Below are 113,145 nucleotides of genomic sequence, written 5' to 3'. Positions count from 1 at the left end.
ACGACGACGAGGCGGTCGCCGTGGCCGTCGGCCTGCGCACGGCCGCCGGACAGGGCATCGAGGGCATCGGCGAGACGTCCGTGCGGGCGCTCGCCAAGCTGGAGCAGGTGCTGCCGAACAGGCTCCGCCGCCGGGTGGGCGCCCTGAACGCCTTCACCGTGCCGATGCTCCGGGGCCCGCGGTCCGGCACCGTGGACCCGGCCGTCCTCACCGAACTGGCCAACCTGTGCCGGGACTCGGAACGCCTGCGCTTCGACTACAGCGACCACAACGGCTCCGCCTCCCGCCGCACCGTCGAACCGCACCGCCTCGTCTGCAGCGAGCGGCGCTGGTATCTGGTCGCCTGGGACCTCGACCGTGACGACTGGCGTACGTTCCGCGTCGACCGCGTCACCCCCAGGCCGCCGCACGGCCCGCGCTTCGCCCCGCGCACCCCGCCCGCCGAGGACCTCGCCGCGTACGTGTCGGCGGGCGTCTCCACGCGCGCGTACGCGGCGCGGGCCGTCGTACGGCTGCTGGTGCCGGTCGAGGAGGCCGCCGAGCGGATCTCGCCGACCGCCGGCCAGCTGGAGCCGGACGGTCCCGGCGCCTGTGTGCTGCGCACCGGCGCCGCGAACCTCGACGTCATGGTGATCCACGTGATGATGACGGGCTTCGAGTTCGAGGTGCTGGAGCCCGCCGAGCTGACCGAGTCGATCAGGACCGCCCGGGACCGGCTGTCCCGCGCGCTTCTCCGAGCGGCCCCGGGGCCGTCGGCGGGCGCGTGACGTGGTGCCGGCGCCCGGCCGGTGGGGGCCTGCCGCGGCCCGCGCCGGGCAGGAGACATGCGGGGGTTCTGTGTCGGAACCGTGCATTTCCTCTGCGGTGGCGACCCCCTGGGCCAGGGCCCGGAATCGGGCCGGATTCGAATGCCGGGGAGGCCGGTGGCGCTTCTCGCGGTGCTTTACGGCGGGCTATTCGACAGGGGCGCGCGACGCGCCGGAATTACGGTCGAATGCCTGCGCAAGGCGTATGGGACCGCTCATACGTGTGACGCAGTGCGGTCGAAACGCGTGTCGTGATCCTGTGACAGAAGTGTGACCGCCGGGGGATCTGTGACTCCTGGGACCGGCTCGGACTTCCCGGTTCCGTAGGCAGCGCCTACCGTTCCCGTATGGCACCGATTCCCGCTCCGCAGGCGGAGCCCCAGGACAGTCCGGAGGCGTACGTCGGCCTCGACGCGGCGCAGGCCGAGCGGCGCGCGCGCGAGCGCGGCTGGACCACGGTGCGGTCCCTGCCGCCGGGGGCGATCATCACCATGGAGTACCGCGCCGGCCGGCTCAACTTCGAGGTGCGGGACGGCCTCGTGGTACGGGCCTGGAAGGGCTGAGACGACACGAGGGCCCCGGTTCCCAGGGGGAACCGGGGCCCTTCTTCGTGCGGGGGGTGGCTGTGCGTACCGGCCCCCGCCGTCCTCGGCCGGTCAGCCGCCCAGCGGGCGGGCCGGTGCCGGCGTGCCGCGCGGGACGCGGTCGGAGTGCGGTGGCCGGCGGCTGCCGACCGGGGTGACCGGCGTGCGTTCCGAGCGGGCCGTGTGCGGGCCGGGCGCCAGATACGCGGGCGCCGCCCGCGGGGAACGGGCCGCCGGCTCGCGCGCCGCGGCCTCCTCCTGGGCGCGCGTACGCGGCTTGTTGAGCAGCACCGGTGACCCGACGGGCGCCGCTGCGGGCGCCGGGACGCGGCCACGGGCGCGCCGGCGGTCGCGCAGATCGAGGATGCGGGCCTCGGCCAGGGCGATCAGCGGCTCGCACCAGGGCAGGGCGAGCAGGATCAGCAGGCCGGCGGCCCAGCCCAGCAGGACATCGCTCAGCCAGTGCGTACCGAGGTAGACGGTGGCCATGCCCACGCCCAGCGAGGTCACCGCGGACAGCGCCGACAGCCAGCGGCGGGCTCTGGGGGTGGAGGCCAGATAGGCCAGGATGCCCCAGGTCACGACGGCGTTGGCGGTGTGGCCGCTGGGAAATATATCGCCGCCCAGACCCATCTCGTTCGAGCCGATGGCGGTGGCGTAGTGCGGTCCGAGACGGCCCATGCCGTACTTGGCGGCGCCGACCGTGATGTTCAGCAGCAGCAGCGCGACGCCCAGTGTGAGCAGTGGGCGCAGCGTGTGCTGCCGCCAGGAGCGCCAGCCCAGCCAGGCGGCCACCATCACCGCGGTCGGGCCGCGCTGGCCCAGAACGACGTAGTAGTCGACGAACCAGTGGATACCCGACCACTGCTGGTACGGGCGGAAGAACATGACCTGCCAGTCCAGCCGGACCAGCCAGGAGGTGGTCACCACGGCCCACACGATCGCCAGGTAGAACGCCAGGGTGCCGGTGAGCAGCGCCACCCGGTGCCGGCTCATCCTGGGCACGTCTAGGTGCGCCGGTCGCTCCGGCTCCCTGTCGAGTCTGGCGAACACCCGGTCCAGACGGGTGAGCTTTCGTTCGGTACGCACCCAATCGACGTTACAGCGAGTGAGGTCGCTTCTCCCTCGATACCGCGTCTTTGTGATGACGATGTGATGTGGGATTCCTCTCAGGAGGGACCTGAATTCCGAGGAATCCGCAATGTCGGCGGGTCGCCCCCTTCAATTCCTTTGATCATTCCGCGAAGCAGTTTTGTTGCGCTTTTGAATTCGTTCACCGAATGCTGGGGCGGATGTGCCCCGGTGCTCACCGGGTCCGCGAGTCGATCATGGTGGCCCGGTGCCGTTCAGCCAGAACGCTCCGTAACCGGCGGACAGGGCGGCGGCACCGGCCACCACCAGCACCGCCCTGGACGTACGCGAGCGGGCGAGCGCCAGGGCGAGCGGCAGCAGCAGCGGGAACGCGGGCAGCAACAAGCGCGGCTTCGAACCGAAGTAGCTCGACGCACACAGGGCGAGCGCGGTGACCGCACCGGCGTACACCAGCAGCGGGAGCGGCTGGCGCTGCCTCACACAGACGGCGTACAGCCAGAGCACCAGTGCGACCCCGGTGATGATCGCCGTGCCCGCGAAGGCCCCCGGAACCGTCTGGAACCTGTCGGCGACGAAGCGGGCGAAGGCGGCGCCGCCGTCGAAGCCGTTGCGCCAGGCCGCCTGGACGTCGAGATAGCCGAGCGGGCCCTTCCCGGTTCGGTGGCCCACCCAGAGGACATAACCGGCCGCACCCAGCGGCGCCAGCACCATCCCCAGGACCACAGAGGCGGCAGGGGCGACCGCGGGGGCGCGGGGCGTGTCCGGTGCGCCGTCGGGCGATCCGACGCGCTCCATACGGGCGTCCTGGAGCGGCGAGGGGGCGCGTCCGCCCGTACGGGCGCCGCGCGCGTCCGGCGAGCTTCGTCTGTGCACGAAAGAGGTGACCCCGGCCGCCCACACGGCCGCGACCACCGCGATCCCCACCGGCCGGGTCAGCCCCGCCAGCGCCGCCAGCGCCCCTGCCGCCGGCCAGCGACCGGCCAGCAGCGCGTACAGCGCCCAGGCGGCCAGCGCGGTGAAGAGCGACTCGCTGTACGCCATCGACTGCACGATCCCGACGGGCAGCACGGCCCACAGCAGTACGGCGCACACCCCCGTCCGGCGGTCGTACACGCGCTCCGCGACCGCGAAGATCCCCCAGGGCCGCGGCGAGCGAGGCGACGAGACTCACACAGAAACCCGCGCTCGCGTACGACAGCGGCGTGACCGCGTGCAGCAGCCGCTCCAGCCAGGGCAGCAGCGGGAAGAAGGCCAGGTTGGAGTGCACGTCGCCGTTCGGCAGCCGTACCTCGTAGCCGTAGCCCAGCTCGGCCACCCTCGTGTACCACAGCGCGTCCCAGCGGGCCGTCAGCAGCGTGTACGCGCTTCTGTCGCGGGCCGCGGTCCACACCGCCAGCACCACCAGGCCCAGGGCGCGCACGGCCACGTAGCCCAGCAGGGCGGGGGCCGCACGGCGCAGGGCCGGCGCAGGGGGCGGCGCAACGCGCGTCACAAGGTCGGTCACGGGCTCGATTATCGACGGCCGCCGGGACCGGGCGGCCGGTCGGCGTGTGATCGTCCACGCGGGGGAGTGGTGTACGCCACACGAGTTCCTCGCGCGTCTGAGAGGTCCGCCACGTGACCGTGGCGCGAACTCGCGTACGCTGACGAGTCACTCGCCTTCGTTTGCGCGGGCCGGAGACAGCCGCTCCTCTCCGGCCGAGATCATGGGGAGTCCCCACCCCATGTGCCCGCCGAACGCGAGGAAGCATCTGGGAGGTACGTACATGTCCGGGACGACCACGGCCGCCGTCGCGCTGCGCCGTCGGGCGGCCGGGGCCGGTGCCAACCGCTGGGTCGTCCTCGTCGTCCTCTGCATGAGCCTGCTGCTGGTCGCGCTCGACGCGACCGTGCTGCACGTGGCGGTTCCGGCCGTCACCGAGGACCTCAGGCCCGGCGCGATAGAACTGCTCTGGATCGTCGACGTCTACCCCCTCGTCTGCGCCTCGCTGCTGATCCTCTTCGGCACGCTGGGCGACCGGGTCGGACGCAGACGGATCCTGCTCCTCGGCTACGCCCTCTTCGGCCTCGCCTCCGGCGTGGCGGCCCTGGCCCACGACCCGCAGGTCCTGATCCTCGCCCGCGCGCTGCTCGGCGTCGGTGGCGCGATGATCATGCCCGCCACGCTGTCGATCCTGCGCCAGGTGTTCCCGGACCGGCGCGAGCGGGCCCTCGCCATCGGTATCTGGAGTGCCGTCGCCGCCGTCGGCGCCGCGGTGGGGCCGCTGCTGGGCGGCTTCCTGCTGGAGCACTTCTGGTGGGGTTCGGTCTTCCTCGTCAACATCCCGCTGATGCTGGTCAGCCTGCCGATCGGGCGGCTGCTCCTGCCCGAGTCGCGGGGCACGGCCGACGGCCCCTGGGACGTCGTCGGCGCCCTGATGGCGGCGGCCGGCCTGTTCGGTGTGGTGCTGGGCGTGAAGCGCCTGGGCGGCGGGGAGCCGCCGCTCAGCGTCTTCACGCTGGTCCCGCTCGCGGTGGGCGCGGTGCTGCTGGTGATGTTCGTACGGCGCCAGCGCCGTCGCGCGCATCCGCTGGTGGACCTCGGGATGTTCGCCCGGCCGGCGTTCAGCACCTCGGTGGGCTGCATCGTGCTGGCGATGCTCGCGCTGGTGGGCCTCGAACTGATCGCGGCCCAGTACCTGCAACTCGTGCTCGGGCTGTCGCCGCTCCAGACCGGCCTGCGGCTGCTGCCGCTGACCTTCGCCGCGATGGCGGCGGGGCTCGCGGGCGCCCGTATGCTGCGCCGCTTCGGGCCGCGCCGCATGGTGTCCTTCGGGTTCGTCCTGACGGCCGGCGCGGTGCTGCTGCTGACGGTCATGGGCGCCACGGACAACGCCGGGCTGCTGGTGTTCGGGTTCGTCCTGCTGGGCTTCGGCCTGGAGACCACGCTCTTCGGTGCCTACGAGTCGATGCTCAGCGAGGCTCCGCCGGCGCAGGCCGGCGGCGCGGCGGCGATCGGTGAGACGTCGTACCAGCTGGGCGCCGGAATCGGCATCGCCCTCCTCGGCAGTGTCATGAACGCCGCCTACGCGCCCGGACTGTCGTCCGTCCCCGGTGTGCCGGCGTCGGCGTCCGCGTCGGCCGCACACTCGCTGGGCGAGGCGTACGACGTCGCCGCACGGTTGGGCGGGCCGGTCGGTGTGGCCCTGCGCCGGGCCGCCATGGACTCCTTCGTCCACGGGCTGCACGTGACCCTGCTGGTCAGCGCGGGCCTGCTGCTGCTCGGCGCGCTGATGGCCCTGCGGCTGCCGCGGACCATGCAGTGCGCGGAACCCCCTGCCCCGGTGGAGCTGCCCGCCCCCCGGGAGGTCGCCGAGTCCCGCGTCTCCGTCTAGGAGGGTCACTGGACGTGCGGGACACTGCGTCGTAACGTCGGCCCCAGAGTCGTAACTAGCGCTGCTAGTTTTTCGCGTGCCGGAGGGTGTTCTGATGTCCGCGTCCTCGAAGTTGCCCCCGTTCGACCCCGCCGATCCCCTCGGCATCGACGACCTGCTGGAACCGGAGGACCTGGCCGTACGGGACACCGTGCGGGCCTGGGCCACGGACCGGGTGCTGCCCCATGTCGCCGACTGGTACGAGAAGGGCGAGCTGCCGGTCATCCGTGAGCTCGCCAAGGAGCTCGGCCGGATCGGAGCCCTGGGGATGTCGCTCGACGGGTACGGCTGCGCGGGCGCGAGCGCCGTGCAGTACGGGCTCGCCTGTCTGGAGCTGGAGGCCGCCGACTCCGGGATCCGCTCCCTCGTCTCCGTGCAGGGCTCCCTCGCCATGTACGCGATCCACCGCTTCGGCAGCGAGGAACAGAAGCAGACGTGGCTGCCGCGGATGGCCGCCGGCGACGTCATCGGATGCTTCGGCCTGACCGAGCCCGACCACGGCTCCGACCCCGCCTCCATGCGGACCTACGCCAAGCGCGACGGCTCCGACTGGGTGCTCGACGGACGCAAGATGTGGATCACCAACGGCTCCGTCGCCGGGGTCGCCGTGGTGTGGGCGCAGACCGAGGAGGGCGTCCGCGGGTTCGTGGTGCCCACGGACAGCCCAGGGTTCTCCGCGCCGGAGATCAAGCACAAGTGGTCCCTGCGGGCCAGCGTGACCAGTGAACTCGTGCTCGACGACGTGCGGTTGCCCGCCGACGCCGTGCTGCCGGAGGTCGTGGGGCTCAAGGGACCGCTGAGCTGCCTGTCCCACGCGCGCTACGGCATCGTGTGGGGGGCGATGGGCGCCGCCCGGTCCTGTTTCGAGACCGCCGTCGACTACGCGAAGTCGCGCGAGCAGTTCGGCCGGCCCATCGGCGGCTTCCAGCTCACCCAGGCCAAACTCGCCGACATGGCCGTCGAACTGCACAAGGGGATTCTGCTCGCCCACCACCTGGGGCGGCGTATGGACGTCGGCCGCCTGCGTCCCGAGCAGGTCAGCTTCGGCAAGCTCAACAACGTACGGGAGGCCATCGAGATCTGCCGGACGGCCCGGACGATCCTCGGGGCCAACGGGATCTCCCTCGAATACCCCGTCATGCGGCACGCCACCAACCTGGAGTCGGTGCTGACGTACGAGGGCACCGTCGAGATGCACCAGCTCGTGCTGGGCAAGGCGCTCACCGGGCTCGACGCCTTCCGGTGAACCCTGCGCGGGGGCAGGGCCGGTGAGCGGCCCTGCCTCAGCTCTGGTTGAAGAACCCGTCCTCCCGGCGCGCGGCCGGTTCACCGCTGACGATCTCGGTGTTGGCGGGGGTCAGCAGGAACACACGGGTCGCGACCCGCTCGATGGTGCCGCGCAGGCCGAAGGTCAGGCCGGCCGCGAAGTCGACGACGCGCTTGGCGTCGGCGGGCTCCATGGCCGTGAGGTTCACGATGACCGGCACACCCTCGCGGAACAGCTCGCCGATGGCGCGCGCGTCCCGGAAGCTGTCCGGGGTCACCGTGCCGATGCGGCGGCCCGTCTCCTCGGCGACGTCCGAGGCCACCTTGACCCTCGGGTCGGTGACCCAGGCATCCCCGGGCTGCTCGGTCCCCTCGGAGTAGTCGTCGTCGTAGTAACGCTCGTCATCGTTGTCGTCGACGAGGCCCAGCCAGGCGCTCGCCTTGCGTACCGATCCCATGGACGCCTCCTCTCACAGCGGTCTTTCTTGCTTCCGCATCCCTATCGTCATCCATGATGCGGATGCCGCGCCAAGTGGATAGACGCCGCGCGGGGGGTTTGTGACGGTACTGGTGCACAGCGAATACGTCGAGAGCCCGGGTGCCCCAAGGGTTCTGCGGTAAACGGCTGCTGACTGTGAGTGAAATATGATTCTTCGCGGCGTACGGGTGATGAGCGGTGCGTACGGGTGAACGAGCGGCCGATACGATGCGGCAGCTCACCGCATTTCTGATGGCACACGCGCCACGGGGGGAACGTCGTGTTCGGAATCGTCAGGCCTTGTCTTCATCGGCTCGGGGAGAGCCTCAAAACCCAGTGGACAGCGCATTTGTGCGGGCTGTGCCTCGCGCTGCGCAAGGACCACGGGCAGTTCGCGCGGCTCGTGACGAACTACGACGGGCTGCTCATATCCGTTCTGACGGAGGCTCAGGCCGAGCCGGCGGGCAACCTGCGGCGTACGGCCGGACCCTGTCCGTTGCGCGGGATGCGCACCGCTTCCGTCGCACAGGGTGAGGGCGCGCGGCTCGCGGCCGCCGTCTCGCTGGTGCTCGCCTCGGCCAAGGTGCGCGACCATGTCGCCGACGGTGACGGACTGCTGGCGCGCGGGGCGGTGGCGTTCGCCGCGCGCCGGGTGGCCGCCGGCTGGGATGCCGCGGGGACCCGCAGCGGTTCCGGCGTCGGCTTCGACACGGCGGTGCTGACCGCGGCGGTGGACCGGCAGGCGGGCATCGAGGCCCTCGCCGGGCCCGGAACGCCGGTCCTGACGGTCACCGAGCCGACCGAGACGGCGACCGCGGCCGCCTTCGCGCACACGGCGGTGCTGGCCGGGCGCCCGGGGAACGCCGTACCGCTCGCCGAGGCCGGGCGGCTCTTCGGCCGGCTCGCGCACCTGCTGGACGCCGTGGAGGACCGGGAAGCCGACGCCGCGTCAGGCGCCTGGAACCCGCTCACCGCGACGGGCACCCAGCTCACCGAGGCCCGGCGGCTGGCCGACGACGCCCTGCACGGGATACGGCTCGCCCTGCGGGAGGCGGAGTTCACCGACGGCAGGCTGGCGCACCGGCTGCTGGTGCACGAGCTGCGCACCTCCGTCGACCGGGCCTTCGGGACGCCCTCCTGCGCGCACGGCGCGGCGCCCTCGCTCGCCGGGCCGTACGCGCCGCCCGGCCATCCGGGAGGTCCGCCGCCCGGCCCGCCGCGGCGCGACCGGCGCGGGCTGCTCGCCGGGTGCGCGGTATGGGCGGGGCTGGCCTGCACGTGCCAGTTGTGCTGCGGTCAGTACGAGGACCCGTGGAGCCGCGAGCGCAAGGACGGCCTGTGCAGCGGCTCCGACTGCGGTGACTGCAGCAGCTGTTGTGACTGCTGCAACTGCTGCGACTGCGACTGCTGCGACGGGTGCGATTGCTGCGACTGCGGCTGCGACTGCTGAGTCCCCGGCCGCCACGGTGAACGCCGGTGTGCCCCCGGACGTACAACTCGTCGGGGACGGGGCGACGTTGACGTTCGAACGGCGGCACATGGAGGATCAGGGATCATGTCCGGGCGCTGTGACAGGGTCGTGCCGCTTGCCGTGAAGATCGTGGTCAGCGGGGGGCTCGGAGTCGGCAAGACCACGTTCATCGGGGCGATCTCGGAGGTCGGGACGGTGGACTCGGAGGCGGCGATCACCCAGGTCTCGGTGGGCGTCGACTCGCTGGACGGGGTCGAGTCCAAGACCACCACGACCGTGGCCCTGGACTTCGGCCGCATCACCCTCGATCCGACCATCGCGCTGTATCTGTTCGGCACGCCCGGGCAGGGCCGGTTCTCCTTCCTGTGGGACGACCTGGTGGAGGGCGCGCTCGGCACGGTCGTCCTCGCCGATCCCCGCCGGATCGAGGAGTGCTTCCCGGCGGTCGACTACTTCGGGACGCACGGCACGCCCTTCGTGCTGGCGGTGAACCGCTTCGACGGCGCCGAGCGGTGCGAACCGGAGGCCGTACGGGAGGCGCTGGGCCTGCACGTCGAGGTGCCGGTCCTGGAGTGCGACGCCCGCGAACGCGCTTCGGTGCGCAACGTGCTGGGTGCGTTGATGGACGAGGTGGTCGGATTACGGGCCGCGCCATCCGGAGGTCGGCCGGCCACGGAGGGCGGGGCACACGCCGTGACGACGAGGTGAGGTGCGGGCTCACTTGACGCGGGCTCACTTGGCGCGGGTCAGCGGGCGCGGGCCGACCTGGTGCGAGCCGACGCGGTGCGGGTCAACCGGAAAGCGGATCCGGACGGGCGACTTCCGGACATCCGCGGGGGCCTGACAGGCCACGGCACCGGCGTGCCGTCGACGGCCGACGGGCGGAACGGCGTCCGGCGTCCACCCGAGTACCCGACTCCACCTGGGCCGGGGGCAGTTGACGCCGCACGCGCCCGCGTCGTCCCGGCTCGCTACCGAGGGGCTCACGACGGCCGGCCGTCACCCCGCCCAACCGCCCCTCGGAGCACCCCACCTGCTCTTTCCGGCATGCAGGACGCGGCGATGGAGACAAGGCTGCGCAACCTGGTCTGAACCAGGGCGTGCCTGGCCAAAACGCATGGCTCGATCACCGTTCGACGGCCGAAAGGCGCCCTTGCGGCTACCGGTCGTTCGGCCGAATACTCCCGGCAAGCGCTTGTCAGGGGCATGTGTGTCCGCAATCCGGACGACGGTCCCCGGCTGCGCCTCACGGGGCCCCGACCCCACGCGGGCCCCCCGACTTCCCCTTGGGAGGAACGAACGTGAGGATCAAGCGCACCACTCCCCGCAGCGGCATTTCGAGACGGAACCGGCTGATCGCCGTCACCACCGGCCTCGTGGCCGCCGCAGCGTTCGCGGTCCCCAGCGCGAACGCGTCCGAGACCCCCACCACCTTCAGCGCCTCCGCCCTGAAGGGTGTGAGCGGCTCGGTGCTCAAGGCAGACGTCCCGGGTACCGCCTGGGCCGTCGACAGCACGACCAACCGCGTCGTCGTCACCGTCGACAGCACGGTCTCCAAGGCGGAGATCGCCAAGATCAAGCGTGAGGCTGGCGGCAATGCCGGCGCCCTCACCATCAAGCGCTCGGCCGGGCAGTTCAAGCCCCTGATCTCCGGCGGCGACGCCATCTACGGCGGCCAGTACCGCTGCTCCCTGGGCTTCAACGTGCACAGCGGGAGCACCTACTACTTCCTGACCGCCGGCCACTGCGGCGAGGTCGCCTCCACCTGGTACTCCAACTCCGGCCACACCACGGTGCTGGGCAGCAACGTGAGCTACAGCTTCCCGGGCAACGACTTCGCCCTGGTGCGCTACACCAACTCCTCGATCTCGCACCCGAGCACGGTCGGCAGCCAGACCATCACCAGCGCGGCCACGCCGAGCGTCGGCACGACCGTCTACCGCCGCGGCTCCACCACCGGCACGCACAGCGGCCGGGTCACCGCGCTGAACGCCACCGTCAACTACGGCAGCGGCGACGTCGTCTCCGGCCTCATCCAGACCACGGTCTGCGCCGAGGGCGGCGACAGCGGCGGTCCGCTGTACGCGGGCACCGTGGCCTACGGTCTGACCTCCGGCGGCAGCGGCAACTGCACCTCCGGCGGCACGACCTTCTTCCAGCCGGTCACCGAGGCGCTGAGCTACTACGGCGTGAGCGTCGGCTGACGTCCCCCTTCAGTGGCCCCCGCACGCGAACGGCGTGCGGGGGCTCCCCCTTTGTCCGGGCGCGGAGTTACCGTCGAGTGACGGGTAGGGCTCAGCTCAGTCCCCTGGGGGGCCGGCATGGTCGAGGAGCTGGTGGCGGCGGGAGTGACCCTCGCGTCCGCCGGAGCGGTGTACGTGATGGCGGCGGCGCGGGTCGTCAAGCAGTACGAACGGGGTGTGGTCTTCCGGCTCGGGCGGCTCAGGCCGGAGGTGCGGGGGCCCGGGTTCACGATGATCGTGCCGTTCGTGGACCGATTGCAGAAGGTCAACATGCAGGTGGTGACGATGCCGGTGCCCGCTCAGGAGGGCATCACCCGGGACAACGTCACGGTGCGGGTGGACGCCGTCGTCTACTTCAAGGTGACCGGGCCGGCCGAGGCCGTCGTCCGGGTCGAGGACTACCGGTTCGCGGTCTCACAGATGGCGCAGACCTCGCTGAGGTCCATCATCGGCAAGAGCGAGCTGGACGACCTGCTGTCCAACCGCGAGAAGCTCAACCAGGGCCTGGAGCTGATGATCGACAGCCCGGCCGTGGAATGGGGCGTCACCATCGACCGCGTCGAGATCAAGGACGTGTCCCTGCCGGAGACGATGAAGCGCTCCATGGCCCGGCAGGCCGAGGCCGACCGCGAGCGGCGGGCCCGGGTCATCAACGCGGACGCGGAGCTGCAGGCGTCGAAGAAGCTCGCCGAGGCCGCCAAGGAGATGTCCGAGCAGCCGGCCGCGCTGCAACTGCGCCTGCTGCAGACCGTGGTGGCGGTGGCGGCGGAAAAGAACTCCACGCTCGTCCTGCCCTTCCCGGTGGAACTGCTGCGGTTCCTGGAGAGGGCGCAGCAGGCGGTGCCGACGGCTCCCGCGCAGCCGCCACAGCCGGCACCGCAACCGGTGCAGGAGCAACTCCCGCCCGCCGGCCCCCGGATGGAGCCGGACTCCGAAGGGTCGATTTCAGGACAGGACTAGACCTCACGGACCGCGCACGGGCCATTCGCTCGTCGTATTTGCACTGCGAAGTTCCGGGCTGACCGTGGACCGTCAAAAGGGGAGGGGCGTGCGAAGCGCGTCCTACGCGCGTCCTGAACACGCCCTTGTGTGCTCCCCGTCGGCCTCGGAATAGTGAACGCCGTTCAGCGCCTTCCGGCCCGCCGTGGTCCCCACAACCTCTGCCGGGCCGACCCCCCACAGGAGGACGTGAGTTGAAGCACCGACGCATATCCAGGCGGCGTGCGGCCCTGACCGGAGCGGGCATCGCCGCGTTGGTGGCCGCGGGAGTCACCTTCCAGACTGCGAACGCCAGCGAGTCCACGGAGAGTTCCGCCCCGCGGACCCTGTCGCTCGCCGCGGCCGGAAAGCTCGCCTCGACGCTCGGCGAGGACCTCGGCACGGCGGCGGCGGGAACGTATTACGACGCGAAGGCCAAGAGCCTCGTCGTGAACGTGCTCGACCGTGAGGCCGCGAGGACGGTCGAGGCGGCCGGCGCCAGGGCCAGAGTCGTCGAGCACTCCCTCGCCCAACTCGACGCCGCCCGCACGACGCTGACGAAGGACGCCGCCCTTCCCGGCACGTCCTGGTCGACCGACCCGGTCGGCAACAAGGTCGTCGTGACCGCCGACAGGACGGTGTCGGGCGCTGCGTGGGCCAAGCTGTCCAAGGTCGTCGCCGGACTCGGCAGCAAGGCGGAACTCAGGCGCTCCAAGGGGGAGTTCAAGCCCTTCGTGGCCGGCGGTGACGCCATCACCGGCTCGGGCGGGCGCTGCTCGCTCGGCTTCAACGTGACCAAGGGCGGCGAGTCGTACTTCCTCACCGCCGGGCACTGCACGGACGCGATCTCCAGCTGGTCGGACGCCGGCGGGAACCAGATCGGCACGAACGCCGACTCGCAGTTCCCGGGCAACGACTTCGGGCTGGTCAAGTACACCGCCGACGTGGACCACCCGAGCGCGGTCGACCTCTACGACGGCTCCACGCAGGCCATCACGCACGCCACCGAGGCCACGGTCGGCGAGAAGGTGACGCGCAGCGGCTCCACCACCCAGGTCCACACCGGCACGGTCACCGGCCTGAACGCCACCGTGAACTACTCCGAGGGCACGGTCAGCGGGCTCATCCAGACCGACGTGTGCGCCGAGCCCGGCGACAGCGGCGGCTCGCTGTTCGACGGCGACGCGGCCATCGGGCTGACGTCCGGAGGCAGCGGCGACTGCACCTCGGGCGGCGAGACCTTCTTCCAGCCGGTCACCGAGGCCCTGTCGGCCACCGGGACGCAGATCGGCTGAGCACGGCCGTCGGCGAGGCCCCACCCTCCGTGCGCGAGGGGTGGGGCCTCGCTCCGTCTCGGCGCGCTTCCTGGGACCTTCCGCCATCTCCGCAGGGACCTTCTTCCCTGAATTGGGGCCGTTCTCGGATCGATGATCGATCGCCGCCGATATCGAATGGAGGCGACGGAGAAGGCTGGGACGAAGGAGCTGACATGCAGGTCGTGGACCGCGTGAACGAACTGGTGGAGAGCGCCCTGGACGCGCTGGGCCGGTTCGAGTCGTACGACCAGGAGCAGGTCGACCACATCGTCACGAAGGCGTCCCTCGCGGCGCTCGCCGCGCACGGGGACCTGGCGAGGGCGGCGGTCGAGGAGACCGGCCGCGGGCTGTTCGAGGACAAGGCGGTCAAGAACATCTTCGCCTGCGAGCACGTCACCCACTCGATGCGCGGTCTGCGCACGGTGGGCGTCGTCCACCGCGACGAGCTCACCGGCGTCACCGAGATCGCCGAGCCGGTCGGTGTCGTATGCGCGATGACGCCGGTCACCAACCCGACCTCCACCACCGTCTTCAAGGCGCTCATCGCCCTCAAGACCCGCAACCCGATCGTCTTCGCCTTCCACCCGGGCGCCCAGAAGTGCTCGCGCGAGGCCGCCCGCATCGTGCGGGACGCGGCGATCGCGGCCGGTGCGCCGGAGGGCTGCGTGCAGTGGATCGAGGAGCCGTCGATGGAGGCGACGCGGCTGCTGATGAACCACGACGGCGTCTCCACCATCCTCGCCACCGGTGGCAACTCGATGGTCCGGGCCGCCTACTCGTGCGGCAAGCCCGCCCTGGGCGTCGGCGCCGGCAACGTGCCCGCCTACGTCGCCCCCGACGCCGACCTCCCCCGGGCGATCCACGACATCGTCCTGTCGAAGGCCTTCGACAACGGCATGATCTGCGCCTCCGAGCAGGCCGTCGTCCTGGACGCGCAGGTGTACGAGGCGGGTGTCGCCGAGATGAAGCGGCTCGGCGCCCATGTCGTCACCGCCGCGGAGAAGGAGAAGCTGGAGGAGTTCCTCTTCGGCGTCGCGGCCCACGGCACCAACTGCGCCACCGCCAAGTTGAATTCGGCGGCGGTCGGCAAGTCCGCCTCCTGGATCGCCGAGCAGGCCGGGTTCGCCGTGCCCGAGAGCACCTCGATCCTGGTCGCCGAGTGCGCGGAGGTCGGCGAGCGCGAGCCGCTGACCAGGGAGAAGCTGTCCCCGGTGCTCGCCGCGCTGAAGGCCGAGGACATCGAGCACGGCATCCGGCTGGCCATGCGGATGGTCGAGTTCGACGGACTCGGGCACTCCGCCGCCATCCACACCGAGGACGAGGAACTGGCCGAGGAGTTCGGCAAGCGGGTCAAGGCGATCCGCGTCATCGTCAACGCGCCGACCAGCCTCGGCGGCATCGGCGACGTCTACAACGCCTTCCTGCCCTCGCTCACCCTCGGCTGCGGCTCGTACGGGCACAACTCGGTGTCCAACAACGTCTCCGCGGTCAACCTGCTCAACATCAAGCGGATCGGACGGCGCAACAACAACATGCAGTGGTACAAGGTGCCGCCGAAGATCTACTTCGAGAAGGGCGCCCTGCGCTATCTGAAGGCCATGCCCGACGTGCACCGCGTCACGATCGTCACCGACCGCACCATGGAGCGGATCGGCTTCGTCCGCCGGGTCACCGAGATCCTCAACTCCCGTGAGGAGCCGGTGCTGCTGCAGTACATCGACAACGTCGAGCCCAACCCGGAGCTGGCCACCGTACGGGCGGGCGCGGCCGAGATGCGGGAGTTCCGGCCGGACACCATCATCGCGCTCGGCGGCGGCTCGCCGATGGACGCGGCGAAGGTCATGTGGCTGATGTACGAGCGGCCCGAGGTGGAGTTCGCGGACACGAAGGAGAAGTTCTTCGACATCCGCAAGCGCGCCTACCGCTTCCCGCAACTCGGCGACAAGGCCAAGCTGATCGCGATCCCCACCACCTCGGGCACCGGCTCCGAGGTCACCCCGTTCGCGGTCATCTCCGATCCCGCGGCCGCCCAGAAGTACCCGCTGGCCGACTACGCCCTCACCCCGCACGTGGCGATCGTCGACCCGGTCCTGGCGATGAACCTGCCGCCGACGGTCACCGCCGACTCCGGTTTCGACGCGCTGACCCACGCGACGGAGGCGTACGTCTCGGTCTACGCCTCGGACTTCACCGACGGCCAGTGCCTGCAGGCCATCAAGCTGATCTTCGAGAACCTGGAGGCCTGCGTGCGGGAGGGCGCCCGGGCGCCCAAGGCCAGGGAGCGGATGCACAACGCCTCGACGATCGCCGGAATGGCCTTCGCCAACTCCTTCCTCGGGCTCGTCCACGCCATGGCGCACACCCTGGGCAACACCTTCCACGTCGCCCACGGCCGGACCAACGCGCTGCTGCTGCCGCACGTCATCCGGCACAACGGCAAGGTGACCCACAAGGCCACCCCGTGGCCCAAGGCCGAGACCTACCGGGCGCCCGAGCGCTACCAGGACATCGCCCGCATGCTGGGCCTGCCGGCCGCGACCCCGGAGGAGGGCGTGGAGTCCTACGCCCGCGCGGTCGAGGACCTGCGCGAGCGCTGCGGCATCCCGGCCTCCTTCCAGGAGGAGGGGGTCGACGAGGAGGCCTTCCTCGCCGCCATCCCGCAGCAGGCCCTGAACGCCTACGCCGACCAGTGCGCGCCGGCCAACCCGCGGATGCCGATGATCGACGACATGCGGGAGCTGATGCGCAGGGCGTACTACGGCGTCTGAGCCGGCCGGGGCCCGCCCCGGCGCCTCGTCCGCAGCACCGCCGCCACCAGCGTGATCACGATCCCGGCCGCCGCCCATGCCGACAGCACCAGCAGGGCGGCGGTCGTGTCGTTGCCGTCGAAGTAGGCGATGGACCGGGCCACCCAGGTGCCCGCGCCCGGCGGCAGCGCCGGGCCGATGGTCTTCCAGAACGGCGGCAGCATCGGCAGCGGGAAGGCGCCGCCCGCGCTCGGGTTGCCCGCGATCACCACGAGCAGGATCGCCAGACCGATGCCGACGATTCCGAAGACCTCCTGCAGCGCGAGCGTCGCCGCCCCCACCGCGAAGGTCACCAGCGCCCCCAGCCCCCACAGGGCGGCCACACTCCCCGGCAGCGCGCCGAGGATCGGTCCCACGATCAGCGCGCCTCCGAGCCCTCCGACGACCGACACCAGCACCATCACGGCCAGCCGGATCGTCGCCCGGCTCGCGTTGGCGGGCCGGGCGCCCGTGCTGATCGCCAGGATCGAGGCGCACAGATAGCCGCCCACGCACCAGCCCACCACCAGGTAGAAGGACGTGAGCCCGTCGAAGTCCTGGGGGGACGCCGGCGCCACGTCCACCGTCCGCACCGTCCGCTGCTGGGAGGCCTCCAGGACGGTGAGGTACCTCTGCAGGGTGGTCGCGAGGACCGTGCCGCCGCCGGAGGCGACCAGGAGCGTGTCGGTCGTCCGGGCCGGGTTCACGATCAGCGCCCCGTCGAGGTCCCGGTTCATGATCTTCTTCCGGGCCGTCGCCTCGTCGGCCACCGCGCGCGGGTCCAGCGGCGAGCCCGGCAGCTTCTCCAGCCGGGCCACCGCCTGCCCGGCCGCGGCCGGGGGCGCGACGACCCCGAAGGGCACGTCCCCGGGCTTCGGATCGTGCAGCGCGCCCACGTAGGAGGCGATGAACAGCAGCTGGAGGGCGATCACACCGATGACCAGCACGGTGGCCCGGGGAGTGACGGCGTCCTTCACCTCGGCGAGGAAGGACGGCCGGGGAGCGCCGGCACCGGTGGTCTGCGTCATGCCCCCAACGTCGAGGCTGCCGGACGTTTCCGCAGGTGGGACACGCCCGAACGGATGTCGTACAAGCGTTCGAGAATGGGGGTATGGTGGGGAGTGTCGTCGGGAACTGATGTTCGAGAGCCGTTCGGGGCTCGCGAGTGCGCGGGAGGTGCGTGTGCCGGGTTTCACGCATCTGCACACCGTCTCCGGGTTCTCCCTGCGCTACGGCGCCTCCCACCCGGAGCGGCTGGCCGAGCGCGCCGCCGAGCGGGGCATGGACGCCCTCGCCCTCACCGACCGCGACACCGTCGCCGGCACCGTCCGCTTCGCCAAGGCCTGCGCGAAGGCGGGCGTCCGCCCGCTGTTCGGCGCGGAACTGGCGGTGGAGCCGCCCGCCCGGGTCCGGGAGGACGATCCGGTACGACGGGACAGGCGCCGCACCCCCGTACGCGGCGGCGCCTTCATCGACGAGTCCACGCCCCGCGTCACCTTCCTGGCCCGCGACGGCGCCCGCGGCTGGGCCGACCTGTGCCGCCTGATCACCGCCGCCCACACCGCCGAGGCCCTGCCCCTGCTGTCCTGGGACGCCAACCACGCCGACGGTCTGACCGTCCTGCTCGGCCCCGCCTCCGACGTCGGCCGCGCCCTGGCCGCCGGCCGCCCCGACCGCGCCGCCGGGCTCCTCGCCCCCTGGCGGGAGGTCTACGGAGACGCCCTGCGCCTGGAGGCCGTCTGGCACGGCCGCACGGGAACCGGACCCGGCTCCCTGCGCCTGGCCGCCCGCACCGTGGGCTTCGCCGCCGAGCAGGGTGTCCGGCCGGTGCTCAGCAACGCCGTCCGCTACGCCGACCCCGGCCACGGCCCGGTCGCCGACGTCCTGGACGCGGCCCGCCGCCTCGTCCCGATCGATCCCGCGGGGGAACTGGACTCCGGTGAGGCCTGGCTCAAGGGCGGCGACGACATGGCCCGGGTCGCCGAGCGTGTCGTCGAGGCCGCGGGCTTCCGGCGCGAGACCGCCCACCGGCTGCTGGAGCAGACCCGGGCCACGGCCGCCGAGTGCCTGGTGGACCCCGAGGACGACCTCGGCATGGGCTCCGTGCACTTCCCCGAGCCGCACCTGGTCGGCGCGGGCCGCCGCACCGCCCAGCGGGCGCTCGCCTCCCGGGCGGCGGCCGGGATGGTGCTGCGCGGTCACGCGGGAAAACGGGCCTACTGGGAGCGGATGCACCACGAGCTGGACATCATCGCCCACCACGGCTTCGCCTCCTACTTCCTGACGGTCGCTCAGGTCGTGGACGACGTACGGGGCATGGGTATCCGCGTAGCCGCGCGCGGCTCCGGGGCCGGCTCCCTGGTCAACCACCTCCTCGGCATCGCGAACGCCGATCCGATCGAGCACGGGCTGCTGATGGAGCGCTTCCTGTCCAAGGAGCGGGTCGTGCTGCCCGACATCGACATCGACGTGGAGTCCGCCCGCCGGCTGGAGGTCTACCGCGCGATCATCGGCCGGTTCGGCGAGGAGCGGGTCGCCACCGTCGCGATGCCGGAGACCTACCGCGTCCGCCACGCCATCCGGGACGTGGGCGCGGCCCTGTCCATGGACCCCGCCGAGATCGACCGGGTCGCCAAGTCCTTCCCGCACATCCGGGCGCGCGACGCCCGCGCGGCGCTGTCGGAACTGCCCGAACTGCGGGCGCTGGCGGGGGAGCAGGAGAAGTACGGCCGGCTCTGGGAGCTGGTCGAGGCCCTCGACGCCCTCCCGCGCGGGGTCGCCATGCATCCGTGCGGGGTGCTGCTGTCCGACGCGTCCCTGCTCGGCCGTACACCGGTCGTGCCGACCAGCGGCGAGGGGCTGCCCATGTCGCAGTTCGACAAGGACGACGTGGAGGACCTCGGCCTGCTCAAGCTCGACGTCCTGGGCGTGCGGATGCAGTCGGCGATGGCGCACGCGGTCGCCGAGGTGGAGCGGGCGACGGGGGAGCGGATCGACCTGGACGCACTGCCGCCGGCCGACCCGGAGACGTACCGGCTCATCCGGTCCACCGAGACGCTGGGCTGCTTCCAGATCGAGTCGCCGGGCCAGCGGGACCTGGTGGGGCGGCTGCAGCCGGCCACTTTCCATGACCTCGTCGTCGACATCTCCCTCTTCCGGCCCGGCCCGGTCGCCGCCGACATGGTGCGGCCGTTCATCGAGGCGCGGCACGGGCGGGCGCCCGTCCGTTACCCGCACCGGGATCTGACGGAACCGCTGAAGGGGACGTACGGGGTCGTCGTCTTCCACGAGCAGATCATCGACATCGTCGCCGTCATGACCGGCTGCGGGCGCGGCGAGGCCGACCGGATCCGGCGCGGCCTGTCCGACCCGGAGTCGCAGGGGCGGATCAAGGTGTGGTTCGCCCAGCACGCGGCGGTGAACGGATACGACGCAGAAACGATTCAGCGCACCTGGGGGATCGTCGAGGCCTTCGGCTCGTACGGCTTCTGCAAGGCGCACGCGGTCGCCTTCGCCGTCCCGACGTACCAGTCCGCGTGGCTGAAGGCGCATCATCCGGCGGCCTTCTACGCGGGCCTGCTCGCCCACGACCCCGGGATGTACCCGAAGCGGCTGCTGCTGGCGGACGCGCGGCGGCGCGGGGTGCCGGTGCTGCCGCTGGATGTGAACAAGTCGGCGGTCGCCCACCGTATCGAACTGGTGTCTGAATCTGAAGGGTTGTGGGGTCTGCGGCTGGCGCTCTCCGACGTGCACGGCATCAGCGAGGCCGAGGCAGAGCGGATCGCCCAGGGCCAGCCGTACGCCTCCCTACTGGACTTCTGGGAGCGGGCCCGGCCGAGCCGGCCGCTGGCCGGGCGGCTCGCCCAGGTCGGCGCCCTGGACGCGTTCGGCGCCAACCGCCGCGATCTGCAACTGCACCTGACCGAGCTGCACCGGGGTGCCCGGGGCGGGGGCGGCGGCCAACTCCCGCTGGCGGGCGGGCGCAAGACCGCTCCGGCCGGACTGCCGGACCTGTCCGAGGCGGAGAAGCTGAGTGCCGAACTGGGGGTGCTGTCGATGGACGCCTCGCGCAACCTGATGGACGACCACCGGAAGTTCCTCGACGAGCTGGGCGTGGTCTCGGCGCGCCGGCTGCGGGAGACCCGGCACGGGGAGACGGTGCTGGTCGCGGGCGCGAAGGCGGCCACCCAGACACCGCCGATCCGGTCCGGCAAGCGGGTCATCTTCTCCACCCTGGACGACGGGACGGGCCTGGTCGACCTCGCCTTCTTCGACGACTCCCACGACACCTGCGCGCACACCGTCTTCCACTCCTGGCTGCTGCTGGTGCGCGGGATCGTGCAGCGGCGCGGGCCGCGCAGCCTGAGCGTGGTGGGCTCCGCCGCCTGGAACCTCGCCGAGCTGCTGGAGGTGCGCGCGGAGGAAGGGCTCGACGGCGTCGCGGCCCGGCTCGCGGAGCCGCCCGCCGGGGACGACTCCGCCCCGGCGGACGGCGGCGGTTCGTCGCCGGCGCGGCTCGCCGGTTCGGACGGGCGGCCGGCGCCCGCGGGCTCCGCCGCCCGCGACCCGATGGAGGACCGGAGGATCCGCATGCCCACGGGGTACGAGATGCACCCCTGGGCGGATCTGCGCCCCGCGGGCGAAGGGCCCGCGGTGGGAAGGAAGTTGTGGCACCAGAGTCCGGGGAGTGCGGGATGACCGTTCTGTGCGTACGTTTCCAGCTGCCGCCGGAGTCCGAGGCGGCCCTGCCGGGGCTGCTCGGCCTGCTGGAGGAGTTCACCCCGGTGGTCGAGGCGCTGTCGCCGGACGGGGCGCTGGCCGATCTGCGCGGCGCCGAACGGTACTTCGGGCGCAGCGCGGTCGAGCTGGCCTCGGTGATCCGGGTCCGCGCCCTCGCCCTGCACGGCGTCGACTGCGTGATCGGCGCCGGGCCGGGACCGATGCTGGCCCGCGTGGCCCTGCGCGACGCGCGGCCCGGTGTGACGTGCGCGGTGCCCACGGACGCCGTGGCGGAGTTCCTCGCCGACCGGCCCGTGGCCGCGCTGCCCGGGGTCGGTACGGCGACGAGCCGCACCCTGTGCGAGTACGGCCTCGACACCCTCGGCCGGGTGGCGGCCGCCCCCCTCTCCACGCTCCAGCGCCTGATCGGCGCGCGGGCGGCCCGCGAACTGCACGAGAAGGCGAACGGCGTCGACCGCGGCCGGGTCGTGCCGAACGGCGTCTCCCTCCCCCACTCTCGGCTTCGCTCGAGCGGGGGGACCCCCATCCTCGCCACCGAACGCCCCTTCGCTCTGGACGAGTTGGACCCGGACCGCCATCGCCGCGCCCTGCTGTCGGCCGCCGAGGAGCTGGGGGCCCGGCTCCGCGCCCTCGACAAGGTCTGCGGCACCCTGACTCTCACCGTGCGCTACGCCGACCGCACCGCGACCACCCGCACGCGCACCCTGCGTGAGCCGACCGCGCACTCGGCCGCCCTGACGAGGACGGCGTACGCCATGTACGAGGCGCTCGGTCTGCAACGCGCTCGCGTGCGTGCCCTCGTCCTGCGCGCCGAGTCCCTCGCCCCGGCCGAACAGGCCTCCCACCAGCTCACCTTCGACCCCGTGGACGAGAAGGTCCGCCGTGTCGAGGAGGCCGCGGACCGGGTGCGGGCGAAGTTCGGACCGGGGGCGGTGATCCCAGGGGCGCTGGCGGCGTGACACCCCTGACGGGCGGGGTCAGTTGGCCCAGGGCGGAGTGAGCCGCGTGCCGTCGGCCAGCTCCGCCTCCAGGCCGATCGACGTGGTGACCCAGGAGATCGCCGTCTGGTCGGTGGGGTTCTCGACGGTGAGCGTCGCACCGGGGGTGACGATCAGTGTGTCGCCCGCGGTGATCCGGTCGGTACGGCCGTCGAGCGTGACGACCAGCTCGCCGACGAGAAGGTGGAAGATCTCCTCGCGGCTGACGGTGTGGGCGGGCGCCCTGGTGCCGGGCGGGATCTCGCCGCGCCAGGCGCACAGCTCCTTGCTGCCGGTGCGCGGGGTGGCGTACGAGACGAAGCGGGCGCCGTGGATCTCGTGGGTGACGGCCTCGGACGTGCGGATGACGGGCATGGGTCTCCTTCGACGGAAAATGGTCAAGCTCCTTGACCATCTGGGGTGCCTCCATAGTCAAGCTGCTTGACCATTTCGTCAAGGGTGTTTCAATGCCTCCGTGCACAACTCCGAGGCCATGGCCCTGTCCGCCGCCCTGCTCGCTGTCGCCGGCGAGCTCACCCAGCGCATCAACGAAGGCGTCGTCGCCCGCGGCTTCGAGGGGATGCGGCCCGCGCACGGTTTCGCCTTCACGCGGCTCGCGCCGGACGGGGCGACGGTGACCGAACTCGCCGCCCACCTCGGTGTCACCAAGCAGGCCGCTAGTCAGCTCGTCGACGAGGTCGTGCGCAAGGGGTACGTCGAACGGCGTCCGCATCCCGCGGACGCGCGGGCGCGGCTGATCGTGCTGACCGAGCGCGGTTGGGCGTGCACGCGCGCCGCGGAGGAGGCCGCCGCGGAGGTGGTGCGGGAGTGGGCGGACGTACTCGGTGAGGGTGAAGTGCGGGCGTTGCGCGATCGATTGGGGCGCATTGCGCCCTATGGTCCGATCAGGCCCGCCTGGTGACGGTTCATCGGCAGCTACCGGCGAGTCGGTTATCACTGGAAGTTTTTACTGACGCGTAACTTCACACTTCCACTACTCGTCCGTAACTTGACGAGTGAACAGCATCCTTCGTGATCCGGATCACAGGGCGTAAGGCCATCGCACCTCCCTTGAGCCGCAAGGAGATCACCCGATGCTGCCCTGGAAACGAGTGCTCAGACCCCTGGCCGCGGTGCTGCTCACCGCCGCGGTCGCCCTCGTCCCCGCCACCACCGCCCACGCCGCCACCGCTCCCACCAGCGGCTGGAACGACTACTCCTGCAAGCCCTCCGCCGCACACCCCCGCCCCGTCGTCCTGGTCCACGGCACCCTCGGCAACTCCGTCGACAACTGGCTGGGCCTCGCGCCCTACCTGGAGGACCGCGGCTACTGCGTCTTCTCCTTGGACTACGGCCAGCTCTCCGGCGTCCCCGTCTTCTACGGCCTCGGCCCCATCGACAAGTCGGCCGGGCAGCTCTCCGCCTTCGTCGACAAGGTCCTCACCGCCACCGGCGCCGCCAAGGCCGACCTCGTCGGCCACTCGCAGGGCGGCATGATGCCCCGCTACTACCTCAAGTTCCTCGGCGGAGCCGCCAAGGTGAACGCCCTGGTCGGCATCGCGCCCGACAACCACGGCACCGACCTGAACGGTCTGACCAAGCTGCTGCCCTACTTCCCGGGCGCCGCCGACCTGCTCACCGCCGCCACCCCGGGCCTCGCCGACCAGATGGCCGGCTCCGCCTTCCTCACCAAGCTCAACGCCGGCGGCGACACCGTCCCCGGCGTCCACTACACGGTCATCGCCAGCAAGTACGACGAGGTCGTCACGCCGTACACGAGCCAGTACCTGAGCGGCTCCGACGTGCACAACGTCCTCGTCCAGAACCTGTGCTCGCTGGACCTGTCCGAACACGTCCTGATCGGTCTCACCGACCGGCTCGCCTTCCACGAGGTGGCCAACGCGCTCGATCCCGCGCACGCCACCGCGACCACCTGCGCGTCGGTACTGAGCTGACGCACGAACGGGGCCCGTCCGGCCTGAGCCGCCGGACGGGCCCCGCCCCTTCGTGGCCGTCCTAGCGGCCGTGCCGTCCGCCGTCGCTCGCGCGGCGGCGTACCGAGGCGAACAGGGCGGCCGAACCGAGCGCCAGGGCGGCCGCACCGCCCACCGCGAGATACGGGGTTTCGCCGCCGCCTCCCGTCTCGGCGAGGCGCTCCGAAGCACCGGCCGCCTGAGGCGCGTTGACCGCGGTGGGCTCCGCGGACGTCGCGGCGTCCTGGTCACCGTGCCCGTGATGCTCCACCGTCGACTTGCCGGCACCCGCCTCGATCTGCGCGTCGGAGGGCGCGGAGGCGGTGGGCGCGGGCGACGAGCCGCTCTTCGCGCCCCCGCCGGCCGGCTTCGCCGCACCCCCGCCGAAGTCGACGTCCGAGCAGGAGTAGAACGCCTCCGGGCTGTCCGAGCGCTGCCAGATCGCGTACAGCAGCTGCCGGCCCGAGCGCTCGGGGAGCGTGCCGGAGAAGGTGGAGAAGCCGCCCGACGGGGCCGGGTCGGTGGCGGTCGCCACCGGGTGCTCCAGGTCCAGGTCGGACCAGGCCAGCGGCTTGGCCGGGTCGTAGCCCGCCTTGGTGAGATACACCGTGAAGGTGCCCTTGTGCGGGGCCGTCACGCGGTACTTGAAGGTGTACGACCCGCCGCGCACGCTCGTCGCCGGCCAGTCCGCGCGCGCCAGGTCGAGGCCCTTGAACTCCTCGTTGTTCGCGCTGCACAGCTTGCCGTCCGGGATCAGCTGCCGATGGCGGCCGCCGGCGTCGCCGATGCGGATGCCGTTCCAGTCGTAGAGCGCCTGGGTGCCGCCGGCCGCGACCGCCGCCCTGCAGGCGTCCGACTTCGGGCTCTCCGGGTTCTCCGCGTAGCACTGGGCGACCCGGCTGACCGGGTCGCCCATCGTCCCGTGCGCCGACGCCGGGGCGGCGGCCAGGGCGGTCAGGGCGAGCGGAGCGGCGCCGAGGGCGGCGATCGTGGCGGCCGTGCGGCGGCGTGCGGGCATGCGGAATCTCCTCGAAGCGGTCCCGGTCTGGTCGGTCCCGGTCACGAGCGATCGGGAGCCGTATCCAAGAAACCGTGAAATCGCCTGCTGAGGGCGGGTGGAAGAGATCCTTATGCTCGCGTTAAGGGAGTGCTGAGACGGAGATCAGGTAGGTACCGTGTCGGCATGGGAGATGAGCGGATCAGGGCGGCCGTCGCCTCCGACGTGCCGGCCGTGAAGGCCGTGACCGACGCCGCGTACCACCGCTACATCGAGCGGATCGGCGTGGTGCCGGTGCCCATGCGGGCGGACCACGCGGCGAACGTGGCCGCGGGCAGGGTGTTCGTGACGGGAGAGCCCGTCGTCGGTCTCGTCGTCCTGGAGGAACACGACGACCATCTGTTCCTCGACAGCATCGCCGTCCACCCCGACGCGCACGGCACGGGCGTGGGGCGACGGCTGCTGCACTTCGTGGACGCACGCGCGCGTGAACGCGGTCTCCCCGAGGTCAGGCTCTACACCAACGCGATGATGTGGGAGAACCAGAAGATCTACCCGAAGTACGGCTACGAGGTCATCGAGCGCCGGGTGGACGGCCCCTACGACCGCATCCACTACCGCAAGCGGCTCGACTGACCGCACTCAGCCGTCGGGCCACCACGTTCTCGCGATGTCCTTGCGCACCTCCGGGCGTCCCGCGGGGCGCTCGTCGGCCTCTTCCCGGACCCTGCGCGAGTCCGTCTTCTTCAGGGGCTTCTGCACAGTGGTCCGGCGCATGGCTGCCTCCTTCAGGACCTACCGAGTTCCGCGTTCTCACGGAGGTAGACCTTTCCCGGGAGAGTGACTCATCGGTGCGGGTCTGTCAGTGGCGGCTGTCACGATTCGACTGTCAGTGGCGGGTGTCACTCTTGGGCTCATGACGGATCACAGTGAAGGTCTGAACACGGCGTCCACCAGGACCGACGCGGAAGCAGGCGTGGACTGGGACGCGCAGGCGGCCTCCTTCGACGACGAACCGGACCACGGCCTGCGCGATCCGGAGGTACGGCGGGCCTGGGCCCGGAGGCTGGAGTCCTGGCTGCCGGCGCGCGCCTGCGACGTGCTGGATCTCGGCTGCGGCACCGGCAGTCTGTCGCTCCTCGCGGCCGAGCGGGGACACCGCGTCACCGGCGTGGACGGCTCGCCGGCCATGGTCGCTCTCGCGCGGGCCAAGCTGGCCGGCCGTGACGCGGTGTTCCTCGTCGGTGACGCGGCCGTGCCCCCGGTCGGCGAACAGCGCTTCGACGTCGTCCTCGTACGGCACGTGCTGTGGGCCCTGCCCGACCCGGGCCGGGCCCTGCGGCACTGGCGCGGCCTGCTGCGGCCGGGCGGCCGTCTCGTGCTGGTCGAGGGGGTGTGGGGGACCGTCGACCCCGCCGGCATACCGGCCGACGACCTCACGGCCCTGCTCGCGCCGCTCACCGGTGACGTCCGGCTGGAGCGGCTGTCGCAGGAGGCGGCGCTGTGGGGCAAGGAGGTCGCGGACGAGCGGTACGCGGTGGTGGCGGTCCTGGAGTAGGGCGGGCTCAGGCCAGGAGCGCGTCGAAGCCGTCGCCGCGGGCCAGCGCCTCGAGCTCCTCCAGGGCGGCCACCGCGGCGGCCGCGGCCTGCGGGTCCGTCTCCCGCAGGCCGCTGTCCGCGAACTCGTCCTCGTCCAGACGGCGCACGTCCCGGCCGTCGGCGGACCGCCACAGGTCCAGGTCGAGGTCCTCGACGACCAGTTCGGAGCCGGTGAGGACGGCCGGGCGAGTGACGTCGCAGTACCAGCCCTTCAACGCCCCCGCCCCGTCACGGACCTCCTTCACCGCGTACCACCGGTCCCGCCAGTAGTACTCGGTGAAGACGTCGCCCTCCTCGAAGCGGACGAAGCCGAAGTCGCGCGTGCCCGTGCCCGCCCAGGGGGCGCGCACCGCGATCCGGGTGCCGTCGTCGCCGAGCAGCCCGGCGCCGTAACGGATCTTCGTGCGGCCCGCCTTGACGAGGACGACGGTCAGCCGGCCCTCGGGATCAGCCGAGTTCGCGGACATAGCGCACCTCCGACGCGACGATCTCGTACCCGAACCACTTGTTGATCGCGAGCATCGGACCGTTGTCGCTGTCGTTGCCGGTGTGGGCCTCCCGGAAGCCGGCCGCACGGGCGCGGTGCAGGGAGGTGTTCTTGGCGAGCTTGGCCAGTCCGCGGCCGCGGTGGGCGCGGGCCGTGCCCGTCATCGCGGTGGCGTAACGGCCGGTGGGACCGTCCGTGTAGGCGACGCTGAAGGCGGCGGGACGGCCGTCGACCAACGCGACCGTCGTCAGCTCCCGGTTCAGTGAGGGGTGGTTCCAGGTCTGCTCGATCCAGGCCGCGTAGTCCGTCATCTCGGTGTCGACGTCGCTCGGCTCGTCCGACGCCGTCTCCGCGTCCAGCTCGAAGAGCGGCCGCGGATCGTCCGCGAAGTCGGCCGCCGAGCGCAACTCCACGTCCGGCGGCGGCGATTGCAGCGGTGGCAGGGCGCGGGTGGTCAGGTCCAGCCGCAGGAAGTGGGCGGAGCGGCTGGGCCGGTAGCCGTGCCGCTCGGCGAAGGCGCGGTTGGCCGGCTCGTCCAGCACCCAGGCCAGCAGCTTCGTCGCGCCGTGGTCCGTCAGATGCCGCTCGGCGGCGCGCACCAGGTGCGTGCCCGCGCCGCGGTGGACGCGGTCGGGGCGTACGTAGATGTTGAGCATGCCCTGGCCCGGCTCGGGACTCTCATGTGCCAGGTGGACCTGGGCCGTGCCGGTCACCTCGCCGTCCACCTCGGCCACCAGGGACCTGAAGCGGGCCTCGGCGGGGGTGTGGGCGAGGTGGTGGAGGATGGCGGCCGGGGTCCACAGGATGTACGGCAGGGCGAGGTGCCGGACCCGGGCGAAGGCCTCGACATCGGTGGGGTCGTCGGGGCGCAGGTCACGCACGTTCACTGTCATGTGGGCGCACGCTACGTGGGGGATGCGACCGGGCGCGCCTCATTTTCCGGCGGGTGCGGGACAATCGGGGGCGTGACCTTGAAGATCCACATCGACGACAGCGCGCCGCCCTTCGAGCAGGTGCGGGTGCAGATCTCCGAGCAGGCCCGCTCGGGGGTACTGCCCGTGGGCTACCGGCTGCCGACCGTGCGGGGCCTCGCCGAGTCGCTGGGCCTGGCGGCCAACACGGTCGCCAAGGCCTACCGGGCGCTGGAGAGCGACGGAGTGATCGAGACGCGGGGGCGCAACGGAACGTACGTGGCCGCCGCCGGGTCGGCCGCCGAACGGGAGTTGGCGTCGGCCGCGCAGGCGTACGTCGAGCGTGCCCGCCGGCTCGGGCTGGCGGAGGCGGACGCGCTGGCGGCGGTGCGGGATGCCTTGCGGGCCGGGTACGGGGAGGTCTGAGGCCGGGTCCGGCACCGCCGGAGTACGCCGTCGTGACCGGTCGCCGTCGGGGCCGGAAGCCACGTGGGGACGGGTCAAGGTGTGCGGGTGACGGCCAGCTCCCTCGCGCGCGCCGCCCTCGCGAACGTCGCCGCGTCCCGCACCGCCGCTCCCGTCGGGTCGTTGTTGAAGTACGCGTACACGTCGTCGTCCGCCGACCAGGTGCCGGCGATGCGGTCCACCCAGGTCTCCAGCGCTCGCCGGCCGTAGTGCGGCCAGGCCCGGGCGCGGCCCTGGTGGAAGCGGACGTAGCCCCAGTCGGCGGTGCGCCACAGCGGGGTCGCCGGGCGGGAGAGCACGTCCGCCCAGCACAGGGCCGCGCCGCGCGCCTGGAGCACCTTGCGGACCTGAGGCGTCCACCACGACTCGTGCCGCGGCTCCACCGCCACCCGGGTGCCCGGCGGGAAGCAGCCCAGGCACGCGTCCAGCAGCCCCGCGTCGGCCTTCAGCGTCGGCGGGAGCTGCACGAGCACCGGGCCCAGCCGGTCGCCCAGGCCCGCCGCGTGCGTCATCAGCCGCTCGACCGGTTCCTCCGGGTCGCGGAGCCGCTTGATGTGGGTCAGGAAGCGGCTCGCCTTGACCGCGACCACGAAGTCCGGCGGCACCCGCTCGCGCCAGGCGGCGAAGTTCTCCCGCGTCGGCAGCCGGTAGAACGCGTTGTTGAGCTCCACGGTGGCGAAATGCCCGGCGTACTCCTCCAGCCACAGCCGCGTCGGGCACCCGGCGGGGTAGAGCACGCCCCGCCAGTCCTTGTACTGCCACCCCGACGTTCCGACCAACAGGGTCATACCTCCATCAAAACACTAGAGGTACAGCCCGGCGTCGGCTCCGTCCCGCTGGTCCGGCAGGGACGTCGGGGACGTTCCGCGGCGCAGTGCGTACAGCTCGGCCAGGGTCGCGCCCTCGCGGCCCACGCCCTCCTCGGTGCCGAGCCAGCCGACCGCCTCGCGGTGGGTCAGCCTGCCGACCTCGATCCGGGCCAGGCAGCGGCCGGGGCGCACCACGGCCGGGTGCAGGCGCTCCAGGTCCTCGTTGGTGGTGACACCGACCAGGACGTTGCGGCCCTGGCCCAGCAGGCCGTCGGTCAGGTTGAGCAGCCGGGACAGGGCCTGGCCCGCCGTGTGCTTCGCCTCGCCGCGGATCAGCTCGTCGCAGTCCTCCAGCAGCAGCAGCCGCCAGCGGCCCTTGCCGGTCCCGTCGTCCTCGCCGATGGCGATGTCCATCAGATAGCCGACGTCGCTGAACAGTCTCTCGGGGTCCAGGACGCAGTCCACCTGGCACCAGTCCCGCCAGGAGCGGGCGAGGGTGCGCAGCGCGGAGGTCTTGCCCGTGCCGGGCGGGCCGTGCAGCAGGAGCAGACGGCCTGCGATGTCCTCCGGCGTCGTCTTCATCAGGCGGTCCATGGCGTCCGCCACCGGCGCCGTGTAGTTCTCCCGGACCTCCTCCCAGGTGCCCGCGGAGATCTGCCGGGTCGTGCGGTGCGGGCCGCGCCTGGGGGAGACGTACCAGAAGCCCATGGTGACGTTCTCCGGCTGGGGCTCGGGCTCGTCCGCCGCGCCGTCGGTGGCCTGCTCCAGGACCTGCTCGGCCAGTTCGGCGCTGGTGGCCGTGACCGTGACGTCGGCGCCCCGGTTCCAGCGGGAGATCAGCACGGTCCAGCCGTCGCCCTCCGCCAGGGTGGCGCTGCGGTCGTCGTCACGGGCGACCCGCAGCACCCGGGCGCCCTGCGGCAGCAGCGTGGCGCCGGAGCGGACACGGTCGATGTTCGCCGCGTGCGCGTACGGCTGCTCGCCCGTCGCGAAACGACCGAGGAACAGCGCGTCGACGACGTCGGACGGCGAGTCGCTGTCGTCGACGTTGAGCCGGATCGGCAGCGCGTCGTGTGGGTTCGCAGACATGGCGCCCATGATCCGGCACGGAACCGCCCCGTGCACCCGGTTTCCGCGGTGCGCCGGGAGGGAGACGCGGGGCCGTTGTGTCCCCTCCGTCCTGTTACAGGACTGTGGATTCACGACATCTGCCCCAGGTGGCGTTCATCCCGATACTGTTGCCCTCGATGGGACGTCATGGGTGGACTTCGGGGGCTCGGCGGTGGCGGCTCACCGCGCTGCTCGGCGTGGGCATGGCCGCACTCGCACTGATCGTCACCCTGATCAACACGCTTCCGGACAACGGCGGCAGCACCCGGGGAACCTCGAAGAACGGCGCCGCGGTGCACGGCACCCCGGTGACCCCCAAGGACCAGGACGCGCCCGACGTCGGCTGGGGCTTCACCCACACCCAGTACAGCGCCGACGAGGGCGACCCGGCCGCCACGGACCGGGTCGAGAAGCTGGTCTCGAACGCCGGCGGGCTGCCCCAGGACCAGGCCCTCATGGGCTGGGGGGCGGACAACCCCGAGCCGGTGAAGGGGCGTTACGACTTCGGTGCCATGGACCGCCGCATCGACTTCATCCGCAGGTCCGGCGGCACCCCGGTCGTCACCCTGTGCTGCTCCCCGGACTGGATGAAGGGCGGCAAGGCCGGCGTCGACAACACGAACTGGAGCCTGTCCGCGCTGGAGACGGCACCGCTGCCCGAGCACTACGCCGACTTCGCCGCGCTCGCCGCGACCGTCGCCCGCCGCTATCCGGACGTGCGTCACTTCGTCGTCTGGAACGAGTTCAAGGGGTTCTGGAGCGACACCAAGGGCCGCTGGGACTACGAGGGGTACACCAAGCTCTACAACCTCGTCTACAAGGCCCTGAAGAAGGTCGACAAGAAGATCATGGTCGGCGGGCCGTACCTGGTGATGGACAGCGTCGACCCGCGGGCGGACGAGGCGTCCAAGACCTTCAAGGGCCCGTGGGGCGCCATGGACCAGCGGGTCCTGGAGGCCTTCGACTACTGGAACAAGCACAAGGCGGGCGCCGACTTCGTCGTCGTGGACGGCTCCAGCTACACCAACGACGACGAGATGCTGCCGAACGAGTTCGCGGCCACCGACAAGCTCACCGCGGTCGGCAGGTGGGTGCGGCAGGAGACCGGCAACCTGCCGCTGTGGTGGGCCGAGTACTACGTCGAGCCCGCCGACGGCAAGGACGAGCGCAACGGCTGGTCCGAGCCCCGCCGGGTCGCCGTCCAGGCCGCCGGGATGATCGCCATGGTCAAGGGCGGCGCCTCCTCCGGCTTCTACTGGAACCCGGAGGACGAGAAGGGCGACGGCTGCGCCGGGTGCCTGTGGACCCCGACGGACAGCGCCGACGGGGGCCGCAAGCTCCCCATGTTCGATCTGGTCTCCCGCTTCAGCCAGGAGTTCCCGCCGGGGACGAAGTACACCACCGTGTCCGTCGCCGCGGACGACGTGCCCAACGTCCGCGTCCTCGCCACCGACCGGACCGTTCTGGTGGTCAACACCCTCGGCCGGTCCATCAGCGCCAAGATCGACGGCAAGCGGTTCGACATGCAGGCCTACGAGGTGCGGTGGCTCGGGCGCTGAGCCACCGCACGCTCAGTTGATCGTCAGGAACCGCTGGACCAGTGAGGCCAGCAGCACCGCCAGCAGCGGCAGCGAGAACCAGAAACTGCTCTGCAGCCGGCGCAGTTGGCGCACGCTCGGCCGCGTCGCGACCCGGACGACCTCGCGGGCCGTCAGCAGCACGATCAGCGCCAGGGCGGCCAGCGCGCCGACGATCGACCACGGCGTCCAGGTGATCTGCGGCCCGATCGGACCGGGGGCGGGCTTCGCCACCGCGCCCGCGGGCTGTTTGCCGAGGGTGTAGACGGTGGCGTCGGAGTTGACGTAGACCTTCTTCAACTCCGGCCGCCGGTCCAGGTTCTGGATCAGGCGCGGCCCCCAGGTGGGGGAGTAGCCTACGTCCATCCGCAGGTACGTCAGCTGGCTCTCGTTGATCATCAGATACGAGTTCGGGCCCGCGTCCCTGAGCGCCTTGACCAGACCGGACACCAGGACCGGGTCGGCCGGTGCCAGGGTCGGCACATAGTTCACCCGCTCCATGTCCTTCGTGCCCCACGGCATCGCCGGCGTCACGTCGTTGACGGTGTCGTTGCTCAGCCACAGCAGGCGCACGGTCGGTCTGTCGTGCGCGTACACGTAGTCCATGGCCGCGACCTCGCCGGGCCGCACCCGCTCGAACGGCTCGTTGCCCCAGCGGGCCACCAGGAAGCCTCCCACCAGCAGCAGTCCCGCCATCAGCGCGGCCAGCGGAGCCAGGCTCACCCGGTCCTTGTCCCGCTCCTCGGCGGTGACACCGGTGCGCGGGAACAGCGCGAGACCGGCCAGCAGCGCGGCGCCGGGCACGGCGAACATGAAGACGCGCAGCGCCATCTCACCGCCGTACGACTGCATCCCGAAGCCGAGGAACGGCACGAACGTCAGCACCAGCAGCGACCGTTCGCGGTACTTGTGGTCACGCCGGCGCCACCAGCCCCAGCAGGCGAACGTCATCACACCGCCGGCCAGCAGCACCCGCGTGTACAGGACGAGCTTGTGCGTGGAGTCGCCGCCCTGGATGCGGCCGGAGACGGACGTCGAGACGTTGCTGCCGACGCCGCCGACGCCGCCGAACAGGTCGTCGAAGTGCCCCGACCAGTACGGCTCCGCCATGAAGCCCAGCCAGACGGCGACCAGCACGGCGAACAGGATGGGCAGGCCGCGCAGTTCCGACCTGCCGGCGACGACGAGCGCCGCGAGCACGCCCAGCATCACGAACGGGGTGAGCTGGTGGGCGGGGACGCTCGCCGCGAACAGGCCGATCAGCACCCCGAGCAGGACCGCCTTCTGACGGCGGTCCGTCGGCTCGACCTCCGCCTCGCCGGGCCGCAGCTTCGTCCAGATCACGCGCGGCGCGCGGAACCAGACCAGCAGGATCGCGACGAAGGCCAGGTAGAGGAGGTAGGTGAAGCCCTGCGGGGAGAAGTAGTCCTGGCCGACCCAGCCGCTGAGCACGAAGATCCAGATGCCGGTCCACTTGGCCCGCCAGCTCGCCCGCATCGAGCGCACCAGCAGGAACATCGGCGCCAGATAGAGGAGTTGGATGGTCAGCGGCCACCAGCGGATGATCTCCGTGAAGTCCGTGACCCCGCAGGCCCGGCCGACGAACGCGGCCACCGCGAAGAAGCCCGGCCAGCTCCAGCGGGCGTCCAGATCGGGCACGGCCGAACCGGTGCGGTCGATGTAGTCCAGGAAGCCCAGGTGCTGGTAGGCCGTCGGGAACCGCGGCTCGGTCTCCAGCACCGCGGGCAGCGCGTGCAGGGACACGACGGTCGCCAGCAGTGTGATCAGCAGCAGTGCCTTGTGCTCGCGGCCCAGCCACAGCAGCGAGGCGAACACCGTGACCAGCAGGGCGGCGCCGACGAGGGTCGGCAGCGGCAGGACCGAGATCAGGCCCAGCCCGCCCATGCCGTTCAGGTCGGCCTCGCCGAGTCCCAGCGCGGGCACCCAGTACAGCAGCAGCGCGGCGGCCAGCGCGCCGCCGAGGACGAGCCCGGCGCGGGTGGGGTGCAGGCGCTCACGCCAGGGGAGGGACGGCGATCGCGCTTCCCGCGCCGGGGGCTCCTCGCCCGCGGCTCTCTCGGCCGGCTCCGTCGTGGGCGCGGCCCCGAACGGTGCGTCCACCTCGACCTCGGCCGGCCCCCGCGAGGCCTCCGCACCGGGCTCCCGGCCCCACGTCAGGCTCGGCCCGCCCGCCGGGGCGGCCGGCTCCAACGGCAGCCCCACCTCGGGTTTCCTCGCCCAGGCCGGCCGGTGATCGACCCGTGCCACGGGCGTTCCCGTGGGCGGGGTCCCCGGTCCCGGCCGCACGTCCGGCCGGCGCTCCTGGTGGTCGAAGTCGACGTGGATGCCGAGCGCCAGGGTGTCGGTGTCGAGCGCCCAGCCCGGGCCGCGCCGGCGCGCCTTCTCGGTGATCGGGACGGTGGCGGTGCCCAGGTCGGCGAGGTCCCCGTCGGGTGCCGCGTCCTCGGGCACGTCGGCCGGGGCCGCCTTCAGGGTGCGGTACAGCTTCGGCGCGGCGAGGGTGACGATCACCGCGAGCGAGGAGATCTCGGCGACACCGGCGCCGGTCAGCCCCATCCGGGGCAGCAGAAGCAGCGTCAGGCCGAGCACCAGGACGCACAGCAGGCCCTGCATCCAGGCGAGTCCGCCGGTGCGGCTCTGGGCGCGCAGGACCGCGAAGTACGTCTCCATGACGACCCGCAGCAGCGCGCCGATCGCGAACAGGCGCAGCAGCGGGGTGGCGGCGTCCGCGTAGCCCTGCCCGAAGACGCCGAGGATCCACGGCGCTCCGACGAACATCAGGCCGCAGATCGGCAGCATGATGCGCGCCATCCGCTTCAGCGCCGCACGGGTGTTGACGGCCAGCCGGGCCGGGTCGTGCGAGCCCTCGACGGTCAGCGAGGCGCCCATGTTGATGGCGAGCAGATTGACCGTGCCGCCGATGGTGGTGGTGATGTAGAAGTACGCGTTGTCCTTGGAGCTGACCTGCGAGGCGATGATCACCGGGACGAGGTAGACCACGGCGAGCGAGAACAGCGAGCCCGTGTAGTCGCCGGCGAGGAACCTGCCGATCTCCTTCACGTTCGGCGGACGGGCGTGGTCCTCGGTCGTCTTCACATGCCGGGGCACCAGACGGCGGAAGACCAGCCAGCCCAACGGCACGACGGAGGTGGCGATCGCCGCGACCCAGGAGACGAAGACGCCCGTGGTGGGGATCGCCGCGGCGAGTGCGACCAGCAGGACCAGCTTCACCCCCGAGAAGACGGTGTTGCCCACCGGCACCCAGGGCGCGCTGCGCAGCCCGGTCAGCACACCGTCCTGCAGCGTGAGCACGTTCCAGGCGACGACGGCCGCGATGAAGCCGAGACCGTGGACGGGCCCGTGCAGGAAGCGGTAGGACGGCCCCCAGATGTTCAGGGTGAGCAGGAAGACGATCGCGGCGAGCGACACGATCAGCGAGCTGCCCGCGTAGGTGCGGAAGATGAGGCGGCCGGTGCTCCGTCCGGCCACGGGGATGAAGCGGGCCAGGGCACCCGTCAGGGTCACCGCGGTCAGCCCCGCGAGGAGCTTCATCGCGGCGATCGCGGCCGAGCCCTGGCCGACGGCGGAGTCGGAGTAGTAGCGGGCGGCGATGAGCCAGTAGCCGAGGCCGAGGACGGCGGAGATACCGGTGTTCAGCATCAGCGCGTAGGCGTTGCGGAACAGCTGGCTGCCGCCGGCGCCCATGCCGGGCAGGCGAAGGCGGCGCCCCGGCTGCTCGGGCGCCTCGCTCGCGGACTGCGGCTCGGTGGACGTGGTCGTCGTGTCAGACACGGGAACGGCTGGCCTTCCGGCGGACCTGGCGTGCTCTGCGGACCATGGCGTAGCCCTTGGTGAGGGCATGGTCCCTGGCGAAGGTGCGGGCGATGCGGCGGCCCTCGACCAGCCGCTCGAACTCCTCGATGCCGGTGCCGCGGCGCATGGTGACCCGCTGCAGGGCATAGGGCCCCTGGCGGCGGCGCGCGAGGCGGTTGCCGACGGCCAGCGCCTGGGCGTAGCCCGTCTGCCGGACCGCCTCGCGCACCCGGCGGCTGGAGTAGCCGTAGGGGTAGGCGAAGGAGACCGGGGCGGTGCCCAGTTCGCCGGTGACGAGGTCGCGGCAGTGGATGAGCTCGTGCCGCAGCCGCTCGTCGTCGAGCTGGTCGAGCTGCGGGTGGGTGTGGCTGTGGCCGCCGATCTCCACGTCCGCGGCGGCGAGTTCGCGGACCTGGTCCCAGTCGAGCATGGTGTCGAGGGCGCCCCCGGTGTCGTACGCGCCCCTGAGCCAGCCCGTGGAGACGAACAGGGTGGCGGTGAAGCCGTGCTTGGCGAGGACGGGCAGGGCGTGCCGGTGCACGCCCTCGTAGCCGTCGTCGAACGTGATCAGCACCGGACGCGGCGGCAGCGGGCGCCCCGAGCGCCAACGCGCCGCCAGATCACCGGTGCTGACCGGGGTCAGCCCCAGGTCGTCGATCAGCGCCATCTGCTCGGCGAACGCCTCCGGCGCCACCGACAGCGCGCGGGTGGCGTCGTTCGGCGCGGTGGCGACCGAGTGGTACATGAGAATCGGTACGGCCTCTTCGGTCATGAGCTCCCCCCTCGATCATGAGCCGCTCCCTCGATCGCGGCGACGGAGAAGGACGCTCCGCCGCGACGGACGCGCACGCTCCCCACCACGTACCCCCCGGCCGCGGTCAGCACCCCGGCGACGATCGCCCCCGCCCGGCCGGCCCCGCCCGGCCTGGCCAGCACGGCGTCGCGCAGCCCGCGCGCCACTCCGGCCGGCAGCACACGTGTCGCGTACCGCCGTTCGGACTCCAGTCCCTTGTCCGCGCCCACACTGCGCGCCACGAGCGCCTTCGACAGGCCCTCGGCGTACGCGCGCGTGCGGAAGTACCCGAAGTGCTCGCGCGCCTCGGGCACCCGGTGGTGGATCACCGCGCGGTCGTCGATCAGCAGGATCGCGTCGGGTCTGGCCCTGGTGAGCCGGATGCACAGCTCCGTCTCCTCGCAGCCCAGCGGGCGCCGGTCGCCGTCGCGTCCGATGCCGGTGGCGAATCCGCCCGCCGCGTCGAACGCCGTACGGCGGAACGAGGCGTTCCCGCCGAGGACGTTGCGCACCCGGACCAGGCCCGTGGGCAGGCCCCTGTACGTGCAGCCCACCACCCAGTCGAACTCCTCGGGGAACCAGGCCGGCCGCCGCCCCGACGCCCAGATGGGCATCGTCCGGCCGCCGACGGCCATCACCCGGGGGTCGGCGTACCCCTCGGCGAAGCGGCGCAGCCAGTCCCGCTCGGCCACGGCGTCGTCGTCGAGGAAGGCGATCACCTCGCCGCGCGCGGCCGCGATACCGGTGTTGCGGCCGGCGGACAGTCCACGGGGGCCCGCGTTGGCGAGCACCCGCACCTCGTCGGCTTCCTTGTACTCCTTGGCCAGCCGCTCCAGCAGGGCCGGATTGTGGTCCACGACCAGCAGGGTCTCCAGAGCGGGCCGGGACTGTGCCCGCACCGACGAGACCGCGGCGAGGATGTCCTCCCAGCGGTCCTCGGTGTAGACGCAGATCACGACGGAGACGCCGAGATCGCTCAAGACACCTCTCCCCGCACCGAGTCGAGGAGCGGCGAGTGATGTTCCTGCCGGCGCAGCTCCTTGCGGTTGGACCGTTCCTTGAGGATCACCTTCAGCACGCGGATGCCGTCCCGGACGGCGCGCAGGTTGCTGGTGCCGTGGATGCGGAGGTACTCGTGGCTGGGTATCTCCTGCACCTTCAGGCCGGCCTTGACCACCCGGATGTTGATGAGGGTCTCGATCTCGAAGCCGGTGCAGTCGAGGGAGATCTTGTCGAGGCAGTGCCGCCAGAACGCGTTGTACCCGTAGCACAGGTCGGTGTAGCGGGCGCCGAACTTGCGGTTGACGATGGTGCACAGCGCCCAGTTGCCGAGTTTTCGGATGAAGGTCATGTCGTCGGTGCCGCCGCCGTTGGCGAAGCGCGAGCCCTTGGCGAAGTCCGCGCCGGAGACCAGGGCGGAGACGTACGACACGATCTCGTTGCCGTCGGCCGAGCCGTCCGCGTCGACCATCACGATGATGTCGCCGGTGCACGCCTCGAACCCGGTGATCAGGGCGTCTCCCTTGCCCTTGCCCCGCTGCTCGACGACCTTCACCTTGGGCCACAGCTCGCGGGCCACGGCGACGGTGTCGTCGGTGGAGTTGCCGTCCACGAGGACGACTTCGTGGATCCAGTCGGGAAGCGTCTTGAAGACGTAGGGAAGGTTCTCCGCCTCGTTCATGGCGGGGATCACCACGCTCACCGGCGGCGCGATGGCCAGGTGGGTGGAGATCGGCCGGTACTTGTCGGCTGTTGACGGCCCGTGGTTCGTGGCCGCCGGCCGAAGAACAGAACTCATGAGTCTTGGTCCCTCTCGTCCGGTGGACCGCCCGCCCCCGGGCGGCCCGGATCTGTATCCGGTTCGAAAGGGGGGTTCACGCCTACGGCATGACGAGATGGAGCTACGTGCACGCCGAGGCGAGCTGGCAAAGCTGGCCGCCTGCCGCAGGGCAGCAGCCGGTCGCGCGGCACGACTCGGTCACAGTTCGCGGTCACCGAGCACGGCACCCCCCTACCGCGCCCCGCTCCGGCAGCCATCGCGGTCCTTGAGCCCTCCCCTAGAGCCGCTTGAAGATGGTCCGATGCGGGTGAGATGTACGACGGTATTGACGATTGAACCCATATGGCAAGGCCTGGAACCAGTCCTCACCTTTTTGTTGGTTTGAGCGTTACACAACGTACGAGGAGAAGGAGACAGCTGATCACGGTCACGGCGATGATCCCGCCGCGCCACGACCAGCGATGGACGGCCAACATGCCCTGTGCTACGAGCATGTCGAGGACGACCGCACCCGCCACAGCGGTGATGAGACGGCCGAACGGTTCCAGCCCGCGCAGCGCCGCCCAGACGGCGGTCGCGGGTGCCGCGAGCAGGAAGAACAGAGTGCACGGGCCGCGCAGGGGTGATTCCGCGTCGACGAGCGCCAGCAGGGCGCCGAAGCCCGCCACGGCCGTCGCGGCCCCGGCGAGCAGTGGTGACAGGTCCCCCTCCGGGCCCTGCCGCGCCCGCTCGGAGCCGTCGGACGAAGGCGGTTTGACGCGTCTTCTGATGTGGATCGTCTGCATTGGCGACTTCGCCCCCCAGCGCGCCGGATGCCAGTCTTCAATGTCGCTCAGGGCAAGAGGGGGCGTCAAGGGACCAAAGGGTCTACAGCCGTTTCTCGTGCATTTCTGAACAAATTCTCCTCCGGGCCGTTCACGATCGGAAGTTGAGGACTTTTCAACAGTCTTGACATGGACACTTCCCATCAACACGCGTAGTTGGTACCACGGTTATGGCAGAGATCCTGCTAAAGGGAGGTTCCATGAGACGTTCCCGAATTGCCGTTTTCGTGAGCTCGATCCTCCTCGCCGCCGGCACGGCCCTCACCGGGGCCACGGCGGCGCAGGCGTCCCAGCAGGCGGCCACCGGCGGTTATGTGGCCCTCGGCGACTCCTACTCCTCGGGAGTCGGCGCGGGCAGCTACCTCAGCGCCAGCGGCGACTGCAAGCAGAGCACCAAGGCCTACCCCTACCTGTGGGCGGCCGCGCACTCACCCTCGACGTTCGACTTCAAGGCCTGCTCCGGCGCCCGTACGGGTGATGTCCTGGCCAACCAGCTCGGCACCCTCAGCTCCGCCACCGCCCTCGTCTCCCTCTCGATCGGCGGCAACGACGCCGGCTTCGCCGACGTCATGACCACCTGCGTGCTCCAGTCCGACAGCACCTGCCTGTCCCGGATCAACACCGCCAAGGCGTACGTCGACTCGACGCTGCCCGGTCAGCTCGACAGCGTCTACTCGGCGATCAGCGCCAAGGCCCCGAACGCCCACGTCGTCGTCCTCGGCTACCCGCGCTTCTACAGGCTCGGCACCACCTGCCTCGGCCTGTCCGAGACCAAGCGGACGGCCATCAACGGCGCCGCCGACTACCTGGACACGGCCATCAACAAGGCCGCGGCCGACCACGGCTTCGCCTTCGGCGACGTCCGCACCACCTTCACCGGCCACGAGATCTGCTCCGGCAGCTCCTGGCTGCACAGCGTGAACTGGCTCAACATCGGCGAGTCCTACCACCCGACCGCGTCCGGCCAGTCCGGCGGCTACCTGCCGGTCCTCGACAACCTGGCCTGATCACGAGGAGGGTGACGCCGAAGCACTGGGGGAGGCCCCGCCCGTCGGGGTCTCCGCCTGACAGGTCAGCGAGAACGGCACCGAGCCGGACGTGGCGTGCACGGGGTCGCGGACCTCCACGCTGATCACGTCCTCGAAGGTGCCCGTGCTGTCGCGCGTGGTGATGAAGTTCCTCACCTGCCGGGTCTTGCCGCCACCGGAGGGGAAGGACAGCGTCTTCCACTCCCCGGGCAGCGAACCGTTCTTGGTCACCCAGCGGTACGTCACCGTCGCCGGCACCCGGCCCACCGTGAACGTGGCCGTGAACGTCGGCGCCTGCGACCTGTCCGGCGGGCAGGTGCCGGAATACGTCGTGTTCGACCCCGTCAGCGTCACGTTCACGGACTGCGGCGTGCTCGTGGCGCTGCGGCTCGCACTCGGCGTCGGGCTGGTCGGGGCCGAGCTGCCGGGCCTGGTGTCCGTTGCGGACGCCGAGGTCCGGGGCTCCGAACGCGGGGTGCCGGAGCCGTCCGAGCCGTTGCCGCCGTTGTCGTGGTGCAGCAGGGCGTACGTCAGCCCCCCCACGGCCAGCGCCAGGACGACCACGCCGGCGACCAGCACGGCACCGGCGCGGCGGTTGCGCTCCGGCGGCGTGGCGTCCGTGGGCGTGGTGCCCCCACCGGGCAGCGGCCCGGTTCTCGCCGCCGCCGGATAGGGCATCGGCATCGGCGGGGTCGGCCGCGCCGGCTCCGGGAACGCCGCGATCGTCGGCGCGAACGGCGACGCCAGGGCGCCGTCCGGAGTCGGGGTGCCGCCGGCCGCGACGATCCGCAGGTCCTGCTCGGCCCGGTCCGCCGCGATCCGCTCGGCCGGCTCCTTGCGCAGCAGGCCCTCGATCACCGGGGCGAGCGGCCCGGCCCGGTGCGGCGGCGGCAGCTCCTCGTCCACGATGGCGCGCAGGGTGCTCAGCGGGGTGGTCTGACGGAAGGGGGAGTTGCCCTCGACGGCGGCGTACAGCAGCACACCGAGCGACCACAGGTCGGACTCCGGGCCGGGGGTGCGGCCCAGCGCCCGCTCCGGCGCCAGGAACTCGGGCGAGCCGATCACCTCGCCGGTCATCGTCAGCGCCGAGCTGCCCTCGACCTGGGCGATGCCGAAGTCGGTGAGCACCACCCGGTCGTCGTTGGACAGCAGCACATTGGCCGGTTTCACGTCCCGGTGCAGCACACCGGCCTCGTGCGCCGCCCGGAGCGCGGACAGCACCTCGGCACCGATGTGCGCGGCCCGCCGGGGCTCCAGTGGCCCCTCGGCGTCCAGGAGCTCCGCCAGCGAGATGCCGCGGACCAGCTCCATGACGATCCAGGGGCGGCCGTCCTGCGTGGCCACGTCGTACACCGTGACGACGTTGCGGTTGGCGACCCGCGCGGCCGCCCACGCCTCGCGCTCCAGCCGGGCGTACATCCGCTCCACGTCCGAGGCCGCCAGCCCGGCGGGCGCGCGCACCTCCTTGACGGCTACCTCGCGGTGCAGCACCTCGTCGCGGGCCCGCCACACCGTCCCCATGCCGCCCTCGCCGAGAGGGGACAGCAGGCGGTAGCGGCCCGCGATCAGACGTTCACTGCCAGGGTCTTCGGACACCGACGCCCCCCACGGCATCTCACCTGAGTCATTCACAAAGTAACTCATCCGAGCGCCGAAGCCGCCCCCTTGAGGACCAGACCGGCCCCCAAGGCCACCACCACCAGGGCGGACATCAGCGGAGCGCTGCTGCGCACCAGGGCCGCCAGGGGATGCGTGGTCCAGCGCGGACGGTTGTCCAGCACCCGACTCATTCCCGTACCCAGCTTCACGACGGCGAACCCGGCCGCGGTGAGGGTCAGCGCCAGCCCGACGCCGTAGGCGACGACGAGCAGCAGACCGAACCACGCCTGGCCGAGGGCCGCGGCGCCGACCAGGACGACGACGGCGGACGGGCTGGGCACCATGCCGCCGGCGAAGCCGAGGAGGAGGGTGCCGCGGAGGGTGGGGGCGGTGGAGTGGGTGTGGGTGAACCCGCCGTGGGTGTGCTCGACCTCGTGCGAGGAGTGGGGGTGGTCGTGGCCGTGGCCGTGGTGCTCATGCCCGTGGCCGTGCGCGTGCTCCGGCCCGTGCGCGTCGTCGTGTCCGTGCGCGTGGCCGTGATCGTGACGACCGTGCTCGTGGTGGCCGTGGGCGGCCGGGGCCGGCGTGCCGTGTGCGCCCACGAGCTCCAACTGCCGTTCGCGGGAGGTTTCTTCATGCGGATGGTGGTGGTGCGCGTGCCCGTGGGCGCGGTTGCGCCAGGCTCGGCGTACGAGGTTCACGCCCGCCGCCAGCACCAGGACGCCGCTGGCCAGGCCGAGCCAGGCGATGACCGAGGGCGTCGCCGCCGAGCCGGCCGTGACCAGCAGGCCCAGGGCGACCACGCCCAGGGTGTGGGTGACGGTCACCGAGGCGGCCAGCGGGAGGACGTCCTTCAGGCGGGCCCTGCCGCCCCGGGCCGCCGCGGTCGCCGCCATCAGGGTCTTGCCGTGGCCCGGGGCGAGCGCGTGCATCGCGCCCAGCGCGATCGCGATCAGCAGGGCGAGCGCGGCGAAACCGGCGGTGAGGTGGTGGCGGGCGACGAGGTTGTTCAGGGCCTCGGTCCAGCGGTCGGCGCCCCGGGGCAGCACGGAGGCCGCGGGCGCGTCCGGCCGGTCCGCGGCCAGGGCGGGCCCGCCGAGCCGCACCCGCAGGGAGGCGGAGGAGGTGTCGGCGGGGGAGGAGAGCAGCGCCTTCGGGTACGTGGTGAGCTCGTGCGAGACGGACTTCTTCGGCACGTCCGTCGCGGTGAGCGTCATCCGGTCCCCGCGCGCGGTGATCTCCCGCCAGCCGGGGCCGGTGGAGGCGCCCTCGCTGTGGAAGCCGAGGCGCACCGTGCGGCCCTCGGGCAGGGGCGCGGTCAGCCGGCACTCCACGCGGAGGGTGTGCAGGCCCGCCTGGCCGGGCCGCAGCCGGGCCGTGGCGCTCACACTCGTGAGCGTGGTGGCGCGGCCGTCGACGTCGGCCCTGCTGCCCTCGGCCGCCTTCGCGCACCGCTCCTTGGCCCACTCGGCCATGCCGAGCCGCGCGATGTCGGGCTTGGCCTGGGTCGCCGGGATCTCGGCGAGGTCCTCGACGTGGTCGACGCGGAGCTCGCCGGGGGCGGCGACGAGGCCGTCGTAGCGGTTGACGGTGAAGTTGCCCAGAGGGTGCGCGCTCGCGCCGGTGGAAGGAACCAGCGCGAGCGCGCAGGCCGCCGTGAGAACGGCGGCACCGGAGGCGAACAGACGACGGCAGCTCACTTGGTCGCCTCCAGGTTCTCGAGCGCCTTGCGGGCCTCGCGGGAGCCCAGCGGCGAGAAGCCGGGGTTCAGCTTCAGCGCCGCCCTCAGGGAGGAGCGGGCGTCCTTCGTGTGGCCGGTGGCGCGTTCGATCACGCCCCGGTGGTAGAGGAACGAGGCGTTGCGGTAGCCGGTCGCGGTGGCCCGCCTGGCGTAGGGCAGGGCCTCGGCGTCCTTGCCGTTGACGTGCAGGGCCCAGGCCAGGGCGTCCGCGGTGTGCACGGTGTGGCGGCGGGCCCACTCGGCGCGGGCGGCGCGCAGGGCCGCGGCCCGGTCGCCGTGATCGGCGGCCGCGAGGGCGGTGTCGAGGTCGGCGTTGACGCCGTTGGCGCGGGCGAGGGCGATCCAGGCGTCGACGAGGGCGTACTGGTCGTGGGCCTTGGCGCGGTCGCCCTTGGCGTCGCGGTCCTCGTACAGCTCGCCGAGCTGGACGAGGGGCTGCGGCAGCGGATACCGGGCGACGACCTGCTCCATGCCCTCGATCGCGGCGGCCCGGTCGCCGCTGCCGTACTGGGCGAGCGCGCGGCCCTCGAGCGCGGGGAGGTAGTTCTCGTCGGCGGCCAGGGCACGTGCGTAGTAGGTGAGGGCCGTCTTGTAGTCGCCCTGGCTCCAGGCGAGCTGGCCGAGCTGGGCGGCGACGTAGGAGATGTCGCCGGGGGTGGTGGACGTGGCCAGGGCCTGCTCCAGGACCCGGCGGGCCGTCTTCACGTCCCCGCGCAGTTCGTGGACGTACGCGTACCGCGTGAAGACGGGGACGCCCGGGCGGCGGGAGTCCGCGGTGTCGGCGGCCTTCGACGCGTCGGTGTAGCGGCCGAGTTCGACGAGGGCGTCGATGCGGGAGGAGAGGGCGTTCTGGCTGTAGGGGTTCTCCTTCAGCACCTGGTCGGCGTACTTCAGGGCGTCCTTGAAGTCGTGCCGGGCGGCGGCGAGGGCGGCCCGTCCGGTGACGGCCTGCTCGTTGCCGGGCCTCAGCGCGAGGGAGCGCTTCAGGGCCTTGTCGGCCTGCGGATAGCGGGAGGGGTCGCCCTTGGTGCGGGCCTGCTCCACATAGGCGAGGCCGAGGGAGGCCCAGCTGCCGTAGTCCCGTGGCTGCGCCCGCAGCTGGGTCTGCAGGGCCTTGATGCTCGAGTCGATGTCCCCGCTGCTCAGCGCGGCCGGCGACAGGGCGCTCGGCGCGGCGGCGACGGTCGTCCCGGCGTGGTCCCGGATGGCGCCGTAGGCGATGGAGCCGCCGGTGAGGGCGACGGCCAACAGAGCCGCCGTGCCGACGAGTTGGGCCGTGCGCCAACGCCGGCCGGCGGCGGCGACCCGGCGTACGGCGGCGACCCGCTCGTCACCGGCCCTCGCCCCGGCGGAGTCGGCGGGCAACGCGGGTTCCGGTGAAGAGCCGTCCTCGGTGGGGGCGGGGGACCGCACGACCGGCCCCGGCGCATCCGCGGACGGGTCTCCGCCGTCCCCGGCCCTCTCCGCGGAGCGGTCCGTGTCGTTCGTGTGCGGGGCCATGCCCTCTCCTCAAGTGCCGTGCGTGGTACGGAAGTGGTGGGGTGGCGCGGCCCGCACCGTGGGGGATGAGTTGTGCGGGCCGCGCCGGCTGGGAGGTGGACCGCGGACCGGGCGGGGCCGCTCCGAAGAACCGCCCGGTCCGCCGCAGGGGGGTGGCCTAGTAGACGCGGCTCCGCATCCGGCGCCACCACATCAGGCCCGCGCCGATCAGGGCGATGCCGGCCGCGCCGCCGCCCGCGGAGGCCGCGATCAGGCTCGTGTTGCTCATCCCGCCGGCGCCGGCCGGCTGCAGGGCGTCGCCGAGCTGGTTCTTGACGTCGCTGCCGCTGCTGACGCCCTTGGCGGTGGCGCCGCGGGAACCGGCGGTCGGGTTGGCCAGGTAGGGGAAGTACCTGCCGAAGCCCTTGTCGTTCGCGTCCACCGCGTCGCCCAGGTCGTTCTTGGAGCCGACCAGCTCGCCCTCCACGACCTGCAGGGCCTCGTCGATCACGTCGTCGGTGAGGCGGCGGCCGTTCGGGAAGCCCGCGTTGTCACCGTCGAGGACACCGAGCCGCTTGGGGCTGGCGGCCGGCTTGATCGAGGTGTTCAGGCGCAGCTCCTCCGCCGGCTTCACGTACGGCGGCTGGTTGAGGCCCTTGACGCCCTTGAGGAACACGTCGACGAGGTCGTTGCGCGGCTCGGCCGGCGCCTTGATCTTGTAGATCGACTCGATGAGCTTCGGCAGCTCCGGGTTGGTCACGTTCTTCAGGAACTGCCCGTCGTAGGCGGGCGAGGACGCGTTGAACCTGTCCTTGTCCTTCAGCGGGTTGACGACCTCGTTGACCAGCGGGTTGCCCAGGCGGGAGACCTGCTCGTAGTAGCCCTGCGCGTTCCTGCGCTGCACGGTCGACCAGATGCCGACCACCGGCTGCTTGCTCGACTCCCTGATCATGTCGGTCGGCACCTGCAGCGCGATCGAGTTGACGTTGTAGCCCTTGAGCGTGTCCCGGCCGACCTCGGAGAGGTTCCCGCCGTACAGCAGGTCGAAGACGCGCAGGTCGGCGAAGAACGGGTCGTCCGCCTGGCCGGCGAAGGACTGCGCGCCGTTGGGCAGCTTGTAGATCGCCTGCTCGCGCAGCTTGTTGTAGTCCGGCATCGACGCCTTGCCCACGTTCGACGGCGCCACCGGCACGTCGTCGGCGAGCTTCGAGCGGTACACGGCCTTGCCGTGCTTGAGCTTGACCAGCTCGATGTCGTACGTCTGCGTGATGTTCAGGTCGGGGTCGGCGAGGTTGCTGACCACACCCGTGTTGTAGAGGAACGTCTTCTTGTTCTTCGTCTGCGTGCGGAACGTGTACCGCAGCAGCAGGTCGTCCTGCGCGTCGCCGTTGTTGTCGATGTGGAGGTCGTACTGGGCGTCGTCGGCGAACTGGAAGAAGTTCGGGCCGCCCGCCGGGTCCTCGAAGGGGATGAAGTTGGCGATGAGCGTCGTCGTGTCCGGCTTGTCCGGGCTGACGAAGGCGTACAGGTCGGTGTTGTCGTACTGCGGCTGCCCCGAGATCAGAGGGGCTTCCCGGTGGCTGGAGGCGGAGGCCGCCCCCGGTTCCAGCGTGGCCACGCCGGCGGCCGCGAGCCCGCCGGCGGCCAGCGCACCAGCTATGAGGGTCGCGATGCCCCTGCGTCCCGCGCCGCTCCTGGAGTCAGTTGTCATGCCGTCCGTCCTCAGTCCCAACTTGCCTGACGAACGCTGATTCGGAGCGGTCGACAGGGTGGATTGGTCGAATCCCAAACGTCTTTACGGCGTTCCCCTGATCTTGTTTCAGCTCGAGCGCGATTCTTGTTCCCGACGGATCGGGATTCTCGTTTCGTCGCGCGCCGACCCGCGTTTCGGGGCCGCTGATCCGTAACCCCATCCGGAGGTGCGTTCGTTGCGAATGCCTGGTGTGACGGGACGGGGCCCATGCGGCCGGGGAGGGGACCGAGTGGAGGCGGACGAGCTTCTGGTGCTCGTGGCAGGCGGCGACCAGAAGGCATTCGAGGAGCTGTACGGCCTGGTGTCCGGTCCGGTGTTCGGACTGGTGCGCCGGGTCGTGCGGGATCCGGCGCAGTCGGAGGAGGTGGCGCAGGAGGTGCTGCTCGAACTGTGGCGCTCCGCCGCGAAGTTCGATCCCGGCCGCGGCAGCGCCCTGTCCTGGATCCTCACCGTGGCCCACCGCCGGGCCGTCGACCGGGTGCGCAGCGCCCGCGCCGCCGTCGACCGCGAGCAGCGCGAGGCCCGCCGGGCCCACCACCCCGCCTTCGACCACGTCACCGAGGAGGTCGAGGCGGGCCTCGAACGCGAGTGGGTGCGCCGCTGCCTGGACCGCCTCACCGCCCTGCAGCGCCAGTCCGTCACCCTCGCCTACTACGACGGCTACACGTACCGTGAAGTGGCCGAACGGCTCTCCCTGCCGCTGGGGACCGTCAAGACCCGGATGCGCGATGGACTGACCCAGCTGCGCAAGTGCCTGGGAGGTGTCGCATGAGTCTGCTCGACCGTATGCTCCGCCGCGAGGACCTGCACTCGCTCGCGGCGCCCTACGCGCTCGACGCGCTGGAGCCGGCCGAGCGGGTCCGCTTCGAACGGCACCTCAGGAGTTGCGCCGCCTGTGCCGCCGAGGTGCGCGTCCTGTCCGAGGACGCCGTCCGGCTCGCCTGGTCCACGGCCGCCCCGCCGCCGGCCGCGATGCGCGACCGGGTGCTGGCCGCCGTACGCGCGACCCCGCAGGAGCCGGCGCCGATTCCGGAGCACACCCCCCAACTGCCCCCGCACGTCTGGGGCACGCAGCCCCCGCCGCCTCGCACCCGTGCGCCCCGCGAGCGCCGCCCGTTCTTCGTGCCGCTCGCCACGGCGACGGCCGCCGCGGCCCTCGTGGTCGCCTCGCTCTTCGCCGTACAGGCCAGGCAGACCCAGGACAGACTGGACGCCGCGCAGTCCCAGTCACGTGAGATCAACCACGTTCTCGCAGCTCCCGACGCCCGGGCGACGACCGGGAAGGACCCCCAGGGCCGAAGTATCGGAGTGATCGCTTCCGCATCCCGGGGACAGGCGATCGTCACGCTGAGCGGATACGCCGCTCCGGCCGGCGGACGGGTGCACCAGCTGTGGCTCATGCGCCCCCATGCGCAACCCCGGTCCCTGGGCCTGTTCCGGGGCGGCGACACGCCCTTGGTCGCGACCGGTCTCGACACGTCCGCCACGTCACTCGCTGTGACCGTCGAACCCGACGGGGGATCACCACAGCCCACCAGCCAGCCGATTGTCCAACTCGCCCTGAAATCGGTTGGATTCGGAGAGTAATCGGGGAGGGGTCGTCAACGCCCTTACGGGGAAGGTGAATCCTGTGACCGCGATACACGAGTGCCCGGTTGGGACGATAGGGTTACCCTGCCCGGGCCGGGTGGACTCGTACGGGTGGGGAGTGACATGGAACAGATAACAGTCCGCAGCAGGGCGAGGGTCCCTGCGATCACCTGCGGGAGCAGCGCGACCAGTTCGCGCCTCGACCGACATCTCTCGGTACTGGCGGGTCCCGCCGTGCCGCAGCAGAAGACGGCCGAGGCGACCTCGCTGATGCGTGAACTGACCGCGCGTGACACCACGCAGACCCGCAGCGACAGGGGTGCGCGCGTCCGTCGCGTCTCGCTCTTCGCGCCGCTGCGCCGACTGAGCCGTTCGCTGTTCGGCGGGCGCTGAGCCGTACCGGCGTCCCCGCGTTCCGGTGCGGTGTCGCGCCTCGATGGAGGGCGTCTTAGGTACGTTCCACCCGCTCGGTACCGAAGACACCCCTCGCTCGCTCGCGGTCGTCGAGGTCATCGCTCCCCGTACGCGTACCTCCGCACCGCGAGCGGCATGAACACGGCGATCAGCACCAGGCACCACGCCAGTGATCCGGTGATCGGATGTGTCACCGGCCATGCGCCGTCCGCCGGCACGGGCGCGTTCCCGAACAGGTCCCGCAGGGCCGTGGCGACCGCGCTGATCGGGTTCCACTCGGCCGCGGTGCGCAGCCACCCGGGCAGGCCGGCGGTCGGGATGTAGGCGCTGGACAGCAGCGGCAGCAGGAACGTCGCGCCGCCCAGCTGCCCGGCCGCCTCCTCGTTGCGCGTGAGCAGCCCGAGGAAGATGCCGATCCACGTCATGGCGAAGCGGAACAGCAGCAACAGCCCCACGGCGGCCGCCGCTTCGAGCGCGCCGCCCTCGACGCGCCAGCCCACCGCGAGCCCCACCAGCAAGAACGGCACCGTCCCGGCCGCCGTCACCACCAGGTCCGCCACGGCCTGTCCGAGCGGCACGGCCGACCTGCTGATCGGCAGCGTCCGCAGCCGGTCCATGACGCCCCGGTGGGTGTCCTGGGCCGCCTGGAACATGCCGGTCATGATCCCGCCCGCGGCGGTCGCCACCAGCAGCCCCGGCACCAGGAAGGACCGGTACGCGGCGCCCGGCATCGCCAGCGCGGAGCCGAAGACGTAGCCGAAGAACAGCAGCATGCTGATCGGCATCGTCTGCGTCAGGATCACCAGCCCCGGGTTGTTCCGCAGTCGCCGCAACTGCCGTCCCAGCAGCGCGGTCCCGTCGTACGTCAGTGTGCTCATGCCGCGTGCTCCTCGTCCTTCTCGGTCAGTCGCAGGAAGGCCTCGTCCAGCGTCGGCGGCCGCAGGCTCACGTCGAGCAGCGGGACGCCCGCCGCGTCCAGCTCCCGCACCAGGCGCGGCAGCGTGAGCGTCTCGTCGCGGGTGACCGCGCCCACCGCGCCCCGCTCCGGGTCGAACGACGGCTCGGTGCCGGTGAGCCGGTCGAGGACCGCGGCGGCCCGCACCATCACGTCCGTGTCGGCGACGACGACCTCGACGTACGCCCCGACGACGGCCTTGAACTGCGCCGGTGACCCCGTGTGCGCCACCCGCCCCCGGTCCACCAGGGCGATGTCGTCCGCGAGCCGGTCGGCCTCCTCCAGGTACTGCGTGGTCAGCAGCACGGTGGTGCCGTCACCGGTGAGTTCGCGCACGGCGTCCCAGATCAGCGCCCGGCTGGCCGGGTCCAGGCCCGTCGTCGGCTCGTCCAGGAACAGCACCTCGGGGCGGCGGATCAGGCTCGCCGCGAGGTCCAGGCGGCGGCGCATCCCGCCCGAATAGGAGGACGCGGGCCGGTCGGCGGCCTCGGCCAGTCCGAACCGGTCCAGCAGCTCGCCGGCCCGCTGTCCCGGCGCGGGCACCCGGTGCAGCCGTCCGAACAGGCACAGGTTCTCGCGGCCCGTCAGGTCGCCGTCGACCGACGCGTACTGCCCGGTGACGCCGATACGACGGCGTACGGCCGCCGCCTCCCGCACTAGGTCGTGCCCGGCGATCCGCGCCGAGCCGGCGTCCGGCCGCAGCAGGGTCGTCAGCAGCCGTACGGCGGTCGTCTTGCCCGCCCCGTTGGGCCCGAGGACACCGCAGACGGTGCCCTGGGCCACCGCGAGATCCAGCCCGCGCACCGCGCGCACCTCGCCGAACCTCTTCTCCAGACCTTCACTAAGTACAGCGTACGTAGTTGCCATGCCTCGACCATAGCGCACTACGTACGGTGTACGTAACTACGATGGTGGACGAGGTGATGATCGATGGCGGGCCGAGCGGCGGTACCCGAAGTGATCTGGGCCCGGCCCGAGCGGGCGGGGCGCGGGCCGAGGCCCGCGTTCACGCGCGCCGACATCGCGGCCGCGGCGGTGAGGATCGCCGACGAGGGGGGTCTGGACGCGGTGTCGATGCGGCATGTCGCGGCCGCACTGGGCTGCGGCACCATGTCGCTGTACAACTACGTCCCCCGCAAGGAGGATCTGTACGAGCTGATGTTTGACGCGGTCAGCGCGGAGCACGAGCTGTGGGAGCCGTCGGGGGACTGGCGGGCCGACATGATGCGGGTGGCCCGGCAGACCCGCGAGCTGATGCACCGGCATTCCTGGCTGCCCCGTCTGATGTCACCCGTGTACGGATTCAGCCCCAACGCCCTGCGCTACCTGGAGCACTGTCTGGCCTGTCTGGACCCGCTCGAGGACATGAGGTACGGCATGAAGATGCAGCTCGTCGGGCTGCTCAACGGCGTCGTGACGATGTACGTCGCCAACGAGCTGTCCACGGCCGAGCGGACCCGGAATCTGCCGTGGTCGGAGGAGCAGGAGAACGCGGTGCGCATCGCGTATCTGGGCCGGCAGGTCGCGAGCGGCGCGTATCCGCGCATGGCGGCGGCGTTCACGGAGGACCCGGGGCCGATCGACCTCGACGCGGTCTTCGACCTGGCGCTGGAGAGGGTGCTGGACGGGTTCGACCCTGAGCGGTAGCGCTCCGCTGGGGGTGCGGGGATCGGTCGGTGGCCGGCTGCGGCGCCGTCGTGGCCGGTCGCGCAGTTCCTCGCGCCCCTTTGGGGGTGGGGGGTTGCCGGTGGCGTTGGTGGGGGGCGGTGCTTGGGGTGCCGCGGGGTGGGTGGTCGGGCGTCTGCGGCGCCGTCGTGGCCGGTCGCGCAGTTCCTCGCGCCCCTTTGGGGGCGCTCAGATCAGGGCGAACTGGCCCTCTGGGCCTTCCTCGTGGTGGTCCAGGACCGAGGCCGGTCTGTGGGCCGCCTCCGGTGGTGGGAGGACGCCCGCCTTGTGCAGCTCCGTCGCCGTGATCGGGGTGGTCACCGTCAACTCCTGCTGCTGCGGGCGCAGTTCCGCCAGGAGAGTCAGGACCGTGATCAGCTCCAGCAGTTCCGAGGTCCAGGTCTGTGGCCAGGTGGCCGGACGGATCGCGGACAGGGTGCCGCGCTCGGACTGCGCGGTCCGGGCCGTGAACCAGTGCTCCAGGACCCGCACGCCCCCCGCCTCGAAGTCCCAGGCCTCGGGCGGTACGGGGGAGATGCGGCCCTCGTCGAGCAGCAGGGTCTCCTCGTCGCGGTCGTAGTCGACGGTGAGCGGGCGCGAGGGCAGCGGTGCACGGACGTAGGGGCGGCGGCCGCCCGGCAGCTTGGGGCGGTCGCCGTCACGGCGCATCAGCCACAGCAGTCGGCGGCCCAACTCCACGCCGCGCGACCACAGTTCCAGATCCTCGGTGAGGGGGACCGTCAGGTCGGGCCGGACGGTCGCCATGATCCAGGCGAGGACTTCTGGCGAGTTGGGCGCATGGCCCAGGCGGGCGCCCAGATGGTCCGCCAGCCCCGGCGTCAGGTTGGGCTCCGTACCGCCCGGGCGGCGGTACAGGGGCCGGATGCGGCCGGGGCGCAGCAGCGGGAGGCGGGAGGTGGCCAGCAGGGGCGGTCCGCCCGCCTCCGACGGCGTCTCGACCACGAAGACCTGGTGCTCGTCCACGACGCGCCACAGCTCGGGGCGGGCCGTGTCGATCAGCCGGTGGTCGGGGATCAGCCACTGCTCGTCGAAGGGGGCGTACAGGACGCGCACCGGCTCGGGGCACGGACCCGAGGCGCGCAGAAGCCTCTCCGTGCCGCTCGACTGGCCCGGCAGCTGCCCCACCGCGGAATGCAGCGTGCGCGAGCGCGTCGGCTCGAACAGGGCCTCCCGGTCCGGTCCGTCGGTCTTGAGCAGGGCGTCCCAGCGGGCTTTCAGGGATGCGGCGTCGGGGCCCGCCGGCCACCCCCGGCCGAGCCGCGGCGGTGCGACGGACCACGGCATGAGGTCCGCCAGCGGCGGAGCGTCGTCGTGCGTCACGCTGGGCATCGTACGACCTGCGACCGACGGTGAGGTCACGTGGCGTCCAGAGTCACCGTGAAGGAGAAGCGGTCCCCGCGGTAGTGGATGACCGCCACGTCCAGGACCCGCCCCTCGGCGTCGTACGTCACCCCCGTGTAGTGCAGGATCGGGCTGAGCAGGGGGACTTGGAGCAGACGGGCCGTCTCGGGGTCGGCCAGCCGGGCCTCGACGGTGTCCGTGATGCGGCTGATGTCCGCCTGGACGACGTCCCGCAGCACCTTGGTCATGGGCCAGCGCACCAGGTCCGACGGGTCGACGCGCGCGGCCACCTCCGGACGCACCCAGTTGCGTGCGTGGTTGGTCGGCTCGCCGGTCTTCTCGTCGCTGCGCAGCCGGTGGTACGCGGCCACCTCGTCGATCTGCGGGAAGTGCTCGGCGAGTTCGGGCGGCACGGGCGCGCTGCCGTGCGCCAGCAGTTCGGTCGTCATGCCGGACTGCTGGGCCACGATCGCGTCCACCGAGCCCAGCAGCCGCACCGGGGCGCCCCGTAGGGCGTCGGGCTCGATGAAGGTGCCCCGGCGGCGATGCCGGCTGATCAGCCCCTCGTCCTCCAGCTCCTTCAGCGCCTGCCGCATGGTCAGGACGCTCACCCCGTAGTGCTCGGCCAGCCGTTCCTCGGTGGGCAGGCGCAGGGGGTCCTGGGGCGAGCGGCCGAGTATCGAGGCGCGCAGGGACTGCGAGACCTGGTACCAGAGCGGCAGCTTGCGGTTCAGGACGATCGAGTCCGGGGCGAAGGAGGTCACGGGGCTATCCGTACCGGTCGGCCGCGATCAGTGCAACGGGCGGAAGTGGCGTTCGAGGCCGTTCCACACGCCGTCGTAGTGCGGCTGGAGGTGCTCGGCCTGGGCCGCGTGCGCGGTGAGCGTGACCGGCCAGCGGGTCTCGAACATGAACGCCAGCCCGTCGTCGATCTTCTGCGGCTTCAGCTCGGCCGCGCTCGCCTTGTCGAAGGTCTCCCGGTCCGGCCCGTGCGCCGACATCATGTTGTGCAGCGAGCCCCCGCCCGGCACGAAGCCCTCCGCCTTCGCGTCGTAGGCGCCCTCGATCAGCCCCATGTACTCGCTCATCACGTTCCGGTGGAAGTACGGCGGCCGGAAGGTGTCCTCGCCCACCAGCCAGCGCGGCGCGAAGACCACGAAGTCGACGCCGGCCAGCCCGGGGGTGTCCGACGGGGCCGTCAGCACCGTGAAGATCGACGGGTCGGGGTGGTCGTAGGAGATGGTGCCGATGACGTTGAAGCGGCGCAGGTCGTAGACGTACGGGACGTGGTTGCCGTGCCAGGCGACGACGTCGAGGGGGGAGTGGTCGTACGTCGCCCGCCACAGGTTGCCGCAGAACTTGTTCACCACCTCCACCGGGCCCTCGACGTCCTCGTAGGCGGCGACCGGCGCCCGGAAATCGCGGGCGTTGGCGAGGCCGTTGGCGCCGATCGGGCCGAGGTCGGGGAGGCGGAAGGGCGCCCCGTAGTTCTCGCACACATATCCGCGGGCGGAGTCATCGAGCAGCTCCACACGGAAGCGCACCCCACGGGGGATCAGTGCCACATGGGCCGGCTCCACATGCAGCAGGCCGAACTCCGTGTGCAGCAGCAGCCCGCCGCGCTCGGGGACGATCAGCAGCTCGCCGTCGGCGTCGCTGAAGACGCGGTCCATGGAGGCGTTGGCGTGGTAGAGGTGCACGGCCATGCCGGTGCGCTGGGTCGCGTCGCCGTTGCCGCCGAGCGTCCACAGGCCGGCGAGGAAGTCGGTGCCGTCGGCCGGCTCGGGGAGGGGGTTCCAGCGCAGGCGGTTGGGGTCCGGGACGGCCTCCGTGAAGGGAGCCGTGCGGATCCAGCCGTTGTGCGTCTCCGTGAACGGCGGGTGGGCGGCGGAGGGGCGGATGCGGTAGAGCCAGGAGCGGCGGTTGGCGGCACGCGGCTCGGTGAAGGCGGAGCCGCTCAGCTGTTCCGCGTACAGCCCGAGAGGGGCGCGCTGCGGCGAGTTGCGTCCCTCGGGCAGGGCGCCGGGCAAGGCCTCGGATCCGTGCTCGTTGCCGAAACCCGAGAGATAGGTCAGTCCCTCGGCGGTCTTCCGCGGGTCCCCGCTCATGATCGCTCCCTTGCGACTTTCGATTCCTATGCATCACCGTAGGATTGCGGTTTCCCGGACGCAAGGGGTACGCCGCTCCTCCTCATCAGGGAGGAAGCAGAACCAGCCTTCAGGGGGATACGTCTGTCGGACCGGTGTTCTAGTCTCCGGACATGTCGTGGACGCGGGGACTTCTCGCCGTGCTCGCGGTCTGTGTCCTGTTGCTGGCCGGATCCGTGGGCTGCGGCACCAGTGATGCGCAGGGGGACGGCGGCGGGGCGTCGACGTCCCCCGTGGGCAAGGTCCTGACCGACCAGGAGGGGCGGCATCTGCGCGAGGTGGCGAAGAAGGACGCGCCCGAGGTCGGCATCGAGGTCCAGCCGGACGCCGGCGACACCTGGGACGTGCGCCTGAGCGTGCACCACTTCCGCTTCTCGGCGGCCGGCGCGAAACAGCGGGCGGTGGCGGGGCGCGGCTATGTGCGCCTGTACGTCGACGACCGGCCGGTCACCCGGCTGCGCACGACCGCCTACCGCCTCCCGGCCCGGTTCGTCCCCCGCGGCACCCATCACGTCACCGCCCGGCTGTACGCCGACGACGGCACGGCCTGGGCGGTGAAGGGCGAGCCCGTGCAGAGCACCGCCGACATCACGGCGTCGGAACCCGCGCCGAGCGACACGCCACGGTCGGGTGCCGGCTCCGGTGCCCCGACGGCTGCGACCGGGACGACGGACACGACCGGAATGAGTGCATCAGGCATCGATCTCCGTATCGGGGGGCGAGGTTCACCGGACCGCGTCGGAAAGGCATCATGAAGCCCGTGCCCCACGCGACATCGCTCCGCCGAGCGCCTGTGCAGCGGCGCAGCGCCGAACGGCTCACCAGGATTCTCGACGCCTGCGCCGAGCTCCTCGACGAGGTCGGCTACGACGCCCTCAGCACCCGGGCCGTCGCGCTCCGCGCCGGCGTCCCCATCGGCTCGGTCTACCGCTTCTTCGGCAACAAACGGCAGATGGCCGACGCCCTGGCCCAGCGCAACCTCGAACGCTTCACGGAGCACGTCACCGAGCGCCTGAAGGACTCCGGTGAGGGCGGCTGGCGCACCGCGATGGACGCCGTCCTCGACGAGTACCTGTCGATGAAGCGCACCGCGCCCGGCTTCTCGCTCGTCGACTTCGGCAACCAGATCCCGGTCGGCGCGCGTGACGCCGGACCCAACCACCGTGTCGCCGACCGGCTGAGCGACCTGCTCTCCGGCTACCTCGACCGCGAGCCGGACGAGAACCTGCGCCGCACCTTCCTCATAGCCGTCGAGACCGCCGACACCCTGGTCCACCTGGCCTTCCGGATGGCCCCGGAGGGAGACGCGAAGATCATCGAGGAGGCCCGCGAGCTGTTGCGGGCGTATCTGGCGAGAGTGCTGGACTGACGTCCGCGGCACGTCCGCCCCGCCCCACCCCCCGGTTTTCCGACCTCACCCCCCGAGAGGCCTCCCCTCCGTTCATACCGGTCGGTATGCTCACCCTCGTCCATGAGCGCCGCCCCCGTCCCCGGGAGGACCCGTGTCCCGCACCGCCCTGCGCATCTGCCCCCTCTGTGAGGCCACCTGCGGGCTGACCCTCACCATCGACGGCACCCGGGTCTCCGGCGCCCGCGGTGACCGCGACGACGTGTTCAGCAAGGGCTTCATCTGCCCCAAGGGCGCCTCCTTCGGCGCCGTGGACGGTGACCCCGACCGGCTGCGCACCCCGCTCGTGCGCCGCGACGGCGAGCTGCGCGAGGCCACCTGGGAGGAGGCGTTCGACGCGGTCGCGGCCGGCCTGCGCGGCGTCGTGGACCGCCACGGCCCGCACGCGGTCGGCGTCGTCCTGGGCAATCCCAACGTCCACACCGTGGCCGGCGGCCTCTACCCGCCGGTGCTGCTCGCCGGGCTCGGCACCCGCAGCGTCTTCACCGCCTCCACGGTCGACCAGATGCCCAAGCACGTCTCCAGCGGGCTGCTGTTCGGCGACGCCAACGCCATTCCCGTGCCGGACCTGGACCGCACCGACCACCTGCTGCTGATCGGCGCCAACCCCCTGGAGTCCAACGGCAGTCTGTGCACCGCACCCGACTTCCCCGGCAAGCTCAAGGCCCTCAAGGCGCGCGGCGGCACCCTCGTCGTGATCGACCCGCGGCGCACCCGCACCGCGAAACTCGCCGACCGCCACATCCCCATCCGGCCCGGCACCGACGCGCTGCTCCTCGCCGCGATGGCGTTCGTGCTCTTCGACGAGGGCCTCGTCGACCTCGGCGAACTGGCGCCGTACGTCGAAGGTGTCGACGAACTCCGCGCCGAGCTGGGCGACTTCACCCCCGAGGCCGTCGCCGAAGCCTGTGACGTCGAGCCCGCCCTGATCCGCACCCTGGCCCGCGACCTCGCCGCCGCCCCGACCGCCGCCGTGTACGGGCGCATCGGCAGCTGCACCGTGCCGTACGGCACCCTCGGCAGCTGGCTCGTCGACGTCCTCAACATCCTCACCGGCAACCTCGACCGGCCCGGCGGCGCCCTCTTCCCGCAGGCCGCCACCGACCGCACGCCGCGTCCCGCGGGCCCCAGCCACGGCTTCGCGCTGGGCCGTTGGCACTCCCGGGTGAGCAAGCACCCGGAGGCGAAGGGGGAGTTGCCGCTCTCCGCGCTCGCCGAGGAGATCGACACCGCGACCGAGGAGGGCGAGCCGGTCCGCGCCCTGATCGCGGTGGCCGCGAACCCCGTGCTGTCCGCACCCGACGGCGACCGCCTCGACAAGGCGCTGGCCGGCCTGGACTTCATGGTCAGCGTCGACCCGTACCTGAACGAGACCTCGCGCCACGCGACCGTCGTCCTGCCGCCGCCCCCGCCCTCCCAGAGCCCGCACCACGACTTCGCGTTCAACACCCTCGCCGTGCGCAACCAGGTCCGGTACACGCGCCCCGCGGTGCCGCTGGAGCCCGGCCGCATGGCCGAGACCGAGATCCTCGCCCGGCTGATCCTGGCCGCGACCGGCATGCACGGCGCCGACCCGTCGGCCGTCGACGACCTGGTCGTCGGCCAGACCCTCGGCAAGGCGGTCAAGGAACCCCACTCGCCCGTCCACGGCCGCGACCCCAAGGAGCTCGCCGCCCTCCTCACCGGCGAGAACGGCCCCGAGCGGCGGCTGGACATGATGCTGCGCCTCGGCCCCTACGGCGACGGCTTCGGCGTACGCCCCGACGGGCTGTCGCTGGAGAAGCTGCTCGCGCACCCGCACGGCATCGACCTCGGACCGCTGGCCCCCCGCCTCCCGCAGCCGCTCAAGACCCGCAGCGGCAAGGTCGAACTGCTGGCCCGCCCGATCGCCGACGACCTGCCCCGCCTGCGGCGCGCCCTCGGTGAACTCCCCGACGGCCTGGTCCTCGTCGGCCGCCGCCACCTGCGCTCCAACAACAGCTGGATGCACAACGTCCCGGCCCTCACCGGCGGTTCGAACCGTTGCACGCTGCACCTCCACCCCGAGGACGCCGAGCGGCTCGGCGTGCGCGACGGGGACCCGGTGCGGGTGAAGGGCGCCGGGGGAGAGGTGACCGCCCCGGCGGAGGTCACGGACGCCGTGCGCCGGGGTGTGGTCAGCCTGCCGCACGGCTGGGGCCACGACCGGCCCGGCACCCGGATGAGCCACGCCGCCACCGACCCCGGAGTCAACGTCAACCAGCTCCTCGACGGCAGCCTCCTCGACCCCCTGTCGGGCAACGCCGTCCTCAACGGAGTGCCGGTGGAAGTCGCCGCCGCGCTGCCCGCCTGACCTGAGCAAAGCCGTGACCTGCGGTTTTGCGCTTATTGCTCACACGTCAACTACTTGTTAACGCCGAATGAACGGACCTAACGTCATCGCACCGCCGGCCCGGTGGGATGTTCAAGGGCGAACGTTAGGTATCCACTCATGCTGACCCTCCTCGGCTTCGCCATGATCGCGACCTTCCTGGTCCTGATCATGCTGAAGAAGATGTCGCCGATCGCGGCGCTCGTGCTGATTCCCGCGCTGTTCTGCGTGTTCGTCGGCAAGGGCGCCAAGCTCGGTGACTACGTCATCGACGGCGTCACCAGCCTCGCCCCCACCGCGGCGATGCTCATGTTCGCGATCGTCTACTTCGGTGTGATGATCGACGTCGGCCTCTTCGACCCGATCGTTCGGGGAATCCTGAAGTTCTGCAAGGCCGACCCGCTCCGGATCGTCGTCGGTACGGCGGTCCTCGCCGCGATCGTCTCACTCGACGGCGACGGCTCCACCACCTTCATGATCACTATCTCCGCGATGTACCCGCTGTACAAGCGGCTGAAGATGAGCCTGGTCGTGATGACCGGCGTCGCCGCGATGGCCAACGGCGTGATGAACACGCTGCCCTGGGGCGGCCCGACGGCCCGTGCGGCCACCGCGCTGAAGCTCGATGCGAGCGACATCTTCGTGCCGATGATCCCCGCGCTCGCCATGGGCCTGCTGTTCGTCTTCGCCCTGGCCTATGTCCTCGGCCGCCGCGAGCGCAAGCGGCTCGGCGTGCTGACGCTGGACGAGGTGCTCGTGGAGGAGCCCGCCGAACAGGAGACGGTGCTGGTCGGCGCGGGCACGGGCAACGGCCCCAGGAACGGCGACGGCCCACGCAGCGGCGGCGGTTCGGGCGCCGGCGCGGGACTGCCCGACGCCCCCGAGGACGCGGGCTTCCAGGGTCTCGACCCCGAACGGCCCACCCTGCGCCCCAAGCTGTACTGGTTCAACGCGCTGCTCACGGTCGTCCTGCTCACCGCCATGATCATGGAGTGGCTGCCGATCCCGGTGCTGTTCCTGCTCGGCGCGGCCCTGGCCCTCACCGTCAACTTCCCGCACATGCCCGACCAGAAGGCCCGGATCGCCGCGCATGCCGAGAACGTCCTCAACGTCTCCGGCATGGTCTTCGCCGCCGCCGTCTTCACCGGCGTCCTGCAGGGCACCGGCATGGTCGACCACATGGCCGAGTGGCTGGTGCACAACATCCCCGACGGCATGGGCCCGCACATGGCGTTCGTCACCGGCGTGCTGAGCATCCCGCTGACGTACTTCATGTCCAACGACGGCTTCTACTTCGGCATCCTGCCCGTCCTCGCCGAGGCGGGCCAGGCGCACGGCGTCTCCTCCCTGGAGATCGCCCGCGCCTCCCTCGTCGGCCAGCCCCTGCACATGTCCAGCCCGCTCGTCCCCGCCGTCTACGTCCTGGTCGGCATGGCCAAGGTGGAGTTCGGCGACCACACCAGGTTCGTGGTCAAGTGGGCCGCGCTCACCTCACTCGTGGTCCTGGGCGCGGGCATCCTCTTCGGCATCATCTGACCCCACCACGAAAGGTTCGTCCCATGAGGCCCGGTGGGAGCCGCGGCCGGCTGCTCCGCCTCGTCATCGCCTTCTCCTTCGCGCAGGGGGCGGTGTCGATGGCCCGGCCCGCCGTGTCCTACCGGGCCGCGCGACATCGCGCCCTCGGTGATCGGCGTGCTGCTCAGCCTGCGGGCCGGCGCCACCATCGCCTGCCGGCTGGTGCCGACCCCGCTGCTCCGGCTGCTCGGCCGGCCCGCGCTGCTGACCGTGACCTGCCTGCCGGCCGCCGTACTGTGCGCCGGCGTCGCGCTGCCGGGTCCGGTGTGGGCCCTCGGCCTGATGCTGACCGTGCTCGGCTTCTGTCTGGGCGTCGGCCAGCCGCTCTCCATGACGACCGTCGTGCAGGCCGCCCCCGACGGGGCCCCTTCCACCGCCCTCGCCCTGCGGCCGACCGGCAACCGCCTCGGCCGCCCCCGAGCCGGCTCCCGCCCGCTCGCAGTCACCGGCCCCCCGCGCCGACGACGCGCGCCCCGCCCCGCCCCGGACGCCCCCGCCCCGGACCGCCCCGCCCGCTGTCCCGCTCCCGCGCGACCCGCGTCGTCATCCCCTACATCGGCGTCGACGCCCCGGTCTTCGGCCTCGGCCTGGACCGCGACCACCGGCTCACCGCGCCCCCGAGGACGACTGCCCCCGCGTGGGCTGGTACGAGGGCGGCCCTCACCGGGCGAACAGGGCACCGCGGTCGTCGTCGGCCACCTGGACACCCGGACCGGCCCCGCGGTCTTCGCCGCCCTCGGCGAGCTCGGCCCCGGCCACCTCGTGGAACTGCGTCGCGCGGACGGCCACAGCGCCTTCTGCACCGTCGACAAGGTCCGGACGTACGCGAAGGCGCACTTCCCCAACGGCGAGGTCTACGGTGCTCGCGGCCGACCCGAGCTCCGGCTCATCACCTGCGGCGGCACCTACGACCGCCGGACCGGCTACGCGGGCAACACGGTCGTCTTCGCGCACCTCACCCGCACCCGGTGAGCACGGACAGCCCACTGAACGAGAGCGTCCGCTTTCTCACAGGCTGAACCCGAGCGTCCGAACTCTTCCCTCGGCCGGGCACATTCCGTTAACTTCCGTGACCCACAGGCCTCGCGCGAACCGCACGAGGTGTTCGGCATCGCGGAGCACCAGCGCCCAGCAGCCCCCGGGGGCATCAGTCATGACACGCGCCATCTCCCTGCAGGATGTGAGCAAGACCTACACGCGAGGCGTTCGCGTGGTGGACCGGCTGTCGCTGCACATCGAGCCCGGCGAGTTCCTCGTCCTGCTCGGGCCCTCGGGCTGCGGCAAGTCCACCGTGCTGCGCATGATCGCCGGGCTGGAGGAGATCACCGAGGGCACGCTGCTGCTCGACGGCGAGGAGGCCAACGACCTGGTGCCCTCCGAGCGGAACATGGCGATGGTCTTCCAGAACTTCGCCCTCTACCCGAACATGACGAGCCGCGGGAACATCGGCTTCCCGCTGCGGGTGGAGAGCCCGGGCGAGGACCCGCGGCCCCGCGTCGACGCCACCGCTCGCATGCTCGGCATCGAGGACCTCCTGGACCGCTTCCCCGCCCAGCTCTCCGGCGGCGAGCGGCAGCGCGTCGCCATGGGCCGGGCCATCGCCCGCCACCCCTCGGCGTTCCTGATGGACGAGCCGCTGTCCAACCTCGACGCCAAGCTCCGCAACCACCTGCGCGCAGAGATCTCCAAGCTCACCCGGGAACTGGGCGTCACCACGGTCTACGTCACCCACGACCAGGCGGAGGCCATGTCGCTCGGCGACCGGGTCGCCGTGCTGCGCGGCGGCGTGCTCCAGCAGGTGGGGACACCGCGCTCGGTGTACGCCCTGCCCCGCAACGTCTTCGTCGCCGCCTTCATCGGCACCCCCCGCATCAACCTGCTGCGCGGCCTGGTCCGTGCCCCGCTCGACGGCGCGATGACCATCAGCCTGGGCAAGCAGTTCCTGCGGCTGCCCGAACCCCTCTCCCAGGACCACCAGTTGCTCCGCGTCCAGCAGGGGCGCGAGGTGATCGTCGGCCTGCGCTCGGAGGCCGTCCGCATCGCCAAGCACAGCTCCGCCCGGCCGGGGGAGGTGCCGCTCACCGGTCTGGTGGAGCACGTGGAGTTCCAGGGGCACGAGATCCTCGTCCACTTCGACACCGGCTCCCAGCCCGCCGTCGTACCGGACCTGGAGGCGCCCCGTCCGGCCTCGCGGCCGTCCCGGCGGCGGCGCAGGGAAGGCGGGGTGACGGTGCTCGGGCGGCTGCGGGAGCGGGCGGAGGCCATGCGGGCCGGGCCGGTGGTGGTGCTGGACGAGCCGGCCGGCCCGGACCCGGCGGCGCCCTCGGAGCCCCGCCTCCCCGGCGACCTGGTGGTCCGCACCACCCCCGACATCGACCTGCGCCGGGGCCTGCAGGTCCCGCTCCTCGTCGACCTCGCCCACCTGTTCGTCTTCGACCAGCACGGCGAGCGGATCTGCCCGGCTCCGGCGCGGCTGCCGGACCTGGACGAGTAGCGGGTCCCGGGGTCTCTCGGGCGGGGGTGTCTGGCGTCAGAAAACTATCGCCGCTAGTTTATGTGGCTGTCGGTAGGTTGTGACGCGGACGACGCCCCGCCCGGAGGAGCACCATGAAGGCACACGACGGCATGTACATCGACGGCGCCTGGCGCCCGGCCGCCGGTACGGACGTGATCGAGGTCGTGAACCCGGTCGACGAACAGGTCATCGGCCATGTGCCCGCGGGCACGGCCGCCGACGTCGACGTCGCCGTACGGGCCGCCCGCGCCGCGCTCCCGGCCTGGTCCGCCACCCCGCCCGCCGAGCGGGCCGCCCGGCTGACCGCCCTGCGGGACGCCCTCCTGGCCCGCAAGGACGAGATCGCCGAGACCGTCACCGCGGAACTCGGCGCGCCCCTGCCGTTCTCGCAGAACGTGCACGCGGCCGTGCCGATCGCCGTCGCCGGCTCGTACGCCGAACTGGCGGCGACGTACGCCTTCGAGGAGAAGGCGGGCAACTCCACCGTCTACCTGGAGCCGGTCGGGGTGGTCGGCGCGATCACGCCGTGGAACTACCCGCTGCACCAGGTCGTCGCCAAGGTCGCCCCGGCGCTGGCTGCCGGCTGCACGATCGTCCTCAAGCCCGCCGAGGACACCCCGCTGGTCGCCCAGCTCTTCGCCGAGGCGGTCCACGAGGCCGGCGTACCGGCCGGGGTGTTCAACCTGGTCACGGGGCTCGGTCCGGTCGCGGGCCAGGCCCTCGCCGAGCACCCGGACGTCGACCTGGTGTCGTTCACCGGCTCCACCGCCGTCGGCCGCCGGATCGGCGCGACCGCGGGCGCGGCCGTGAAGCGGGTCGCCCTGGAGCTGGGCGGCAAGTCCGCCAACGTCATCCTGCCGAGCGCCGACCTCGCCAAGGCCGTCAACGTCGGCGTCGCCAACGTCATGTCCAACTCCGGTCAGACGTGCAGCGCCTGGACCCGGATGCTGGTGCACCGCGAGCGCTACGAGGAGGCCGTCGAGCTGGCCGCCGCGGCCGCCGCGAAGTACGGCCCGCGCATCGGCCCCGTCGTCAACGCCAAGCAGCTGGCCCGGGTGCGCGGTTACATCGACAAGGGGGTCGCGGAGGGCGCGCGGCTGGTCGCCGGCGGCACCGAACCGCCGCACGAGCAGGGCTACTTCGTCTCGCCGACCGTCTTCGCCGACGTGACCCCCGACATGACGATCGCCCAGGAGGAGATCTTCGGCCCGGTCCTGGCGATCCTCCCGTACGAGGACGAGGAGGACGCCCTGCGCATCGCCAACGGCACGGTCTACGGCCTCGCGGGCGCCGTGTGGGCCGGCGACGAGGCGGAGGCCGTCGCCTTCGCCCGCCGCATGGACACCGGCCAGGTCGACATCAACGGCGGCCGCTTCAACCCGCTCGCCCCCTTCGGCGGCTACAAGCAGTCGGGCGTCGGCCGGGAACTCGGCGCGCACGGCCTCGCCGAGTACCTCCAGACCAAGTCCCTGCAGTTCTGAGGAGCGTTCACCCATGGTCCGCGCAGCCGTCCTGCCCGAGGTGGGCGCCCCGCTTCAGATCACCGACATCGAACTGCCCGAGCCGGGCCCCGGCCGGGTCCGCGTCCGCCTCGCCGCCGCCGGGGTGTGCCACTCCGACCTGTCCCTGTCCGACGGCACCATGCGCGTGCCGGTCCCGGCCGTCCTCGGCCACGAGGGCGCGGGCACGGTCGTGTCCGTCGGCGAAGGCGTCGCGGACATCGCGCCCGGCGACCCCGTCGTCCTCAACTGGGCGCCCTCGTGCGGTCATTGCCATGCCTGCTCGCTCGGCGAGGTGTGGCTGTGCGCCAACGCCCTGAACGGCGCCGCCGACGTGTACGCCCGCACCGCGGCCGGTGTCGACCTGCACCCCGGACTCAACGTCGCCGCGTTCGCCGAGGAGACGGTCGTGCCGGCGTCCTGCGTCCTGCCCCTTCCCGACGGCGTCCCCCTGACCGACGCGGCCCTCCTGGGCTGCGCGGTCCTCACCGGCTACGGCGCCGTCCACCACTCGGCGAAGGTGCGGCCCGGCGAGACGGTCGCGGTGTACGGCGTCGGGGGAGTGGGTCTGGCGGCGCTCCAGGCCGCCCGTATCGCGGGCGCCGCGCGGATCATCGCGGTGGACGTCTCGCCGGAGAAGGAGGAACTGGCCCGCAACGCCGGTGCCACGGACTACGTCGTGGCGTCGGAGAACACGGCACGCGAGATCCGCGGCCTGACGGGCAAGCAGGGCGTCGACGTCGCCGTGGAGTGCGTGGGCCGCGCCACGACGATCCGCACGGCCTGGGACTCCACCCGCCGCGGCGGCCGTACGACGGTGGTCGGCATCGGCGGCAAGGACCAGCAGGTCACCTTCAACGCCCTGGAGATCTTCCACTGGGGCCGCACCCTGTCCGGCTGCGTCTACGGCAACGCGGATCCGGCCCAGGACCTGCCCGTGCTGGCCGGCCACATCCGCTCCGGCCGCCTGGACCTGGGCGCGCTGGTGACGGAACGGATCGCCCTGGACGGCATCCCGGCGGCCTTCGAGAACATGCTGGCCGGCAAGGGCGGCCGAGCGCTGATCGTCTTCTGACGCGGGAGAGTCCCGGGGCCCTGGGCGCCCCGGGCGGCCTTCGTGCACGACACCGGCTCACTGCTGTGGCCGGCCTTCGGCACCTTCGTCGCCGGCTGCTTCCTCCAGGGCGCGTTCACACTGAGTCCGGCGCCCGCTCGGGCCGTGGCTCCGGAACCGTCTCCGGGGTCGCGGCCCGAGCCCGTGCGTGCGACCGCGACCGCGACACCGCCACGCCGGTCAGGCACAGTGCCCCGCCCGCGAGCGTGAGGGGGCCCGGCACCTCGCCGAGCACCAGCCAGCTCATCAGCACGACCAGCGCGGGCACCGCGTACGTCGTCGCGCCCATGCGGCTCGCGGTCGTCCGGGCCAGGGCGTACGCCCAGGTCGTGAAGGCCAGTGCCAGCGGAAAGACGCCCAGGTAGACCATGTTGAGGGTTGCCGACAGCGGCGCGTCGGCCGCCTCGCCGACCAACTGCCCGGCGAACGGCAGGCACATCACCGCGCCGACCAGGCACCCGAACGTCGTCACCTGCAGTGCGCTGGCCCGCCCGAGCGCCGGCTTCTGCGCGACGACACCGCCGGCGTAGCCGACGGCCGCGAGCAGGCACAGCACCACGCCGAGCACGGAGGAGCCGCCGCCCCCCGACATGGACAGGCCGACCGTCACGGCCCCCGCGAACGACACCGCCATGCCGGCCAGCAGCCGCGGCGGCATCGGATCGCCGAGCAGCCGCGCGCCCAGAAGGGCGATGAGGATCGGGCCGATGTTCACGACGAGGGCCGCCGTACCGGCGTCGACCTGCTGCTCGCCCCAGTTCAGCACCACGCTGTAGAACCCGAACCAGAGCAGCCCCGATATCAGGATGCCCCGCCAGGCCGCCCGCGGCGGCAGCCCCTCCCGTCGTACGACGATGAGCACGCCGAGTACCAGACAGCCGGACAGCAACCGTCCCAACGCCAGCGCCCCCGGCGAGTACGCGGCCCCCGCACTCCGGATCGACACGAACGCGGACGCCCACAGGACGACGGTCGTCGCCGCCGCGGCGGCGGGCAGCAGGTGGGGCCGGGAAGGGGCGGTGCTCATCATGCTCCTGAGGGTAGGCGGGACGGTGCGGGCGAGGCTGGCGGATTTCGGACGGGGGGTGGGGGCCGGGGTGGCGTTCACCGGCTGCGGATGGTCGGAGCCCGATCGCGCAGTTCCCCGCGCCCCTAGGGGGTGCCGGGCCGTCGGCTCTCGGGAAGCCCGCGTCCGAAACTCCGCCGCCTGCCACCCCCAAAGGGGCGCGAGGAACTGCGCGATCAACCCCCACTTTCCGCACCCGACAGACCACCGTCACCCCCCCAAGGGGCGCGGGGAACTGCGCGATCAGCCACATCCCACCCGCACCCGGCGACGCACCCCCACCCCCGCCCCCTCACCGCAACGCCCCCTCCTCGATTCCCAGCAGTTCGTGCAGCGCCCGTTCCCCGACGGCAGTCACCTTCACCGCCCGCTCGGAGCCGATCCGCACGCACCACCCCGCGTCCAGTGCGTGCGCGCACAGCGCGGCCCCGGCAACCCCCGCGAGATGGGGTCGCCGCTCGGTCCAGTCGAGGCACGCCCGGACCAGCGGGCGGCGGCCCGAGCGCCGCAGGGCGATCCCCGCCGCGCCGAACCACTCCACCCCCGCGTCCGTCAGGGCGAACCCGGTGTCCACCCGCAGCAGCCCGCGCAGCGCCAACGCGTCGGTGAGCGCGATGCCCAGCCGCCCCGCCAGGTGGTCGTAGCAGGTGCGCCCGCGCGCCATCGCCGAGCCGGCGCTCACCGCCCGCAGCCCCCGCGGACGCCCCACGACGTCCCCGGGCCCGGCACCGGCGTGCGCTGCCAGCTCCTCCACCAGTTGCGCGACCCGCGCGTCGGCGAGCCGCACGTACCGGTGCCGCCCCTGCCGTTCCTCGCCGAGCAGTCCGCCCGCGACGAGCTTGCCGAGGTGTTCGCTGAGCGTCGACGCGGCGACCCCGGCGTGCCGGGCGAGCTCACCGGCGGTCCACGCCCGGCCGTCCAGCAGCGCCAGCAGGCACGCCGCCCGCGTCTCGTCGGCGATCAGGCCGGCCAGCCGGGCCAGCCGGGGCGCCTGAGGATCCCTGGTCGTCATGCACCCCAGGATGGGCCACGGACACTTCGGCCCCCGCCGAAAGGTCGCTACACCCGCCGCCGTAACTGCTCGTACTGCTGCGCGAGCCCGTCCAGCAGTGCCGTCAGCCCCGTCTCGAAGGCCCGCTCGTCGATCTTCTCCTGATGCTCGGCCAGCAGGTGGGCCTGCCCGAGGTGGGGGTAGTCGGCGGGGTCGTAGGCCGTGGCGTCGTCCACGAAGCCGCCCGCGAACGACCCGAGCGCGGACCCCATGATGAAGTACCGCATCAGCGCGCCGATCGACGTGGCCTGGCCGGCCGGCCAGCCCGCCCGGACCATGGCGCCGTACACCGCGTCCGCGAGCCGGAGGCCGGCCGGGCGCCGCCCGGGGCCGGTGGCGAGGACGGGGACGATGTTGGGGTGGTCGCGAAGCGCCGCCCGGTAGGAGACCGCCCAGTCGTGCAGCGCGGTCCGCCAGTCCCGGCCGTCGTCGAACATCGACAGGTCGACCTGGGCGCTCACCGAGTCCGCGACCGCCTCCAGGATCTCGTCCTTGGTGCGGAAGTGGTTGTAGAGCGAGGGGCCGCTGACCCCGAGCTGCGCGGCCAGCCGGCGCGTGGAGACGGCCGCGAGTCCCTCCGCGTCCACGAGCGCGCGTGCCGCCTCGACGATCCGGTCGGTGCTCAGCAGGGGCTTGCGCGGTCGGGCCATGGCGCACATAGTAGGGCTGCGATCAGAAACTAGCAGTGCTAATTTAAAGGTACGGCTTTCAAGATCTGTCTGTGTGGGGTGATCTCGTGGTGGACCTGGGGCTCAGCGAGGAGCAGGAGGCCGTACGGCGGCTCGCCCGGGACTTCGTGGCGCGGGAGATCACCCCGAACGTCGTCGCCTGGGACCGTGCCGAGGAGGTCGACCGGGCCATCGTGAAGAAGCTCGGCGAGGTCGGCTTCCTGGGGTTGACGATCGACGAGGAGTACGGCGGCTCCGGCGGTGACCACCTCGCGTACTGCCTGGTCACGGAGGAACTCGGACGCGGCGACTCGTCCGTGCGCGGGATCGTGTCCGTCTCGCTCGGGCTGGTCGCCAAGACGATCGCCGCCTGGGGCAGCGAGGAGCAGAAGCGGCGGTGGCTGCCGGGGCTGACGTCCGGCGACCACGTCGGCTGCTTCGGCCTCACCGAGCCGGGCACCGGCTCCGACGCCGGCAACCTCACCACGCGCGCGGTGCGCGACGGCGACGACTACGTCGTGAGCGGCACCAAGATGTTCATCACCAACGGCACCTGGGCCGACGTCGTCCTGCTGTTCGCCCGCTCCACCGACGCCCCCGGCCACAAGGGCGTCTCCGCCTTCCTCGTACCGACCGACACCCCCGGTCTGACCCGCCGCACCATCCACGGCAAGCTCGGCCTGCGCGGTCAGGCGACGGCCGAGCTGGTCCTCGAGGACGTGCGGGTGCCCGCCTCCGCGAGGGTGGGGGAGGAGGGCAAGGGGTTCTCCGTCGCCATGTCGGCCCTCGCCAAGGGGCGGATGTCGGTCGCGGCGGGCTGTGTCGGCATAGCCCAGGCCGCCCTGGACGCGGCCGTCGGGTACGCGGGCGAGCGCGAGCAGTTCGGCAGGCCCATCGCCCACCACCAGCTCGTGCAGGAACTGATCAGCGACATCGCCGTCGACGTGGACGCGGCCCGGCTGCTGACCTGGCGGGTCGCCGACCTGATCGACCGCGGGCTGCCGTTCGCGGTGGAGTCCTCCAAGGCCAAGCTGTTCGCCTCCGAGGCCGCCGTGCGCGCCGCCAACAATGCCCTGCAGGTCTTCGGCGGTTACGGCTACATCGACGAGTACCCGGCGGGCAAGCTGCTGCGCGACGCCCGGGTGATGACCCTCTACGAGGGCACGAGCCAGATCCAGAAGCTCCTCATCGGCCGTGCCCTGACGGGGATTTCGGCGTTCTGAGTACGCGGCTGAGTATGTGCGCGGATGCCCCTCGGGGCCGCCCGCCCGCACCCTTGTCCCCATGAGTGAGACCTCGGGCAAGCAGCAGAACACCGCCGCCTTCTACGGCCAGGCGGTCGCCTCCTTCGCCGTCGCCATGGCCGCCACGGCCATCGGCATCTTCAAGCTGAACGCCGACGCCTGGGTGCGGGCCTTCCTCGGCATCGCCGTCCTGTACCTGGTGACTTCCGCCTTCACCCTGGCCAAGGTGATCCGGGACCGGCAGGAGGCGGTGGAGCGGTCGTACCACCCCTTCGAGAAGCTCTGACTCCCGCGGAACCCGAAGCCGTGACGGCCGCGGAACCTGTGAACACGCGGACTAAGCGCTCGCTCACCTTGGGCGGTATGGTGGGGTGTCTGTCTGCGAGAGGGGCGAGCGAGCGATGAGTACGGCGGAGGAGACGGCCGGCGGCGAGGTGGCGCCATGGGGCGAGGTCACGCCCGACGCGGCCCGGCGGCTGCTGATGGCCGCGGTGGAGGCCTTCGCCGAGCGCGGCTACCACGCCACCACGACCCGTGACATCGCGGGCCGGGCCGGCATGAGCCCGGCCGCGCTCTACATCCACTACAAGACCAAGGAAGAGCTGCTCCACCGCATCAGCCGGATCGGCCACGAGAAGGCCGTCGACATCCTGCGCACCGCGGCGCGCGGCGAGGGCACGCCGGCCGAGCGGCTCGCGGACGCGGTCAGCTCCTTCGTGCGCTGGCACGCCGGGGGACGGACGACCGCCCGCGTCGTGCAGTACGAGCTGGACTCCCTCGGCCCGGACGCCCGCGCCGAGATCCTCGCGCTGCGCCGCCAGTGCGACGCCGAGGTGCGCGGGATCATCGAGGACGGCATCGCCGTCGGCGACTTCGAGGTGGTGGACGTCAAGGGCACCACCCTCGCCGTCCTCTCCCTCTGCATCGACGTCGCCCGCTGGTTCAACGTCCACGGCCCCTGGACACCGGACGAGGTCGGCGCGCTCTACGCCGACCTCGTGCTGCGGATGGTCGGGGTCAAGTAGCCGCCGGGCCGCCGTCGGGGCGTCAGAGGTAGAAGCGGGCCACCGACTCGGCCACGCAGACCGGCTTGTCGCCGCCCTCGCGCTCCACCGAGTAGGCGACGCTCACCTGGACGCCGCCGGGCACGTCCTCGACCCCGCTGATCCTCGCGGTCGCGCGCAGCCGCGAGCCGACCGGGACCGGGGCGGGAAAGCGGACCTTGTTGGTGCCGTAGTTGACGCCCATCTTCACGCCCTCGACCTGGATCAGCTGCGGGCCGAACAGCGGCAGCAGCGACAGGGTCAGGTAGCCGTGCGCGATGGTCGTGCCGAACGGCCCCGAGGCGGCCTTCTCCGGGTCCACGTGGATCCACTGGTGGTCGCCCGTCGCCTCCGCGAACAGGTCGATCCGCTTCTGGTCGATCTCCAGCCAGTCGGTGTACCCCAGCTGCTCGCCCACCGCCGCCTTCAGTTCGTCGGCGGAGGTGAAGATCCTCGGCTCTGCCATGTCCCGGCCTCCCATACGTCGCAATGTCTAAGCAACTGCTTAGCATGGTCGGCCGGGAATCCGATGTCAACGGACGGCGGCCCACGCCGGGTGGGTAGGGTTCGAGGGGTGCCCCAGATCCCCGAGAAGATCCACGAGCTCACGGTCGGCCAGCTCGCCGCGCGCAGCGGCGCCGCCGTCTCGGCCCTGCACTTCTACGAGTCCAAGGGCCTGATCAGCAGCCGCCGCACCGCGGGCAACCAGCGCCGCTACACCCGAGACACCTTGCGCCGGGTCGCCTTCGTGCGCGCAGCGCAGCGCGTCGGCATCCCCCTCGCCACGATCCGCGAGGCCCTGTCCGAACTCCCCGAGGAGCGCACCCCCACCCGCGAGGACTGGGCCCGCCTCTCGGAGAACTGGCGCTCGGAGCTGGACGAGCGCATCAGGCAGCTCAACCGCCTGCGCGACCACCTGACGGACTGCATCGGCTGCGGCTGCCTGTCGCTGGACTCCTGCGTCCTGTCCAACCCGGACGACGCCTTCGGCGAGCGGCGGAGCGGGTCGCGGCTGATGGTCGAGCGCCGGCGCGCGGCCGCGGGCGAGTGACGGCGAGCGTCTACTCGTACTCCGTCCCGCCCTTGCGGGTCAGGTAGGCGGGGCTCACCGCCTTCGCGATCGCCCGGCCGCCCGTCACCGGGCTGTAGCGCTCCACCGCGCTCCGGATCACGACCCCCTCCCGCAGGTGCAGCCCGCGTCCGGACACGGTCTCCCGCCCGCTCGCGATCTCCAGCACCCGCTCGACGTCGTACGGCCCCTCGTACAGCCGGGGCACCAACGGCAGCTCCCCGTCCAGCAGTTCGGCCGCGTCCAGCCACCGCACGGCGCCGTCGATCTCGGCGGAGACGTCGAAGACGGCGTACCCGAGGCTCTCCCGCCGACCGTCCGCGCCGTACGTCAGGTCCTGCACCCCGGCGCCGTACACCTCGCCGAAGATCCCGACCCGGCGCGCCCCCAGCCGCTCGGCGAGCCGTTTCGCTACCTCGGCGACGCCGTGGCCGTGCACCGCGCGCCAGTACAGGTTGCGCGGATCCTCCTTCAGGGCCAGGGACTTGGCGCCGAAGCCCTTGGAGGAGACGTACACCCGTCCCTCGTCGGCCGCGTAGGTCACCAGGCAGGCCGAGCCGTGCAGCTTCTCGGTCAGGACCACAGCCTCGCCCGGTGCGAAGACGTCCGGAAACCGCTGGATGTTCTCGATGTCCACCCAGGGCAGCAGACCGGGCGCGGACTCCACCTCGCCGTTCATCGTCGGCGGGATCGGCGGGACCCACTTGGTGATGCCGAGCACCTCCGCGAAGTCGGTGCCCTCCGCCGCGGCCCGCGTCAGATCGACGTCCGCCAGCGCCTTCGGGCGGCACACGATTCCCTGCGACAGCTCGCCGCGCAGCCGCACCGCCTTGACCCGGTCGGCCTTCGTGCCCGCCAGGCGCCCGGTCAGCCCCAGCTCCTCGATCAGCCCGGCCGGCAGCACGGCCTGCTCGGGGATGTAGACGGCGGCGTCGCCGGTGCGGTAGGCGCCCTTGGCGACGACCGCGCGATACAGGCCCACCTGGGCCAGTTCGAGCGCGTCGGCGTTGGGATGCTCGTGGACGGTCAGCACTTCGGCGGTGACGCGGAGCGTCGACATGGGACACCTCGGTTCGGGAGGGCGTTCGGTTCGGTCTCATCGCCTCCCACTGTCCGGACGCGAAAACGGTGGAGCGAGCGGATTTACGGCTGCTACCGTCGCGCGTCGCGGTACTGCCTCAGTCCCTCGACCACCAACTCGGCGTTGGACAGGGCCGGTTCGCCGTCCGGCAGGGCGAGTGTGTCCTCCAGGCCGATCCGGGTGGCGAGCCCCAGCCGCCCCGCCAGCCGCAGCACCGGCCAGGCGCCCCCGTCTTCACCGTGCAGCAGCACCGGGCGCCCGCCCGCGGGACCGAGATCGGCCAGCAGCGCACGCGCGCTGTCCTCCGCCGTCCCGGCGGAGGTGTCCGTCACCTCCGCCAGCACCCGCAACACCTGCCCCTTGAGCGGCGACACGGCGAACCGCGCCGCGCCGTCCGTCCCCGACCAGATGCCGGCCTCGACCCCCACGCCGAGGTCGATCAGGGCGGCGGCGATCCCCTCGGCGCCCTCCTCGTGCCAGTTGACCGAGGCGTGGTCGGGCGGGGCGGGCAGCTGCGCCCAGCTCCGCACCCGCGCGAGCCGGTCCGCCGGGTCCGGCTCGGCCCACGCGCCCGTGGTCACCCCGACCGGCACCCGCACCCGCGCCCGTATCGCCTCCAGCACCGGTCCGAGCACCCGCGGCGACAACGCATCGCGCCCGCACGGCGTCTTGGGGTGGACGTGCACATCCGTGGCGCCGGCCGTGACGGCCGCGGCCGCGGACTCGGCCAGCGCCTGAGGGGTCAGCGGGATCATCGCGCCGTCGGCGGCCCCCCGCGTCCCGTTGAGACACACCTGCACCATGCCCCAAGCCTGCCGGACGCCACTGACAACGGTCCGCCGGCCGCACCTCCGGCGGACAGAACAGGGGGTGCGGCATCCCCGGCGCACCCCCGCCGTGCTAGGCCGACACCAGTAGCCTTCCGCGCCTTGCGTCCGCCAGGGCCTCGGGCTTGAGCACGGGCCGTGGCACCAGAATTCCGCAGTCGCTGCACACCGGACCGGAGGACGGTTCATGGTCCAGGTCGTACGTCCACACCAGCCGTTCCCCGCCGCACACCGGGCACTCCGCGCCCGGTTCGCGCTCCAGGGCGGAGATCAGCCTGCGCAGCACCTCGGCCAGCGGCTCACGGGGGTGCACCCGCGGGTCGTCGCACCACGCCACACCGAAACCGCCCCAGGTCAGCCGGTGCCAGTCGTCCACGCTGCCCGGTCGGCGCAGCCCGTCGTGCTTCTCCTTCTTGCGCCGCTCGGCGAACTCGACCTCGTAGGCCAGCCAGACCGAACGCGCCTCTTCCAACTCCTCCAGTGCGGCCACGAGCCGCGCTGGGTCGGGGGAGCGGTCCTCGGGACCGAACCCCGCCCGGGAGCACAAGTGGTCCCAGGTCGCCCTGTGCCCGTAAGGAGCGAACCGCTCAAGGCACTTGCGCAGTGAGTAGCGCCGCAGTGCCAGATCGCACCGCGGATCGCGGACCTGTCTCGCTAGACTCCGGAAACCCGCCATCGTCCTGCACCTCCGTCACACCTGCACCTGTACTTCGGTCACTTCGGCGTCGTCGTAAGGACGTCGCCGAATAGACGTATCGACAAGCGATTCGGCTCCATCCGATTTCCGATGACCTCCATAAGCCGACCACCGTCTTCCAAAACTTGACGCATGTTCACCTTCACTCCCGGGGATACCGGCGGTAACGTCCCGCCACACCCCCTCGTCGGCAGGAGCCGCCATGCCTCGGCGTACCGTGCGCACCACCCTCGACAGACTGAGAACTCCCGGCAGACTCACCGGGTTCCTGAAGTCCGCATCCATATGCGTCCTGATTGCCGGCCTTTTGTCCCCGCTCGCCCAGGCGACCGCCACCGCCGCCACCGCCTCGAACGACTACTGCGGCGGCCAGTGCTCCGACATCCTGCCGCCCGGTGAGAACGGCAACGCGACCCTCGCGCAGATCCTCCTCAACCAGGCCTTCGGCACCCAGCCCAGCCACGCCGAGGACCAGCTCGGCCCCTACGCCAACCTGGCCACGGGCTACTCCGGACTCACCGACGCGAAGATCAACACCTTCTTCAACGACGCCTCGTTCGGTGTTCCCTCGGATCAAGTCGCCTCCACGGAGAGCCCGGCCGGACGCGGCGACGTGACGATCGTCCGCGACAAGAAGACCGGCGTGCCGCACATCACCGGCAGCACCAGGTACGGCACCGAGTTCGGAGCCGGCTACGCGGCGGCCGAGGACCGGCTGTGGCTCATGGACGTCTTCCGGCACGTCGGCCGCGGCCAGCTGACCACCTTCGCGGGCGGCGCCGCCTCCAACCAGGGCCTGGAGCAGGAGTTCTACCGCAACGCCCCCTACTCCGAGGCCGATCTGCAAGCCCAGATCGACAACGCCGTCGCCGACAACGGCGCGCGCGGCCAGCAGGCCCTCGCCGACGCCAACGCCTACCTCGCCGGCATCAACGCCTACATCGACGCCTCCGACTCGGGCCGCTACTTCCCCGGCGAGTACGTCCTCACCGGGCACAAGGACTCGATCACCAACGCCGGCACCATCGACCACTTCAAGATCACCGACCTGGTCGCGCTCGGCTCGGTGATCGGCGCCCTGTTCGGCGCCGGCGGCGGCGGCGAGGTCAACAACGCGATCTCACTGATCGCCGCCCAGTCCAAGTACGGCGTCGCCGAGGGCACCAAGGTCTGGGAGTCCTTCCGCGAACGCAACGACCCCGAGGCCGTCCTCACCGTCCACAACGGCGAGCGCTTCCCCTACGCCACCAAGCCCGCCGACGCCCAGGGCGAGGCCCTGCCCGACGCCGGCTCCGTGACGACCGAGCCGCTCGTCTACGACGCCACCGGCACCGGCGCGAGCCAGAGCGCCACCGCCGCCTCCAAGACGGCCACCACGACCGCGCTCAGCTCCGCCCGGCGCGGCATGTCCAACGCCCTCGTGGTCAGCGGCAAGTACACCGCCAGCGGCCACCCGATCGCCGTCTTCGGCCCGCAGACCGGGTACTTCGCGCCCCAGCTGCTCATGCTCCAGGAGATCCAGGGCCCGGGCATCAGCGCCCGCGGCGCCTCCTTCGCCGGCCTGAGCATGTACGTCGAACTGGGCCGCGGCCAGGACTACTCGTGGTCCGCGACCACCTCCGGCCAGGACATCATCGACACCTACGCCGTCGAGCTGTGCCAGGACGACTACCACTACCTCTACCACGGCACCTGCACCGCCATGGACAAGGTCGAACGGGCCAACTCCTGGAAGCCGACCACGGCCGACGGCACCGCCGCCGGTTCGTACACCATGCGTGTGTGGAGGACGAAGTACGGGCCCGTCGAGTACCGGGCGACCGTCGGGGGCAAGAAGGTCGCCTACACCACGCTGCGCTCCTCCTACATGCACGAGGCCGACTCGATCATCGGCTTCCAGATGCTGAACGACCCGGACTACGTCAAGGGCCCCAAGAACTTCCAGAGCGCGGCCCAGCACATCAACTACACCTTCAACTGGTTCTACGCCGACTCCTCGCACACCGCCTACTACAACAGCGGCGACAACCCGGTGCGCGCGAGCGGCGTCGACGCCGAGTTCCCGGTGTGGGGGCAGGCCGCCTACGAGTGGAAGAACTGGGACCCGGCCACCAACACCGCCGACTACACGCCCGCTTCGGCGCACCCCAACTCCGTCGACCAGGACTACTACGTCTCCTGGAACAACAAGCAGGCCCTCGACTACACGTCCGCGCCCTGGGGCGACGGCTCGGTGCACCGCGGCAACCTGCTGGAGGACCGGGTCAAGAAGCTGGTCGCCGCAGGCGGGGTGACCCGTACGAAGCTGGTGCAGGCGATGGCGGACGCGGCCCTCGCCGACCTGCGCGCCGAGGACGTCCTGCCGAAGCTTCTCAAGGTCGTCAACAGCAGCACGGTGACCGACTCCACGGTCGCGGACGCGGTGAGCAAGCTGCAGGCGTGGGTGTCCGCGGGCGCCAAGCGCACGGAGACCTCGGCCGGTTCGAAGAAGTACGCCGACGCCGACGCCATCCGCATCCTGGACGCCTGGTGGCCGCTGCTGGTCAAGGCCGAGTTCCAACCCGGCCTCGGCGACGACCTCTACACCGCCGTCACGAACAACCTCCCCGTCGACGAGGCCCCGTCGGCCGCCCACGGGCCCACCGGCTCGCACGCGGGCAGCTCCTTCCAGTACGGCTGGTGGAGCTACGTCGACAAGGACATCCGCGCGGTGCTCGGGGAGAACGTGCAGGGCCCGCTGGGCCAGAAGTACTGCGGCGGCGGCAGCCTCAGTTCCTGCCGGGACATCCTGATGAGCACCCTGAAGACGGCCGCCGGCACGTCCGCGTCGACCGTCTACCCCGGCGACAGCCTCTGCTCGGCGGGCGACCAGTGGTGCGCCGACTCGATCGTCCAGCGCACCCTGGGCGGCATCAAGCACGGCAACATCAGCTGGCAGAACCGGCCGACGTTCCAGCAGGTGGTGGAGTACACGTCGCACCGGTGAGCCGGAACCGGGCGGGGTGGTGTGTCACATGTGACATGTGACGCGTGACGCGTGACATGGCACGAAAGGCGGCGGGTCAGCCGATGCGGCCCGCCGCCAGCACCACCCTCGCCAGTTCCGGATGCACGATGTCGCTGTGCGCCCCGCACGGCGGGCCCCCGCGCCTGACCACCGCGGAGGCGTCGACGTTCACGCACCCGGAGGCGGCCAGCGGCCCGCGCAGCGCCTCGGCCAGGTCCAGCCGCAAGGTGCCCGGCACCGCCTGCACCCCGTCGTGGCCCATGGCCCCCCACTCGCCTCCGGCCCCCAGCACGTCGAAGCCGGCGAGCGCGTCGTTCTGGCCCGCCATCCGCGAGGCCAGCGGATACAGCGTGCCGAGCGCCTGGTCGTAGCGGGAGTAGCAGCACACCAGCGGCCCGTCGATGCGGTTCTGCTGACCCTGCAGCACCCCGCCGGTCCGCGGGTCCTGCGGCAGCCGTGCCGCGAACGCGTAGTGCGAGAAGGCGCCTTGGAGCAGGGTCACCGACTTCACGGTCCGTACGCCTTCGGGCAGGCCGCGCAGCGCGAACGACACCAGGCGCCCGCCGAAGCTGTGCCCGACGAGGTGGACCCGCACGTTCGGTGCCGCGGCCGCCAGCCGGCCGATCACCGGGCCGAGTCCGCGTTCGCCGACCGTTCCCGCGCGCCGCTTCATCGCGTAGTACGTGGCCTGCCGCAGCAGTTCCTTCGCCCCGTCCCAGGGGTTGGGCAGCGAGAACGCCTCCGGGTCGCCGCCGGCCCGCAGGGACGCCAGCGCCCGGGCGAACTCGTCGCACAGGGTCGCGGTGTCCGCGGTGAACAGCGCCGGCTCGCTCTGCGGGACGCCCTCCGCGACCGTGTCCGCCGCGAAGAACGGCTGCGGCCCGCCCGGTACGACCTCCACCAGGAGCCGGACGAGTCTGCCGAACTCCTCCAGTTCGTGGTCGGGCCGCTGGTCGAGCATGCGGGCGATCTGGTCCACGACGGTGGCCCGGCCGGGGAAGGTCTCCAGCAGCGCGTGCCGGGTGTCCTTGTCGAGCGCGGGCGCCGGGTCGGCCTCCGCCTCCGTGGCCACCACCGACCTGGGGAAGTCGGGGATCGGCTCGTCGGCGAAGCGCATCGAGGGCCAGATCACGCCCGCGTACCCGATCCTGGCCCGCGGCGCGAGGCCGCGGATCGGGCGGCAGAACCCGGTGCACAGGGCGGTCGCGTGCCTGCGGTCGCTGTTCCAGCCGTGCGCGAAGACGATCAGGTCGCGGACGCCGTGCCCGCCGACCTGGGCGAGCAGCGCGTCCCGTTCCGTCGCGTCGACGTCCCCGTCCGCGTCGAAGGTCAGCTCCCAGTAAGGCGTCACGCTCGTGGCCGGCTGTGCCATGACGGGCTCCCTCGTCCCCCGAAGTGGTGCGATGTGGGCGCATCGTCCTGCTACCGGGCGGGAATGGCCATACGCCGCGACTCACTTGTAGAGGAGGTATTCCTTTCGAATCCGCCGGAACGCCGCGAGTTCCTCCCGCCAGCCGGCCACGACGTCCTCGGTGCTCGCCCCGGCGTCGATCGCGGTGCGCACCTGCGCGGAGCCCGTCAGCTTGTCGATCCAGTGGTCGGAGCGCCAGGCGAAGCCGTCCCAGACCTGCCTGGCGGTCACCAGCAGGGCGATTCCGGTGCGGACCGGGTCGTACGCCGTCCGGTCGTGCACATGGATCTGCACCCCGCCGATGGTCTTGCCCTGGAACTTGGAGAAGGTGGGCGCGAAGTACGCCTCCCTGAAGTGCACGCCGGGCAGCGCGAGTTCGCTCACCTTGGCGGCCCAGCGGCCGTCGATGCCGTCCGCGCCGAGCAGTTCGAAGGGGCGGGTGGTGCCGCGGCCCTCGGAGAGGTTGGTGCCCTCGAAGAGGCAGGTGCCCGAGTACACGAGCGCGGTGTCGGGCGTCGGCATGTTGGGGCTCGGCGGCACCCAGGGCAGCCCGGAGGCGTCGTAGAGGTCCGAGCGCCGCCAGCCCGTCATCAGCACGGTCTCCAGCGGTACGGGGGTGGTGAGGAACTCGCCGTTGAAGAGCCGGGCCAGCTCGGCGACCGTCATGCCGTGCGCCTGGGAGATGGGCTGCCTGCCGACGAAGGTCGCGAACTCCTTGTGCAGGACGGGGCCCTGGGCAAAGCGGCCGGTGACCGGGTTGGGGCGGTCGAGCACGACGAAGCGCTTGCCGGCCAGCTGGGCGGCCTCCATGCAGTCGTAGAGCGTCCAGATGTACGTGTAGAAGCGGGCGCCGACGTCCTGGATGTCGAAGACGACGGTGTCGACGCCGGAGGCGGTGAAGACGTCGGCGAGCGGCCCGCCGCTCTTGAGGTACGTGTCGTAGACGGGCAGTCCGGTGGCGGGGTCGTCGTAGCGGCCCTCGGAGCCGCCCGCCTGCGCGGTGCCGCGGAAGCCGTGCTCGGGGCCGAAGACGGCGACGAGGTCGACGCGGGGGTCGGCGTGCATCACGTCGACGATGTGGCGGACGTCGCGGGTGACGCCGGTGGGGTTGGTGACGATTCCCACGCGACGGCCGTCCAGGAGGGCGTAGCCGTCGGCGGCGAGGCGTTCGAAGCCGGTGCGGAGCCTGCGGCGGGACTCGGCCGCGGCGGCCGGGGGTGCGGCGGTGAGGGAGGTTGCCGCCGTTGTCGCTGCGAGGAGTGCTCGTCTGGAGAGGCGCATGAGGGGCACGGTATTGCTCCCGCGGGTCGGGTGGAAGCCGCCGGTCAGCCGGGGCCCGCCGCGCCCACTCGACGGGCCACACGTGGATGCCGGCGCGCTCCCGGCGCGTTTCGGGCACCTCTTTCCTGATACATACCGACCGGTTAGTCTGACGGCAGCCGAACCGCAGTCGAAGGAGACCGATGGTGGAAGCCGTGCAAGGTGCTGGTGTGGTCGTCACGGGAGCCGGGGGAGGCATCGGGGCCGCCCTCGCCCGGCGGTTCGCCGCCGAGGGAGCCCGGGTCGTCGTCAACGACCTCGACGGTGACCGGGCGGAGGCGGTGGCGGACGAGATCGGCGGCATCGCGGTCCCCGGCGACGCCGCGGCCGTCGTCGCCGCGGCCCGGGAGGCGCTCGGCGGCACGGTCGACGTGTACTGCGCCAACGCCGGCGTCGGGTTCCAGGACGGCGCCGAGGGGCTGTCGGCCGACGAGACGTCCTGGGCCACCTCGTGGGACGTCAACGTGATGGCCCATGTACGGGCCGCCCAGGAACTGCTTCCGGCGTGGCTGGAGCGGGGGAGCGGCCGGTTCGTGTCCACCGTCTCCGCCGCCGGGCTGCTCACCATGATCGGGGCGCCCTCCTACAGCGTGACCAAGCACGGTGCCTACGCCTTCGCCGAGTGGCTGTCCCTGACCTACCGCCACCGGGGGCTGAAGGTCCACGCGATCTGCCCGCAGGGCGTGCGCACCGACATGCTGACCGCCAGCGGCAGCGCGGGCGACCTGGTGCTCCAGCCCACCGCGATCGCCCCCTCGGACGTCGCGGACGCCCTGTTCAAGGGAATCGAGGAGGACCGTTTCCTCATCCTGCCGCACCCCTTCGTGGCCGAGTTCTACCAGGCCCGGGCCACCGACCCCGACCGCTGGCTGGAGAACATGAACCGGGTCCAGCAGAAGTGGGAGGACGTACGGTGACCGGGTCCCGCTACGCGGCCAAGCCCTGGGTGGCCCTGCTGAACGACGCCCAGCGGGCGCCGGTCGAGCCCCTCGACACGCTGGTGCACGCCCTGCGCCGCGCCGTCGGCGAGGCACCGGACCGCGACTTCCTCGCCTACTTCGACGGCCGGCTGACCTACGCCGAGGTCGACGAGCTCAGCGACTCCGTCGCCGGGCACCTGGCCGCGCGGGGCCTGGAGCGCGGGGACCGGGTGGCGATCCTGCTGCAGAACTCGCCGCTGTTCGTGCTGGCGCTGCTCGGGGCGTGGAAGGCGGGCGCGATCGTCGTGCCGGTCAACCCGATGTACAAGTCGGGGGAGGTCGGGCACGTCCTGCGGGACGGCGAGGTGACCGCGCTGATCTGCGCCGACCGGGCCTGGGAGGCGTACCTGCGCGAGACGGTCGCCGGATCGCCGGTGCGGATCGTGCTCACCGCCTGCGAGCTGGACTTCCAAAGTCGCGGCGACGCGCGCGTGCTGTCGTTCGAGCGGCTGCCGCAGAGCGCGGACGCCGCCGACCTGACCACCGTGGCCCGCGCCGGGTACGAGGCGCCCCACGGCCGCGACCTCACCCCGTCCGACATCGCGCTGATCAGCTACACCTCCGGCACCAGCGGCACCCCCAAGGGCGCCACCAACACGCACGGCAACATCATGTACAACGCCGAGCGGCAGCGGACGGGACTGGCCCTTCCCGACGGGCCCGTCTATTACGCCCTCGCCCCGCTGTTCCACATCACCGGGATGGTGTGCCAGCTCGGGGCCTGCCTCGACAGCGCCGGCACGCTCGTGCTGACGTACCGCTTCGAGGCCGGCGTGGTGCTGGAGGCCTTCGCCGAGCACCGGCCGCACTACACGGTCGGCCCGTCCACCGCCTTCATGGCGCTGGCCGCCCACCCGGACGCCACCCCGGACCACTTCTCCTGCTTCGTGAACATCTCCAGCGGCGGCGCGCCGGTGCCCCCGGCCCTGGTGGAGAAGTTCCGGGCGGGCTTCGGGCCCTACATCCGCAACGGCTACGGCCTCACCGAGTGCACCGCCCCCTGTGCCTCCGTCCCGCCCGGCCTGGAGGCGCCCGTCGACCCGGTCTCCGGGACGTTGGCCGTGGGACTGCCCGGCCCCGAGACGGCCGTGCGCATCGTCGACGACCAGGGGCGGGAGGTACCGTTCGGCGAGCAGGGCGAGATCCTCGTCCGGGGACCGCAGGTGGTGCCCGGCTACTGGCGCCGCCCGGACGCGACCGCCGAGACCTTCCCGGACGGCGAGCTGCGCACCGGCGACATCGGTTTCATGGACGAGCAGGGCTGGCTCGACGTCGTCGACCGCAAGAAGGACATGATCAACGCCTCCGGGTTCAAGGTGTGGCCGCGCGAGGTCGAGGACGTGCTGTACACGCATCCGGTGGTGCGCGAGGCGGCCGTCGTCGGGGTGCCCGACGGGTACCGCGGGGAGACCGTCAAGGCGTACATCAGCCTGCGTCCGGGTGCCGACACCGACCCGGATGAACTCGCGGTGTACTGCAAGGAGAGACTGGCCGCCTACAAATACCCGCGGCAGGTGGAGATCCTGCCGGAGTTGCCGAAGACGGCTAGTGGGAAAATCCTCCGTCGGGAGCTTCGCTCCCGTCGAGAAGCAAGCGAATAGAGCACGCCGGAACACGGCGGACGCCCGGAAGGCAGGTGGCGGCACAGTGCCCAGGACGACGGACGGAGACGGTACGCCCGTCCCGCAGCGGCTGCTGGCCGCCGCCACCCGGCTCTTCGCCGAGCAGGGCTACGACCGCACCTCCGTGCAGGAGATCGTCGAGGCGGCCGGCGTCACCAAGGGGGCGCTGTACCACTACTTCGGCTCCAAGGACGACCTCCTGCACGAGGTGTACGCGCGCGTGCTGCGCGTCCAGCAGGAGCGCCTCGACGCCTTCGCCAACGCCGACGAGCCGATCGAGAAGCGGCTGCGGGGCGCGGCGGCGGACGTCGTCGTCACCACGATCGAGAACCTCGACGACGCGTCGATCTTCTTCCGCTCCATGCACCACCTGAGCCCGGAGAAGAACAAGCAGGTGCGCGCCGAGCGCCGGCGCTACCACGAGCGCTTCCGCGCGCTGGTGGAGGAGGGCCAGGAGGCCGGCGTCTTCTCCAAGGCCACCCCCGCCGACCTCGTCGTGGACTACCACTTCGGCTCCGTCCACCACCTGTCGACCTGGTACCGCCCCGACGGCCCGATGGGCCCGCAGGAGGTCGCCGACCACCTCGCCGACCTGCTGCTGCGGGCCCTGCGTCCCTGACGGACCCGGCACACGCGTGAGGGGCGGCTGCCGATCGCAGCCGCCCCTCACCCGTGTCTCACAGGTACTTCTTCAGCTCCCGCTTCGCCAGCGACCGCTGGTGCACCTCGTCCGGGCCGTCCGCGAGCATCAGGGTGCGGGCCCCGGCGTACAGCTCGGCCAGCGGGAAGTCCTGGCTCACACCGCCCGCGCCGTGCAGCTGGATCGCGCGGTCGATGATGTCGACGACCGTCCGCGGCGTGGCGATCTTGATGGCCTGGATCTCGGTGTGGGCGCCGCGGTTGCCGACGGTGTCCATCATCCAGGCGGTCTTCAGCACCAGCAGGCGCAGCTGCTCCACGGCCACCCGCGCGTCCGCGATCCAGTTCTGCACCACGCCCTGCTGGGCCAGGGCCTTGCCGAAGGCCGTACGGGACACGGCCCGGCGGCACATCAGCTCGATCGCCCGCTCCGCCATGCCGATCAGCCGCATGCAGTGGTGGATGCGGCCCGGGCCGAGGCGGGCCTGGGCGATGGCGAAGCCGCCGCCCTCCTCGCCGATGAGGTTGCCGACCGGCACGCGCGCGTGGTCGAAGACCACCTCGGCGTGGCCGCCGTGGTAGTGGTCCTCGTAGCCGAAGACCTGCATCGCGCGCTTCACGGTGACACCGGGGGTGTCCCGCGGCACCAGCACCATGGACTGCTGGCGGCGGATGTCGGAGCCGTCCGGGTCCGTCTTGCCCATCACGATGAAGATCTTGCAGCGGGGGTCCATCGCCCCGGAGATGTACCACTTGCGGCCGGTGACGACGTACTCGTCGCCGTCCCGCTCGATGTGCGTGGTGATGTTCGTGGCGTCGGAGGAGGCCACCTCCGGCTCGGTCATCGCGAACGCGGAGCGGATCTCGCCGGCCAGCAGCGGCTCCAGCCACTGCTTCTTCTGCTGCTCGTCGCCGAACTGCGCCAGCACCTCCATGTTCCCGGTGTCGGGAGCCGCGCAGTTCGTCGCGGTGGGCGCGAGCTGCGGGGAGCGGCCGGTGATCTCGGCGAGGGGGGCGTACTGGAGGTTGGTCAGGCCGGCGCCGTACTCGCCGTCGGGCAGGAAGAGGTTCCACAGGCCCTGCCTGCGCGCCTCGGCCTTCAGCTCCTCGACCACGGCCGGGGTGTCCCACGGCGAGGCCAGCGCGGCCCGCTGCTCCTCGGCCACCGGCTCGGCCGGATACACGTACTCGTCCATGAACGCGAGCAGCCTGGCCCGCAGTTCCTCGGTGCGGGCGTCGAACGCGAAGTCCATGATCCGTCAGCCTTCCTGAAGAGTCGTCAGGCCGTGCTCGATGAAGACGGGGACGAGGTCCCCGATGCGGTCGAAGCCGCGGCCGACCGTCTGGCCCAGCGTGTAGCGGTAGTGGATGCCCTCGAGGATCACGGCGAGCTTGAACCAGGCGAAGGCGGTGTACCAGGAGACGGCCGAGACGTCCCGGCCCGAGCGGGCCGCGTACCGCTCGATCAGTTCGGCCGGGGCCGGGTGGCCGGGGGCCTCGGCGGTCGTGGAGACCGGGGAGTCGGACATGCCCAGCGGCATGCTGTACATCACCAGCAGGCCCAGGTCGGTGAGCGGGTCGCCGAGCGTGGACATCTCCCAGTCCAGGATCGCCTTGATCCGGTCGTCGCCGTCGATCAGGACGTTGTCCAGGCGGTAGTCGCCGTGCACGACGGTCGGCGCGGGCGAGGCCGGCAGCCGGCGGCCGAGCTCGGCGTGCAGCTCGTCGATGCCCGCCAGGTCGCGGTTGCGAGAGGCGTCCAGCTGCTTGCCCCAGCGGCGCAGCTGGCGGTCGAGGAAGCCCTCGGGCCGGCCGAAGTCGGCGAGGCCCACCTCGGCCGGGTCCACGGCGTGCAGTTCGACGAGGGTGTCGACCAGGGACAGCACCGCGTCCCGGGTGCGCTCCGGGCCGAGCGGGGCGAGCTGGTCGGCCGTGCGGTACGGGGTGCCCTCGACGAACTCCATGACGTAGAACGGCGCGCCCAGCACCTCCTCGTCCTCGCAGAGCAGCACCGGCCGCGGGACCGGCACGTTCGTCGGGTGCAGCGCGCTGATCACCTTGTGCTCGCGCTTCATGTCGTGCGCGGTGGCCAGCACGTGGCCGAGCGGGGGACGCCGTACGACCCACTTCGAGGTGCCGTCCGTAACCGCGTAGGTGAGGTTCGAGCGTCCGCCCTCGATCAGCCGGCCGGTCAGGGCGCCGTTCACCAGGCCGGGCCGCTCACGGTCGAGCAGGCCGCGCAGCCGGTCGAGATCGAGACCTGGCGGGTGATCGGGGCTCATCGGTGCTCCTTTGCGAGGCGCGTGCACGTGACCCGACCATCATGCCGACTGGTCGGTATGTCGTCCAGTACGGGAAGCCAAAGTGATCGGGCCCACCCTACGGCCGACAGCTCCCGGCCGGGGGCGGCGGGGAGCTGTCGGACGGTGCGGATCGGCCGGGCGCCGAAGCTAGTGGTCGTCCCAGTGGCCGTTGTGCGCGGCGTGCCGGTGCCCGTCGTGGAGGTAGTCGACGTGGTCGCCGTGCAGGGCGCTCTCGTGTCCGCAGCCGTCGCCGTGCCGGTGGTCGTGGTCCTCGTGCGAGACGTGCGACTCCTGCTCGCACTCGTCCCAGTGGCCCTCGTGCTCGCGGTGGAAGTGGCCGTCGTGCGCGTACTCGACGTGATCCCCGTGCCGCACCCGGGTGTGCCCGCAGTCGGGATCGTGCGCGTGCTTGTGGGAGGCGTGTTCCAGGTGGAGGCCGGTCATGTGCTCACCGTCGGGGTACGGGGTGGTGACGACCGACAGGCTGCCACGCGAACGGCGCATATCGGGGCAGAGAGCGCGTATCCGGCTTGCGTGGCGTGCGCGTACCCCGGAGGGTCGGTGGCATGAAGGCGATCAGCTACAGCCGGTACGGCGGACCCGAGGTCCTCGAGTACGGCGAGGTGCGCGACCCGAAGGTGGGCCCCGACGCGGTACTGGTCGAGGTGCGGGCCGCCGCCGTCAACCCCGTCGACTGGAAGGCCCGCGAGGGGTATCTCGACGGGATGCTGGAGGCGGTCTTCCCGGTGGTCCCGGGCTGGGACGTGTCCGGCGTGGTGGTCCGGCCCGGGGTGTCCGTCACCGAGTTCGGCGCCGGGGACGAGGTCATCGGCTACGTCCGCGAGGACTTCCTCTCCCGTGGCACCTTCGCCCAGTACGTCGCCGCACCCGTGCGCACGCTCGCCCGCAAGCCGCGCACCCTCTCCTGGGAGGCGGCGGCCGGGCTGCCGCTGGCCGGGCTCACCGCCTACCAGGTGCTGAACGGGGCGCTTCGGGTCGGGCGCGGCGACACCGTCCTCGTCCACGCGGCCGCGGGCGGCGTCGGTTCGATCGCCGTCCAGCTCGCCCGGCACCTCGGCGCCCGGGTGGTCGGCACGGCGAGCGAACGCAACCACGACTACGTCCGCGCGCTCGGCGGTGAGCCCGTGGAGTACGGCGAGGGACTGGCCGAGCGGGTGCGGGGACTGGCCCCCGAGGGGGTGGACGCCGTCTTCGACACCGTCGGCGGTGACGCCCTGAAGGCCTCGGCGAACCTGCTGGCCCCGGAAGGGCGGCTGGCGTCCATCGCCGACGGCGACGTCGTCCGCTACGGCGGCCGGTACTGCTGGGTGCGCCCGGACGCCGAGGACCTGCTGCGGCTGACCGAGCTGTCGGAGCAGGGCGTGGTGTCCGTGCACGTCGACGCGGCCTTCCCGCTGGAGCGGGCGGCCGAGGCGCACCGGCTCAGCCAGGAGGGGCGGACCCGCGGAAAGATCGTGGTGACGGTGGAACCGCAGGCTCCGGAGGGCGAGGACCGGGCCTAGAGGACGAGCGCCACTCCGCACAGGGCCAGGGCCACCGTGCACAGGACCGCCGTCGTGGCGTGCCGGTGCGCGAGCGCGGGCGGGCCGGCGGAGGCCGCGAGGGCCCGGATCCGGTGGTGGGCGACGAGCAGGAAGCCCAGCCAGAGGGCGCAGCACAGGGCGCAGACGACCACGCCCGACACGGTGGGACCGCCGCGCAGCGCGCTCTTGACGGAGAGGACGGCGGCCACCGTGCTCGCCAGGGTGGTACGGCGCCAGGCGAGGCGGGTGCGCTCGGGCTGGAGCCCGGGGTCGCGCTCCTCGGCCTCCGGGGCGCTCACCCCTCCCATCCGACGGTCACGACGACGACCATCGCGACGGCCACGACGGCGACGAGGAGGCCGAGCACGGCCGGGAACCGGGACACCGGCAGATCCTCGCCGCGCCGCATCGCCCGCTCGCAGCGCATCCAGTGATTGACCGCGCGCAGCGAGCACAGCACGCCCGCGGCGAGCAGCGCCAGGGCCAGCCCGACGCGCCAGGCCCAGCGCAGGTCGGGCAGGAACTGGTCCACCGCGAAGCCGCCGCCGATGAGGGCGAGGGCGGTGCGCAGCCAGGCCAGGAAGGTCCGCTCGTTGGCCAGGGAGAAGCGGTAGTCGGGCGTGCTGCCCTCCCGGCGGATCTCCTCGGGAGCGAACCACAGGCGGACGTTCCGTGCGAATTCGATCACGCGAAGGACTCTATCGGGCCCCCTTCAGGAAGCCGCCCGGTGCTCCCTCAGCCGCTCGTAGGCCGCCAGCCCGTCCGGCACCCACTCCCACTCCCGGAGCCGGCGCTCCACCTCGGCCTCCGGCAGGAAGTCGTGCCAGGCCACCTCTTCGGCCTGCGGCCGCACCGGCAGGTCGCAGCGGACCTCGTACACCGCCGACCACCAGGTGCGCCCGGCGCCTCCGTCGTAGAGGAACTTGAACAAGAAGCGCGGGGCCGGCAGACCGCTCACGCCCAGTTCCTCCTCCGCCTCCCGCAGGGCCGCCTCGTCGTAGGACTCGCCCGCGCCGACCACGCCGCCGACGAACATGTCGTAGAGGGAGGGGAAGACCAGCTTGGTCGGGGTGCGGCGGTGGACGAAGAGGCGGCCCTCGGCGTCGCGGGCCTGGATGAAGACGCAGCGGTGGCGCAGGCCCTTGGCGTAGGCCTCGCCGCGTGGGGAGCGGCCGATGACCTGGTCGTGCTCGTCGACGATGTCGAGGATCTCGTCTGCGGGGGTCGTCATACCGCCATCCAAGCAGGGCGGCGTCAGTTCGGCTGCAGGTCCCGCACGCGCTCCGGCTTGCCGGCGCCCGTCGGCATGCAGGGGTGCATGCCGAGCAGCACGATGCCGACGACGATCCCGGCGAGGCCCGCCGCCTCCCAGGCGAGCGCCCCGGTGTCGGTGCGCAGCCGGTCGCCGAGGAAGCCGACCCCGCAGACGATGCCGGCCAGCGGCTGAGCGGCGGTGAGGGCGGGCAGGGACATGCGCAGCGGCGCCGTCTCGAAGGCGCTCTGCACCAGCACCAGGCCCGTCACGCCGAGCGCGGCCACGCCGTAGGGCTGCCAGGTGGTGAACAGCTCGGTCAGGCCGCCCGCGGCGAAGAGCTGCCCGCTGACCCGGGTGAGGGCGTCCTGGACGCCGTAGAGGAGGCCGGCGGCGAGGGCGAGCAGCACGGGGCCGGAGCTGAGGCGCGAGCGCTTGGCGTACGTGGTCAGCAGCAGGGCGAGGCCCACCATGACGCCGATGATCAGCCAGTGGCGGAAGGGGTCGGCCACCGCGGTGCCGCCGCGCGGCTCGCCCGCGACGATGAACGCCGTGACGCCGCCCGCGAGCAGTGCGAGGCCGGTCCAGCCCTGGCGGCCCAGCGGCTGCCGGGTCTGCCGGCGGGACAGGGCCAGGGCGAACAGCAGGTTGGTGGCCAGGAGCGGCTCGACCAGGGAGACCTCGCCCTGGCTGAGGGCGATCGCGCCCAGGACCATGCCGACCACCATCAGTCCGATGCCGCCCAGCCAGCGCGGCACCCGCATCAGGTCGAGGAGCAGCCGGGGCGAGAGGAAGTCGCCCAGGGGTGCGTGCGAGGCCGCGTTCTGCTGGAGCACGAACCCGAAGCCCAGGCAGCAGGCAGCGCTCACGGCGAGAATCAGAACCAGAAACGACACGCTGCGTACCTCGAGTCAGACGGGCCGGGTCACGGAGTGCGTAGGGGGGACTGTAGCGTCCCAGGGCCCGGCGTGCCCCTGGGAGTACCCGGATCCGGGCAGTCGACCCGGTCACTTCTCCGTGTCGATCAAGGCAGTTGCGGATCCGGCCGTTCCGCCCATGGTGAGGGGCCGGGACGGGATGCGCCATGGCGTACGCCACACCGGATCGACGGGTCGAAGGCGCCACTCAAGATCGTCCAATTCTCAACTACCCCAAACGTAACAGAAGTTGACGCGTGTAACGGCTGTGCAGGCCTTGACTCAAGCCCTGGCTGCGAGTTTGCTGTGAGTGATCAGTTGACGCCCGTCCGATATCCCGAGTCCTGACGCAGAGCCGCGTCGCGTGAGGAAGTCCCGCGGTGCCCCCACCTCCGCCATCCTTCGGCCGGATCCGCAAGCGCGCGGCACACGCGCTGGACGCGGCCCTCGACGACACCGAACTCGCCGCCGCCCGGGCCGCCTTGGCGCAGGGAAGGTGGCAGGCCGCGCGATCACTGCTCGTTCACACGGCGGACGACTGGGACCGCCGTGGACACCGGGCCGTCGTCCTCGGGCAGGAACGCCACAGTGCGGCCTGGGCGCGGGACTGGCTGGTCGCCGAACCCGCGTCCCCCGAGGCCGCCCTGCTGCTCGCCCTCGCCCTGGTGGAACGTGCCCTGCGCGGCGCGGAACGGCCCGACCTCGCCCGCGAGGCCTGCCGGGAGGCCGCCGGACGCGCCCCCGCCGATCCCACTCCGTGGCTGGGGCTGCTGATGCTGGAGTGCTCCCTGGGTGCGGAGGAGGAGTCGTTACGGCTGTTCGGCGAGGTCCGCTCCCGATGCGCCGACCACCACCACGCCCACCATCTGATGGTCGCCCGGCTCGCCGAGCGGGGCGTCTGCGCCGGCCGGGACCCGCTGCACGAGGTGTACGACTTCGCCGACTGGGCGGCCGAGCGGGCTCCCGCCGACTCCCCGCTCGCCGTCCTCCCCGTCGTCGCGCACGCCGAGCGCTACCGCGTGCTCGCCGCCGCCGGCCACGAGCCTGCCGACCCGGTCGCCTCCGGCCACTGGAACGGACGCCGGGCCCGGCAGGTGATGAAGGCCGCCTTCGACTGGTGGCTGGAGTGGGAGCAGGAGGGGCACCCGCGCCGCCTGGTCGACCTGAACTTCCTCGCCCACGCCAAGGTCTGCGAGGGCCGCGGCGCCGAGGCCGCCGCCCTCTTCCACCGCATCGGCGAGCACGCCACGCCGGCCCCCTGGTCCTACCCGCACCACGAGCCCTACCCCGCCTTCCGTGCCGCGCGGGCCGCCGCGCTCGGCACGGCGTGACACTCCCGACGCCAACCACAAGGACGGTCCTGCGATGACCACGGGCAGTTCCAGCGCGAACCGCACGACGGCCGACGGCATCAGCACCTATCTGGGGCAGGAGCGCGCCCTGCGCGCCGACCGCCTCGGCACGGGGGGCCTGCTGCTCTCCGTGCTCGCCGCGACCGCACCCCTCATGGTGGTCGCGGGTGTCATGCCCACCACATTCGCGGTGATGGGCATCGTCGGCCAGCCCCTGCTGTTCGTCGTCCTCGGCGCGGTGCTGATCCTCTTCGGCATCGGCTACGCCGAGATGAGCCGGCACGTCCACAACGCGGGCGCGTTCTACGCCTACATCTCCCGCGGCCTCGGCAGCACCGCCGGCGCGGGCGCCGCCCTGGTGGCCCTGGTCGCCTACAACGCCATGCAGGTCGGCATCTACGGCATCTTCGGCTTCGAGGTCTCCGGGCTGCTCTCCACCTACGCCCACGTGGACGTCGTCTGGTGGATACCCGCGCTGGTGGCCCTCGCGGTGGTCGGCGCGCTGGGCTGGCTGAAGGTCGACATCAACGCGCGCGTCCTGGGCGTCCTGCTGGTCGTCGAGGTGATCCTGGTGGTGATCTTCGACGTCGCCGCGATCGGTGATCCTGCCCGGGAGGGCCTGTCGCTGCACGCCTTCAACCCGGACACCCTCGGCGGCGCGGGCGTGGGCACCGCCCTGTGCTTCTGCATCGCGGCCTTCGTCGGCTTCGAGCAGGCGCCGGTGTACGCGGAGGAGACCAGCAGGCCGCACGTCCTGGTGCCGCGGGTGATGTTCCTGGCGGTGGCCGGCGTGGCCGTCTTCTTCGCCGTCAGCTGCTGGGCGCTCACCGTCGCCGCCGGTCCGTCCCAGGTCGTCGGGGTGGCCCGCAAGGAGAGCGCGGGCATGCTCTTCTCGCTGACCGAGTCCCGGCTCGGCGGAGCCTTCACCGACGTCCTGCACGTGCTGTTCGTGACCGGCATGTTCGCGGCCATGCTCAGCTTCCACAACGTCGTCGCCCGCTACACCTTCGCCATGGGCCGCGAGGGACTGCTGCCGCGCGCCTTCGGCCGCACCACCGGCGCGAGCGGCGCCCCCGGCACCGGCTCCCTGCTGCAGACGGCGGTGGCCGCGGTGATCGTGACCGTCTTCGCGATCGCCGACGACGGCCCGGCCGGCGACCCCACCGAGCCCGTCCTGCACCTGTTCACGTGGTGCGGCAACGTCGGCGCGCTCGGCGTGATCCTGCTGATGGCGGCGGCCTCCGTCTCCGTCATCGCCTTCTTCGCCCGGCGCGGCGCCGCCGGCGCCCAGGCCTGGCGGCTGATCACCTCCGCGCTGGCCGCCGCCGCCCTGCTGGTGATCGCCGGTTACACGGTCAAGGACTTCGACGTCCTGGTCGGCGCCGGCCCCGACTCGGCGCTCAGCTGGGTGCTGCCCGGCATCATCCTCCTCGCCCTGGTCGCCGGACTGGTCCAGGGACTCCTGCTGCGCTCCCGCGCACCCGAGGCACACGCCCGCATCGGGCTCGGCAACGAGGCCTTCCGGCTGGAGGAGGCGGCCCAGGACGCATGACGCCGTTTCCGAGAGCGCCGCTTGCGAAGACGCCGTTTCTGAGAACGCCGTAAGAAGTCATTACGGAACCCTGACGGGCATCCGCGATTCCTGGTCCGCCCGGCGTCGCGGGTGTTCGAATGGAGGGGTGAACTCCGAACCACCCGAGGAACCGGGCGAGCCGCGGCCGCCCGCGCAGCACGGCACTCCGATCGGCCGCCGCGTCCTGCTGGGCACCATCGGCCTGGGCGCGCTCGGCGTGGTCGCCGCTCCCGTCCTCCAGCGCGGCCTGGAGGGCTTCCTCGGCGCAGCAGCCGACAAGGACCCCACCGGCCTGACCGGTCTGCTGCCCAACGGCGGCGGCTTCCGCTACTACTCGGTCACCTCCTCCGTCCCGCACAAGGACGCCACCGACTACCGCCTGACCGTCGACGGACTCGTCGACCGCCCGAAGACCTACACGCTCGACGACCTGCGCGCCCTTCCGCAGACCCGGCTGGTCAAGGACGTCCAGTGCGTCACCGGCTGGCGGGTCCCCCACACCCCCTTCGAAGGGGTGCGCCTGTCCCGGCTGCTGGACGCCGCGGGAGTGCGGGCCAAGGCCGGGGCCGTGCGCTTCACCTGCTTCGACGGCGCCTACTCCGAGAGCCTCACCCTGGAGCAGGCCCGCCGCTCCGACGTCCTGGTCGCCCTGCGCATGCAGGACAAGGACATCGGCCACGCCCACGGCGGCCCGGTCCGCCTGTACGTGGCGCCGATGTACTTCTACAAGTCCGCCAAGTGGCTCTCGGGCATCACCGTCACCGAGGACGTCAAGCCCGGCTACTGGGAGCGACTCGGCTACGACGTCGACGCCTGGGTCGGAAAGTCGAACGGGCGGGACGATGACCCTACGAGCTGAGGCCCACACCCCGCAGGTCACCGAGGTACGGCGGTTCGGCCCCGTCCAGCGCTGGGTGCACCGCGGCACGGCCGCCCTGATGGGCGTGTGCGTGGTCACGGCCGCCTTCCTCTACGTCCCCCAGCTCGCCGAACTCGTCGGCCGCCGCGAACTGGTGGTCCGGGTGCACGAGTTGGCCGGGGTCGCCCTGCCGGTGCCCGTCCTGCTGGGCCTGGCCTCCCGCGCTTTCCGCGCCGACCTGGGGCATCTCAACCGCTTCGGACCGCACGACAGGACCTGGCTGCACGGCGCCCTCGCCCGGGACAAGCGGCGCTCGGCGCGGCCCGCGGCGAAGTTCAACGCGGGGCAGAAGATCTACGCGGCCCTGGATCGCCGGGGCGTCGGTGGTGATGCTCGGCACCGGGCTGATCATGTGGTTCACCCACCTCACCCCGATCATGTGGCGCACCAGCGCGACCTTCGTCCACGACTGGCTGGCCCTGACCATCGGCATCGTCCTCGCCGGGCACATCGGCATGGCGCTCGGCGACCCCGAGGCGCGCCGCGGCCTACGGACGGGGAAGGTGAGCCGGGAGTGGGCCGAGCGGGAGCACCCCCTGTGGCGTCCCTGACGAGGGGTCCGGGGACGGGACGGCGGCGGGCGCCACGACCGTGAGGGCGTCCGGCAGCCGCGCCTCGGCGGAGCCGTACCGCACGACCACGTCGGCCGTCCTCGGACCGCCGTCCAGGGCCGGTACGACGGCGGCCAGCACCAGCGCGTCGCCGTTCCGGGACCTGATCACCGGCGCTGGATCGAGCCGCTTGCCGCCGATGAACACCTCGCCGTAGCGGGCCAGTTCGGCGGGGTCGAAGTAGATGCCGCGCAGTTCGATCCCGACGGTGTCACCGGGCGCGGCCCGGTCCGTGTCCACCCCCGCGACGCGGTAGTCGCACGCGGGCGGACCGCCCCGCGCGGTCCGCAACGGCACGGTGGCGTGCGGGTGTTGCCGGTGGAAGTCCAGCAGTGCGCCGAGCACCGCGTAGGCGGCCCGTTCCTTGCAGGTGTCGGCCCGGCCGACCAGGGCGGTGTGGTCCGCGGCCGCCGTGTCCCAGTTGCCGCCGCGGCCCTGCACGGCCAGACAGGCTTCGGCGAGGCCGCGCAGCAGCCGCCGGTCCGGGCCGGCCGGTGTCCGGTCGATCAGGGGAAGTGCGGTGCGGCATCGGGCGGGGTCGCGCAGCCGGTCGTAGAGGCTCCAGGCGTCGGGGACGGAGTCGGCGTCGGGCGAGACGGGTCCCGGTGGGAGCCAGGCGGGGCTCGGCAACGGCCGGCCCGCGGGCGGCCGCGTGGGGGAGGCGAACGGGTGCGGGGCGGTACCGCGGTGGGCGGGCGGCGGCGCGGTGGGGACGAGGCCGCTCGCCTCACCGGCGGGCGACTGACGGGGAGTGGGGGAGAGAGACGGGGCGGTGGCGGGCGGACGTCCGGAGGGTCCCGCGGTCACGATCGCGCCGCCACCGCCGTCTCCGCCGCTCTCCGGTCCGCCACCCCGGTCACCGCCGAAGGCCGTGACGGCCACCGCCACCGCTCCGGCCACCAGCAGCCCCGAGATGCGCGTCCCGAGGGAAACCGCCATGAAGCCCCCCGACACCGTGAACCCCGGAGCCCCCGCCCCGGGATCTCCTCATGATGCGGGCGGCCACGCCGCCGGGGAACCCTTTCACGGCGCCCCGAAGTCCAGCAGCACCTTGCAGGAACGGCTCCGGTCAGCCGCCAGCAAGAACGCCGAGGCCGCCTCCCGCACCGGGACCACCGCGCTGACCAGCCCGTCGAGCGCGGGCCGGGCCGCGAGCAGCCGCAGCGCCTCGTCGAACTCGGCGTCGAAACGGAAGGCCCCCCGGAGCTCGATCTCCCTGCTCACGACGAGGTTCCCCGCGAAGGGACTCGGCCCGGGCGGCAGCATCCCGAGCTGGACGACGACCCCGCCGCGCCGCACCAGACGCAGACAGGTCTCCAGACCGGCGGCCACCCCGGACGCCTCCACGGCCACGTCCGCCTCGGCCGGCCACCCGGGATCATCCGCGTCGTCCGCCCGTACGACGGTGTCGGCGCCGGCGGCACGGGCGTACGCCAGGGCCGCCGGAAGGAGATCGGTGACGGTGACCCGGGCGGCACCCGCCGCCCTGGCCGCGGCGACCACGAGGCAGCCGATCGGGCCGGCGCCGGTGACCAGGACGTGCCGTCCGGCCACGTCCCCGGCCCGGCGCACGGCGTGCAGGGCGACGGCGAGCGGCTCGGCGAGGGCCGCCCGGCGCAGTTCCAGGCCCGCGGGGAGCGGCCGCAACTGATCGGCGGGGACGACGACTCGGGCCGCGAAGCCGCCCTGTACGTGCGGGAAGCGGGCCGCGCTGCCGAGGTAGCGGGTGTCCCGGCAGATATTGCGGCGCCCCCGGACGCACTCCGGGCAGGCGCCGCACGGGGTGGCCGGGTGCACGGCGACGGCCGTGCCCGGGGCGGGACTCGCCGCGGACGCGCTCCCGTACGCGAGGACCGTCCCGACCACCTCGTGGCCGAGCAGCATCGGCTCCCGCAGGCGGAAGTCGCCCACTCCGCCGCGCTGGAGGTAGTGCAGGTCGGAGCCGCAGACGCCGCCGTAGCGGACGGCGACGAGAGCCTGCCCGGGGCCGGGCTCCGGTACCGGCAGCTCCTCCACGCGCAGATCGCCGCGACCGTGGATCACACAACCGAGCATCCGCGCGGCCTCCTTCACAGCACGCTCGTCATGCCGCCGTCGACGTACAGCACCTGCCCGCCGACGAAGTCGGCCGCGGGCGAGGCCAGGAACAGCAGTCCGCCGACCAGGTCCTCGGTGGTGCCCCAGCGGCCGGCCGGGGTGCGGCGGCGCACCCAGGCGCTGAACTCCTCGTCCTCGACGAGGGGTTGGGTCAGTTCGGTCTCGATGTAGCCGGGACCGAGGCCGTTGACCTGCACGCCGTAGGGACCCCAGTCGGCGCACATGCCCTTGGTCAGCATCTTCAGCGCGCCCTTGGTGGCCGCGTAGGGCGCGATGCCCGGGCGGACCACCTCGCTCTGCAGCGAGCAGATGTTGACGATCTTGCCGTGGCCGCGGCCGGTCATGTACCGGGCCGCCTCCCGGCCGACCAGGAAGGCGCTGGTGAGGTTGGTGTCCAGGATGCGGTGCCAGTCGGAGTCGGTGAACTCCAGGAGCGGGGCGCGCAGTTGCATGCCCGCGTTGTTGACGAGGATGTCGAGCGGGCCGACCCGCTGTTCGACATCGGCGATGCCCGCCGCGACCGAGGGTCCGTCGGTGACGTCGAAGACGGCCGTGTGGATCTCGCCGGGCAGCCGCGCGGCCGCCTCGGTGAGCCGGCCGGCGTCGCGTCCGTTGAGGACCACGGTGCAGCCGGCCTCCGCCAGGCCCCGGGCCAGCGCCAGGCCGATGCCCCGACTGGAGCCGGTGACCAGTGCGCTGCGGCCGTGGATGTCGAACAGGGGGTGGCTCATCCGCGTACTCCTAGATGACCAGCGACAGCAGCAGGACCAGGCCGCCCGCGACCACGGAGATGATCGTCTCCATGACCGACCACGTCTTGACGGTCTCGCCGACGGTCAGGCCGAAGTACTCCTTGACCAGCCAGAACCCGGCGTCGTTGACATGGCTGAAGAAGAGCGAGCCGGCGCCGATGGCCAGGACCAGCAGGGCCGTGTGGGTGGTCGACATGTCGGCCGCGAGCGGGGCCACCAGGCCGGCCGCCGAGACCGTCGCCACCGTCGCCGAGCCGGTGGCGAGGCGGATGATCACGGCGATCAGCCAGGCCAGCAGCAGCGCCGGGATCGACCAGTCCTTGGAGATGTCCAGGATCATCTGGCCCACGCCGGTGTCGATCAGCGTCTGCTTGAAGCCGCCGCCCGCGCCGACGATCAGCAGGATGCCCGCGATGGGCGCGAGGCCCTTGTCCACCAGCGGGGTGAGCCGCTCCTTGCCGAACCCGGCGGGCCGCAGCAGCGTGAAGATGCCGAGCAGCACGGCGGCGAGCAGGGCGATCAGCGGGGAGCCGACGACGTCGAAGACGCGCTGGGTGAGGTTCGCGGGGTCGTCGATCACGATGTCGACCAGCGCCTTGGAGAGCATCAGGACGACCGGCAGCAGGATCGTGGTCAGCGTGGCGCCGAAGCTCGGACGGGTCTCCAGTTCCTCCGAGGCGCGCTGCGGGATCATCCGGTCGGGGGCCTGGACGTCCACCCAGCGCGCGGCGACCTTGGAGAACAGCGGTCCGGCGACGATCACCGTCGGGATGGCGATGAGGACGCCGAGGGCGAGGGTGACGCCGAGGTTGGCGTGGACCGCGTCGATCGCGACCAGCGGGCCGGGGTGCGGCGGCACCAGGCCGTGCATCACGGACAGACCGGCCAGGGCGGGTATGCCGATGCGCATCAGGGAGTAGTTGCCGCGCTTGGCGACCATCAGCACGACGGGGATCAGCAGCACCACGCCGACCTCGAAGAACAGCGGCAGGCCGATCACCGAGGCGATCAGCACCATCGCCCACGGCATGGCGCGGCCGCCCGCCTTGGCGAGGATCGTGTCGACGATCTCGTCGGCGCCGCCGGAGTCGGCGAGCATCTTGCCGAGGATCGCGCCGAGCGCGATCAGCACGCCGACGCCGGCGACCGTGGTTCCGAGGCCGGTGGTGAAGCTGGCGATCACCTTGTCGAGGGGCGCGCCGGCGACCGCGCCGAGCACCAGCGACCCGAGGGTCAGCGACAGGAAGGCGTGCAGTTTGAACTTGGTGATGAGCAGCACGATGACGGCGATGCCCGCCAGTACGGCGATGCCCAGCTGAGCGTGGCCGGCCGAAGTGATCGGCTCGGGCGCGTCCGCTGCCAGCATCTCGACGCTGAGTCTGGTCACGGGGGAGTTCCCTTGCAGGTACGGGGAGGGGAGGGGAGGCGCGGGGGGTTACGGGAGGTCGGCGAGTGCCTTCACGGCCCGTTCGGTGATTTGTTCGGGGCTGCCGGCGACGTCCACGGCGACGCCCGCCTCGTCCCGCTCCAGCGGCTGGAGCGTGGCGAACTGGGAGTCGAGCAGCGCGGTCGGCATGAAGTGCCCCTGACGGTGGGACATCCGTTCCTCGATGAGGGCGCGGTCGCCCGCCAGATGGACGAAGACGACGCCGGGCGCGGCCGCGCGGAGCCGGTCGCGGTAGGACCGCTTCAGCGCCGAGCAGCTGACCACTCCGCCGAGTCCCGCCCGCCCGTGCGCCCAGGCGCCGATGGCGTCGAGCCATGGCCAGCGGTCGTCGTCGCCGAGCGGGACGCCGGCCGACATCTTGGCGATGTTGGCCTGCGGGTGGAAGTCGTCGCCCTCGGCGTACGGGACGCCGAGCCGGGCCGCGAGCAGGGGACCGATGGTGGTCTTGCCGGTGCCCGCGACGCCCATCACCACGACGACATGGGGGGTGCTCATCGCTGCCTCACTGTCTTCTTCGACCGGTGTCGACGTAACTGAAACCGATTAGGTACGACGAATTCAAGAGCCTGTGACAAATAAGTCTGACTTTTTGAAGGTGTGATCCGGCACGTACTCTGAGTGCATGAGCACACCGGGCCGGGGGCTGCACGGCCATGTACTGGACACCCTCGGCCCCGCGATCACCGCGGGGGAGTACCCGCCGGGCAGCGTTCTGCGCACCGACGAACTGGCCCAGCGTTTCGACGTCTCACGCTCAGTCATGCGCGAGGCGGTCCGGGTCCTGGAGTCGATGCACCTCGTGGAGTCCCGCCGCCGCGTCGGCGTGACCGTGCGCCCGAAGGCCGAGTGGAACGTCTACGACCCCCAGGTCATCCGCTGGCGGCTGGCCGGCGCCGACCGCCCCGGGCAACTGCGCTCCCTGACCGTGCTGCGCTCCGCGATCGAACCGGTCGCGGCGGGGCTCGCGGCCCGGCACGCGACCGCCGAACAGTGCGCGGAGCTGACCGAGTGCGCGCTCGGCATGGTCGCCAACTCCCGCGGTCACCGCCTGGAGGGCTACCTCGTCCACGACATGGCCTTCCACCGGATCATCCTCACGGCCTCGGGCAACGAGATGTTCGCGCGCCTCGGCGACGTCGTGGCCGAGGTCCTCGCGGGCCGCACCCACCACGAGGTGATGTTCGAGGACCCCGACCCGGCGGCCGTGACCCTGCACGTCCAGGTCGCCGAGGCGGTCCGGGAGGGCGACGCCGCCCGCGCCGAGGAGCTGACCCGCGAGATCACGGTGGGGGCGCTCCAGGAGCTCGACATCCTCGCGCCCTAGGCCCGCGTCCTAGCCGAGGAACTCCCCGTCCACGTACACCCAGGCCCCGTCCACCCGCTCGAACCGGCTGCGCTCGTGCAGCGAACCGTCCCTGAACGACGCCCGGAACGTCACCGTGCCGGTGCCGTGGAAAGCGGAGCCGTCGGTCGTGCCGAGGATCTCCAGGCCCGTCCAGCGCGTGCCGGGATCGAGGCCGAGACGCGCCGGCCGGGTGCGCGGGTGCCAGGTGCGCAGCAGGTACGGCTCGTCCAGCCGGACGAAGGCCGTGTAGCGCGACCGCATCAGCGCCTCGGCGGTCGGCGCGGCCGCCTCACCCCCGAGGAAGCGGCCGCAGCACGCGGCGTACGGCTCCCCGAGACCGCAGGGGCAGGAGGCGGCGGCAGCCGGCGCGGAGCCGCGCCGGCGCCCGGAGGGCGAGGTACGTCGGGACATGGGCCCCATTCTCCCGCACCGGCCCGCCGGCCCTCGCTACGCCGACTCGGCGTTGGTGGGCGGATGCGTCGGACGCGCCGGCACCAGGGTGGGCAGCGCGGGCAGCGCCGTGCGGTACAGCCAGGCGTCGAACACCTCGTCCAGCGGCTCGTCCGCGTACCGGTTGGCGTGCGCGGTGAACGTCGCGCTGGTGACCGCCCCGCCCCGGTGCAGGCCCGTCCAGCCCCGCAGCATGCGGAAGAACGCGTCGTCGCCCAGCGCGCAGCGCACGGCGTGCACGGCGAGGCCGCCGCGCTCGTAGAGCCGGTCGTCGAACATCGTCTTGCGCCCCGGGTCGGCCAACTTCAGATCCTGCGCCTGCGAGGACAGCAACCGGTGCGCGGCGGCGGCCAGTTGCTGCGCGGACCGGCCGCCCGAGCGCTCCGACCACAGCCACTCCGCGTACTTGGCGAACCCCTCGTTCAGCCAGATGTGCCGCCAGTCCGCGATGGACACGCTGTTGCCGAACCACTGGTGCGCCAGCTCGTGCGCGACCAGCCGCTCCGAACCCCGGGCCCCGTCCACGTGGTTGGCGCCGAACAGCGACAACCCCTGTGCCTCCACCGGCACATCGAGCTCCTCGTCGGTCACCACGACCGCGTACTCCTCGAACGGGTAGGGCCCGAACAGCTCCTGGAACAGGTCCATCATCCGCGGCTGCCGCGCGAAGTCCCGCGAGAACTCCGGCAGCAGGTGCGCCGGGATGTGCCCGTGCTGCGGCACCCCGCCCGGTCCCGGATCGCCCAGCAGCACCGTCTGGTACTTGCCGATCGCGAGCCCCACGAGATAGCTGGAGGTCGGCGCGGCCTGCTCGTACACCCAGGTGGTGGTGGACGCCTTGGTCGTACGGGTCAGCAGCCGCCCGCCCGCGACCACCGCGTACGCCGACGGCGTGGTCACCGAGATCTGGTAGGAGGCCTTGTCGGCCGGCCGGTCGTTGCACGGGTACCAGGACGGCGCCCCGATCGGCTGGCTCGCCACCAGCGCCCCGTCCTCCAGCTCCTCCCAGCCCAGCCCGCCCCACGGGCTGCTCACCGGCTTCGGGTTGCCCGACCAGTGCACCTCGACGGTGAACGCGGCACCGGGGCGGACCGGCTTGGCGGGCCGGATGCGCAGCCGGCCGCCGCGGTGGGTGTAGTGCGGCTGCCGGCCGTCCACCCGCACCCGGCCGATCCTGAAGTCGGACAGGTTCAGGAAGAACTCGGCGAGTGGCGACCGTCCCGCTATGGCGTTGATCCGGACGGCGCCCGCCAGCCGGTTCGGCCCCGGACGGTAGTCCAGCGTGATCTCGTACCGGTGCACGCGGTAACGGGGGTCACCGTGTTCCGGAAAGTACGGGTCGGCCGCCGCCGACTGCTGAACCGCCACTGCCGCTTCCGCTCCCTGCCCTGCGCCGCCACTGCCCGCCGGTACACCGCCCACCGAACCCGAGTGGCCCGCTTTCAAGGACGCCATGCCTCGATCGGGTTGCCCAGCCAGCGGGTGTCGTCCGGGACGGACTCCGCGGCCATGACGAGCGACGCGGGACCCAGGGTCGTACGGGCCCCGATCGTGCTGCCGGGCAGCACGATCCCGCCAGGGCCCAGCGTGGCGCCCTCACGGAGGACAACAGTATCCGTCCGCAAGATCCGGTCGTGGAAGAGGTGGGTCTGCAGCACGCAGCCCCGGTTGACCGTCGCCGCGTCCTCCAAGGTCACCAGATCGCTCTCCGGCAGCCAATAGCTCTCCACCCACACGCCCCTGCCGATGCGGGCGCCCAGACCGCGCAGCCACCCGTTCATCAGCGACGTCCCCGGCACCGCCCCGGCCAGCCACGGCACCGCCACGACCTCGACGAAGGTGTCGGCGAGCTCGTTGCGCCACACGAAACCGCTCCACAGCGGATGCTCGCCCGTGTGGTGCCGCCCCACCAGCAGCCACTTCGCGAGAACCGAGACCAGCGCGGCCAGCACGCCCGCCCCGAGCAGCACCAGCCCGGACAGCAGCGGCGCCCACGGCCCCAGCAGGCACAGCACCGCCATCGTGCCGGCGGCCAGCGCGGCCGAGCAGAACACCGGCACGATCCGGCACAGCTCCACCAGCCCGCGCGCCCACAGCAGCCGCGCCGGCGGGTCGTACGTCCGGCTCTGGTCGCCCGGCTCGGCGCTGCGCGGCAGCTTCACCGGCGGCAGCCCCAGATAGGAGCTGCCCTTCTTGGCCTTCTTCGGCGTGGCCGACAGCACCCCGACCAGCCCGCCGTCCGGGACGCTCCGCCCCGGAGCGGTCATCCCCGAGTTCCCGAGGAACGCCCGCCGCCCGATCTCCGCGCGCCCGATCCGCATCCAGCCGCGCCCCAGCTCGTACGGCGCCGTCAGCGTGTCGTCGGCCAGGAACGCGCCCTCGCCGACCGTCGTCAGACTGGGCAGCGCCAGCACGGTCGACACCTCGGCTCCGCGCCCGACGCGCATGCCGAGCAGCCGCAGCCACACCGGCGTCACCAGCCCGGCGTACAGCGGGAACAGCGTGTCCCGGGAGCGGTCCATCAGCTGGGTGACCGTCCACGCCTGCCAGCCGGTCCGGCTGTGCGTCGGGTACGTCCCCTCCCGCAGTCCCAGGCTCAGCAGCCGCACGCCGATGAGGATCAGCAGCGCGTACGCCGCCCCGAAGGCCAGCGTCGCCGGGACCAGGGCGAGCGCGGCACCGCGCACCGGAGCGGACGGGTCGACGAGGGCGTACGCGACGAGGAAGGCGGCACCGCCGGCCTGCAGCGGGAGCGCGGTGAGGAACAGGCCCGTCAAGCCGTACATCACCCGCCAGTACGTGCCCCGCTGCGGCCGGTCCTTGGGCCAGTTCCGCTTGGCCTTGCCGAGCTTGACCGCGGGGGCGCCCGCCCAGCGCTGGCCGGTCGGGATCTGCCCGGTGACCGCCGAACCCGGCGCCACCTCGGCGCGCTTGCCGACGCGGGCGCCCGGGAAGAGGATGCTGCGGGTGCCGACGGTGGCGTGCGCGCCGACCTTGATCTGGCCGATCTCCAGCCGGTCGCCGTCCAGCCACCAGCCGGACAGGTCGACCTCGGACTCCACGGCCGCGCCCCGGCCCAGCTTCAGCAGGCCGGTGACCGGAGGCAGCGAGTGCAGGTCGACGTCCTGGCCGACCTTGGCGCCCAGGGCGCGCGCGTACCGCTCCAGCCAGGAGCCCGTCAGCGAGGTCGCGCCGCTGAACTCGGCCAGCCGCTCCGCCGTCCACAGCCGCAGGTGGACGCCGCCGCCGCGCGCGTACCGGCCCGGGCGCACGCCCCGCAGCAGCAGCCGCGCGCCACCGGCCGCGATCGCGAGCCGGCCGGGCGGGCTGAAGAGCAGCAGGGCAGCGGCCACGAGCAGCCACCAGGGCGCCGTCGGCAGCCACGACCAGGCGGGCAGCAGGTTCCCCAGCGCGGCCAGCGCCACCGTCCAGCGCAGCCCGAGCAGCGTGAACAGCGGGACGAGGAGCAGCAGCTGGACGATCCGGGCTCGGGCGGGGACGGGGGCGATCGTCCGGCTGCCCCCGTCGTCCTGCGCCGAGTCCTCCAGCCGCCGCGCCAGCTTGCGCAGCGTGGGCTGCTGGTAGATGTCGAGGACGGCGGCGCTCGGATAGCGGGTGCGCAGCCGCGTGGTCAGCTGCGCGGCGGCCAGACTGCCGCCGCCGATCGCGAAGAAGTCGTCGCGGGCGCTGGTGACGGGGATGCCGAGGACCTCCGTCCACTGCTCGGCGAGCCACGCCTCGGTGCCGTACAGCCGCTCGGCCGGCCCGCCGGTCTCCAGGCCCTCCAAGGGCCAGGGCAGCGCGTCGCGGTCGACCTTGCCGCTGGTCCGGGTCGGCAGCTCGGCGACCGGAGCGAGCAGCGGGACGAGCGCCGCGGGCAGTTCGGCGCGCAGCTTCTCCACCGCGGCCGCGTGGTCCCAGCCGTCCTGGGTGACGACATAGCCGACCAGCAGCTGGTTGCCGCCGCGCGCGGTCCGTACGGCGGCGGCCGCGCCGGCCACCCCGGGCAGCGCCTGCAGCGCGGAGTCGACCTCGCCGAGCTCGATCCGGCGGCCGCCGAGCTTGATCTGCTCGTCGGCCCGCCCGAGGAAGACCAGCCCCTCGGGTTCGGCCCTGACCAGGTCACCGCTGCGGTACGCCCGCTCCCAGCCGAGAGAGGCGAGGGGCGCGTACTTCTCGGCGTCCTTCTCGGCGTCCAGGTACCGGGCCAGGCCGACGCCGCCGATCACCAGCTGCCCGCTGGCGCCCATCGCGACGGGCTCCCCGGCCTCGTCGACGACGGCCAGCTCCCAGCCGGCCAGCGGCAGCCCGATCCGGATCGGCTCGGCACCGCTCATCAGCGAGGCGCAGGCGACGACGGTGGCCTCGGTCGGCCCGTAGGTGTTCCACACCTCCCGGCCCTCCGTCACCAGCCGCTGCACCAGCTCCGGCGGACAGGCCTCGCCGCCGAAGATCAGCAGGCGGACGTCGTCGAGGGCCTCGGGCTCCCAGAGCGCGGCGAGCGTCGGCACCGTCGAGACCACGGTGATCTCCTGCTCGACCAGCCAGGGACCGAGGTCGGCGCCGCTCCTGACCCGGGAGCGCGGCACCGGCACCAGACAGGCGCCGTAGCGCCAGGCCAGCCACATCTCCTCGCAGGACGCGTCGAAGGCCACCGACAGCCCCGCCATGACCCGGTCGCCCGGGCCGATCGGGTCGTCGGTGAGGAACAGCGCGGCCTCGGCGTCCACGAACGCGGCGGCGCTGCGGTGGGAGACGGCGACGCCCTTGGGCTTCCCGGTGGAGCCGGAGGTGAAGATGATCCACGCGTCGTGCTCGACACCGGGCCGCGCGGCCCGCGCCGCACCGCGCCCGGTGACGGTCAGCTCGTGTCCGGCGCCGACGACGGCCCGCACCTCCGCCTCCCCGAACACCAGCTCGGCCCGCTCGTCGGGGTCCTCGGCGTCGACGGGGACGTAGGCGGCACCGGCGGCGAGGACGGCCAGGATCGCCACGTACAGCTCGTTGGTGCCCGAGGGGACCCGGACCCCCACCCGGTCGCCGAGCCCGACCCCGGCGGCGGCCAGCCGCCCGCGCAGCCGCTCGACCTCGGCCGCCAGCTCCCGGTAGGTGAGCTGCCGCGAGCCGTCGTCCAGGGCGAACTCACCCGGGTAGGACCGCACGCAGGCGTCGAAGATGTCGACCAGGGTCCGCGGGGAGGCCGCCTGACCTGCGGAGAAGCGGGCGGTGTCGCCGAACTGTCGGTGGATCTCAGCGCTGAGCTCTTCGTCGAGCAGGCCGAGAGCACTGCTCTCGTGTATGGCTGCCATCGGTCCTCGCGTCTCGATCCCGGAAGCCTCCGGGGCGCTGGCGGGCCCGCAGGTCTGCCTGGGGTGTCCTCCTCCAGCTCCGTAACAAGCCGGAAATTTTAGTACGAAGCTAGGTTCGGCCCCGTCGAACGGCGACCCGGGTGGGCCGTCCGGGCGAACCTACCGCGCACCAGGCGTCACTGACCTGCGGGTTTCACGCCGGAGAGAGATACCCCACACCGAGAGTGAGGGCCCCCGATCCGCCCCATCTCCGGCGCTGGGGCGGGGACTTGCGGGTTCAGTACAGGGACGCCGGCCAGGAGGCGGCGACGGCGGCCACCACGCCCAGGTCCAGCAGCACACCCACGCTCAGCCACGGGTCGTACCACAGTGCCTTCAGGGCGAGTCCGCTCACGGCGGCGACGAGCGCCGTCGCGGCCCACCAGCCGCCGCCCGCGAGCACCCCGACACCGGCGGCGCAGTAGACCAGCGCCGTCCACCAGGCCAGGGCCAGCGCGGCGGACCTGGCCGGCGCGGGCGCGACATGGGCCGCGGACAGCGCCCACGAGTGTCCCGGGTCGAACGGGGCCGGCCGGCCGGGCTGCCGGGGCGCCGTCCAGACGCCTGGGTGCAGCAGCCCGTGCACGATCAGGAACCCGGCGACCAGCAGGGCGGTCACGGCCCGTCCCTCACCATGGTCGCCACTGCGGGCTCGTCACCTCCCATGTCGAGCCGGAACGGCGGGTAGCTGTCCGTCATCAGCGCCACGTAGGCGGCCACCCGCAGCACCCACCGGTTCAGGCCCAGGATCAGGTCGAACAGGCCCTTGGGGTACTTCTCGGTGAACGCCAGGATCACGGCCGCGATGAGGGCCAGCACGGCGACCAGGCCGCCGTCCCACCAGCCGACTCGCCAGCCGCCGAGGAAGAACCCGATGACGATGTAGTGCGGGATCGCCAGCAGCCACCACTTCACCAGCACCAGGCCGCGCGAGAGGTGCTCCGGATAGGCGATGTCCAGCCGGGCCGGGTAGTCGGGCTCCTCGCCCAGGCTGAACGGTGGGTACCGGTCGGTGCCGAGGGCGCCGTACGAGTAGTAGGCGACCCGCCAGCTCCAGCGCAGCACCCCCAGATTGAAGTCGAACAGGGCGCGGGGATAGCGGCCGGTGAACAGGATGCTGAAGAACGCGACCACGCTCACCAGGGTGAACGCGATCCACAGGAAGAACAGCACCACGTAGTGCGGGATGACCAGGATCCACTTCACCAGCCACAGCCACCGCGACAGTGGTGCGTCGAGCACCGCCTCCACCCGGACCGGACGGTCCGGTGTCGCTGCCAGGGTCGTCATGGCGATCAGCTCCTTCGATCCGGGGCTCACGCCGCGGGGCAAGCCCCACCATCCACGTGACCACCGCGGCACCGCCCCCACGAGGGGCCGACCGGGACCCGCCGGGGACCATCGGTCCCGGCCCCGGACCAGGGCACGAAAAAGAACCGGGCGGATCGAGATGTCTCTCGATCCGCCCGGCCTGTGCAGTGTCCGAGGGGGGACTTGAACCCCCACGCCCGATAAAGGGCACTAGCACCTCAAGCTAGCGCGTCTGCCATTCCGCCACCCGGACAAGGTGTCTGTCGTGCGGGGTCTGCCCCGCGGCGACGAGGGAAACATTACCAGGCTTTCGAGGGGTGCCCGATCACCCCCCGTCCGGCCACCGCGCCCGCGTGAACGGCGTGCGACGGGCCGGTCCCGCTCTTGGGCGCGGCGCTGCGGAGGGGCAGGATGAGGGGAACCACCAGCAGTGACAGCGGGAGGAAGCAGCGTGAGCGACACGGACACGGACACGGCCAGGGGCGTCACCGGCGAGGACGAGGTCGTGGACCTCTGCCGCGACCTGATCCGCTTCGACACCAGCAACTACGGCGACCACTCGGGACCGGGCGAGCGCAAGGCGGCTGAGTGGGTCGCCGAGAAGCTCGCCGAGGTGGGCCTGGAGCCGAAGATCTTCGAGTCGCACCCCGGCCGCGCCTCCACGGTGGCCCGCATCGAGGGGGAGGACCCCTCCCGGCCCGCGCTGCTGATCCACGGTCACCTGGACGTCGTACCCGCCAACGCCGACGACTGGACCCACCACCCCTTCTCCGGCGAGGTCGCCGACGGGTGCGTGTGGGGCCGGGGCGCCGTCGACATGAAGGACATGGACGCGATGACCCTGGCGGTCGTCCGCGACCGGCTGCGCAGCGGACGCCGGCCCCCGCGCGACATCGTGCTGGCGTTCCTCGCCGACGAGGAGGCCGGCGGCACGTACGGCGCCCGGCACCTGGTGGACCGGCACCCCGACCTCTTCGAGGGCGTCACCGAGGCCATCAGCGAGGTGGGCGGGTTCTCGTTCACCGTGAGCGAGCAGCGCAGGCTCTACCTGATCCAGACGGCCGAGAAGGGCATGCACTGGATGAAGCTGACCGTGGCCGGCACCGCGGGCCACGGCTCCATGATCCACCGGGACAACGCCATCACCGAGCTGTCGGAAGCCGTCGCCCGGCTCGGCCGCCACAGGTTCCCCGTCCGGGTCACCAAGACCACCCGCGCCTTCCTCGACGAACTCGGCGACGCCCTGGGCACCGAGCTGGACCCGGAGGACATGGAGTCGACACTGGCCCGGCTCGGCGGCATCGCCAAGCTGATCGGCGCGACGCTCAGCAACACCGCCAACCCGACCCAGCTCGGCGCCGGTTACAAGGTCAACGTCATCCCCGGCGAGGCCACCGCGCATGTCGACGGACGTTTCCTGCCCGGGCACGAGGAGGAGTTCCTCGCCGACCTCGACTCGATCCTCGGCCCCAAGGTGCGGCGCGAGGACGTGCACTCCGACAAGGCGCTGGAGACCTCCTTCGACGGCGCCCTGGTCGAGGCCATGCAGTCCTCGCTGCTGGCCGAGGACCCGACGGCCAAGGCGATCCCCTACATGCTCTCCGGCGGCACGGACGCCAAGTCCTTCGACGACCTCGGCATCCGCGGTTTCGGCTTCGCGCCCCTCAAGCTGCCCCCGGAGCTGGACTTCGCCGGCATGTTCCACGGGGTCGACGAGCGGGTGCCGGTCGACGGTCTGAGGTTCGGCGTGCGCGTCCTCGACCGTTTCATCGACGCGTCATGACCCCCCGTATTCGGCCACGCGTACGGGACTGACTGAGAAGAGTGAATGCACTCATACGCTCGTAGCTCCATTTCGTCCCTCCTCGTTACAGGTGATGCGATCCGCTTCTTGGGATCGCATTGCCAACAAGGAGGAATAATGATCAAGAAGGTCGTCGCTGCTGCGGCTGCCACCGGTGGTCTGGTTCTCGCGGGTGCGGGCATGGCCGTCGCCGACGCCGGCGCTCAGGGGGCTGCGGTGCACTCCCCGGGTGTCGCTTCCGGCAACGTCATTCAGGTTCCGGTGCACATCCCGGTGAACGTCTGCGGCAACACGGTCTCCGCGTCCGGGCTGCTGAACCCCGCCTTCGGCAATATCTGCATCAACCACTGACGCCGGCCGCTCGAGGCCGCTCATTTTCACAACCCCTCGGCTCCGGAGTGAGCGCAATGCGCTCCGGAGCCGACCGGGAGTTCCCGATGATTCCAGGTCAGGTTTCGAAAGCAGGGGTAATTCAGGAATGCGACAGGTGACCCGCAAGGGCCTGATGACCGTGGCGGCCGCGACCGGCGTGCTAGCCGCCGCCGGTGGCTACGCACACGCCGACTCCACGGCGAGCGGCAGCGCCTCGGACTCGCCCGGCGTGCTGTCGGGCAACTCGGTGCAGGCGCCCGTGCACGCGCCGGTGAACGTCTGCGGCAACTCCGTGAACGTCGTCGGCCTGCTCAACCCGGCCTTCGGCAACGGGTGCGCCAACCAGGGCGGCGGACCGTCCGGCGGTCACGGCGGCTCCGGTGCTGGCGGCTCGCACGCGGGCGGCCACAGCAGTGACTCACCGGGCGTCGGCTCCGGCAACCGCGTCGAGGCGCCCGTCGACGTGCCGGTCAACGCCTGCGGCAACAGCGTGAACGTCGTCGGCATCGGCAACCCCGCCACCGGCAACGACTGCGTCAACGGCGGCGGTTCGGGCAGCGGTCACACCACGCCTCCCGGCGGGGGTCAGGTGACGCCGCCCGGGCACCCCGAAAACCCGGGCACCCCGAGCACACCGCCCACCCGCGGCATCCACACGCCGGGCGGGTCCTCGCACGTCAACCACCCGGGCGCCCAGACGATCAACGGGCCCGAGTCGGTCTCGCAGCTCGCCCACACCGGCAGCGACCTGCCGCTGGGCCTCGTGCTCCCCGTCGGAGCCGGAGCGCTGCTGGCCGGTGCCGTGCTCTACCGCAAGGCACGCGCCGCCGCATAGCACCGCGTGACACACATCACGGAGCGGGCCCCGCCTCGGCGGGGCCCGCTCCGTTTCCGGTGATCCTGTCGCCGCCCCTCGCTCACCAGGTGGCGCGCACCTGGCGGATGATCCGCCGACGCAGCCGCACCCTGCGGCTGCCGTCGCGCATCAGACTGAGGCGGTCCAACTCCCAGTGTCCGTACTCGGCATGGTCCGTCAGCAGGCGTGTGGCGTCCTTACGGGAAACCCCGCGAGGCACGTACACGTCGACAAATTCGTATTCCGGCATCGCATCTATTGTGCGGGCTGGGGCCCGGTACGGATAGCGTCTGCACTATGTCTGATGCTGCGCAGCCCACCGCTGCCGAGGTACGCGCCGCCGCCGAGGCGGTCAAGACCGCGCTCGACCGCCACCTGGCGGCCGTCGAACGCCGGTCGGGGGAGGACGACCCGGCCGTCTACGAGGCGTTCAACCAGCTGGCGGCGGCCGCCGAGGCGTACGACGAGCTGCTCTACGACCGCTACGACGAGGTGACCCCCTTCGAGATCCCCGGCGCGGAGGACACGCTGCCGCCGTACACGGGACCCGAGGAGCCGAACGCGCTCAGCGTGCTCATCCGCCGCGACTACTCCGTGGTCGAGCCGCAGCGGCTGCTGGCGCAGGCGCAGCGGGTGGAGGCCGCGGACGAGGACGCGACGGACACGGGGGTCTCCGGCACGGTGCACGGGGCGCTGGGCATCCTGTTCGGCGAGTTCGAGCCGGACGAGATCGCCTCGCGGCACAAGGAGTTCGGTCTGGAGGAGGGCGACTCCACGCTGTGGGTGACCGCCGCGGAGGATCCCGCGGAGCCCGGTGAGTGGCTGGAGGCGCCGTTCGACGGCGTCGATCCGCAGGCCGTGGTGTGCCGCTTCGACGTCAGCGCGGTGTTCGACGACGATCTGGACGGGGACGACCTCGAGGACGAGATCGATCCGGAGCTGGACGAGGACGGCGATCTCGAGCCGCTGGACGCGGATCGCTGAGGAGTGCCGAGCGCGGCGGTCGCGGGGGGTGTCCGTGACCGCCGCCTTCGTGTGTGCGGGGCGGCTGGTGGTGAGGTTGCGCCGTGATGCGGGTGCGCCGTGGTGCGACCTGTTGTGTGTCGGGCTGCAAGCCGTGTGGCGCTGGTCGTGCAAATCCCCGCGCCCCTTTCGGGGCGATCAGCCAGCCGTCGGCAGCTGGGTGGCCAGGAGGACCGGCAGGCGGGTCGTGCGCGGCTTCGCGGGGATCTCGGCGACCGCCTTCGGCAGGGCCTGGTCCACGCCGTGGACCACGGAGAGGTGGCGGTCGGCCCGGCTGAACGCCGTGTAGACCCAGGGGCGGTTCAGCGCCTGGGCGGCGTCCCCGGGCAGCACCACGACCACCGCGGGCCACCGGCCGCCCACCGCCTGGTGCGCGGTCAGCGCCCAGCCGTGCCGCACGCACTGCTCCACCCGCTCTTTCGGCACGACGACCGAGACGCCCGCGCACGACAGGTGCAGGCCGTCGGCGTCGGCCTTGACCACCTGCCCCGGCACGGTACGGCCCGGGGCGGGGGAGTAGGCGACACGGTCACCGGGGTCGAAGCCGCCGAAGCGGCCCGGGCCCGGGTTGAGGCGCTCCTTGAGGGCGGCGTTCAGGGCGCGGGTGCCGGCGGCGCCGCCGTGGCCCGGCGTGATCACCTGCGTCTGCTCGGGGGGAACGCCGAGCGCGCGCGGCACCGAGTCGGCGACCAGCTGCACGGTGCGGTGCACGGCCTCGCCCGCGTCCCGCACCGGCACGATCACGACCTCCTTGCCGGGGGCCTCGACCTGGGTGAGCTCGCCGACGCCGATGCCGGAGACCAGCTCGCCGAGGGGCCCGGGGTCCGGCAGACGGGAGGCGACCTGCGGGCAGACACGCGCCGCCAGCAGATCCGCGAACACCCGCCCGGGACCGGCCGACCACAGCACCGCCGGATCACCGGCCAGCACCAGCCGGGCCCCGTCGGGCAGCGACTCGACGAGCAGCGCCGCCGTCTCGACGTCCAGCTGAGGCGCGTCGAGCACGACGAGCAGATCCAGGTCCAACGCCCCGTCGGCGTCCCGCCCGGGCCCCTCGGCCCCGGCCAGAAGCCCGGCGACGGTGGTGACGCCGTCCGGCGCCGGACCGGCGTCGGCGCTGCCGCTCGTCGCAGGGCTGCCCGGCGTCGAGCCACCGGTGGTGCCGCCGCTCGTCGCGGAGCCTCCGGGGACCGTGTTGCCGGGCATCGCGGCGCCCGGCGTCGGGGCGCCCGGCTTCTCCGTCCTGTTCAGCAGGCGTGCGAAGCGTTCGCGGCCCGTCGGTGTGTGCGTCGCCGCCCAGGCGCGCAGGCCGAGGGCGGATGCCGTGCGCAGCAGGGTCGCCGGTTCGGCCAGGGACGCCTCACCGCCCGTGTGCAGGACCAGGCCGTTGCTCGCAGCGGCGCGGATCAGCTCGGCGGTGGAGCCCCTGGCCGCCTCGGCGGCCCGCTCCCACTCCGGCGCCGAACCGTCCTCCTTCGGCACCGAGTTGATCAGCCGGGCCAGTCCGTCGGCGAGGCTCTCCTCCGCGAGCGCGTACCGCTCCAGGCCGACCAGGATGCGCACGGGCCGCTCCGCGCCCTCCTCCTCGTCCTCCGCCGGCTCCGGTGCGCGCGGGTCCAGGGCGTCCTGGAAGACCAGGGCCTCGCCCTCCGCGACGGCGTTCTGCACGGCGGTGTCGGCGTCCGGCACGCCCCGCTGGACCAGCGCGGCGGTCAACGCCTGCATCTCCAGCGCGGTGTGCCCGGCCAGGGCGGCCTGCTCCAGCAGCCACCCCGTGAGCGCCCGGCCCCGCCGCTCGTCGTCCGGCCCGGTCTGCGCGCCGAGCAGCGCCCGTGCGAAGCCGTCGGCCTGCTCGGGCCGCACACCGCCGACCCGCAGCAGCTGCCAAGGGTCGGCGCGCAGCAGCTCCCCGGCGCCCTCGCCGAGCGCGGCGGCGGCCTGCGGCGCGAGCGAGTCGGGTGCGCCGCCGTCGGCCAGCACGCGCCGCACCTCGTCGACGGACTCCGCCGCGACAGCCGCGGGCGCGACGGGCTGCGGCGCCGGCTGCGGCCGCCGTACGGTCTCGGCTGCGGGCCGGCGCGGCGCGGGCTCGTCGAACACGGCGGCCACGGGTTTCTGACCGCTCTCCACGGCCCGCACGGCCGCCAGCAGATCGGCGGCCGTGCCGCTCAGCTTGGCGCCGGCCTCGACGGGCCCCTTCCGCTCGGCCTTGCGCCGCTCGATCCGCTCCCGCTCCAGGCGCTGCGCGGCCAACTCGGCCTCCGCCTCGGACAACTGCTTGCCGGTGCCGCCCTCGGCGTCCGTATCCGTGCCCGTGCCCTCGCCGTCACCGGCGTCCGGGGCGCCCTCCTGCACGGCGCCTGCCTCCGTCGCGCCGTCCTCCGTCGCGCCGTCCGGCGCCTTTGGCCCGGTCTGCTCCGTGGTCTCCGGCTCCGTGCTCACAGCGTGCTCCAGTCGTGATCGGGATAGCGGTGCACGGGCGCCGACACGTCGTCGAGCGCCCGGCAGATCTCGTCAGGAAGACTAAGGGCCTCCACTGACAATGCCGCCGTGAGCTGCTGCGCGTTGCGCGGACCGATGACGGGGGCGGCCACGCCCGGCCGGTCGCGGATCCAGGCGAGGGCGACCTGGAGGGGGGTCA

The 113,145-nt window shown here is 72.2% G+C and carries 101 protein-coding genes, 1 tRNA gene and 3 pseudogenes (2 of these 105 cut by a window edge); 50 read left to right on the top strand and 55 right to left on the bottom strand.

Going from position 1 to position 113,145, the window contains the following annotated elements:
- Positions 1 to 767 carry the 3' portion of a helix-turn-helix transcriptional regulator gene (locus LN251_RS02650; protein WP_458242905.1) on the top strand. Its footprint begins 223 nt before the window's first position, so only the last 767 of its 990 coding nucleotides appear in the window; its start codon lies off the left edge, out of view; the stop codon is at positions 765 to 767.
- A 386-nt stretch (positions 768 to 1,153) separates the two neighbouring features.
- On the top strand, positions 1,154 to 1,369 hold the full coding sequence (locus tag LN251_RS02645) for an I78 family peptidase inhibitor (protein WP_249840214.1): 216 nt from the start codon (positions 1,154 to 1,156) through the stop codon (positions 1,367 to 1,369).
- 93 nt (positions 1,370 to 1,462) lie between these two features.
- Here LN251_RS02645 and LN251_RS02640 read toward each other — a convergent pair whose 3' ends face one another.
- Together LN251_RS02640 and LN251_RS02635 are read right to left on the bottom strand one after the other, a co-directional pair.
- Positions 1,463 to 2,479, bottom strand: coding sequence for a phosphatase PAP2 family protein (locus LN251_RS02640; protein ID WP_458242904.1), 1,017 nt, complete (start codon positions 2,477 to 2,479; stop codon positions 1,463 to 1,465).
- Positions 2,480 to 2,716: 237 nt separating this feature from the next.
- Positions 2,717 to 3,986: pseudogene (locus tag LN251_RS02635) on the bottom strand (glycosyltransferase family 39 protein).
- A gap of 262 nt (positions 3,987 to 4,248) precedes the next feature.
- Here LN251_RS02635 and LN251_RS02630 point away from each other — a divergent pair.
- The gene (locus LN251_RS02630; RefSeq protein ID WP_458242903.1) at positions 4,249 to 5,856 is read left to right on the top strand and encodes an MFS transporter; all 1,608 of its coding nucleotides are present in this window, start codon (positions 4,249 to 4,251) and stop codon (positions 5,854 to 5,856) included.
- Between the two features lie 94 nt (positions 5,857 to 5,950).
- The gene (locus LN251_RS02625; protein WP_458242902.1) at positions 5,951 to 7,141 is read left to right on the top strand and encodes an acyl-CoA dehydrogenase family protein; all 1,191 of its coding nucleotides are present in this window, start codon (positions 5,951 to 5,953) and stop codon (positions 7,139 to 7,141) included.
- Positions 7,142 to 7,178: 37 nt separating this feature from the next.
- Here LN251_RS02625 and LN251_RS02620 read toward each other — a convergent pair whose 3' ends face one another.
- Complete coding sequence (locus LN251_RS02620) at positions 7,179 to 7,619, bottom strand: cell division protein SepF (protein WP_058926225.1); 441 nt, start codon at positions 7,617 to 7,619, stop codon at positions 7,179 to 7,181.
- A 300-nt stretch (positions 7,620 to 7,919) separates the two neighbouring features.
- Here LN251_RS02620 and LN251_RS02615 point away from each other — a divergent pair, with 300 nt between their 5' ends.
- The 6 genes from LN251_RS02615 to adhE all read left to right on the top strand — a co-directional run bounded on the left by LN251_RS02615 (position 7,920) and on the right by adhE (position 16,415).
- On the top strand, positions 7,920 to 9,089 hold the full coding sequence (locus LN251_RS02615; protein ID WP_458242901.1) for a DUF5685 family protein: 1,170 nt from the start codon (positions 7,920 to 7,922) through the stop codon (positions 9,087 to 9,089).
- 105 nt (positions 9,090 to 9,194) lie between these two features.
- Entirely contained in the window at positions 9,195 to 9,818 is a 624-nt protein-coding gene (locus LN251_RS02610; protein ID WP_458242900.1) for a GTP-binding protein, read from the top strand.
- A 593-nt stretch (positions 9,819 to 10,411) separates the two neighbouring features.
- Positions 10,412 to 11,314 carry a S1 family peptidase gene (locus tag LN251_RS02605; RefSeq protein ID WP_458242899.1) on the top strand — a complete coding sequence of 301 codons (903 nt, stop codon included), beginning with the start codon at positions 10,412 to 10,414 and terminating at the stop codon, positions 11,312 to 11,314.
- A gap of 117 nt (positions 11,315 to 11,431) precedes the next feature.
- Entirely contained in the window at positions 11,432 to 12,313 is an 882-nt protein-coding gene (locus tag LN251_RS02600; RefSeq protein WP_458242898.1) for a slipin family protein, read from the top strand.
- A gap of 233 nt (positions 12,314 to 12,546) precedes the next feature.
- Complete coding sequence (locus LN251_RS02595; RefSeq protein WP_458242897.1) at positions 12,547 to 13,626, top strand: S1 family peptidase; 1,080 nt, start codon at positions 12,547 to 12,549, stop codon at positions 13,624 to 13,626.
- A gap of 194 nt (positions 13,627 to 13,820) precedes the next feature.
- Positions 13,821 to 16,415 carry a bifunctional acetaldehyde-CoA/alcohol dehydrogenase gene (gene adhE, locus LN251_RS02590; RefSeq protein WP_458242896.1) on the top strand — a complete coding sequence of 865 codons (2,595 nt, stop codon included), beginning with the start codon at positions 13,821 to 13,823 and terminating at the stop codon, positions 16,413 to 16,415.
- Here adhE and LN251_RS02585 read toward each other — a convergent pair.
- Positions 16,403 to 17,461, bottom strand: coding sequence for a DUF3533 domain-containing protein (locus LN251_RS02585; RefSeq protein ID WP_458242895.1), 1,059 nt, complete (start codon positions 17,459 to 17,461; stop codon positions 16,403 to 16,405). The genes adhE and LN251_RS02585 overlap by 13 nt on opposite strands.
- A 154-nt stretch (positions 17,462 to 17,615) precedes the next feature.
- Between LN251_RS02585 and LN251_RS02580 the strand changes: the two genes are divergently transcribed.
- Positions 17,616 to 21,131 (top strand): DNA polymerase III subunit alpha, encoded by a 3,516-nt coding sequence (locus tag LN251_RS02580; RefSeq protein ID WP_458242894.1) that lies wholly within the window; start codon positions 17,616 to 17,618, stop codon positions 21,129 to 21,131.
- Entirely contained in the window at positions 21,128 to 22,132 is a 1,005-nt protein-coding gene (locus tag LN251_RS02575; RefSeq protein ID WP_458242893.1) for a DNA polymerase Y family protein, read from the top strand. Before LN251_RS02580 ends, LN251_RS02575 begins: the two co-directional genes overlap by 4 nt.
- A gap of 18 nt (positions 22,133 to 22,150) precedes the next feature.
- Here the strand turns inward: LN251_RS02575 and LN251_RS02570 are convergent, their stop codons facing one another.
- The gene (locus tag LN251_RS02570) at positions 22,151 to 22,525 is read right to left on the bottom strand and encodes a cupin domain-containing protein (RefSeq protein ID WP_362994268.1); all 375 of its coding nucleotides are present in this window, start codon (positions 22,523 to 22,525) and stop codon (positions 22,151 to 22,153) included.
- 100 nt (positions 22,526 to 22,625) lie between these two features.
- Here LN251_RS02570 and LN251_RS02565 point away from each other — a divergent pair, with 100 nt between their 5' ends.
- Positions 22,626 to 23,072, top strand: coding sequence for a MarR family winged helix-turn-helix transcriptional regulator (locus LN251_RS02565; RefSeq protein ID WP_458242892.1), 447 nt, complete (start codon positions 22,626 to 22,628; stop codon positions 23,070 to 23,072).
- 172 nt (positions 23,073 to 23,244) lie between these two features.
- Positions 23,245 to 24,105 carry an esterase/lipase family protein gene (locus tag LN251_RS02560; RefSeq protein WP_458242891.1) on the top strand — a complete coding sequence of 287 codons (861 nt, stop codon included), beginning with the start codon at positions 23,245 to 23,247 and terminating at the stop codon, positions 24,103 to 24,105.
- 61 nt (positions 24,106 to 24,166) lie between these two features.
- On the opposite strand, the gene LN251_RS02555 is transcribed toward LN251_RS02560, so the two are convergent.
- Positions 24,167 to 25,141: a lytic polysaccharide monooxygenase auxiliary activity family 9 protein gene (locus tag LN251_RS02555; RefSeq protein WP_458242890.1), complete on the bottom strand. Its 975-nt coding sequence runs from the start codon at positions 25,139 to 25,141 to the stop codon at positions 24,167 to 24,169.
- Between the two features lie 165 nt (positions 25,142 to 25,306).
- On the opposite strand from LN251_RS02555, the gene LN251_RS02550 reads away from it, so the two are divergent.
- Positions 25,307 to 25,756, top strand: a complete 450-nt coding sequence (locus tag LN251_RS02550) for a GNAT family N-acetyltransferase (protein ID WP_458242889.1) — start codon at positions 25,307 to 25,309, stop codon at positions 25,754 to 25,756.
- Between the two features lie 6 nt (positions 25,757 to 25,762).
- Here the strand turns inward: LN251_RS02550 and LN251_RS02545 are convergent, their stop codons facing one another.
- Positions 25,763 to 25,897 carry a hypothetical protein gene (locus LN251_RS02545; protein ID WP_351574608.1) on the bottom strand — a complete coding sequence of 45 codons (135 nt, stop codon included), beginning with the start codon at positions 25,895 to 25,897 and terminating at the stop codon, positions 25,763 to 25,765.
- A gap of 139 nt (positions 25,898 to 26,036) precedes the next feature.
- On the opposite strand from LN251_RS02545, the gene LN251_RS02540 reads away from it, so the two are divergent.
- Positions 26,037 to 26,678: a class I SAM-dependent methyltransferase gene (locus tag LN251_RS02540; protein WP_458242888.1), complete on the top strand. Its 642-nt coding sequence runs from the start codon at positions 26,037 to 26,039 to the stop codon at positions 26,676 to 26,678.
- Positions 26,679 to 26,685: 7 nt separating this feature from the next.
- On the opposite strand, the gene LN251_RS02535 is transcribed toward LN251_RS02540, so the two are convergent.
- A complete protein-coding gene (locus LN251_RS02535) occupies positions 26,686 to 27,186 on the bottom strand; it encodes a DUF402 domain-containing protein (RefSeq protein ID WP_458242887.1) in 501 nt (166 codons plus the stop codon).
- Positions 27,167 to 28,099 (bottom strand): N-acetyltransferase family protein, encoded by a 933-nt coding sequence (locus tag LN251_RS02530; RefSeq protein WP_458242886.1) that lies wholly within the window; start codon positions 28,097 to 28,099, stop codon positions 27,167 to 27,169. The genes LN251_RS02535 and LN251_RS02530 overlap by 20 nt, the downstream gene beginning before the upstream one ends.
- Before the next feature lie 72 nt (positions 28,100 to 28,171).
- Here LN251_RS02530 and LN251_RS02525 point away from each other — a divergent pair, with 72 nt between their 5' ends.
- The gene (locus LN251_RS02525; protein WP_458242885.1) at positions 28,172 to 28,543 is read left to right on the top strand and encodes a GntR family transcriptional regulator; all 372 of its coding nucleotides are present in this window, start codon (positions 28,172 to 28,174) and stop codon (positions 28,541 to 28,543) included.
- Between the two features lie 74 nt (positions 28,544 to 28,617).
- Here LN251_RS02525 and LN251_RS02520 read toward each other — a convergent pair whose 3' ends face one another.
- Positions 28,618 to 29,370 carry a DUF72 domain-containing protein gene (locus tag LN251_RS02520; RefSeq protein WP_458242884.1) on the bottom strand — a complete coding sequence of 251 codons (753 nt, stop codon included), beginning with the start codon at positions 29,368 to 29,370 and terminating at the stop codon, positions 28,618 to 28,620.
- Positions 29,371 to 29,385: 15 nt separating this feature from the next.
- The gene (locus tag LN251_RS02515; RefSeq protein ID WP_458242883.1) at positions 29,386 to 30,480 is read right to left on the bottom strand and encodes a DUF5925 domain-containing protein; all 1,095 of its coding nucleotides are present in this window, start codon (positions 30,478 to 30,480) and stop codon (positions 29,386 to 29,388) included.
- A 158-nt stretch (positions 30,481 to 30,638) separates the two neighbouring features.
- Between LN251_RS02515 and LN251_RS02510 the strand changes: the two genes are divergently transcribed.
- Positions 30,639 to 32,060 carry a GH39 family glycosyl hydrolase gene (locus LN251_RS02510; protein WP_458242882.1) on the top strand — a complete coding sequence of 474 codons (1,422 nt, stop codon included), beginning with the start codon at positions 30,639 to 30,641 and terminating at the stop codon, positions 32,058 to 32,060.
- A gap of 12 nt (positions 32,061 to 32,072) precedes the next feature.
- Here LN251_RS02510 and LN251_RS02505 read toward each other — a convergent pair whose 3' ends face one another.
- The 5 genes from LN251_RS02505 to LN251_RS02485 all read right to left on the bottom strand — a co-directional run bounded on the left by LN251_RS02505 (position 32,073) and on the right by LN251_RS02485 (position 39,339).
- Positions 32,073 to 35,891: a lipopolysaccharide biosynthesis protein gene (locus LN251_RS02505; protein ID WP_458242881.1), complete on the bottom strand. Its 3,819-nt coding sequence runs from the start codon at positions 35,889 to 35,891 to the stop codon at positions 32,073 to 32,075.
- Positions 35,884 to 36,684 (bottom strand): polysaccharide deacetylase family protein, encoded by an 801-nt coding sequence (locus tag LN251_RS02500; protein WP_458242880.1) that lies wholly within the window; start codon positions 36,682 to 36,684, stop codon positions 35,884 to 35,886. Before LN251_RS02500 ends, LN251_RS02505 begins: the two co-directional genes overlap by 8 nt.
- Positions 36,681 to 37,685: a glycosyltransferase family 2 protein gene (locus tag LN251_RS02495; RefSeq protein WP_458242879.1), complete on the bottom strand. Its 1,005-nt coding sequence runs from the start codon at positions 37,683 to 37,685 to the stop codon at positions 36,681 to 36,683. The genes LN251_RS02500 and LN251_RS02495 overlap by 4 nt, the downstream gene beginning before the upstream one ends.
- Positions 37,682 to 38,503, bottom strand: a complete 822-nt coding sequence (locus LN251_RS02490; RefSeq protein WP_058926245.1) for a glycosyltransferase family 2 protein — start codon at positions 38,501 to 38,503, stop codon at positions 37,682 to 37,684. Before LN251_RS02490 ends, LN251_RS02495 begins: the two co-directional genes overlap by 4 nt.
- Before the next feature lie 347 nt (positions 38,504 to 38,850).
- Complete coding sequence (locus LN251_RS02485; RefSeq protein WP_458242878.1) at positions 38,851 to 39,339, bottom strand: hypothetical protein; 489 nt, start codon at positions 39,337 to 39,339, stop codon at positions 38,851 to 38,853.
- A gap of 170 nt (positions 39,340 to 39,509) precedes the next feature.
- Between LN251_RS02485 and LN251_RS02480 the strand changes: the two genes are divergently transcribed.
- A complete protein-coding gene (locus LN251_RS02480) occupies positions 39,510 to 40,316 on the top strand; it encodes an SGNH/GDSL hydrolase family protein (RefSeq protein WP_458242877.1) in 807 nt (268 codons plus the stop codon).
- On the opposite strand, the gene LN251_RS02475 is transcribed toward LN251_RS02480, so the two are convergent.
- The 4 genes from LN251_RS02475 to LN251_RS02460 form a co-directional block, all read right to left on the bottom strand.
- Entirely contained in the window at positions 40,317 to 41,933 is a 1,617-nt protein-coding gene (locus tag LN251_RS02475; protein WP_458242876.1) for a protein kinase domain-containing protein, read from the bottom strand.
- A gap of 44 nt (positions 41,934 to 41,977) precedes the next feature.
- Positions 41,978 to 43,636, bottom strand: a complete 1,659-nt coding sequence (locus tag LN251_RS02470) for a HoxN/HupN/NixA family nickel/cobalt transporter (protein ID WP_458242875.1) — start codon at positions 43,634 to 43,636, stop codon at positions 41,978 to 41,980.
- Positions 43,633 to 45,177: a tetratricopeptide repeat protein gene (locus LN251_RS02465; protein WP_458242874.1), complete on the bottom strand. Its 1,545-nt coding sequence runs from the start codon at positions 45,175 to 45,177 to the stop codon at positions 43,633 to 43,635. The genes LN251_RS02470 and LN251_RS02465 overlap by 4 nt, the downstream gene beginning before the upstream one ends.
- A 157-nt stretch (positions 45,178 to 45,334) precedes the next feature.
- On the bottom strand, positions 45,335 to 46,867 hold the full coding sequence (locus LN251_RS02460) for a DUF4331 domain-containing protein (protein WP_458242873.1): 1,533 nt from the start codon (positions 46,865 to 46,867) through the stop codon (positions 45,335 to 45,337).
- Positions 46,868 to 47,138: 271 nt separating this feature from the next.
- On the opposite strand from LN251_RS02460, the gene LN251_RS02455 reads away from it, so the two are divergent.
- The 3 genes from LN251_RS02455 (at position 47,139) to LN251_RS02445 (ending at position 48,892) form a co-directional block, all read left to right on the top strand.
- Positions 47,139 to 47,681, top strand: coding sequence for a sigma-70 family RNA polymerase sigma factor (locus LN251_RS02455; protein ID WP_142150967.1), 543 nt, complete (start codon positions 47,139 to 47,141; stop codon positions 47,679 to 47,681).
- Positions 47,678 to 48,496, top strand: coding sequence for an anti-sigma factor (locus tag LN251_RS02450; protein ID WP_458242872.1), 819 nt, complete (start codon positions 47,678 to 47,680; stop codon positions 48,494 to 48,496). Before LN251_RS02455 ends, LN251_RS02450 begins: the two co-directional genes overlap by 4 nt.
- Positions 48,497 to 48,622: 126 nt before the next feature.
- A complete protein-coding gene (locus LN251_RS02445; RefSeq protein ID WP_458242871.1) occupies positions 48,623 to 48,892 on the top strand; it encodes a hypothetical protein in 270 nt (89 codons plus the stop codon).
- A gap of 116 nt (positions 48,893 to 49,008) precedes the next feature.
- On the opposite strand, the gene LN251_RS02440 is transcribed toward LN251_RS02445, so the two are convergent.
- Positions 49,009 to 49,791, bottom strand: a complete 783-nt coding sequence (locus LN251_RS02440; RefSeq protein WP_458242870.1) for an ABC transporter permease — start codon at positions 49,789 to 49,791, stop codon at positions 49,009 to 49,011.
- On the bottom strand, positions 49,788 to 50,735 hold the full coding sequence (locus LN251_RS02435) for an ATP-binding cassette domain-containing protein (RefSeq protein WP_458242869.1): 948 nt from the start codon (positions 50,733 to 50,735) through the stop codon (positions 49,788 to 49,790). The genes LN251_RS02440 and LN251_RS02435 overlap by 4 nt, the downstream gene beginning before the upstream one ends.
- Before the next feature lie 63 nt (positions 50,736 to 50,798).
- Between LN251_RS02435 and LN251_RS02430 the strand changes: the two genes are divergently transcribed.
- The gene (locus tag LN251_RS02430; protein WP_458242868.1) at positions 50,799 to 51,515 is read left to right on the top strand and encodes a TetR/AcrR family transcriptional regulator; all 717 of its coding nucleotides are present in this window, start codon (positions 50,799 to 50,801) and stop codon (positions 51,513 to 51,515) included.
- A 207-nt stretch (positions 51,516 to 51,722) separates the two neighbouring features.
- On the opposite strand, the gene LN251_RS02425 is transcribed toward LN251_RS02430, so the two are convergent.
- From LN251_RS02425 to hmgA, 3 genes are read right to left on the bottom strand one after another with little or no spacing between them, the layout of a single operon-like run.
- Complete coding sequence (locus LN251_RS02425) at positions 51,723 to 52,883, bottom strand: type ISP restriction/modification enzyme (protein WP_458242867.1); 1,161 nt, start codon at positions 52,881 to 52,883, stop codon at positions 51,723 to 51,725.
- Between the two features lie 26 nt (positions 52,884 to 52,909).
- Positions 52,910 to 53,659, bottom strand: coding sequence for a GntR family transcriptional regulator (locus LN251_RS02420; protein WP_458242866.1), 750 nt, complete (start codon positions 53,657 to 53,659; stop codon positions 52,910 to 52,912).
- 27 nt (positions 53,660 to 53,686) lie between these two features.
- A complete protein-coding gene (hmgA, locus tag LN251_RS02415; protein ID WP_458242865.1) occupies positions 53,687 to 55,003 on the bottom strand; it encodes a homogentisate 1,2-dioxygenase in 1,317 nt (438 codons plus the stop codon).
- A gap of 152 nt (positions 55,004 to 55,155) precedes the next feature.
- Here hmgA and LN251_RS02410 point away from each other — a divergent pair, with 152 nt between their 5' ends.
- From LN251_RS02410 to LN251_RS02370, 9 genes and pseudogenes are all read left to right on the top strand, one after another.
- Complete coding sequence (locus LN251_RS02410) at positions 55,156 to 55,797, top strand: hypothetical protein (protein WP_458242864.1); 642 nt, start codon at positions 55,156 to 55,158, stop codon at positions 55,795 to 55,797.
- Positions 55,794 to 56,411: a TetR family transcriptional regulator gene (locus tag LN251_RS02405; protein ID WP_458242863.1), complete on the top strand. Its 618-nt coding sequence runs from the start codon at positions 55,794 to 55,796 to the stop codon at positions 56,409 to 56,411. The genes LN251_RS02410 and LN251_RS02405 overlap by 4 nt, the downstream gene beginning before the upstream one ends.
- Before the next feature lie 133 nt (positions 56,412 to 56,544).
- Positions 56,545 to 58,782, top strand: a complete 2,238-nt coding sequence (locus tag LN251_RS02400; RefSeq protein WP_458242862.1) for a molybdopterin oxidoreductase family protein — start codon at positions 56,545 to 56,547, stop codon at positions 58,780 to 58,782.
- Between the two features lie 138 nt (positions 58,783 to 58,920).
- On the top strand, positions 58,921 to 60,336 hold the full coding sequence (locus LN251_RS02395) for a CitMHS family transporter (protein WP_458242861.1): 1,416 nt from the start codon (positions 58,921 to 58,923) through the stop codon (positions 60,334 to 60,336).
- 129 nt (positions 60,337 to 60,465) lie between these two features.
- Positions 60,466 to 60,825: pseudogene (locus LN251_RS02390) on the top strand (MFS transporter); the annotation flags it as partial.
- Between the two features lie 177 nt (positions 60,826 to 61,002).
- Positions 61,003 to 61,347: a sortase domain-containing protein gene (locus LN251_RS02385; RefSeq protein WP_458243249.1), complete on the top strand. Its 345-nt coding sequence runs from the start codon at positions 61,003 to 61,005 to the stop codon at positions 61,345 to 61,347.
- Positions 61,348 to 61,528: 181 nt separating this feature from the next.
- The gene (locus tag LN251_RS02380) at positions 61,529 to 62,869 is read left to right on the top strand and encodes an ABC transporter ATP-binding protein (protein ID WP_458242860.1); all 1,341 of its coding nucleotides are present in this window, start codon (positions 61,529 to 61,531) and stop codon (positions 62,867 to 62,869) included.
- 113 nt (positions 62,870 to 62,982) lie between these two features.
- Positions 62,983 to 64,371 carry an aldehyde dehydrogenase family protein gene (locus LN251_RS02375; protein ID WP_458242859.1) on the top strand — a complete coding sequence of 463 codons (1,389 nt, stop codon included), beginning with the start codon at positions 62,983 to 62,985 and terminating at the stop codon, positions 64,369 to 64,371.
- A 13-nt stretch (positions 64,372 to 64,384) separates the two neighbouring features.
- Positions 64,385 to 65,464, top strand: coding sequence for a zinc-binding dehydrogenase (locus LN251_RS02370; protein ID WP_458242858.1), 1,080 nt, complete (start codon positions 64,385 to 64,387; stop codon positions 65,462 to 65,464).
- Between the two features lie 115 nt (positions 65,465 to 65,579).
- Here LN251_RS02370 and LN251_RS02365 read toward each other — a convergent pair whose 3' ends face one another.
- The 3 genes from LN251_RS02365 to LN251_RS02355 form a co-directional block, all read right to left on the bottom strand.
- Complete coding sequence (locus tag LN251_RS02365; RefSeq protein WP_458243248.1) at positions 65,580 to 66,530, bottom strand: DMT family transporter; 951 nt, start codon at positions 66,528 to 66,530, stop codon at positions 65,580 to 65,582.
- Between the two features lie 331 nt (positions 66,531 to 66,861).
- Entirely contained in the window at positions 66,862 to 67,581 is a 720-nt protein-coding gene (locus LN251_RS02360; protein WP_458242857.1) for an ArsR/SmtB family transcription factor, read from the bottom strand.
- 47 nt (positions 67,582 to 67,628) lie between these two features.
- Entirely contained in the window at positions 67,629 to 68,279 is a 651-nt protein-coding gene (locus LN251_RS02355) for a TetR/AcrR family transcriptional regulator (protein ID WP_458242856.1), read from the bottom strand.
- A gap of 80 nt (positions 68,280 to 68,359) precedes the next feature.
- Here LN251_RS02355 and LN251_RS02350 point away from each other — a divergent pair, with 80 nt between their 5' ends.
- From LN251_RS02350 to LN251_RS02340, 3 genes are all read left to right on the top strand, one after another.
- Positions 68,360 to 69,511, top strand: coding sequence for an acyl-CoA dehydrogenase family protein (locus LN251_RS02350; RefSeq protein WP_458243247.1), 1,152 nt, complete (start codon positions 68,360 to 68,362; stop codon positions 69,509 to 69,511).
- A gap of 61 nt (positions 69,512 to 69,572) precedes the next feature.
- Entirely contained in the window at positions 69,573 to 69,818 is a 246-nt protein-coding gene (locus LN251_RS02345) for a YiaA/YiaB family inner membrane protein (protein ID WP_058926271.1), read from the top strand.
- 115 nt (positions 69,819 to 69,933) lie between these two features.
- A complete protein-coding gene (locus LN251_RS02340; RefSeq protein ID WP_458242855.1) occupies positions 69,934 to 70,557 on the top strand; it encodes a TetR/AcrR family transcriptional regulator in 624 nt (207 codons plus the stop codon).
- A gap of 22 nt (positions 70,558 to 70,579) precedes the next feature.
- On the opposite strand, the gene LN251_RS02335 is transcribed toward LN251_RS02340, so the two are convergent.
- Complete coding sequence (locus LN251_RS02335) at positions 70,580 to 71,041, bottom strand: MaoC family dehydratase (RefSeq protein ID WP_351474220.1); 462 nt, start codon at positions 71,039 to 71,041, stop codon at positions 70,580 to 70,582.
- 108 nt (positions 71,042 to 71,149) lie between these two features.
- On the opposite strand from LN251_RS02335, the gene soxR reads away from it, so the two are divergent.
- Positions 71,150 to 71,626 carry a redox-sensitive transcriptional activator SoxR gene (gene soxR / locus LN251_RS02330; protein ID WP_249838322.1) on the top strand — a complete coding sequence of 159 codons (477 nt, stop codon included), beginning with the start codon at positions 71,150 to 71,152 and terminating at the stop codon, positions 71,624 to 71,626.
- Positions 71,627 to 71,636: 10 nt separating this feature from the next.
- Here the strand turns inward: soxR and LN251_RS02325 are convergent, their stop codons facing one another.
- The 3 genes from LN251_RS02325 to LN251_RS02315 form a co-directional block, all read right to left on the bottom strand.
- Positions 71,637 to 72,704, bottom strand: coding sequence for an RNA ligase (ATP) (locus LN251_RS02325; protein ID WP_458242854.1), 1,068 nt, complete (start codon positions 72,702 to 72,704; stop codon positions 71,637 to 71,639).
- Between the two features lie 92 nt (positions 72,705 to 72,796).
- Positions 72,797 to 73,528 carry a 3-keto-5-aminohexanoate cleavage protein gene (locus tag LN251_RS02320; RefSeq protein WP_458242853.1) on the bottom strand — a complete coding sequence of 244 codons (732 nt, stop codon included), beginning with the start codon at positions 73,526 to 73,528 and terminating at the stop codon, positions 72,797 to 72,799.
- 97 nt (positions 73,529 to 73,625) lie between these two features.
- Entirely contained in the window at positions 73,626 to 74,228 is a 603-nt protein-coding gene (locus tag LN251_RS02315) for a hypothetical protein (protein WP_458242852.1), read from the bottom strand.
- A 223-nt stretch (positions 74,229 to 74,451) separates the two neighbouring features.
- Between LN251_RS02315 and LN251_RS02310 the strand changes: the two genes are divergently transcribed.
- On the top strand, positions 74,452 to 77,235 hold the full coding sequence (locus LN251_RS02310) for a penicillin acylase family protein (RefSeq protein ID WP_458242851.1): 2,784 nt from the start codon (positions 74,452 to 74,454) through the stop codon (positions 77,233 to 77,235).
- Positions 77,236 to 77,311: 76 nt separating this feature from the next.
- Here the strand turns inward: LN251_RS02310 and LN251_RS02305 are convergent, their stop codons facing one another.
- Together LN251_RS02305 and LN251_RS02300 are read right to left on the bottom strand one after the other, a co-directional pair.
- A complete protein-coding gene (locus tag LN251_RS02305; RefSeq protein ID WP_458242850.1) occupies positions 77,312 to 78,628 on the bottom strand; it encodes a serine-threonine protein kinase in 1,317 nt (438 codons plus the stop codon).
- Positions 78,629 to 78,709: 81 nt separating this feature from the next.
- Positions 78,710 to 79,948 carry an exo-beta-N-acetylmuramidase NamZ family protein gene (locus tag LN251_RS02300; RefSeq protein ID WP_458242849.1) on the bottom strand — a complete coding sequence of 413 codons (1,239 nt, stop codon included), beginning with the start codon at positions 79,946 to 79,948 and terminating at the stop codon, positions 78,710 to 78,712.
- Positions 79,949 to 80,130: 182 nt separating this feature from the next.
- Between LN251_RS02300 and LN251_RS02295 the strand changes: the two genes are divergently transcribed.
- The 3 genes from LN251_RS02295 to LN251_RS02285 are packed head-to-tail and all read left to right on the top strand — an operon-like array spanning position 80,131 to position 83,208.
- Positions 80,131 to 80,904, top strand: coding sequence for an SDR family oxidoreductase (locus LN251_RS02295; RefSeq protein ID WP_458242848.1), 774 nt, complete (start codon positions 80,131 to 80,133; stop codon positions 80,902 to 80,904).
- Positions 80,901 to 82,568, top strand: a complete 1,668-nt coding sequence (locus LN251_RS02290) for a class I adenylate-forming enzyme family protein (protein WP_458242847.1) — start codon at positions 80,901 to 80,903, stop codon at positions 82,566 to 82,568. The genes LN251_RS02295 and LN251_RS02290 overlap by 4 nt, the downstream gene beginning before the upstream one ends.
- A 46-nt stretch (positions 82,569 to 82,614) precedes the next feature.
- Positions 82,615 to 83,208: a TetR/AcrR family transcriptional regulator gene (locus LN251_RS02285; RefSeq protein ID WP_058926281.1), complete on the top strand. Its 594-nt coding sequence runs from the start codon at positions 82,615 to 82,617 to the stop codon at positions 83,206 to 83,208.
- Between the two features lie 58 nt (positions 83,209 to 83,266).
- Here the strand turns inward: LN251_RS02285 and LN251_RS02280 are convergent, their stop codons facing one another.
- From LN251_RS02280 to LN251_RS02270, 3 genes are all read right to left on the bottom strand, one after another.
- Positions 83,267 to 84,481 carry an acyl-CoA dehydrogenase gene (locus tag LN251_RS02280; protein ID WP_404151870.1) on the bottom strand — a complete coding sequence of 405 codons (1,215 nt, stop codon included), beginning with the start codon at positions 84,479 to 84,481 and terminating at the stop codon, positions 83,267 to 83,269.
- A gap of 6 nt (positions 84,482 to 84,487) precedes the next feature.
- Positions 84,488 to 85,510 (bottom strand): phosphotransferase family protein, encoded by a 1,023-nt coding sequence (locus LN251_RS02275; protein ID WP_458242846.1) that lies wholly within the window; start codon positions 85,508 to 85,510, stop codon positions 84,488 to 84,490.
- Between the two features lie 168 nt (positions 85,511 to 85,678).
- Positions 85,679 to 85,975, bottom strand: coding sequence for a hypothetical protein (locus LN251_RS02270; protein WP_458242845.1), 297 nt, complete (start codon positions 85,973 to 85,975; stop codon positions 85,679 to 85,681).
- Positions 85,976 to 86,097: 122 nt separating this feature from the next.
- Between LN251_RS02270 and LN251_RS02265 the strand changes: the two genes are divergently transcribed.
- Positions 86,098 to 87,054, top strand: coding sequence for an NADP-dependent oxidoreductase (locus LN251_RS02265; protein ID WP_458242844.1), 957 nt, complete (start codon positions 86,098 to 86,100; stop codon positions 87,052 to 87,054).
- Here LN251_RS02265 and LN251_RS02260 read toward each other — a convergent pair.
- Genes LN251_RS02260 through LN251_RS02245 form a run of 4 tightly spaced genes read right to left on the bottom strand, consistent with a single transcriptional unit; the run spans position 87,051 to position 89,223 of the window.
- A complete protein-coding gene (locus LN251_RS02260; RefSeq protein WP_458242843.1) occupies positions 87,051 to 87,383 on the bottom strand; it encodes a DUF202 domain-containing protein in 333 nt (110 codons plus the stop codon). The genes LN251_RS02265 and LN251_RS02260 overlap by 4 nt on opposite strands.
- Positions 87,371 to 87,763, bottom strand: a complete 393-nt coding sequence (locus tag LN251_RS02255) for a YidH family protein (RefSeq protein ID WP_458242842.1) — start codon at positions 87,761 to 87,763, stop codon at positions 87,371 to 87,373. Before LN251_RS02255 ends, LN251_RS02260 begins: the two co-directional genes overlap by 13 nt.
- A gap of 24 nt (positions 87,764 to 87,787) precedes the next feature.
- A complete protein-coding gene (locus tag LN251_RS02250; protein WP_058926288.1) occupies positions 87,788 to 88,306 on the bottom strand; it encodes an NUDIX hydrolase in 519 nt (172 codons plus the stop codon).
- Positions 88,307 to 88,329: 23 nt separating this feature from the next.
- Complete coding sequence (locus LN251_RS02245; protein WP_458242841.1) at positions 88,330 to 89,223, bottom strand: DMT family transporter; 894 nt, start codon at positions 89,221 to 89,223, stop codon at positions 88,330 to 88,332.
- A gap of 401 nt (positions 89,224 to 89,624) precedes the next feature.
- Here LN251_RS02245 and LN251_RS02240 point away from each other — a divergent pair, with 401 nt between their 5' ends.
- From LN251_RS02240 to LN251_RS02225, 4 genes and pseudogenes are all read left to right on the top strand, one after another.
- Positions 89,625 to 90,575, top strand: a complete 951-nt coding sequence (locus LN251_RS02240; protein WP_458242840.1) for a hypothetical protein — start codon at positions 89,625 to 89,627, stop codon at positions 90,573 to 90,575.
- 34 nt (positions 90,576 to 90,609) lie between these two features.
- Positions 90,610 to 92,148: an APC family permease gene (locus LN251_RS02235; RefSeq protein WP_458242839.1), complete on the top strand. Its 1,539-nt coding sequence runs from the start codon at positions 90,610 to 90,612 to the stop codon at positions 92,146 to 92,148.
- A gap of 127 nt (positions 92,149 to 92,275) precedes the next feature.
- On the top strand, positions 92,276 to 93,028 hold the full coding sequence (locus LN251_RS02230; protein ID WP_458242838.1) for a molybdopterin-dependent oxidoreductase: 753 nt from the start codon (positions 92,276 to 92,278) through the stop codon (positions 93,026 to 93,028).
- A pseudogene (locus LN251_RS02225) lies at positions 93,012 to 93,639 on the top strand (cytochrome b/b6 domain-containing protein). The gene LN251_RS02230 and the pseudogene LN251_RS02225 overlap by 17 nt, the downstream one beginning before the upstream one ends.
- Here LN251_RS02225 and LN251_RS02220 read toward each other — a convergent pair.
- The 5 genes from LN251_RS02220 to LN251_RS02200 all read right to left on the bottom strand — a co-directional run bounded on the left by LN251_RS02220 (position 93,577) and on the right by LN251_RS02200 (position 98,490).
- A complete protein-coding gene (locus LN251_RS02220; protein ID WP_458242837.1) occupies positions 93,577 to 94,638 on the bottom strand; it encodes a hypothetical protein in 1,062 nt (353 codons plus the stop codon). The pseudogene LN251_RS02225 and the gene LN251_RS02220 sit on opposite strands and share 63 nt — an antisense overlap.
- Before the next feature lie 84 nt (positions 94,639 to 94,722).
- Positions 94,723 to 95,754, bottom strand: coding sequence for an L-idonate 5-dehydrogenase (locus LN251_RS02215; protein WP_458242836.1), 1,032 nt, complete (start codon positions 95,752 to 95,754; stop codon positions 94,723 to 94,725).
- 14 nt (positions 95,755 to 95,768) lie between these two features.
- Positions 95,769 to 96,527: an SDR family oxidoreductase gene (locus LN251_RS02210; RefSeq protein ID WP_458242835.1), complete on the bottom strand. Its 759-nt coding sequence runs from the start codon at positions 96,525 to 96,527 to the stop codon at positions 95,769 to 95,771.
- Between the two features lie 10 nt (positions 96,528 to 96,537).
- Complete coding sequence (locus LN251_RS02205) at positions 96,538 to 97,935, bottom strand: GntP family permease (protein ID WP_458242834.1); 1,398 nt, start codon at positions 97,933 to 97,935, stop codon at positions 96,538 to 96,540.
- A 48-nt stretch (positions 97,936 to 97,983) separates the two neighbouring features.
- Positions 97,984 to 98,490, bottom strand: coding sequence for a gluconokinase (locus LN251_RS02200; protein ID WP_458242833.1), 507 nt, complete (start codon positions 98,488 to 98,490; stop codon positions 97,984 to 97,986).
- A gap of 127 nt (positions 98,491 to 98,617) precedes the next feature.
- Between LN251_RS02200 and LN251_RS02195 the strand changes: the two genes are divergently transcribed.
- Positions 98,618 to 99,319, top strand: coding sequence for a FadR/GntR family transcriptional regulator (locus tag LN251_RS02195; protein WP_058926297.1), 702 nt, complete (start codon positions 98,618 to 98,620; stop codon positions 99,317 to 99,319).
- A 9-nt stretch (positions 99,320 to 99,328) separates the two neighbouring features.
- Here LN251_RS02195 and LN251_RS02190 read toward each other — a convergent pair whose 3' ends face one another.
- The 6 genes from LN251_RS02190 to LN251_RS02165 all read right to left on the bottom strand — a co-directional run bounded on the left by LN251_RS02190 (position 99,329) and on the right by LN251_RS02165 (position 106,702).
- The gene (locus LN251_RS02190; RefSeq protein ID WP_458242832.1) at positions 99,329 to 99,751 is read right to left on the bottom strand and encodes a YchJ family protein; all 423 of its coding nucleotides are present in this window, start codon (positions 99,749 to 99,751) and stop codon (positions 99,329 to 99,331) included.
- A gap of 36 nt (positions 99,752 to 99,787) precedes the next feature.
- A complete protein-coding gene (locus LN251_RS02185; RefSeq protein ID WP_458242831.1) occupies positions 99,788 to 101,158 on the bottom strand; it encodes a M1 family metallopeptidase in 1,371 nt (456 codons plus the stop codon).
- Between the two features lie 74 nt (positions 101,159 to 101,232).
- Entirely contained in the window at positions 101,233 to 105,099 is a 3,867-nt protein-coding gene (locus LN251_RS02180; RefSeq protein ID WP_458242830.1) for a Pls/PosA family non-ribosomal peptide synthetase, read from the bottom strand.
- A gap of 277 nt (positions 105,100 to 105,376) precedes the next feature.
- Complete coding sequence (locus LN251_RS02175) at positions 105,377 to 105,757, bottom strand: hypothetical protein (protein WP_458242829.1); 381 nt, start codon at positions 105,755 to 105,757, stop codon at positions 105,377 to 105,379.
- On the bottom strand, positions 105,754 to 106,428 hold the full coding sequence (locus tag LN251_RS02170) for a DUF4389 domain-containing protein (protein ID WP_458242828.1): 675 nt from the start codon (positions 106,426 to 106,428) through the stop codon (positions 105,754 to 105,756). Before LN251_RS02170 ends, LN251_RS02175 begins: the two co-directional genes overlap by 4 nt.
- Positions 106,429 to 106,617: 189 nt before the next feature.
- A tRNA-Leu gene (locus tag LN251_RS02165) sits at positions 106,618 to 106,702 on the bottom strand.
- A 198-nt stretch (positions 106,703 to 106,900) separates the two neighbouring features.
- On the opposite strand from LN251_RS02165, the gene LN251_RS02160 reads away from it, so the two are divergent.
- From LN251_RS02160 to LN251_RS02150, 3 genes are all read left to right on the top strand, one after another.
- The gene (locus tag LN251_RS02160; protein WP_458242827.1) at positions 106,901 to 108,232 is read left to right on the top strand and encodes a M20/M25/M40 family metallo-hydrolase; all 1,332 of its coding nucleotides are present in this window, start codon (positions 106,901 to 106,903) and stop codon (positions 108,230 to 108,232) included.
- Positions 108,233 to 108,370: 138 nt separating this feature from the next.
- Complete coding sequence (chpH, locus tag LN251_RS02155; protein ID WP_458242826.1) at positions 108,371 to 108,604, top strand: chaplin ChpH; 234 nt, start codon at positions 108,371 to 108,373, stop codon at positions 108,602 to 108,604.
- Between the two features lie 127 nt (positions 108,605 to 108,731).
- Positions 108,732 to 109,460 (top strand): chaplin, encoded by a 729-nt coding sequence (locus tag LN251_RS02150; protein ID WP_458242825.1) that lies wholly within the window; start codon positions 108,732 to 108,734, stop codon positions 109,458 to 109,460.
- Positions 109,461 to 109,542: 82 nt separating this feature from the next.
- Here the strand turns inward: LN251_RS02150 and LN251_RS02145 are convergent, their stop codons facing one another.
- Positions 109,543 to 109,731, bottom strand: a complete 189-nt coding sequence (locus LN251_RS02145; protein ID WP_007380901.1) for a DUF5703 family protein — start codon at positions 109,729 to 109,731, stop codon at positions 109,543 to 109,545.
- Between the two features lie 47 nt (positions 109,732 to 109,778).
- Between LN251_RS02145 and LN251_RS02140 the strand changes: the two genes are divergently transcribed.
- Positions 109,779 to 110,465 (top strand): hypothetical protein, encoded by a 687-nt coding sequence (locus LN251_RS02140; protein WP_458242824.1) that lies wholly within the window; start codon positions 109,779 to 109,781, stop codon positions 110,463 to 110,465.
- Positions 110,466 to 110,642: 177 nt separating this feature from the next.
- On the opposite strand, the gene LN251_RS02135 is transcribed toward LN251_RS02140, so the two are convergent.
- Positions 110,643 to 112,946 carry an ATP-binding domain-containing protein gene (locus tag LN251_RS02135; RefSeq protein WP_458242823.1) on the bottom strand — a complete coding sequence of 768 codons (2,304 nt, stop codon included), beginning with the start codon at positions 112,944 to 112,946 and terminating at the stop codon, positions 110,643 to 110,645.
- Positions 112,943 to 113,145, bottom strand: partial view of an aldo/keto reductase gene (locus LN251_RS02130; RefSeq protein WP_458242822.1) — the 3' end only. 784 nt of this gene lie beyond the right edge of the window; the window shows 203 of its 987 coding nt (coding positions 785–987); its start codon lies beyond the right edge, outside the window — the gene reads right to left on this strand; the stop codon is at positions 112,943 to 112,945. Before LN251_RS02130 ends, LN251_RS02135 begins: the two co-directional genes overlap by 4 nt.

It is taken from the genome of Streptomyces sp. MAI_2237 (assembly GCF_054189285.1).
This window is presented reverse-complemented; position numbering and strand designations above follow the sequence as displayed.

What these genes read in the sequence shown, in the direction of transcription:
- LN251_RS02370 (WP_458242858.1), top strand. Translation starts at nt 64,385, where the DNA reads ATGGTCCGCGCAGCCGTCCTGCCCGAGGTGGGCGCCCCGCTTCAGATC.
- LN251_RS02550 (WP_458242889.1), top strand. Translation starts at nt 25,307, where the DNA reads ATGGGAGATGAGCGGATCAGGGCGGCCGTCGCCTCCGACGTGCCGGCC.
- LN251_RS02210 (WP_458242835.1), bottom strand. Translation starts at nt 96,527, where the DNA reads ATGAGCCACCCCCTGTTCGACATCCACGGCCGCAGCGCACTGGTCACC.
- LN251_RS02445 (WP_458242871.1), top strand. Translation starts at nt 48,623, where the DNA reads ATGGAACAGATAACAGTCCGCAGCAGGGCGAGGGTCCCTGCGATCACC.
- LN251_RS02585 (WP_458242895.1), bottom strand. Translation starts at nt 17,461, where the DNA reads ATGACGCAGACCACCGGTGCCGGCGCTCCCCGGCCGTCCTTCCTCGCC.
- LN251_RS02150 (WP_458242825.1), top strand. Translation starts at nt 108,732, where the DNA reads ATGCGACAGGTGACCCGCAAGGGCCTGATGACCGTGGCGGCCGCGACC.
- LN251_RS02310 (WP_458242851.1), top strand. Translation starts at nt 74,452, where the DNA reads ATGCCTCGGCGTACCGTGCGCACCACCCTCGACAGACTGAGAACTCCC.
- LN251_RS02530 (WP_458242886.1), bottom strand. Translation starts at nt 28,099, where the DNA reads ATGACAGTGAACGTGCGTGACCTGCGCCCCGACGACCCCACCGATGTC.
- LN251_RS02215 (WP_458242836.1), bottom strand. Translation starts at nt 95,754, where the DNA reads ATGCTCGGTTGTGTGATCCACGGTCGCGGCGATCTGCGCGTGGAGGAG.
- LN251_RS02375 (WP_458242859.1), top strand. Translation starts at nt 62,983, where the DNA reads ATGAAGGCACACGACGGCATGTACATCGACGGCGCCTGGCGCCCGGCC.
- LN251_RS02335 (WP_351474220.1), bottom strand. Translation starts at nt 71,041, where the DNA reads ATGGCAGAGCCGAGGATCTTCACCTCCGCCGACGAACTGAAGGCGGCG.
- LN251_RS02145 (WP_007380901.1), bottom strand. Translation starts at nt 109,731, where the DNA reads ATGCCGGAATACGAATTTGTCGACGTGTACGTGCCTCGCGGGGTTTCC.
- LN251_RS02280 (WP_404151870.1), bottom strand. Translation starts at nt 84,481, where the DNA reads ATGGACTTCGCGTTCGACGCCCGCACCGAGGAACTGCGGGCCAGGCTG.
- LN251_RS02465 (WP_458242874.1), bottom strand. Translation starts at nt 45,177, where the DNA reads ATGGCCCCGCACACGAACGACACGGACCGCTCCGCGGAGAGGGCCGGG.
- LN251_RS02140 (WP_458242824.1), top strand. Translation starts at nt 109,779, where the DNA reads ATGTCTGATGCTGCGCAGCCCACCGCTGCCGAGGTACGCGCCGCCGCC.
- LN251_RS02195 (WP_058926297.1), top strand. Translation starts at nt 98,618, where the DNA reads ATGAGCACACCGGGCCGGGGGCTGCACGGCCATGTACTGGACACCCTC.
- LN251_RS02540 (WP_458242888.1), top strand. Translation starts at nt 26,037, where the DNA reads ATGACGGATCACAGTGAAGGTCTGAACACGGCGTCCACCAGGACCGAC.
- LN251_RS02500 (WP_458242880.1), bottom strand. Translation starts at nt 36,684, where the DNA reads ATGACCGAAGAGGCCGTACCGATTCTCATGTACCACTCGGTCGCCACC.
- LN251_RS02395 (WP_458242861.1), top strand. Translation starts at nt 58,921, where the DNA reads ATGCTGACCCTCCTCGGCTTCGCCATGATCGCGACCTTCCTGGTCCTG.
- LN251_RS02275 (WP_458242846.1), bottom strand. Translation starts at nt 85,510, where the DNA reads ATGAGCCCCGATCACCCGCCAGGTCTCGATCTCGACCGGCTGCGCGGC.
- adhE (WP_458242896.1), top strand. Translation starts at nt 13,821, where the DNA reads ATGCAGGTCGTGGACCGCGTGAACGAACTGGTGGAGAGCGCCCTGGAC.
- LN251_RS02365 (WP_458243248.1), bottom strand. Translation starts at nt 66,530, where the DNA reads ATGAGCACCGCCCCTTCCCGGCCCCACCTGCTGCCCGCCGCCGCGGCG.
- LN251_RS02620 (WP_058926225.1), bottom strand. Translation starts at nt 7,619, where the DNA reads ATGGGATCGGTACGCAAGGCGAGCGCCTGGCTGGGCCTCGTCGACGAC.
- LN251_RS02480 (WP_458242877.1), top strand. Translation starts at nt 39,510, where the DNA reads ATGAGACGTTCCCGAATTGCCGTTTTCGTGAGCTCGATCCTCCTCGCC.
- LN251_RS02190 (WP_458242832.1), bottom strand. Translation starts at nt 99,751, where the DNA reads ATGTCCCGACGTACCTCGCCCTCCGGGCGCCGGCGCGGCTCCGCGCCG.
- LN251_RS02545 (WP_351574608.1), bottom strand. Translation starts at nt 25,897, where the DNA reads ATGCGCCGGACCACTGTGCAGAAGCCCCTGAAGAAGACGGACTCGCGC.
- LN251_RS02630 (WP_458242903.1), top strand. Translation starts at nt 4,249, where the DNA reads ATGTCCGGGACGACCACGGCCGCCGTCGCGCTGCGCCGTCGGGCGGCC.
- LN251_RS02315 (WP_458242852.1), bottom strand. Translation starts at nt 74,228, where the DNA reads ATGGCGGGTTTCCGGAGTCTAGCGAGACAGGTCCGCGATCCGCGGTGC.
- LN251_RS02380 (WP_458242860.1), top strand. Translation starts at nt 61,529, where the DNA reads ATGACACGCGCCATCTCCCTGCAGGATGTGAGCAAGACCTACACGCGA.
- LN251_RS02405 (WP_458242863.1), top strand. Translation starts at nt 55,794, where the DNA reads ATGAAGCCCGTGCCCCACGCGACATCGCTCCGCCGAGCGCCTGTGCAG.
- LN251_RS02265 (WP_458242844.1), top strand. Translation starts at nt 86,098, where the DNA reads ATGAAGGCGATCAGCTACAGCCGGTACGGCGGACCCGAGGTCCTCGAG.
- hmgA (WP_458242865.1), bottom strand. Translation starts at nt 55,003, where the DNA reads ATGAGCGGGGACCCGCGGAAGACCGCCGAGGGACTGACCTATCTCTCG.
- LN251_RS02170 (WP_458242828.1), bottom strand. Translation starts at nt 106,428, where the DNA reads ATGACGACCCTGGCAGCGACACCGGACCGTCCGGTCCGGGTGGAGGCG.
- LN251_RS02600 (WP_458242898.1), top strand. Translation starts at nt 11,432, where the DNA reads ATGGTCGAGGAGCTGGTGGCGGCGGGAGTGACCCTCGCGTCCGCCGGA.
- LN251_RS02575 (WP_458242893.1), top strand. Translation starts at nt 21,128, where the DNA reads ATGACCGTTCTGTGCGTACGTTTCCAGCTGCCGCCGGAGTCCGAGGCG.
- LN251_RS02345 (WP_058926271.1), top strand. Translation starts at nt 69,573, where the DNA reads ATGAGTGAGACCTCGGGCAAGCAGCAGAACACCGCCGCCTTCTACGGC.
- LN251_RS02555 (WP_458242890.1), bottom strand. Translation starts at nt 25,141, where the DNA reads ATGCCCGCACGCCGCCGCACGGCCGCCACGATCGCCGCCCTCGGCGCC.
- LN251_RS02570 (WP_362994268.1), bottom strand. Translation starts at nt 22,525, where the DNA reads ATGCCCGTCATCCGCACGTCCGAGGCCGTCACCCACGAGATCCACGGC.
- LN251_RS02270 (WP_458242845.1), bottom strand. Translation starts at nt 85,975, where the DNA reads ATGACCGGCCTCCACCTGGAACACGCCTCCCACAAGCACGCGCACGAT.
- LN251_RS02355 (WP_458242856.1), bottom strand. Translation starts at nt 68,279, where the DNA reads ATGTGCGCCATGGCCCGACCGCGCAAGCCCCTGCTGAGCACCGACCGG.
- LN251_RS02410 (WP_458242864.1), top strand. Translation starts at nt 55,156, where the DNA reads ATGTCGTGGACGCGGGGACTTCTCGCCGTGCTCGCGGTCTGTGTCCTG.
- LN251_RS02610 (WP_458242900.1), top strand. Translation starts at nt 9,195, where the DNA reads ATGTCCGGGCGCTGTGACAGGGTCGTGCCGCTTGCCGTGAAGATCGTG.
- LN251_RS02200 (WP_458242833.1), bottom strand. Translation starts at nt 98,490, where the DNA reads ATGAGCACCCCCCATGTCGTCGTGGTGATGGGCGTCGCGGGCACCGGC.
- LN251_RS02325 (WP_458242854.1), bottom strand. Translation starts at nt 72,704, where the DNA reads ATGTCGACGCTCCGCGTCACCGCCGAAGTGCTGACCGTCCACGAGCAT.
- LN251_RS02305 (WP_458242850.1), bottom strand. Translation starts at nt 78,628, where the DNA reads ATGGCACAGCCGGCCACGAGCGTGACGCCTTACTGGGAGCTGACCTTC.
- LN251_RS02180 (WP_458242830.1), bottom strand. Translation starts at nt 105,099, where the DNA reads ATGGCAGCCATACACGAGAGCAGTGCTCTCGGCCTGCTCGACGAAGAG.
- LN251_RS02235 (WP_458242839.1), top strand. Translation starts at nt 90,610, where the DNA reads ATGACCACGGGCAGTTCCAGCGCGAACCGCACGACGGCCGACGGCATC.
- LN251_RS02450 (WP_458242872.1), top strand. Translation starts at nt 47,678, where the DNA reads ATGAGTCTGCTCGACCGTATGCTCCGCCGCGAGGACCTGCACTCGCTC.
- LN251_RS02560 (WP_458242891.1), top strand. Translation starts at nt 23,245, where the DNA reads ATGCTGCCCTGGAAACGAGTGCTCAGACCCCTGGCCGCGGTGCTGCTC.
- LN251_RS02260 (WP_458242843.1), bottom strand. Translation starts at nt 87,383, where the DNA reads ATGGGAGGGGTGAGCGCCCCGGAGGCCGAGGAGCGCGACCCCGGGCTC.
- LN251_RS02535 (WP_458242887.1), bottom strand. Translation starts at nt 27,186, where the DNA reads ATGTCCGCGAACTCGGCTGATCCCGAGGGCCGGCTGACCGTCGTCCTC.
- LN251_RS02320 (WP_458242853.1), bottom strand. Translation starts at nt 73,528, where the DNA reads ATGGTGCAGGTGTGTCTCAACGGGACGCGGGGGGCCGCCGACGGCGCG.
- LN251_RS02220 (WP_458242837.1), bottom strand. Translation starts at nt 94,638, where the DNA reads ATGGCGGTTTCCCTCGGGACGCGCATCTCGGGGCTGCTGGTGGCCGGA.
- LN251_RS02300 (WP_458242849.1), bottom strand. Translation starts at nt 79,948, where the DNA reads ATGCGCCTCTCCAGACGAGCACTCCTCGCAGCGACAACGGCGGCAACC.
- LN251_RS02490 (WP_058926245.1), bottom strand. Translation starts at nt 38,503, where the DNA reads ATGAGTTCTGTTCTTCGGCCGGCGGCCACGAACCACGGGCCGTCAACA.
- LN251_RS02340 (WP_458242855.1), top strand. Translation starts at nt 69,934, where the DNA reads ATGAGTACGGCGGAGGAGACGGCCGGCGGCGAGGTGGCGCCATGGGGC.
- LN251_RS02645 (WP_249840214.1), top strand. Translation starts at nt 1,154, where the DNA reads ATGGCACCGATTCCCGCTCCGCAGGCGGAGCCCCAGGACAGTCCGGAG.
- LN251_RS02460 (WP_458242873.1), bottom strand. Translation starts at nt 46,867, where the DNA reads ATGACAACTGACTCCAGGAGCGGCGCGGGACGCAGGGGCATCGCGACC.
- LN251_RS02250 (WP_058926288.1), bottom strand. Translation starts at nt 88,306, where the DNA reads ATGACGACCCCCGCAGACGAGATCCTCGACATCGTCGACGAGCACGAC.
- LN251_RS02510 (WP_458242882.1), top strand. Translation starts at nt 30,639, where the DNA reads ATGGGACGTCATGGGTGGACTTCGGGGGCTCGGCGGTGGCGGCTCACC.
- chpH (WP_458242826.1), top strand. Translation starts at nt 108,371, where the DNA reads ATGATCAAGAAGGTCGTCGCTGCTGCGGCTGCCACCGGTGGTCTGGTT.
- LN251_RS02295 (WP_458242848.1), top strand. Translation starts at nt 80,131, where the DNA reads ATGGTGGAAGCCGTGCAAGGTGCTGGTGTGGTCGTCACGGGAGCCGGG.
- LN251_RS02435 (WP_458242869.1), bottom strand. Translation starts at nt 50,735, where the DNA reads ATGGCAACTACGTACGCTGTACTTAGTGAAGGTCTGGAGAAGAGGTTC.
- LN251_RS02440 (WP_458242870.1), bottom strand. Translation starts at nt 49,791, where the DNA reads ATGAGCACACTGACGTACGACGGGACCGCGCTGCTGGGACGGCAGTTG.
- LN251_RS02520 (WP_458242884.1), bottom strand. Translation starts at nt 29,370, where the DNA reads ATGACCCTGTTGGTCGGAACGTCGGGGTGGCAGTACAAGGACTGGCGG.
- LN251_RS02425 (WP_458242867.1), bottom strand. Translation starts at nt 52,883, where the DNA reads ATGCCCAGCGTGACGCACGACGACGCTCCGCCGCTGGCGGACCTCATG.
- LN251_RS02430 (WP_458242868.1), top strand. Translation starts at nt 50,799, where the DNA reads ATGGCGGGCCGAGCGGCGGTACCCGAAGTGATCTGGGCCCGGCCCGAG.
- LN251_RS02360 (WP_458242857.1), bottom strand. Translation starts at nt 67,581, where the DNA reads ATGACGACCAGGGATCCTCAGGCGCCCCGGCTGGCCCGGCTGGCCGGC.
- LN251_RS02515 (WP_458242883.1), bottom strand. Translation starts at nt 30,480, where the DNA reads ATGTCTGCGAACCCACACGACGCGCTGCCGATCCGGCTCAACGTCGAC.
- LN251_RS02625 (WP_458242902.1), top strand. Translation starts at nt 5,951, where the DNA reads ATGTCCGCGTCCTCGAAGTTGCCCCCGTTCGACCCCGCCGATCCCCTC.